Consider the following 111,892-nt stretch of genomic DNA (forward strand, 5'->3'; position numbering starts at 1 on the left):
CCGCCTCGATCGCGCTCGCGTGGTTGATCCAGGCCCGCGGCGTCACCGCGCCGATCGCCAGCGCTACCAGCGTCGGTCAGCTCGACGCGATCATCGCCGCCGGCAACCTGACGCTCTCCGCCGACCAGATGAAGCTGCTCAACGAGGCCGGCGCCTGATCAATCCGGCAGGCGCTGCAAGGCGCCCGCCAATTTTTCTGCGATCACAAAGGAGGCTCCCATGAAAATGCGGAAGCTTGGAAAAGAACTAACCGTGTCCGCCGTCGGTCTCGGCTGCATGGGCATGAGCCACGGTTACGGCGGCCAGGACGAACAGGAAGCGATCAGGACGCTGCACCGCGCCGTCGATCTCGGCGTCAATTTCTTCGATACGGCCGAAGTCTACGGCCCTTTCAAGAACGAGGAACTGCTCGGCAAGGGCCTGAAGCCCTTCCGCGACAAGGTCGTCATCGCCACCAAGTTCGGCTTCAGGATCGACCCGAATGCTACCGACGCCCGGGCGATGTCCGGCCTCGACAGCCGGCCGGAACACGTGCGCGAAGTGGCGGAAGCCTCGCTGAAGCGCCTCGGGGTCGAGGTGATCGACCTTTTCTACCAGCACCGCGTCGACCCGAACGTGCCGATCGAGGAGACGGTGGGCGCGATGGCCGAACTGGTGAAAGAAGGCAAGGTGCGTGCGCTCGGCCTTTCCGAAGCGGGTGCCGCTGCCATCCGCCGCGCCCACGCGGTCCATCCGATCACGGCCCTGCAGAGCGAATATTCTCTTTGGACCCGCGAGCCGGAAGGCGAGATCCTCGACACCTGCCGCGAGCTCGATATCGGTTTCGTGCCGTTCAGCCCGCTCGGGCGCGGTTTCCTCACAGGCAAGATCCAGAAGCCGGAGGATTTCGGCCCGGACGACTTCCGCAATACGCTACCGCGCTTCAGCGCCGAGAGCATGGCCGCCAACGCCGCTCTGGTGAAGATGCTGGAGGACATGGCAACCCAGAAAGGCGTCACCGCCGCGCAGCTGGCGCTGGCCTGGGTTCTGGCGCAGGGCGATTTCATCGTTCCCATCCCCGGTGCCAGAAAAATCCCGCATCTGGAACAGAACGTTGCCGCCACGGAAATTTCACTCTCGGCGGGCGAACTGAAGACGCTCGGCGATCTGTTAGCGCCGGAAAAATTCTCCGGGACCCGCTATGCGGCACAGGCCATGGCCTGGACCAATCGTTAAATTTGTACTTGCTAACGCAACCTCGGGCTTCCATCTTTCCGTGTTAGTATGCCGGCGCTAACGATGGGAGAAGATCGATGTCCGAGGAGCGGGCCGTTCAGGCGGTGATCCATCTCTATGTGGACGGAATGACGTTTGCGCATGAGGCGGCGCTTCGAAAGGCGTTCCACCCCAAAGCGTGTATCATCGGCAATTACGACGGCGCGGTCGAATGGCTGTCGCTCGACGATTTCGTCGGGGCGGTGACCTCGGAAGGCCCCGCCCCCGCCGGCACCCAGCCGCTGATCCAGATCGAGGCGCTCGACGTCACCGGCGACGCCGCGACGGTTAAGGTGGTCGATCAGTTCGCCGGCATGCGGTTCTCGGACTATCTCTCGCTTCTGAAGATCGACGGCCGCTGGATGATCGTCAACAAGCTCTATCACCTGCATTCGTGAACGGTCCGCCATCGCTTACCGCTTAAGCGCCGGAAACCCCACGTAGTGTTCGGAATGATCGCCTTCGTTGTTGGGCATCCCGATCTTTGTGAGCACGCCGCGCGGCTCGGCGAAGCTGCGGATCCGGCGGGCGGGCTTTTCGTGCCACTGGATGTTCATCGCCCAGAGTTTCGGAAAGACCATGATCGACGCGTAAGGCAGGTGGTCGTGGATCCACCAAGCCATCTTCTGCCAGTCGCCGTCGTCGTTATAGTTATCGACCAGCCAAGGGAAAACGACGCAGGCGGTGGCGCCCGTGAAGCCCTTGGCATCGCGCCGATCCCAGATATGGTCGGCCGCCGTGTTGGCATTGGAGGAGCAATTGAGATTGTTCTTGTTGCCGAATTCGTTGACCTTAGCGCAGCGATAACCGGAGCGCAGGTGCAACCGCCCGAACGTCGCCTGCAGCGGCTCCAGCAGTTCCTCGCAGAGGTGCCGGCCCGCCTCGATCGCCAGGTCCGGGTCTTCCGGAATGTTCGGGATGGCGTAGAAATTGGCGATCTCCGAAAACAGGAAATCGCGGAAGAAGAAGTTCTTCGACAGCCGCACCCGGCCGAGTTCCTCAAGCCCTTTCATCGATCCCGGTGTGCGCATCGTTCCTCCAATAAAAAAGCCTGCCCCACATCATCCGTGAGGCAGGCTATCTTTCAGAGGTGATTCAGGCCACCCGTTTCAGGCGCGCAAGGTACCGCCGGTGGTCTTTTCGACATTGGCGACGATCTTGGCCGTCAGCGTATCGAAATCCTCGTCGGTCAGCGTGCGCTCGACCGGCTGGATCAGCACTTCGACCGCAATCGACTTCCGGCCCTCGCCAAGCGACGCTCCTTCGAACACGTCGAAGACGTTGACGCCGGTGATCAGCTTGCGGTCGGCGGTCGATGCCGCCTTGACGATCGCGCCGGCCTCGACATCGCTTGAAACCACGAACGCGAAGTCGCGCTTGACCACCTGGAAGGGCGAAAGCTCGAGCGGCGGCTTGGTGCGCGTCGCCTTCTTCTTCGGTTCGGGCATGGCGTCGAGGAAGACCTCGAAGCCGCAGAGAGCGCCCGAGACGTCAAGAGCGCCGAGCGTCTTCGGGTGGAATTCGCCGAAATAACCGAGCACGACTTTCGGACCCATCTTGATGGTGCCGGAGCGGCCCGGGTGATACCATTCCGGCGCGCCCTTCTCGATCTGCACGTTGCCCATCGGCAGGCCGCAGGCTTCGAGCACCGCCAGCGCATCGGCCTTGGCGTCGAAGACGTCGACCGGCTTGCCGCCGCCCTTGGCAGTGTTCGACCAGAGGCGGCCGGTGCCGTTGATCGTAGCCGTGCCGCGACGAATGCCGCCGGCCACGCGGCGCTGGCCTTCCGGCCTGTCGCTTTCGTAAGTGCCGGACACCTCGAAGATCGCCACGTCACCAAAGCCCTTGTCGGCATTGCGCTGTGCCGCGGACAGCAGGCCCGGCAGCAGCGACGGCCGCATGTCGGACATATCGGCTGCGATCGGGTTGGCGAGCTTCAGCGCGCGGGCGCCGCCGCCGAAGAGCTTTGCCTGATCTTCCGGAATGAAGGACCAGGTGACGGCCTCCAGCATGCCGCGCGAGGCAAGCGCCCGCTTGGCGGTGCGGGTGCGGATCTGCAGGGTTGTCAGGATCTTGGCATTGACGCTCGAGAGTTTCTCGATCGGTTCGGGCTTGATCTGGTCGACGCCATGAATGCGCATGACTTCCTCGACGAGGTCGGCCTTGCCGTCGACATCCGGACGCCAGGACGGCACGGTGACGGAGACACGCTCTCCGGAGCCTTCGACCGCGAAACCAAGTCGCGTCAGGATATGACGGCTTTCCTCGGTCGAGACTTCAAGGCCCGTCAGGCGTTTCACTTCCGCATAGGGGAAATCGACGATCTTCGGCTGATGGCCCTTGTAACCGACGACTTTCGCTTCCGCGGCCACGCCGCCGCAGAGTTCCAGTACCAGATGGGTGGTGCGGTCGAGGCCGGGAACCATGTATTCCGGATCGACGCCGCGTTCGAACCGATAGCGGGCATCGGTGATGATGCCGAGCGAACGGCCGGACTTGGCGATGTTGATCGGATCCCAGAGCGCGGATTCGATCAGCACGTCGACGGTGTTCTCGTCGCAGCCGGAATGTTCGCCGCCCATGATGCCGCCGATCGATTCCACGCCGTTGTCATCTGATATAACGACGTTGCTGGGGTTCAGCTTGTATTCGCGCGTGTCTAGCGCCAGCACCGTCTCGCCGTCCAACGCGCGGCGAACCGTAAGGTCGCCCTTCACCTTGGCGGCATCGAAGACGTGCATCGGCCGGCCGTGGTCGAAGGTCATGAAGTTGGTGATATCGACCAGCGCATTGATCGGGCGAAGGCCGATCGCCTTCAGCCGCTGCTGCATCCACAGCGGGCTCGGGCCGTTTTTGACACCGCGCACGAGGCGCAGGCCGAAACCGGGGCAGAGCCGTTCGTCGTCGAGAATGATCTTCAGGCCGACGGAGGTCTGGCCTTCGGTCTTGAAATCCGGCTTTGCCTGGGGTTTCAGCGTGCCGAGGCCGGAGGCCGCCAGATCACGGGCGATGCCGTGGATCGAGGTGCAGTCCGGACGATTCGGCGTCAGGTTGATCTCGATGACCGGGTCGTCGAGGCCGGCATAGGAGGCAAAAGGCGTGCCGACCGGCGCATCCTCGGCCAAGTCGATGATGCCGTCGTGATTGTCGGACATGTCGAGCTCTTTTTCCGAGCACATCATGCCGTGGCTTTCGACGCCGCGGATATTGCCGACGGCGAGCGTGACATCGATCCCCGGAACGTAAGTTCCAGGTTTCGCGAAGGCGCCGATCATGCCGGCGCGTGCGTTGGGCGCGCCGCAGACGACCTGCACCGGCTTGCCGTCGCCGGCATCCACCATCAGCACCTTGAGCCGATCGGCGGACGGATGCTTTTCGGCCGAGAGAACCTTGGCGATGACGAACGGCTTGTAGGCCGCCTTGTCGTCGACATCCTCGACTTCAAGGCCGATCGCGGTCAGGCGCTCGCAAATTTCATTGAGGGTCGCATCCGTTTCCAGATGATCCTTCAGCCAGGAGAGTGTGAATTTCATCGTCGTTTCTCCCTTACGCGCTCAGGCCGCCGAACAAAGTCGGCATGTCGAGCGGGCGGAAACCGTAGTGGTTCATCCAGCGGACGTCGGCGTTGAAGAAGTCGCGCAGGTCCGGCATGCCGTATTTCAGCATGGCGATGCGGTCGAGGCCCATGCCCCAGGCAAAACCCTGGAACTCGTCCGGATCGAGCCCGCCGGCGCGCAGCACGTTCGGGTGCACCATGCCGCAGCCGAGGATTTCCATCCAGTCGGTGCCCTCGCCGAACTTGACGATCGGGCCGGAGCGGTCGCACTGGATGTCCACTTCGAAGCTCGGCTCGGTGAACGGGAAGAAGGACGGGCGGAAGCGCATGGTGACGCTTTCGACCTCGAAGAAGGCCTTGCAGAACTCTTCGAGTATCCAGCGCATGTTGCCGACATGCGACTTGCGATCGACCACCAGGCCTTCGACCTGATGGAACATCGGCGAGTGGGTCGCGTCACTGTCCTGGCGATAGGTCTTGCCGGGAATGATGATGCGGATTGGCGGCTTTTGCGATTCCATCGTGCGGATCTGCACTGGAGAGGTATGGGTGCGCAGGACCTTGCGCTCGCCATTCTCGTCGGGTTGGAAGAAGAAGGTGTCGTGCATCTCGCGGGCCGGATGGCCTTCGGGGAAGTTGAGCGCGGTGAAATTGTAGTAGTCGGTCTCGACATCCGGGCCCTCGGCGATCGAGAAGCCCATGTCGCCGAAGATGGCGGTGATCTCGTCGACGATCTGGCTGATCGGATGAATGCGGCCGCGCTCGGCGGGCGAAGAGCGCACCGGCAGCGAGATGTCGACCGTCTCGGCCTTGAGACGCGCCTCGATCGCCGCGTCCCTCAGCACCGTCTTGCGCTCGGCGATGGCGTCGGTGATCTCGTTCTTCAGCGCGTTGATCGCCGCGCCGCGGGTCTGGCGTTCTTCCACCGACATCGAGCCCAGCGTCTTCAGGAGTTCTGAGACGGAGCCCTTCTTGCCGAGAGCGCCGACGCGCACGGCCTCGATCGCCGCCTCGTCACTGGTGCCGGCGATTTCCGCCAGGAGCGAAGTTTTCAGGTTTTCCAGATCGGACATGGTTTCTTCCGTTTGATGCTCGGCGAGATCTATGGCGAGGTCGTGACGGCTGTTTGGGGAATGACGTGTGGGGATGCCAAAAGAAAAACCCGCGCCAGCCGTAACCAGCGCGGGTTTCCCAAAATCAGTAAAGCTAATTAAGCTTGGGAAGCGCTGGTTAACGAACCGCGCTTTCAAACTCGTTGGTGGTGCCGGCGTCCTTGAGGTACTCAAGAGCCTTCTTCGAAGCGGCAACCAGAGCACCGAATGCTTCCGGCTCATGGATTGCCATGTCGGAGAGAACCTTGCGGTCGACTTCGATACCGGCCTTGTTGAGACCGTCGATGAAGCGGCCGTAGGTCAGGCCTGATTCGCGGACGGCAGCGTTGATACGCTGGATCCACAGGGCGCGGAAATTGCGCTTCTTGACGCGACGGTCGCGCGTGGCGAACTGACGCGAACGATCGACGGCAGCCTTGGCGGCCCGGATCGTATTCTTGCGGCGGCCGTAGAAGCCCTTGGCTGCCTTCAAAGTCTTGGTGTGCTTGGCGCGGGAAGTGACGCCCCGTTTTACGCGTGCCATGTCATGATCTCCTTAACTGATCCAAAAGTGACGAGGGTCTCAGAGACCGTTCGGCAGGTAGTTCTTGATAACCTTCTTGCCATCGGGTTCGGCAAGGATCATCGTTCCGCGCGCATCGCGGATGAACTTGTTGGACCGCTTGATCATGCCGTGGCGCTTACCAGCGGCGGCTGCAACGACTTTGCCGGTGGCGGTGATCTTGAACCGCTTCTTGGCAGCCGATTTCGTCTTCATCTTGGGCATTTTGCTACTCCAGTTTTGTATCGAAACCACAGACGATGCTGGTTTCAAGCATTTAGAACAGCCACGGCATGCCCTGCCGGACCGTTCGGAACGCGCGCTTATAACCGCAGTCGGTCAAAAGCGCAATGGGAAAGAAAAACGCGGCAAAAGCCCGGCCGAAATGCCGGCAAATGCGCGAAAGGCAAATGGTGGGCGCTTATTTCGGCGCCAGCACCATCATCATCTGGCGGCCTTCAAGCTTCGGCTCGGCTTCCACCTTGGCGATTTCCGTGGTGTCGTCCTTCACCTGAAGCAGGAGCTTCATGCCGAGTTCCTGGTGGGCCATTTCGCGGCCGCGGAACTTCAGCGTCACCTTGACCTTATCGCCCTCTTCAAAGAAGCGGTTCATCGCCTTCATCTTCACGTCATAGTCATGCGTGTCGATGTTGGGACGCATCTTGATTTCTTTGATTTCGACGATCTTCTGCTTCTTGCGGGCTTCTGCCGCTTTCTTCTGGTTCGCATATTTCAGCTTGCCCAGGTCGAGGATCTTGCACACTGGCGGCTCGGTGTTCGGCGAGATCTCGACGAGATCGAGGCCGGCGTCCTCAGCCATCTTGAGAGCCTGCTCGGTCGGAACGATACCAAGGTTCAAGCCTTCGGCATCGATAAGCTGGACCTTGGGAATGCGAATTTCCCGGTTGGAGCGCGGCCCGTCCTTAACAGGGGCATCGGTTTTGAATGGTCTGCGGATGGTCGTATTCTCCTAGATTGTTTCGGCACCGCAGCGACACATCGAGGGCGTCCGGCTTGCGGCCGACGGCAATGTCGTGATCGCTACGGCGAAGTCAATAGCATAGCCGCGCGAAAAAATCACCTGCTGTCCTATGCCTAAGAATCTGTTTTATAGGCGCGGCAAAACCTCAGGATTCCACCATGACCGATGCAGCCAATCTCACCCGCAAAACGATCACCGTCGGCTCCGGAACGTTTGCGCGGGAGATCGCAATCATCCACCGGTCCGCGAGCAAGAAGAAGCCGGGGCCTGCCTTCGTCTGGCTCGGCGGCTACCGGTCGGACATGACGGGCACCAAGGCCGCCGAACTCGACGCGCTTGCCGGCGAACTCGGGCTCGCGGCGATCCGGTTCGACTATTCGGGCCACGGCACTTCCGGCGGCGCCTTCCGCGAGGGCACGATCTCGCGCTGGTTGGAAGAGGCAATCGCCGTCCTTGACGACATCAAGCCGAAACGCGTCATCCTGGTCGGCTCGTCGATGGGTGGGTGGATCGCGCTGCGCCTCGTGCAGGAATTGAAGAGGCGTAAGAAGGCCGCCAAGGTCGACGGCATCGTGCTGATCGCGCCGGCGCCGGATTTCACGGCGGAACTCATCGAACCCAATCTCACCGAAGCCGAACGGCAGTCGCTTGCCGAGCGCGGTTATCTCGAGGAACGGTCCGAATACAGCCCGGAGCCCAATATCTATACGCGCGCCCTCATAGAGGACGGCCGCAGCAATCTGGTCATGACCGGCATTATAGAGACGGGTTGCCCGGTGCACATCCTGCAGGGCATGAAGGATCCGGACGTGCCTTACGCCCACGCATTAAAGCTCGTCGAATTCCTGCCCGCCGACGACGTCGTCCTGACGCTGATCCGCGACGGAGATCACCGGCTCTCCAGGCCCCAGGACATCGAAAAATTGCGGGCTGCGGTCTTGGCCCTAATATTTAATGATTAAATTTTGGGCTGATACAAAAATGTTGCAGCCTTAACCATAATGCGAGCGATCACCCGTTAACAAAACTCACTGATTGACTCTTTCTCCCGTCCGCCCTTAACGTTTCATTAGGATTTGAAGGGACGGGTCCATGATGATAGCCTTGCAGGCGCGGCGTATAGCCGTGATCCTAGTTAGCGTACTTGTACCAGTGAGTGCTGCAGTTCCGGCTCCAAGGCCAATGGCCGCGATGGTCACCGGTGCCGTTACCTCCCAGCCGATCGGCCATTACGAATTCTGTCATAAATATGCGACGGAATGCTCTATCAAGAGCCGCTCCGCTCCTTCCCCCAAGGTCAGCGCGAAAGGCTGGGCTGCCGTCCGCCAGATCAACCGGGCAGTCAACGCGCGTTACATCGCCAAGACCGACAAGGAAGTCTACGGCCGCGAAGAGGTCTGGAGCTATCCGAGCAATTTCGCCGATTGCGAGGACTTTGCGCTCGAAAAGCGCAAGGAACTCGCGGCGCAGGGCTTCGCCCTTTCCGATCTCCTGATGACCGTCGTCCGCAAGCCGGACGGCGAAGGCCATGCTGTCCTGACGTTGCGCACGTCGGACGGGGATTTCATCCTCGACAACCTCGATAACGAGGTAAAGCCCTGGTTTGCAACGCCCTACACCTTCCTGAAGCGTCAGGCGTCGTTCAACACCGGACGCTGGGTCACCATCGAAAATGGCCGCGACCTGCTGGTCGGCGCATTGAAATAACATGCAGCCCTGAGTACAGATTGACATTCGCCCGCATCATTCAGGTTGCGGGCGAATGTTTTTGGTATCGCCTTGTCGGAAGACGTTTCCCCGATGCACCCAACCTGCTAGGAGGGAATCTCTGAAACCGGAGCGGGTTGTGCGTGACGATGTGAAACCAGGCTTGCCACACGCGCCCCGTGCAACGAGGCCCACCCTCCCGATCCTGCTGACCGGCTTGTTTGCCCTTGCCCTGCTGGCGGTCGCCGGCCTTATCATCCTCGAAAACTACCGAACTGCCCTAAAGGAAGGCGAAGCTCGCGCGCTCTCGTCCGCGCATGTGGTCGCGGCTCACCTGGAGTGGATGATCGAAGCGAGCGACCAGGCCCTGCGACGCATCGGAACCGAGGTGGGAGACAGGCCGATCGATGGTTCACCCGGTCTCGCGGCCGACCTGTCGCGGGCTGTCGGGCAACTGCCGGCGGGTTTTCAGTATTCGCTTCTGGATGACACCGGCGTCGTCCGCTTTTCCAGTGCCGGCGGCGACACCCCTGGAAATGTATCCGACAATCACAGCGAGCGCTCATATTTCAGCAGGCTGAGGGATGGCCAGGACCTCACTTTCACCCGGCTGCTCGACAACGAACGCGCCGGCAAGCCATCCTTCACCGTCGCGCGGCGGATAGAGCGAGACGGGATTTTCCGGGGCATCGCCAGCATTACCATCCCGAACGAGAGCCTGGACGGTTTCTGGGCCTCGATGGGGCTCGGGCCGAACTCCACGATTTTGATCATCAGGGATGACGGGTGGCTGATCGCCCGACGACCGGCGACAACGCGCCCGATCGATCTCAGTACGACCGCGTGGTACCCGATGACGCGCCAAATGCCCACCGGCTTCTACCACAGTCCAGTCTCGCCGATCGACGGCCATGCCCGCATCGTCGCCTTCTGGAAGGTCTCCGGTTGGCCGCTCATCGCCCTTGCGGCCATCGCACGACAGGAAATCCTCGACCAGTTCTGGCGCAATCTCTTTTCGGACACGCTGGTCATGCTGCCGTTGATGGCGCTGCTGGTCCTCGGCGCCTTCTGGATCAACCGCCTTCTCTATCGCACCGCGGTCCGCAACGAAGAACTGGAGCAGGCGGTGGAGCGCAACCGCTTTCTGCTGCGGGAAATTCATCACCGGGTGAAGAACAATCTCCAGGCGGTTCTGGCGCTCGTGCGGCTGCAGGCCTTGCCGGTCGACGCGCGCGACGACATGACGAGGCGCATCGCGGCGATGATCGCCGTGCATGAGCAAATCTACCAGAACGATCAGTTCGAACAGGTCGAGGTGGCGCCCTATGCTACCAAGCTGATCACCGACATCGCCTCGGGCTACGAGACGCCCGTCGTGCTCGACCTCAGGCTGCAGCCGCTGACCGTCGATCGCGAGCAGGCTTTGCCGCTCGGGATGATCATCAACGAGGTGGTTTCAAACTCGTTCAAATATGCCTTTGCCGGTCGTCAAGGCGGCAGGCTTTCGGTCGAACTCCGCGAAGACGGCGACAATCTGAGCCTTGTCATCCGCGACGACGGGCCGGGCATCGAAGCCTTCAATCGGACCGGGGGCATGGGCAGCAAGCTGATCGCCAATTTCGTCAAGCAACTCGGCGGACATTTCACCACCCGCAACGACGGCGGCGCGGTGTTTTCGCTCGAGGTGCCGCGGGTCAGGGCGCCCCAAGTGGCGGCGTGAGGCTTTGCCAGCGGATTCCCGACCGCGCGTTTGAGCTCAGGGGGTTTGCTGCACCGGATCCCGGCCCTTCGCTTTGGGCTCAGGGCGTTCAGCGCTCAAAACGCTCCACCGGAGCGTTTTGACGGCTTGCAGCCGTCGCGCCTCACCCATTCCCGATCAGGATGCCTGCGGCGAGCACCAGCGATCCGCCGAACACCACCTGGACGACTGCCCTCAGGAACGGTGTTTCCATGTAGCGGTTCTGGATAAAGGCGATCGCCCAGAGTTCGAAGAAGACGATGATCGCGGCGACGATGGTCGCGGTCCAGAAATGCGGAATGAGGTAAGGCAGCGTGTGGCCGAGGCCGCCGAGCGCCGTCATGATGCCGGAGGCAAACCCGCGTTTGGTCGGTGAACCGCGTCCGGAAATCTTGCCGTCGTCGTGGGCGGCTTCGGTAAAGCCCATGGAAATGCCGGCACCGACCGAGGCCGACAGGCCGATCAGGAAGGTGGACCAGGTGTCGCCGGTCGCGAAGGCCGCCGCGAAGATCGGCGCCAGCGTCGAGACCGAACCGTCCATCAGCCCGGCGAGACCCGGTTGCACATAGGTGAGGATGAACTGGCGGCGGGCGGTCTCGTCTTCCTCGGTCTTCACGTCGTCGGTCACATGTTTGTCGCCGAGCATCCGGGCGATATCCTCATGCCCCTGCTCGGCAATCGCCAGATCGCCGAGCAGCTGCCGCGTCGAGGCGTCGGAAACCTGCTTTACCGCTTCGGTATAGAACCGGAAAGCCTGTCGCTCCATGGCTTCCGCCTGTTCCCGGATAGTGTCGAGCGGCAGGTTGCGGGTCAGCCAATCCGGCTTACGCTCGTAGAAACCACGCACATGTTCGCGGCGGATCAGCGGGATGCGCTCGCCGAAGCGCGAGCGGAACATCTCGATCAACATGTTCTTGTGGGTCTGCTCGACCTCCGCCATGTCTTCAAACACCTTGGCGGAGGCCGGGAACTGGTCCTTGAGATTGTCCGCATAAGCGAGATAGATCCGCGCGTCCTCCTCTTCCGAAGCAATGGCAAGCGCCAGGATTTCCTTCTCGTCGAGGGAGGCGAATGGGCGCTTGGAACTGGAAAGAAGGCGGGCGAGCATGAAAACCTCTTATTAGAATAATTCTAAACTAACGTGTCATCGGAAAACTTCAAGGGATTTTTCCCTCGCCCGCGAACTAAAGGCACCGGGAACGACGGGCGCAATATCCGGAAAGATTGCTGCGATGCAGCGTAATATTCCGGATTTTTTTCTTGCTGTTCCCGAAATGAAAGGACTATGAGCTGCGCCGCACGGGCCAAATTCCGGGCACCTCCCAAAGTTTAGAAGGCATAGATCCCATGAACCGCAGAAACTTCTTCCGGCAGGCCGCGACCGCCGGCGTGGGCGCCGCCGCAGCGACCGCGCTCGCGGCGCCTGCCATTGCCCAGGAATCCCCGAAGATCACCTGGCGGATGACCTCGTCGTTCACCAAGAACACCGACATTCTCTGGTCCGCCGCCACCGACATCGCCGAAAGCGTCAAGGAAGCCTCGGACGGCAACTTTACGATCCACACCTTTGCCGCTGGCGAAATCGTGCCACCGCTGCAGGCAGCGGACGCCGTTTCCAACGGCACCGTCGAAATGGCGCATACCTGCGCCTATTACTATATCGGTAAGGACCCGACCTTTGCGCTCGGCACGGCCGTTCCGTTCGGTCTCAACGCCCGCCAGACCAATGCGTGGTTCTCGGTCGGCGGCGGCAACGAGCTGCTCAACGACTTCCTTGGCGGCTACAATCTCTTCGCGCTGCCGGCCGGCAATACCGGTGCCCAGATGGGCGGTTGGTACCGCAAGGAAATCAATACGATCGAGGACCTGAAGGGCCTCAAGATGCGCATTGCCGGCCTCGCAGGCCAGGTGATGCAGAAGCTCGGCGTCACGCCTCAGCAGATCGCCGGCGGCGACGTCTACGCAGCGCTTGAAAAGGGCACGATCGACGCCACCGAATTTGTCGGCCCTTATGACGACCAGAAGCTCGGTTTCGTGAAGGTCGCCAAGTACTACTATTATCCGGCATGGTGGGAAGGTGGACCGGCCGTCCACGCCTTCATGAACAAGGACAAGTTCAACGCTCTTCCGAAGAGCTACCAGCGCATGATCAAGGATGCATGCGCCAATGCCAACCAGAACATGCTTTCCCGCTACGACACCAGCAACGCCAAAGCGCTGCGGCAGCTCGTTTCGGAAGGCGCCGTCCTGAAGCCGTTCAGCCCGGAAATCCTCGAAGCCAGCTACAAGGCTGCGCTCGAAGTCTATGCCGAACTCAACGCCAAGAACGCCGCCTTCAAGAAGATCTACGATAGCCAGCAGGCCTTCAAGAAGGAAGGCTATCTGTGGAACCAGATCGCCGAATACAGCTACGACACCTTCATGATGGTGCAGCAGCGCAAGGGCACGCTGTAATCATCGATTGAGGTTGAATATCAAAAGCCCGGAGCGAACCTCCGGGCTTTTCGCTTGTCAGCCTTCGACCAGTTCGGCATCGCCAACCATCCTGTCGCGCAGGCGGCCGACATCGCGAGCCGGCGAGGCGCCGAACTGTCGGGAGTATTCGCGGCTGAACTGGGTGACGCTCTCGTATCCCACTGAAAAGGCGACCCGCGCCGTATCGCCCGCTTCCGCCAACAGCCGGCGGCGGGCCTCGTGCAGGCGGATGCTCTTCTGGTACTGGATCGGGCTCATGGCGGTCACCTCCTTGAAGTGGCGGTGAAAGACCGAAACACTCATGCCCGCAACCCGCGCCAGTTCGTCGACTCTCAGCGGCGCATCGAAGCGCGTGCGGATATGGCCGATTGCCCTGCGGATATGGCCGAGCCGGCTCTCCGGCCGCACCAGCTGGCGGATCGCCGCCCCTTGCGGGCCTTGCAGCAGCCGATAGAGGATTTCCCGCTCGAGCAGCGGACCGAGCACACGGACATCCTGCGGGCGTTCGATCAGCCGGGTAAAGCGCAGGAAGGCCTCGGCCAGTTCCGACGTCACGGGGCTCACCCCGAAACAGGCGCCGCAGCAGACAACGGCGTCGTCAGGCATGTCGATCAGGATTTCGGCAATCGCGGCCATGTCGAGCGTCAGGCTGAGCGCAAGATAGGGCTGTTCGGGGCTCGCATCGACAATCTGCCCCGAGGCCGGCACTTCGACGGAGGAGACGAAATAGCTCGCACTGTCGTAATGCATCGCCTGGTCGCCGATCACCACGCATTTCGATCCCTGCAGAACAAGGCAAAGCATCGGCTCGTAGACGCTCGGCAGCATGCTGGTCGGGTTCGTTCCCTTCATGATGACAAGGCGCGGCACCGCCGTTTCGGTGCGGCGGCCGACAGCATGGCGCGAGACCAGATTGCGGATTTCATCCATGGGCTTCGTCATGCCCTTGAGATGCCAACAGACCGCCTCGGGCGCAAGAGCTACCGCCGATGCAAAAGCCGCAGTCGGGAGGATTAGGCAAGAAATCGGCAGTTCTTGGCTCACGCCCAGACCATCCATGCCTCCATCTGTGGCCTGCAACCACAGGAGCATTGCCCATGACCAAACAGAAGACAGCACTCGTCACCGGCGCCAACAGGAGCATCGGCTTCGAGATCGCAAGACGGCTCGCCACCGAGGGATATCGCGTCTGGCTCGGCAGCCGCGATGTCGGCCGCGGCGAAGAAGCGGCGCAAAAACTGCGCGACCAAGGGCTCGACGCGCATGTCCTGCAGCTCGACGTCACCAGCGACGAAAGCGTCACCTCGGCGATCGCGGAACTCAGCCGCCAGACCGACCATCTCGACGCGCTCATCAACAATGCCGGCATTGCCGACAGCTTTACGCACCAGCCCTTCGACGAGCCGATCGACGTCGTAAAGGCGGTTTACGAGGTGAACACGTTCGGGCCGATCCGCATCACCCAGGCGGCGCTACCCCTGCTCAAGGCATCCGGCGCAGGGCGTGTCGTCATGCTGAGCAGTGAACTCGGCTCGCTCCAGGCTCTGCTCGACCCGCAAAACCAGTTCTACGCCATCAATGCGCTGGGCTACAATTCGTCCAAGACAGCGCTCAATGCCGTTACCGTGTCGTTCGCCAAGGCGGCGGCGCCCTTCGGTATCAAGGTCAACGCGGCCGATCCGGGTTACACCAAGACCGACATGAACGGCCATTCGGGTTATCGCACCGTCGAACAGGCGGCCGAAGCACCGGTGCGGCTTGCCACGCTGGGTCCAGACGGCCCGACGGCCGGCTATTTCTTCGACGCTCAAACTCTCCCCTGGTGATCTGATTAGTGAGCGCCATTGCCCGGTCGGCCTTGAGATCGACCGGGCACCAGTGCGACCTTTCGGAATTTCCTTGCCGTTCCCGAAATGAAAGGATTATGAGCGAACCGAGAGCCCGGACAGGCCGCGCACACTTCGCTTCGAGGAGGATTTCATGGATCGCAGACATTTCTTCAAGCAGGCCGCCACGGCCGGGGTCGGCGCCGCTGCCGCAACCGCGCTTGCCGCCCCGGCGATTGCCCAGGAAAGCCCCAGGGTCAACTGGCGACTGACTTCTTCTTTTCCGAAGAGCCTCGACATCATCTTCAACGCCGCCAACCAGATCGCCGACAGCGTCAGGAACGCCACTGACGGCAAATTCACCATCCAGACATTCGGGGCCGGCGAAATCGTGCCGCCGCTGCAGGCGGCAGACGCGGTTGCCAACGGCACGGTCGAGATGGCCCATACCTGCTCCTATTATTACATCGGCCAGGATCCGGCGTTTGCGCTCGGCACCGCCATTCCCTTCGGGCTCAACGCCCGCATGACCAACGCATGGTTCACGGCAGGCGGCGGCAACGACCTGATCAACGAGTTCCTGGCCCCGCGCAACCTCTATGCCCTGCCCGCCGGCAATAGCGGCACCCAGATGGGCGGCTGGTTCCGCAAGGAAATCAACACGATCGATGACCTCAAGGGCCTCAAGATGCGCATTGCCGGCCTCGCAGGCCAGGTGATGCAGAAGGTCGGCGTCACCCCGCAGCAGATCGCCGGCGGCGACGTCTACGCGGCGCTCGAAAAAGGCACGATCGACGCCACGGAATTCGTCGGTCCCTATGACGACCAGAAGCTCGGCTTCGTGAAGGTCGCCAAATATTACTACTACCCGGCATGGTGGGAAGGCGGGCCGGCCATGCATGCCTTCTTCAATCTCGAAAAGTTCAAGGGCCTGCCGAAAAGCTACCAGCAGATCGTCACCGACGCCTGCGCCGCGGCCAACATGAGCATGCTCGCCAATTACGATGCCCACAACGCCACGGCATTGAAGAAGCTCGTCGCCGAAGGCGCGATCCTGAAGCCCTTCAGCCGTGAGATCATGGATGTCTGCTTCAAGGCGGCAATGGAGACCTATGCCGAACTCTCGGCCAAGAGCCCGGCTTTCAAGAAGATCTACGACAGCCAGCAGGCATTCAAGAAAGACGCCTATCTCTGGGCCCAGATCGCCGAATATTCCTACGATACCTATATGATGACGCAGCAGCGCGCCGGCACGCTCTGACCGTCCCATCGCAATGACATGCGCCAAGCCCGGAGCGAGCCTCGGGCTTGGCGTTTGAAAAACGGTCGCCAATGCGTCAGCATCGGCTTCCAAACCGGCCAAAGCGGTTGCTATTTTCAATATTGCATCGTAAAATCATGCCGTTGATTGAGCAGATCGTCATGGCCGTTGAGCGCCCGGAAAATTAAATCTCCGTGGCAGCATTGATTATCAACGGATAAAGCTTATATTGACGCTATCGAAAATTGCTTGCGACCTTTGTTCACGGGCCTGGTGCTCAGTCAGATTTCCTCTCAAATATCGATCAAAGCGGGCGGAATACTGTCCGCAATCTCTAACGATTGAAAGGAAATCGTTATGAATACTGGCACCGTAAAGTGGTTCAATAGCACCAAGGGTTTTGGCTTCATTCAGCCTGATGACGGCGCGACGGACGTTTTCGTTCACGTTTCTGCTGTTGAACGTGCCGGCATGTCTTCCCTGACGGAAGGTCAGAAGATCTCCTACGAGATCGTTCGCGACCGCAAGTCCGGCAAGAGCTCCGCCGACAACCTCCGGGCCGCATAAGGATGTCATTCGCCTCGGCTGACCACGGATGTACTGGCAGCGACGGCTTGAATGACGGGAAGAGGTCGGGGTAACGCCCGGCCTTTTTGTTTTGCCCCGGCTTTCGGCCGGTCCAAGGAGAACACGATGAGCGCAAATGTCTATGCCATAGGCGATAACATCGTCCTCAAGGCAGGCCTTACCCGGACCGCCACTGGCGACCGGACATGCCGCGTCGTGGGCCTTTTGCCGGCAGCCGATCGCGGTGAAAACCAATATAGAGTACGTTTCGGCAGCGAGAATTTCGAGCGCCGGATCGTTGAAAGTGATATCGACACTTCCGAGACCGCATCGTCCGCCAAGAAGGACGAGGCTTGCGCCGACGCTCCGAGCGGACCGTGGCTGAAGCCGTCGAGCATTCGCATTGGCAAGTGATTCAACACTTTGATCGAACGCGGGATCTGCCCGCAATGGAAAGGATTTAGTTTGCAGGTTCTAGTCAGAGACAACAACGTCGAGCAGGCACTCCGGGTGCTGAAGAAGAAGATGCAGCGCGAAGGCGTCTTCCGCGAGATGAAGGCGCGCAGCGCCTACGAGAAGCCCTCCGAAAAGCGGGTACGCGAAAAGGCCGAAGCCGTTCGCCGCTACCGCAAGCTGGCGCGCAAGAAGATGCAGCGCGAAGGCCTCCTGCCGGCTCCCAAGAAAGTGGTCCGTCCGGCGCGCGGATAACTTGTCAGCCGCACGGACATCCCATCAGGAAGGAGGATATTATGGCCGCTACCAAGGACGAATTCTTCAATCCCACCAAGCTTTCCGCGCGTGACAAAGCCGCTGCGACAGATCACACCGCGCGCTCTATCATTAGTGCGGAAGCGACCCAGCGGGAAAAGAAAACCGAGAAGTTGAGGCAGCTTCGTCTCGAACGCGAAGCCGCGGAGCCTGCTCCGGCCCCGGCTCGAGCCAAGGGCCGCAAGGCCCCAGCCGATCACTGAACTTCAAAAAGCCCGGAATTTTCCGGGCTTTTTGCTGTGCGGCTCACAGTCCGGGAGTTGCTCAGGCCGCCTGGAGCTGCGCCGGCTGGCGCGGCAGCGGCGGAAAGGCGAGAGCGATCGCCACAGCCCCGAGACCGACCAGTGCCGAGCCGAAGAACAGCCAGTCATAGTTTGCGAAATGATCGAAGGCCCAGCCGCCGGCAAGAGGTCCGAAGGCCATGCCGAGGCTCGACAGCATGGTCGCCGCGCCGAACACGGTGCCCATGATCTTCGGCCCGAAATACTCTCGCGCCAGCACCGCATAGAGCGGCATCACGCCGCCATAGGTGCCGCCGAAGATCACCGCCAGGGTGTAGAACTGGCCGAGATCGGTCACCATCGTGTAGGCTGCGATGACCGCCGCCTGGATCATCAGCCCGCCGATCAGCACCGGTTTGACGCCCAGCCGGTCGGCAAGCACGCCGAACAGAATGCGGCCGCCGAGGCCAGCCGCGCCTTCGACGCTGTAGATGCTGACCGCCGCCATCGGCGCCACGCCGCAGAACATCGCATAGCTCACCATGTGGAAAATCGGCCCGGAATGGGCCGCACAGCAGGCGAAGAAGGTAAAGCCGAGCACCAGGAACTGCGGCGAACGGAACACCCGCGACAGCGGCATGCCCGAACCTTCGGCCTGAGGTTCGGAGCCGCCGCCGCCCGCAGCCGACACGGCCGGCGGATTGCGGACCAGGAAAGCAGTCGGCAGGAGCAGTGTCCAGGCGCCGATGCCGATGAAGAGCATCGCCAGGCGCCAGTCGTCATAAGCGGTGATCAGCCAGCGGGCGAAAGGCGAAATGGTCATCGGCGCCATGCCCATGCCGGCCGAAACCAGCGAGACAGCCAGGCTGCGATGCTCGTCGAACCAGGACATGGTGACGGCGATCATCGGAGCGAAGAAAGCGCTGGCGGAAAGCCCGATCAGGCAACCATAGATCAGCTGGAAGGCGATGAGGCTTTGCGTCTGGCTGGCGAGCACCAGCGCCAGACCGAGAAGTGCGGCCCCGATCAGCACGACGATACGGGCGCCAAACCGGTCGCTCAACGTGCCCCACATGAAGCCGCCGAGGCCCATGACGACGAAGTTGAGCGTCATGGCGCTTGAAATGCCGGCACGCGACCAGCCGGTCGCCTTGGCGATCGGCTCGATAAAGATGGCCAGCGAGAACATCGTGCCGACGGCGACGCAGCCCATCAAGGCGCCGGCAGCGACGATCACCCAACGATAATTGCCACTCATGTCTATTCCCCTAGGTCACAGGTTCCGAAATCCGGACAGACTTCGCAGCATCGCGACCCCCATCCTTGAACCGAGGACGTTCGGCTCCTCTCCTCCCCGACAGACCCAACCGATTTTTTTCGCAACCGGATTTTCAGCCTACAACAAAAAAGCCCCGCACGCGGCGGGGCTTTCCAAATCTGTTGATCGTGGTGACGTCCTAGCTGCTGCCGGTGTTTGGACGGTTCTTGCCGACATTGGTATTCGTCGATGCCGTTTTGCCGTCCGGGTTCTGGCCGTAGTAGGTGCCGCCGAGGTGGCCACCGGCACTGGTGTTCTCGACCTGCCGTTCGGCGCGTTTTACGGCTTCCTGTACGTCACTCTTGCTCATATCTGCCTCCAGCTTTGGGGTTGGTGACAGATAGGTAACCGTCCGCTGGGCCAAGTGTTCCCCTTTAATTCGCCGGACCGGACCGCAAAGGCCGGCAGCGACATGCCACGAACAGGGCTTTGCTCTTGACGAAGCGCAAACACGGCCTTATTGGGGAACGATCGTTTCCTAATCAAGCCGACGTCATGGATATCAACACCGCGACGCGCCCGCCGGGCCGCCCCCGCGAATTCGAGATCGAAGAAGCGCTCGACAAGGCGATCGTCGTCTTTTCCGAGAGAGGCTATCACGCCGCCTCGATTTCGGAACTGAAGGACGCCATGGGGCTTGCCGCCGGCAGTCTCTACAAGGCGTTCAAGGACAAGAAGGCGATCTTTCTGGCGAGCTTCGATCGCTATAAGCAGGTCCGCAACGCACTTCTCGACCAGGAATTGGCCGAAGGCGCGAACGGCCGCGACAAGGTTTCCCGCATGCTGCGCTTCTATGCCGAAGCCTCGCATGGCGTAAGCGGGCGTCGCGGCTGCCTGGTCGTCGGAACGGCGATCGAGCTTGCCGTCTACGATGCCGAAGCCGCCGAACGGGTCGAGCGCTCCATGACCCGTACCGAAGCCATGATCGACGGGCTCATCCGCGAAGGCCAGGCGGATGGCTCCATTCCGCCGACGATCGACCCGCTCACCACCGCCCACGTCCTGCTCTCGGTGACGCAAGGCCTGAGGGTGCTGGGCAAGACCGGTCCAAACCGGGACCGTGCCTTTTCCGTGGTCGATACGGCCATGAAACTTCTCGACTGATTTCAATCCGATCCTTCCTCCCAAGGAGCTTCTCATGACCACCAATAGCGCAACGATGGCCACGCCGGCGGCCGCTTCCGGACTGTCCGCCGCCATGACCTTCGTAATGGCCGCGGCCTGCGGGCTCATCGCCGCCAATCTTTATTATTCCCAGCCGCTGGCAGGCCCGATCGCCGCCTCGATCGGCCTTCCGGCGCACGCGACGGGGCTTATCGTGACGCTGACGCAGATCGGTTACGGCCTCGGCCTGCTGCTGGTGGTGCCGCTCGGCGACCTTCTCGAAAACCGCCGGCTGATCCTCACCATGATCGGCGTCGCCACCGTGGCGCTGCTCGGCGCCGGCCTGTCGAGCGCATCCATTCCGTTCCTCGCCGCGTCGCTGGCGATCGGAGTCGGCTCCACCGCCGTACAGATGATCGTGCCGTTCGCCGCCAGCCTGGCGAACGACGCCAATCGCGGCCAGGTGGTCGGCAATGTCATGAGCGGGCTGATGATCGGCATCATGATGGCCCGGCCGGTCTCGAGCTTCATTGCCGAGTTCTCCTCCTGGCACGTCGTGTTCTTCCTGTCGGCAGCTGTCATGATCGGGCTCGGCTTCGTGCTTGCCGCCCGCCTGCCGAAGCGCATGCCGCAGACGAAGCTCTCCTATGTCGCCCTGCTCGCATCGATGGGCCGCCTTTACGCAACCCAGCCGGTCCTGCGCCGCCGGGCATTCTACCAGGCCTGCCAGTTCGCCACCTTCAGCCTGTTCTGGACGGTGACGCCGCTGGTTCTCGCCGGCCCCGCCTTCCACCTCAGCCAGGCCGGGATCGCGCTCTTTGCATTGGCTGGCGTCGCAGGCGCCATCGCCTCGCCGATCGCCGGACGCCTTGCCGACCGGGATCTCGGGAAGCCTGCGACGATATTCGGCATCGCCGCCGTCGCCGTCGCCTTCCTGATCACCCATATCGCACCGGAAGGTTCCACCGCAGCGCTCGCGCTCCTGACGCTAGCCGCCATCCTGCTCGATTTCGGGGTGACGATGACGCTCGTGATCGGCCAGCGCTCGATCTACAATCTCGGCGCGGACCTGAGAAGCCGGCTCAACGGCCTCTACATGGCGACCTTCTTCTGCGGCGGCGCGATCGGCTCCGCCGTCGGCGCCTGGGCCTTTGCCGAAGGCGGCTGGCTGCTCGCCTCCTCGCTCGGCCTTGCCCTGCCGGTCATTGCCTTCCTCTATTTCCTGACGGAAAAGCGTTGAACGGAGCCCGTAGCCTGCTGGGAAAATTCCGCTGAACGGAATGGATCGGCCGACAGCGCGGCCGATCCTGTTTCGGTCCCTGCTTACTCGACCAGGTTGATTTCCTCGGTCTCGCCGCCTTCGCAGACATAGCAGCAATCTTCGCAGCTCTCTTTGTTGCCCGGACCGGTGCCCCAATAGGTCTGCTTGTCGCCGGAGACCCAGGCACCGTAGCAGATGTTCTCGCCCTGCTTGCAGGAGAGGTGGATCTGCTTGGATTCGCCGTCATCCAGATAGTAGACTTGGTTGCCGCCCGGCCAGACATGTTTGCGGTCCTGGCTGTAAAGCTCGACCTCGACGGCATTCGGATGCTCGTTGCGCATCACGAAGCTCACGTCGGCAGACACGGCCTGGCCGGCTCCCGAGCAGGTGGCCAGGACAAGCGTCAGCGCGGCTGCACGGCGCACGGCCGACACAGAATTGAGTATAAACATAAAGCCCCTCTTCAGAAGCGCCGGATCAATCGGCGCCAGTGCATATGACGTGATTTTCAAGAAGAAAGCGAGGTGGGGCAGAAGAGTTTCGCCGGTTTTTCTTGGGTTCAACCAAACCGGCTGCGCTTGGATTCTTCCCGTCCAAGTAACGCAATCCCGAGCCCCGCAAGCAGGAGGCAGACGCCGCTGGCGATGGTGCGGACGACGTTCCAACACTGCCAGGGTTGCGAATATTCCTGCCACAGGCGCCGCGCGCCGTCGGTATCGGTCGGGATCGCGGTTGCCGCCAGCGCCTCGTTCATCAGCACATTGATGGTCATGGTGAGCACCTGACCGCCTATCAGATAAACAACGGCCGCCAGCGCGAAAGCCGCAGCCGGGCCTCGCAACCCCAAAAAGAAGGCCAGAAGAGCTGTGATGAGCAGGAGCGGACTGGTGGCGAAGAAGGCCGGCGCGAACACCATGTTGCGCACCGATGAATTCATCGCCTTCATCGCCTCGATGGCGACCACCGGATCGGCCGCATCAAGCCCCCACATGGTCGAGCATACCCAGGCATAAAAGAAGCCGAAGATCGCGCCGCTCAAAAGCAGCGACACGCCGGCCAGGACATATACGAGCGACCGCATGCGACACCTCCCGCGTCATTTGGACGATAGCTCGCATAAAATACGGATCCATCCAAGTGAAAGATCGATGACTTCAAGCAACCCGCTTGTAAAACAGCGTGGTGGCGCAGAAACCGCCTTCCGGCCACATTGCATAATCCGGGATGACGCCGACCCGCTCCCAGCCGAAGCGCGGATAGATCTTTTCCGCATCGCTGCCGGTCGCCGTGTCGAGCACCAGAAGCGTACGGCCGCGCCGGGCGGCTTCCGCTTCCACCGCGTCCATCAGCTTGCGAGACAGGCCGAGCCCGCGGGCGGAGCGATGCACGAGGAGCTTCATCAGGTCGCCACGATGCGGCTGGTTCGGCTTCGAGGCAAGGCCCACCTGCACCGTGCCGACGACCTTGCCCTCCACTTCGGCCACCGCGAGAATGACGCCGCCTTTCTCGACCGCATCGGCAATCTCGTGCCAATAGCCGACCGCATCCTTCGGCGCGAAAGGCAGCATGAAGCCGAGCGAAGCCCCGCCGTTGACGCAGTCGGACAGGGTCTCGGAGAGATCGGTTATGGCGGCGCGGGTTTCGCCGGCATTGAGGATGCGGATGGTGATGGTCATCTTGAAAAGGCTCCTGGCGTCTTGAAAAGAATTAGCGGCCGCGGTCAAGGACGACGGCATACCGGGCCGGCTTGTCGGATGGATTGTGGAAGTCGAAGGCGGCGCCGATATCCATGAAGAGGCAATCGCCGGGATGAAGCGTATGGACGGTCTCGCCGATGACCATTTCCAGCACGCCCTCGAAGAGCCAGACGTGCTGGGTCATCACCCGGCTTTCCTCCCGCGGCGGGAAGCTGACCCGCGCATGGGCTGGAAAATCCACCTCAACGATATCGACGCGCGACGGTGTGCCCGATGGCGAAACCGAGCGGCGCAGATAGCCCGTATGCGGATCGCGCCAGAGCTTCTGCTCCGCCCTGCGGCTGAGCGGCGAGTTCTGCGGTTCGTCATCGGCGAAGAATGCCGAGAGGGAAAGGCCGAGCGCCTCCGACAGCCTTGCCAGCAGCGCGGCGGTCGGGCTCGCCTCCGCCCTCTCGATCCGGGAAATCATCGCACGGCTGACGCCGGAGCGGTTCGCCAGTTCGTCCAGCGTCAATCCCGCCCGGGCGCGCAGGCTCTTCAGCCGCTCGCTGATCGCGTTCTCGATATCATGATCCGTCGCTTCCATTATTTGAGAATTGCATTCTCTTATCATGGAATCAAGCGTGAAGATGGTGGAACTATCGAATTTTACAAGCGATGGCGCTTCCGCGATAGCTCCTGTCATGGTCCATCGGTTATGGAACAGCATCGGGCTTCAAGTCGGCGGAAACCGCCGACATCCCATGCTTCCGGAGAGATGAGATGAACGGCCAGACCATCGAGACGGCGTCGCCCCTGTCGATCGCCAGCATCGTCGTCTCGATGACGATTGCCGCCATCGGCAGCGGCATCATGTCCGCCTATGTTCCTTTCGTACTGACGGAGAGCGGCTCCTCCTGGGCCGCCAGTGCCGCGGTCCCGACGCTCGCCTTCGGCGGCCTGATCGGCTGCATCGTCGGCGGGCCGCTGATCCGCCGGGTCGGCCATGCGCGGCTGTTCTCCTGCTCGATGGCGATGGTGATCATCGCCGCCGTGCTGATCGCCACCAATCCGCCGCCGATCTGGTGGGTTTTGGCACGCGGCGTTTACGGGGCGGCCTCCAACGTCAATTTCATCATCGCCCAGAGCTGGCTCAACCACGCCGCCTCCAACGAGTGGCGCGGCCGGTCGATGTCGTTCTTCTACATGTCCTTCGTGCTAGGGCTCGGCGCCGGCGCCTGGCTGTTCGGTCGTATTCCGACGGACGGCAATCTGGCGCCGCTCGCCGTGGTGTTCGTCACCGCGCTCGCCATCCTGCCGATCGGGCTGACCCGCCTGCCGAACCCGCCGGCGCCGGCCAATGTCAATGTCGACATCAAAATGGCCTGGCGCATCTCGCCGGTCGGGCTGATCGGCGTGCTCGCGTCGGGCGGGCTTTCGATGGTGATCCAGGGCTTCGTGCCGATCTATGCCACCACCAGCCACGTGGCGCAGACGGATGTCGCGCTTTTGATGCTGGTGATGCAGACCGGTCTGCTGTTCGTGCAATATCCTCTCGGCATGCTGTCGGACCGCATCGACCGCCGTTTCGTGCTGTTGATCACCTGCGCGCTGATCGTCGCGGCAGGCACCGCGGCGTTGTTCGTCTCCTTCTCGATGATGATCGTCCTGATGCTCGTCTTCCTCGTCTTCGGCGGCGCAGTCGAGACCGTCTATTCGGTCGCCAACGCGCATGCCAACGACCGGGCCGATCCCGGCGATTTCGTGCCGCTCTCCTCGACGCTGCTGGTCGCCTGGTCGACGGCGGCGACCATCGTGCCGCTCGGGGTGACGCTGCTCACCCCCGCTTTCGGCCAGCACACCTTCATCTATGCGGTGATCCTGGTCGCGATCGCCTATGGGGCCTACGTGATCTGGCGCCTCAAGGAACGCGTGGGCGTGCCCGCCGACGAACGGGAGAATGTCGGGCTCAGGAGCGCCCAGCTTCCGAACGCCTCCGTCATGACCGGTCCGGAGACCGAAAAGCCCGGCAAATAGCCCACGCTACCGGGCTTTATCCTCAACGAAAGGTTATCTTTCCGCTTTGCGACAGGGATTCGCGCTGCTATATGCGCGAGCCATGAGCACCAATTCCACCCGCACTCCGCTTGACCATATCCGCAACTTCTCGATCGTGGCGCATATCGACCACGGCAAGTCGACGCTGGCCGACCGGCTGATCCAGACGACCGGCGGTCTTGCCGAGCGCGACATGTCGGAACAGGTGCTGGACTCGATGGATATCGAGCGGGAACGCGGCATCACCATCAAGGCCCAGACCGTGCGCCTGCACTACCAGGCGAACAACGGCGAAAAATACATTCTGAACCTGATCGACACGCCCGGCCACGTCGACTTCGCCTATGAAGTGTCGCGTTCGCTGTCGGCCTGCGAAGGTTCGCTTCTGGTCGTCGACGCATCCCAGGGCGTCGAGGCGCAGACGCTCGCCAACGTCTATCAGGCGATCGACAACAACCACGAGATCGTCACCGTCCTCAACAAGATCGACCTGCCGGCGGCCGAACCCGACCGCATCCGCGAACAGATCGAGGAAGTGATCGGCATCGATGCGTCGCAGGCCGTGCTGATCTCGGCAAAGACGGGCCTCGGCATTCCGGACGTGCTGGAAGCGATCGTCCACCAGCTGCCGCCGCCGAAGAGCGAACTCGGCGAAAAAGGCCCGCTGAAAGCGCTGCTGGTCGACAGCTGGTACGATACCTATCTCGGCGTCATGGTTCTGGTGCGCATTCTCGACGGCGTGCTGACCAAGGGCCAGACCATCCGCATGATGGGCACCGACGCCAAATACCAGGTGGAGCGCGTTGGCGTTCTGACCCCGAAAATGCTCGCCGTCGACAGCCTCGGCCCTGGCGAGATCGGTTTCTTTACCGGCTCGATCAAGGAAGTGGCCGATACCCGCGTCGGCGATACGATCACCGAGGACAAGAAGCCGACGGCGCATGCGCTTCCGGGCTTCAAGCCGGCCCAGCCGGTGGTGTTCTGCGGCCTCTTCCCCGTCGATGCGGCCGATTTCGAGGACCTGCGCGCTGCGATGGGCAAGCTGCGGCTCAACGACGCCTCGTTCTCCTTCGAAATGGAGTCGTCCGCAGCGCTCGGCTTCGGCTTCCGCTGCGGCTTCCTCGGCCTGCTGCATCTGGAAATCATCCAGGAGCGCCTGGAACGCGAGTTCGACCTCGACCTGATCGCCACGGCACCCTCGGTTGTCTACAAGCTGACGATGACCGATGGTTCCGAGCGCGAGCTGCACAATCCGGCCGACATGCCGGACGTGGTCAAGATCTCGGAAATCCAGGAACCGTGGATCAAGGCGACGATCCTCACCCCCGACGACTATCTCGGTGGTATCCTGAAACTCTGCCAGGACCGCCGCGGCATCCAGACCGAACTCACCTATGTCGGCAAGCGCGCCATGCTCACCTACGAGCTGCCGCTCAACGAAGTGGTCTTCGATTTCTACGACCGCCTGAAGTCGATCTCCAAGGGTTATGCCTCGTTCGACTACCATCTGCACGGCTATCGCGAAGGCAACCTCGTGAAGATGTCGATCATGGTCAATGGCGAGCCGGTCGATGCGCTCTCCATGCTCGTCCACCGGTCGGCTGCCGAAAAGCGCGGCCGCGACATGTGCGAGAAGCTCAAGGACCTGATCCCGCGGCACATGTTCAAGATCCCGATCCAGGCCGCGATCGGCGGCAACGTGATCGCCCGCGAAACGATCTCGGCGATGCGCAAGGACGTGACCGCAAAATGCTACGGCGGCGACGCCACCCGCAAGCGCAAGCTGCTCGACAAGCAGAAGGAAGGCAAGAAGCGCATGCGGCAGTTCGGGAAGGTCGACATCCCGCAGGAAGCGTTCATTGCCGCCTTGAAGATGAAGGACGATTAAGAGCAGAGCAATCGCATTGTGAAAGGGGGCTTCGGCCTCCTTTTTTTGTGCTTTAATCGGAACATAGGGGGACTAGATTATAGTTAACGAATCCTATATAAAGGGATTCGGATTCGTCGGAATAGAAAATATCGTAAGGATATTAAACAGCTACATGATTAACGATGAGAACTAAGGAAGCAGACTTGATCGATCCGGCAATCGCGCTGATAGCAAGATATGGTGACGAGGATATTGGGCTCGAAATTTCCGTGCTTGCGAAGAAGCTCCGAGAACTCATTAAGCCCAAACCCGAAGACTTGCTGCCCTTAAAGGGTAGAACGGACGATCGGTTAAGTCAGGTAATTCGCAATCTCGTCAGCCACCGAACTTTGGAAAAGAGAGGCATGGCGACCTACAGAAAGGGTCCTGCAATGATGCGCGGGAGTTATGTTCTGACTGATCTCGGTAGGGCATCGGTAAAAGCTTCTTGGGCCAAAAAGCTCAGGTAGAAAGCCCCAGTTCACATGGAGAGCTCGATGAGAAGAGAAATAGCCAACTGCACCAAGAGCGCCGTCGCGGCTGGCAGTAACAAAAAGGGCCACAAAACAGGAAGGCGGCAACCAACCTGCAATGTGACCCGTGGTGTCAGCGGACAAGCCCGAATCCGTTGGACGGATGAACTGGGAATGCCGATCTCTGAACCGTGCCTAGTCAGAATCGCATTTCCCGGTCTCCGTTTCAAGAGGGCAACCAATTGAAACGAAAGGATCGTCCCATGAACGATAACGACAAGCCGAGCTATACGCTCACTTTCGATGACGCCATCCAGATCTGGCTTCGCCACTGGAACGGCGAGTTCCAGAACCGGATTGCTGGAAGTTTTGACGTCAATCCCGCCCGAGTGAACGAAGTTCTCAAGGAGCGGAAGCACGTCGGAAGCCGTGGAGCGGCATTGGCCAAACGCTCGGCATGAAGCTTGAAGGCCGGTACACGCACCGGCCTTTCTTCACCTCGAAGGGATTCTGAAATGACAAAGAACCGCAATCAACACGTTGTACCCCACCCTGAAGGCTGGGCTGTCAAAGGTGCAGGCTCTGGGCGCGCGACTAAGGTTGTCGAAACTCAGCGCGAGGCAATCGGCATCGCCCGTGGCATTGCCCAGAACCAGGGTACGGAAATGCTGATCCATGGGGAAAACGGTCGCATTCGCGAGCGGAATTCCTACGGCAACGATCCTTTTCCGCCGAAGGGCTGAAAACTCGTGCGGCGGGCAAGTTCTCTTGACCGCCGCACTCAAGGCGTTTGCGCCACATCCCGCCCCTCAACAAACCCGCCAATCATTAAAACCTTAATAAATCCTGCAAATGCTTTGAAATCTCGCTCGTGCAAGGTGATTGCAGGTGATGGGTTCGTGCGCCAACGCGGCGACAGCTCAAGGGCATGACGCCGATCTTCACTGCCTGAGCCCGTAACGTGTCCTTCCCACCTGCGAGACGCTTCATGAGCAGCATTTCTTACAATCAGTCGGCGGCTTCTGCGCTGTTATTGCTGACCGGCTCCGCCAAGGCGCTGGAGCGTAACACGATCCAGGTGGCAACCGGGCGCAACGTCAATACCGCATCCGACAACGCCGCCTATTGGTCGATCGCCACGTCGATGCGTTCGACGGGCATGTCCCTCTCGGCGGTCGAGGACGCATCGGGCCTTGCCGCCGCGCTGACCGATACCGCATCGCTCGGCATGGAGGCCGCAACCGGCCTCGTTTCCGAGATCAAGGCGAAACTCATCCTGGCACGCTCGCCGGGCGTGGATCGCGACGCCATCAATGCGGAGATCAGCCAGCTCAAGGAGCAATTGGGCACGGTCGCCGAATCGTCCTCCTTCAACGGCGAGAACTGGCTGCGTTCCGCCGGGACGCCGGGCGTCAAGTCGCTGCTCGCGTCCGCATCGACCAACCCGGACGGCACCACGGCCCTCAACACGATCGATTTCGATACCGCCTCGACGACGCTGGCAAGCAGCGGCGACGCCGCCGACGGCCTTCTGACCAAGGCCTATTCGGGCACGACCGACAACGGCACCGCCTACGAATATTACCTCCTCGATACGGGATCGCAGGGCTCGGCAACCGCCAGCGAAATCAAGATCTCCAATTCGACCACCGAAGACGAGCTGGATGGCATGATCTCCGCCACCGACAGCATGCTTTCGAGCCTCACCTCCGCCGGCGCCAAGCTCGGATCCACCTCGAGCCGCATCAGCGCCAACACGGAATTCCTCTCCAAGCTGCAGAATGCGATCGATCGCGGCGTCGGGCGCCTCGTCGATGCCAACATGGAAGAGAGCGCCGTAAAGCTCGCCGCCACGAAGGTGCAGCAGCAGCTCCAGACGATCGGCCTCAGCATCGTCAACGAACAGTCGAAACGTATTCTCGACCTCTTCCGCTGATACCTCCCAAATATCCGGCCCTTGGGTAAGCTCGGGGGCCGGATGTTTCGTTCGCTCGCGGGGTAAGACCTAGTGGCGGCTCGCATGCAGTGGACGCGGCATGTCGGAATGGGTGATCCAGACGCGGCCGTCGAACGCCACTTCGCCGTGATCGAGCTTGCTGCTGGCGATGCTTTCGATAAGGCCGAGCTTGGAGCAGACGTCGCCGATCCTGCCGTCGTTGACGACGCAGACGGCCTGGCATGTGCTGCCGTCGCGCATCACCAGAACGGTGTGGTGGCTGTTTCGCACGATCTTGTTGGGCAATGTCACGAGCGTCATGCTCTTCTCCCTGCTGTATCCAAGTTACGGCTGGCGTGCCGACAGAGGAGGCTCGACCAATATGGTCAACAAAAGGTTAACCGAGCGGGATCGGGCACGCGGCTTGCCCGGCAGCCGAGGAGCGCCTTGCTCGAAGCAGCGTCTGTAGCGGGTCATGTGGCCGGCTTGGCCTTGGCGGTGTCCGAAACCTCGCGCAACGGTGCGCGGCTCAGCTCGTTGCCGGCGGCAATCGCCTTGCGCAAAAGCCGCAGCAGTTCGTCGCCCTCCTCCGCCGTCAACCCGCGCAGCATGAGTTCCTGCGCCGCCTCGACCACCGGCGCGACGCCGCTCAAGGTCTTGCGACCCTCGTCGGTGATCTGCAATTCGCGGGCGCGCCTGTCCCTGGTGCTGGCATTGCGCACCAGCAGGCCTTTCTGCACCAACCGGTCGATGACCCCGGTAATCGTCGTGCGGTCGTAGGCGATCAGCCCGGCGAGCGTCACCTGATCGATCCCGGGATTGGTGCTGATCGCCGCGAGCGCCGCATATTGGACAGGTGTCAGGTCGTAGCCGGCTTGCTCCACCTCGGCATGAAAGACCGCCACCGCGATCTGCTGAAACCGGCGGGCCAGATGCCCCGGCATGTCATCATTGTCTTTCACCAGATTCTCCAAAATCGCCGCAAGCTTGACACCTATACTGATGATCAGCATACTGATCAATATGGAACCCGCCGAATCCGTTTCCGCGGGCGCCCAGCGAAACATGCGGAGGAAACTGGTTCCATGCAATTCCATCTGAATGGGTTCGAGCCTGGCGACCCGGAAATCTTTCATCCGGAGGATCGATACAGCACGCCCGCCGACAAGGGACCGCTTCCCGCCGAAGTCGATGTCCTGATCGTCGGCTGCGGTCCGGCGGGCCTGACGCTCGCGGCGCAGCTCTCCGCCTTTCCCGATATCAGGATCTGCATCGTCGACCAGAGATCCGGCCCCTTGCTGCGCGGCCAAGCGGACGGCATCGCCTGCCGCACCATGGAAATGTTCCACGCCTTCGGTTTTGCCGAGCGGGTGCTCCAGGAATCCTACTGGGTCAACGAGACCTCGTTCTGGAAGCCCGACGACGCAAAACGCGAAAACATCATCCGCAGCGGCAGGATCGACGATACCGAGGATGGGCTTTCCGAATTCCCGCATGTGATCCTCAACCAGGCGCGGGTGCAGGATTTCTTCCTCGACGTCATGCGCAAATCGCCCTCCAGGCTCGAGCCGCATTATTCGCGGCGCCTGATCGACGTCGAGACAGACCCGGCCGCTTCTGATTATCCGGTGACCGCGAGGCTGGAGCGTCTCGATCCCTCCCACGAAGGTGAGATCGAGACCGTCAAGGCGCGCTACGTCGCCGGCTGCGATGGCGCGCGCAGCACGGTGCGCAAGTCGATCGGGCGGGCGCTGCATGGCGATTCCGCCAATCACGCCTGGGGCGTCATGGATGTGCTGGCCGTTACCGATTTTCCCGACATTCGTCTGAAAGCACTGATCCAGTCCGCGGGCGAAGGCAGCATCGTGCTGATCCCGCGCGAAGGCGGCTACATGGTCCGCATCTATGTCGAGTTGGACAAGCTCAACGAAAACGAGCGGGTTGCGAGCCGCAACATCACCGTCGACAAGCTGATCGCGGCCGTGCAGCGTGTCCTGCATCCCTACACATTCGAGGTGAAGGAGGTCGCCTGGTGGTCGGTCTACGAGATCGGCCAGCGCCTCACCGACAAGTTCGACGACGTGGCCGAAGACGCGATCGGGAAGCGCTTGCCCCGCGTGTTCATCGCCGGCGACGCCTGCCACACCCACAGCCCGAAGGCAGGCCAGGGCATGAACGTCTCGATGCAGGACGGGTTCAACCTCGGCTGGAAACTGGCCGCCGTGCTGCAGGGGCGGAGCGGACCGGAGCTGCTGCACAGCTATTCCGCCGAACGCCAGACCATCGCCAAGGAACTGATCGATTTCGACCGCGAATGGTCGGCCATGCTGAGCGCACCGCTGAAATCGCCGGATGATCCGGACGGCGAGGGCGTCGAGCCGGCGGAAGTCCAGAAATATTTCGTCCGGTCCGGACGCTATACCGCGGGCACGGCGACCCGCTACATGCCGTCAGTGCTCACCGGCCAATCGATCCACCAGCATCTCGCCAGGGGGTTGACGATCGGCACGCGGTTCCATTCGGCGCCGGTGATCCGGCTGGTCGATGCCAAGCCGATGCAGCTCGGCCACGTCGCGAAGGCGGACGGCCGCTGGCGCATCTATGCCTTCGCCGGAGCGGAGGATCGTGCGGCACCCTCATCGCGCCTGCGGGCGCTTTGCGATTTCCTGGCGGACTCCCCCTCCTCGCCGGTGAAGAGACATACACCTTCCGGTGCCGACATCGACGCGGTGATCGATTTCCGCGCCGTCTTCCAGCAGACCCACCGCACGCTTGCCGTCGAAGCCATGCCGACTTTCCTGCTGCCCCGGAAGGGCCGCTACGAACTCTGCGACTACGAAAAGATGTTCTGCCCCGACCTCAAGAGCGGCCATGACATTTTCGACATGCGCGGCATCGACCGGGAACAAGGTTGCATGGTCCTGGTGCGGCCGGACCAGTATATCGCGCATGTCCTGCCGCTCGATGCCCACGCGGAGCTCGGCGCCTTTTTCGGCGGCTTCATGCTTCCACAACGATAGCTCGTTTCCTCGGCGGGATCGGTTCCCGGAGCCAGCGCTCGCCGCGAGATGGTCTTGACCCTCCCGGCGCAGAATTTCGATTGACGATCAATTTGTACAACTGTACAAATTGATCGTACAATTGATAATGGATCCTCGATGCGACCGAACCTGAGGGAAGCCTTGCTCAGAAACGCCGTCACCCTGTTTTCCCGCAGCGGCTACAATGCCGTCTCGCTGCGGGACATCGCCAAGGCGTCCGGAGCTAATGTCGGCAGCCTGACCTATCATTTCGGCTCGAAGGCAAAATTGCTGCGGGAGGTCTACGAGCGCCACACGGTGCCGATGAACGCCCGCCGCCGCGAGCTTCTGGGCGAAGCGCTACGGATCAGCGATCCGGATCAGCGGCTGATGGCGATCCTGCGCGCCTACGTCGTGCCGGCCTTCGTTTCCTCGTCCGAGGGCGATGGCGGCGGTGCCGAATTCACCCGCATGCGGGCGGTCCTGTCGGCAGAGGGAAATCCCGACGCGCAGGCGATCATCGCAGACGCATTCGACGAGACCAGCCGTGCCTTCATCAAGGCTCTCGCCGACTGCGTGCCGGGTGCGCCATTGGAGGGGCTCGTCTGGCGCAGCCAGTTCCTGCTCGGCTCCCTCTATTACGCCCTCATCAATCCCGACCGCGTCACCCGTCTGTCGGGTGGAACGGTCGACGGAAACGACCGGGAAGCCGCCGTCGATCAACTCGTCGAAGCAAGTTATGCGAGCTTTCGAAGCCTCAGCGTCGGAACCAGGCAATCCGCAGCAATCTGAAATACGCATGGGAGGAGAAATTGAACGAACATCGCCAGGAGAGCGGTCACGGGACGGCAACCGCGCGGCGGAAACCGAACTTCATACTGCCTGTAAATAGCTGCGACGCGCATTGTCATGTGTTCGGCCCGGGCGCCGTGTTCCCCTATGCCCCCAGCCGCAGTTATACGCCGGACGACGCACCGAAAGAGGCCCTGGCAAAACTCCATGACCGGCTTGGCATCGACCGCGCCGTCATCGTCCAGGCGAGCTGCCACGGGACCGACAACCGCGCCATGCTCGACGCGATCGCCTGGCGGCCTGATCGTTACCGCGGCGTCGCCATCGTCGACGACAGTTTTGACGACCGCGCCTACCAGACGCTCGACGATGGCGGCGTGCGCGGCGTGCGGTTCAATTTCGTCCGACACCTCGGCGGTGCACCGGATATGGACGTCTTCAACCGGGCGATCGACCGTATCAAGGGCCGTAGCTGGCATGTGGTACTCCATCTCGACGCCGCCGACATCGTGCCGCTTTCGGACATGATCGCACGACTGCCGGTGCCTTTCGTCATCGACCACATGGGTCGCGTCGACACCAGCCTCGGCACCGACCAGCCGGCGTTTCAGACGCTGCTGGAACTGGTGCGGCGGGAAAACTGCTGGATCAAGGTCTGCGGGTCGGAGCGGATCTCCCGCTTTCCGTTCGATACGGCCGTGCCTTTCGCGAAGGCGCTGCTGGCGGCAAGCCCCGACCGGTGCCTGTGGGGCACGGACTTTCCGCATCCGAACCTCAAGGAGCCGGTCGACGAGGCCGACCTCGTGGATCTCGTGCCGAAGTTCGCGCTGACGGAAGAGGATCGGCGGCGGCTGCTCGTCGACAATCCCGCACGTTTATACGGTTTCGCCGCCTGAGCGGCCTTAGAGGAGGAGGAGAGAATGGATTACAAAATTACGGGGAGATCGGCGGGCCGGTTCGAACAGCCGGTGCGATGGATGAAGTCTCTGGCCGTCGCCCTGACCCTGATGCTGCCGACCGGCGCCCTTGCGCAGGACGCCTATCCGTCGAGGGACATCACCCTGGTGCTGCCTTTCGGTCCCGGTGGGATTGCCGACATTACGGCACGTCTTGTCGCCGAGTCGCTCGGCAAGAAGCTCGGCAAACAGATCGTCATCATGAACCAGCCGGGTGCGGGCGGCTCCGTTGCGGCACGGGCGGCGCTGAACGCTCCGGCAGACGGCTATACGCTCGCACTGCTTTCGAACGGCACCGCGATCAGCGTTCCGCTCTTCAAGAACCTGCAATTCGATCCCGTCGCCGATTTCGTGCCGGTATCGAGCCTTGCCTATTTCGATTTCGTGTTCGTCACCAAATCGGACGGCAAGTTCAAGACCCTCAAGGATGTGCTGGAAGCCGCAAAAGCCAAGCCGGGCGCGCTCAATGTCGGGACGATCAACGTCGGCAGCAGCCAGAATCTCGCCGCTGAACTCTTCAAGTCGACATCCGGGATCGATTTTACGATCGTTCCCTACAAGGCCACGCCGGATCTTCAGGTCGCCTTGCTCGGCGGCGAGCTCGACGTGATCGTCGACAGCCAGACGGCGCTGAAAGCTGCCCTGCAGCAGAACCAGGCGACCGCTATCGCCTCATCCGGCCCGGCTCGCTCCAGCCTCTCGCCGAACGTCCCGACCGCCGCGGAAGAAGGCGTCAAGGGCTTCGACGTGACCTCCTGGAACGCCATCTTCGCGCCGAAGGGCACGCCGCCGGAAGCGGTGAAGAAGCTGAACGCCACGCTGGTCGAAGTCCTCGCCGACCCTGCCCTCAAGAAGCGGTTCGCGGATCTCGGCGTCGAAGCCCGATCCAGCACGCCGGAAGAAATCGGCAACCGCCTGAAGGCCGACATCCAGAAATGGTCGGACGTGATCCAGAAGGCGGGTATCCCGAAGCAATAACGCTCGATTGGTCCCGGAGCCGATCCGGGACTAATCCCCACCTGCCTTGGGAACCGCCCAGGGCATCGGCCGGCGATTGAGGAAGGCGTCGATGCCGGCACGGCCTTCGGTGCTTTCCCAACGGTCGGCGAGCAAGCCGGTGCTGTAGCCGAGCGGATCTTCGATCGCCTGGCGGGCGAGATGTTGCACAAGGTTCTTGGCGCTGGCGACGGCGCCGGGAGCGCAATCGAGGAAAGCCGAGGCCTCCTCTTCCACCGCCGTATCGAGTTCGTCGGCGGTGCGAACGACGGACACGAGACCGATCTGGCGGGCCGTGGCCGCATCGAAGCGGCGGGCGTTGAGAAACAACCGCCGGGCATGGCCTTCACCGATCCGGCGCACGACGTAGGGTCCGATGGTGGCGGGGATCAGGCCGAGCCGTGTTTCGGTGAGCGCAAACCCGGCGCTTTCAGCCGCAACCACGATGTCGCAGACGGCCATCAGGCCGATACCGCCGCCGAAGGCATTGCCCTGCACCCGGCCGATCAGCGGTTTCGGCAGGTCGTCGAGCGCCTTCAGCATGAAAGCAAGTTCCGTCGCTCCCTTGATCTTGCCGACGCGATCCCTCGCCTCCTGGTCGCGCATCCATTGCAGATCCCCCCCAGCGCAAAATGTGGAGCCGGCGGATGCGAGTACCACGACGCGCACCGCATCGTCGGCTGCAAGCTTGCTGGCCACATCTGTCAGGTCGGCGATCATCCGAGCGTTCATGGCATTGTGCTTTTCGGGCCGGGCGAGCGTCAGTGTCACCACCCCGCGGAGATCCCGCTCCAGCGTCAGCGTGTCGTAAGCGCCCATCAGCGTGCTCCCCTCAGGCTGCGGGCAAAAGCCTCTGCCTCGGTCAGCCGGTCGCGGTCGATGCGGGTTTCGAACCCCAGCGCATGCAGATGATCGACCGTCTTGCCGGTCGCGACATTGCCCTCGGCGCCGGGCGCATAGGGGCACCCGCCGAGCCCGCCGGCGGCAGCGTCGAAAACGCGCAGACCTTTTTCGAGCGAGACGGTGATGTTGTCGATCGCCCGGCCGTTGGTGTCGTGAAAATGCCCGGCGAGATGTGCCGCCGGCAGGTATTTCAAGACCGCATCGAGCATGGCTGCGACCCGATCCGGCGTGCCGGTGCCGATGGTGTCGGCCAGCGCCACTTCACTGCAGCCCAACGCATGAAGCTCTGTTGCCACCCGCGCCACCTGCGCCGGCGGCGTCGGACCATCGAAGGGACAATCCACGGCGCAGGAGACGTAGGCGCGGACCGGGATGCCGTCGCGGCGGGCACTGTCGATCAGCGGCGCGAACCGCTGAAAACTCTCGGCGATGCTGCAATTGATATTGCGGTGGCTGAAGCCTTCCGACGCCGAGGCGAAGACGGCGACTTCATCCGCTTTGGCCGAGACGGCCGCCGCATATCCCCGCACGTTCGGCGTCAGCACGGTGTACAGCGTCCCCGGACGGCGGGTAATGCCGGCCATGACCTCGGCGGCGTCGGCCATCTGCGGTACCCAGTCGGCGCGCACGAAGCTCGTCACCTCGATTTTTTCGAAACCGCAGGCCGAAAGCAGGTCGACCAGCCGGATCTTGTCGGCGGTGGAAATGAGCCCCTTCTCGTTCTGAAGCCCGTCGCGCGGGCCCATCTCGTGAATGCGGACGAAATCAGCCATCCTTCGGCTCCCCGGCTTCCGGTTCCGGCTCAAGGGAGAGCAGCACTGCGCCTTCGATCACCTGCTCGCCCTGCGACACCAGGACGTCGGCAATCGTCCCGTCGCGCGGCGCGGCAAGCGTCAATTCCATCTTCATGGCTTCCATCACGACAAGGGCCTCGCCCTTTGTGACAGAGGCTCCCGGCATGGCACGAAGGAGTTTGACGAGGCCCGGCATGGGCGCGACGATGCGATCGCTGCCGGCGGCAATCTCATCCTCACCGGCAAGGGGATCGATAAGGCCGAAGTGCCAGTTCTCGCCATCGCCGAAGATCGTCACGTCACGTTCGCCGGAGACCAGATGGACGCGATGTTTCCGGCCGGCGGCCTCCAAAAGACAAGCCTCGGCGCCCAGGCGAGAGAGGCGGAAATCGACCGGCTTGCCGTCGACCGTGGCTGCATAGACGCCCTCTCCGATCGACCCGAACGACACCGGCACGTGCTGGCCGCGGTAGTCCAGCTCGACGAAATCAGAGGCGTCGGCCCATAACCGGAATCCGGATAAGCGGTCCCAGGGATCGCTTCCGTTCTTCGGCTCCAGGGCACCGGAAAGTTTCAAAGCGGCCAAGGCCATGGCCTCGCGAGACGGGGACTGACCGATAGTCAATTCCGCCAGATGCCTGTCGATCAGGCCGGTATCGGGCAAGCCCTCGACGAAATCCGGCTGGATCGTTAGCCGGCGAAGAAATGCGGCGTTGGTGGTGACGCCGGTGGCGCGAACTTCGGCAAGGGCGGCCGACAGAAGCGAGAGCGCGGTCTGGCGATCCGGGCCTCGGGTGATGATTTTCGCGATCATCGGGTCGTAGAAGGGCGAGATGCGGTCGCCGGCGCGCACGCCGCTGTCCACCCGCGCCAGTTCCTCCGGCAGGTCGAGATGGGCAAGCCTGCCGGTGGCGGGCAGAAAACCCCGCTCGGCATCTTCCGCATAAAGCCGCGCCTCGAAGGCCCAGCCGCTGATGAAAAGCTCGTCCTGCAGGCGCGGAAGAGGCTCGCTGGACGCGACGCGAAGCTGCCATTCGACGAGATCGACGCCGGTGATCGCCTCGGTCACCGGATGCTCCACCTGCAGCCGGGTGTTCATTTCCATGAACCAGAAACGGTCGGCCTTCAGCCCGTCGGAGGCGTCGGCGATGAACTCGATCGTGCCGGCACCGGAATAGGAAATCGCCATGGCGGCCTTGACGGCCGCCTCGCCCATGGCAATGCGCATCTCCTCCGGCATGCCGGGAGCCGGCGCTTCCTCGATGACCTTCTGGTGGCGGCGCTGCAGCGAGCAATCGCGCTCGAAGAGGTGCACGACATTGCCGTGGTCGTCGCCAAACACCTGAATCTCGATATGGCGTGGATGGGCGATATATTTCTCTATCAGACAGGCGGGATCGCCGAAGGCGGCCAAAGCCTCCCGCTGCGCCGAAGCGAGCGCTTCCCTGAAGTCGGCCGCGCTTTCGACCCGCCGCATGCCCTTGCCGCCACCACCGGCGCGCGCCTTGATCAGCACCGGGAAGCCGATGCGCTCCGCTTCCCTGGAGAGGAAGTCGGGATCCTGTTCGGCGCCGTGATAACCCGGGACGACAGGCACGCCTGCCCTTTCCATCAGCGCCTTGGCGGCGTCCTTGAGGCCCATGGCGCGAATGGCATCGGACGATGGGCCAATGAACCGGATGCCGGCGGATGTCACCGCATCGGCGAAATCCGGGTTCTCCGAGAGGAAGCCGTAACCGGGATGGATGGCGTCGGCGCCGGTGCGCAGCGCCGCCTGGATGATCGTCTCGCCGCGCAGATAACTTTCGGCGGCGGGGGACGGGCCGATATGCACAGCCTCGCCGGCAAGCGACACATGCAGCGCGTCACGGTCGGCGTCGGAATAGACGGCGACGGTCGCGATACCAAGACGGTGGCAGGTGCGGATGATGCGGCAGGCGATCTCGCCGCGATTGGCTATGAGGACCTTGCGGATCATGACGCGGCCCTCACATCCGGAACACGCCGAAGCGTGTATCCTCTATCGGAGCATTGAGGGCGGCGGAGAGGCTCAGGCCCAGGACCTGGCGGGTCTTGGCCGGGTGGATGATGCCGTCGTCCCAGAGGCGGGCGGACGCATAAAGCGGATGGCTCTGTTCCTCGAACTGGTCGAGCACCGGCTGTTTGAAGGCCGCCTCCTCGTCTGCGCCCCACGTCTTGCCGCCGCGCTCGATCGCCTCGCGCCGGACGGTGGCCAGCACGCCGGCGGCTTGCGGGCCGCCCATCACCGAAATGCGGCTGTTCGGCCAGGTCCAGAGGAAACGCGGGGAATAGGCGCGTCCGGCCATGCCGTAATTGCCGGCGCCGAATGAACCGCCAAGCAGGATCGTGACCTTGGGCACGGGCGTGGTCGCAACTGCGGTCACCAGCTTGGCGCCGTGCTTGGCGATGCCCTCCGCCTCATATCTGCGGCCGACCATGAAGCCGGTGATGTTCTGCAGGAAGACCAGCGGGATTTTTCGCTGCGAGCAGAGTTCGATGAAATGCGCGCCCTTCTGGGCGCTTTCGGAAAACAGCACGCCATTGTTGGCGATGATGCCGACGGGGACCCCGAAGACATGGGCAAATCCGCAGACCAGCGTCATGCCGAACCGAGCCTTGAACTCGTCGAAACGCGAGCCATCCACCACCCGCGCGATCACTTCGCGGATATCGTAGGGGGTGCTCAGCGACGACGGGACGATCGCGGCGATTTCTTCCGGGTCGTAAAGCGGCTCCTCGGGGGTCGCCAGCACCATGGTTTCGGGTTTGCGGGTGTTCAAGCCGGCGACGGCACGCCGGACCAGCGCGAGCGCATGGGCGTCGTCGCGGGCGAGATGATCGGCGACGCCGGACAGCCTCGTATGGACATCGCCGCCGCCGAGATCCTCGGCCGAGACTTCCTCGCCCGTCGCGGCTTTTACCAGCGGCGGGCCGGCGAGGAAGATCGTGCCCTGGTCCTTGACGATGATCGCCTCGTCGGACATCGCCGGCACATAGGCGCCGCCGGCGGTGCAGGAACCCATGACGGCCGCGATCTGGGCGATGCCCTTCGCCGACATGCGCGCCTGGTTGAAGAAGATGCGGCCGAAATGATCGCGGTCGGGAAACACCTCGTCCTGGCTCGGCAGGTTGGCGCCGCCGGAATCAACCAGATAAACGCAAGGGAGACGGTTCTCCTCGGCGATCTCCTGGGCCCGCAGGTGTTTCTTGACGGTCATCGGATAGTAGGTGCCCCCCTTCACGGTGGCGTCGTTGGCGACGATCATCACCTCGCGGCCCTCGACCCGGCCGATGCCGGTGACGATGCCGGCCGACGGGCTCGCCCCGCCGTAAAGCCCATGCGCGGCGGTGGCTCCGATTTCGAGAAAGGGTGAACCGTGATCCAGCAGACGCGCAATGCGGTCGCGGGGAAGCAGTTTACCGCGCTTCACATGCCGCGCCCGCGCTTCCTCGCCACCACCGGCTTCGGCGAGCGTTACCGCTGCCTCGACCTCGGCAAGCTTGGCCTGCATCGCGGCGCGGTTCGCTTCGGCGGCTTCGCTCCTCAGGTTGACCGCAGACCGGATGACAGCCATCAGGCGGTTTCCTTGAAGAGTTCGCGGCCGATCAGCATACGGCGGATTTCGGACGTGCCGGCGCCGATCTCCATCAGCTTGGCGTCGCGCAGCAGCCGGCCGGTCGGATTGTCGTTGATATAACCGTTGCCGCCGAGGATCTGGATTGCCTGTAGTGCCTGCTGGGTCGCCTGTTCGGAGGCGTAGAGGCAGCAGGCGGCGGCATCCTGGCGCGTCACGGCGCCGCGATCGCAGGCTGCGGCCACCGCATAGACATAGGCGCGGGCGGAATTCATCGCGGTGTACATGTCGGCGACCTTGGCCTGGATCAGCTGGAACTCGCCGATCGGCTGGCCGAACTGCTTTCGCTCGTGGACATACGGCATCACCACATCGAGGCAGGCATGCATGATACCGATGCCGATGGCCGAAAGCACGACGCGCTCATAGTCGAGCCCCGACATCAGCACGCGCACGCCGCCACCCTCGGTGCCCATGACGTTTTCGGCCGGCACTTCGCAATCCTCGAACACCAGCTCGCAGGTGTTGGAACCGCGCATGCCGAGCTTGTCGAGCTTCTGCGCGGTCGTGAACCCTTTGAAACCTTTTTCGACGAGGAAAGCGGTGATGCCCTTGGAGGAGGCGGCCGGATCGGTCTTCGCATAGACCACCAGCACATCGGCGTCCGGACCGTTGGTGATCCACATCTTGGTTCCGTTCAAGACGTAACGATCGCCCTGCTTCTCGGCGCGGAGCTTCATCGAGACGACGTCGGAGCCGGCGCCGGGCTCCGACATGGCAAGCGCGCCGACATGCTCTCCCGCGCAGAGTTTCGGCAGGTAACGCGCCTTCTGGTCGGCATTGCCGTTGCGGTTGATCTGGTTGACGCAAAGATTGGAATGGGCGCCATAGCTGAGCGACGTGGAGGCCGAGGCACGAGCCAGTTCCTCGACGGCCACGACGTGGGCGAGATAACCGAGCCCCGAGCCGCCGAAATCCGGGTCGGCGGTAATGCCGAGCAGGCCGAGCGCGCCGAGTTCCGGCCAGAGGTCGCGGGCAAATTCGTTGCTGCGGTCGATTTCGTCGGCGCGAGGTTTGAGTTTTTCCTGCGCGAAACGGTGGACCGTCTCACGAACAGCGTCGACCTCCTCGCCGAGCGCAAAATTCATGCTTGCGTGGAACACCCTGCATCCTCCCGGTGTACCAAGTTCAGTATGTCAGAAAGTAGTGGGGCAGCGGCGGCAGGTCGTCAATGGGCCAAGAGCGCCCATGCCCGACATCGCAACATACGGTCTTCCGCCATGCCGCCTTTGAACAAAGATTGCCTTATTCGGGAAGATGGTGCGGATGGAGACCGGGGACCCACTGGGTGTTGGGCATGCGCGTGCCGGTATAGGTTACGCCGCTCGGCGTCTTGCAGCGATAGATCCGGGTCGGCATCACGTCGCCATAGAGAATGTCGAAACTGCCACGGCTACGATAGACGTTCTCGATATCGCTAGTGCATTCATAGGCCTGTTTCTTCGCGTGTTCCTCCTCCGGCACGACGCCGGGCAGGTTACGGAAGTAGGTCTGCACATCCTTCGGGAAGGCCCGGAGCTCGGTCGCGAATACCTCAGCCGGAACCACCGCGGCGACAAGCAGCGCCACGAGCATCACGGCCGGCAGTATCCATGCACCCTTGAGCATCAATCGACTCCTCATCCACGTAAACGGCGGATGATTCACAGATATGGACGGCAGGAGGTCCAATCCATGGGCCGGGGACCACGTTTGCGTGATCATCGGCGGTTATCCAGGCGGCGATAGCCGGTGGGCTGCTGGTAGAGCCAGCCGATCCGCTGAACGGCCGCCTCGAAATTCTCGCGGGCGACGCTCATCGTGTGGCCGTTGGCATGGAGAAGCGTCTCGGCATTCTCGATGATGCCGACATGACCCTTCCATAAAACGAGGTCGCCGCGGCGAAGTTCCCCTTGGCCGATCTCTTTGCCGATCGAAGCCTGCATATCGGAGTCGCGCGGGGCGAATTGGCCGGTCATCATCAGGGCAAGCTGCACGAGCGACGAGCAGTCAAGACCGAAACCGGAACGGCCACCCCAGAGATAGGGCGTCTCGATGAATTTTTCGGCGACGGCGACGTAGTCGTCACCCAAGGTCTCGGCGATGGGGAGGCAATGGCGGGCGATCACCGCCTCGCCGCTTGCCAGGACGAAATAACGGGTGCCGCGGGTTTCCGCCTCGCCGACGACGGTGAGGCGGCTGCCCATGGACAGAGCGCCAACCGGCGGCTTGCGGAGCTCCGGTTCCGGATACAGGAAGGTGCGCGGCACGGCGATGCGGTGGGTGGGTTCGTCCAGGCTCCCGAGCACCGCCTCCGGCAGGTATCCGACATAACCGTCCTGATCGGCCTGCACCCAGGCAAAACCATCGGCGCGGTCGAAAACCCGGACGGTTTCGCCCCACAAAAGTTCGGTATCGATGCCTCGGGCAAGATCCGGTGCCGGGCGGAGCTGGGCCACCGGCACGGCGATGCGGGCCGGTTCGCCGCGGACGAACTGGCCTGCTTCGACGCTGCCCTTCAGCGTCTCGTCTGCGAGGTCGGGCCGGAAGGCATGCAGGCGTCTGTCGAGCAGCTTGATCATCTCAAAATTCCCTTCGGGCGCTTCGCGGCAAACCCGTCACTGGCGGCCCTCCCGGATGATCAGGTCGCCCAGCTTTTCCAGATAGAGCGCACCCGCCACCGTGCGCTTGATCACCACGTTGCGGCGGTCCCGCTCGTCGCGCTGTCGGTCCACCAGGCCCATCTCGCCCATCGTGTCGAGCGCGCGGGTGATGACCGGCTTGGTGACGCCAAGCGTCGCCGCCAAGCCACGCACCGTATGCGGCGGCGGCACGAGATAAATATGCAGCAGAATGGACATTTGGCGCAACGTCAGATCGCGGCCGTCGTGGCGCACCTGCTCCAGCGATACCCGGTGCCAGAGGCCCAGCGCTTCCGTGGCGGTCAGTTCAACCGGCATCACCACCTCGGTTCAAAAATCCGGCCTCGCTTCACAATCCGACGGATTTTAGGCCGAAGTTCTTACCGGTTTGTTTCGGAGCCGGTTTATTTCGCAGCCATGTCGCGGATCGTGCGATAGAGCGCGCGGATCGCAAATGCCTCGCCGCCGACCGATGCCTGCGGCTTTTCGGCCGCCACCCAACCATAAATGTCGAAATGCACCCAGCTCCTGGTGGCGGTGACGAAGCGCTTGAGGAAAAGTGCCGCGGTGATCGCGCCGGCCATGCCGCCCGAGGGCGAATTGGTGATATCGGCGGCGCGGGAGCGGATATCCTTGTCATAGCCCATCCACAGCGGCAGGCGCCACATCGGGTCGGCTTCGGTGCGGCCCGCGTCCATCAGCTTGCCGGCAAGCGCTTCGTCGTCGGTGAAATAGGGCGCAAGCTCGGTGCCCAGCGCGACGCGGGCGGCCCCCGTCAGCGTCGACATATCGACCATCAGGTCCGGCGGGTTTTCGTCCGCATAGGCGAGCGCGTCGGCAAGGACCAGCCGGCCTTCCGCATCGGTATTGTCGATCTGCACGGTGATGCCCTTGCGGCTCCTGTAGATATCGCCGGGGCGGAAGGCATTGCCGGAAATGGAGTTCTCGACCGCCGGAACCAGAACCTGCAGGTCGACCTTGAGGCCGGCATCCATGATCATCAGGGCAAGTCCCATGACGTTCGCGGCACCGCCCATGTCCTTCTTCATCAGCGCCATGTTGGCGGCGCCCTTGATGTCGAGGCCGCCGGTATCGAAGCAGACGCCCTTGCCGACAAGGGTGACGCGCGGATGGCCCTTCTTTCCCCAGCGCATTTCGAGCAGGCGCGGGGGAGAGACACTGGCGCGGCCGACCGTGTGAACGAGCGGGAAATTCCGGGCGAGCAGGTCCTCACCGACAATCGAGGTGACGGTTGCGCCGTAATGTTCGCCAAGCGCCCGGAAGGCCCCCTCCAGCTCGATCGGTCCCATCTCGTTGGTCGGAATATTGATGAGGTCACGGGCCAGGAAAACGCCGGCCAGCTGGCGCTCGACATCGGCGGCATCGGCCGTGCCCGAGATCGCAAGCCGCACATCCTTCGATTTTTCGGATCTGTAGCGGCTGAAGCCGTAGGTGCCGAGGCCGTAACCGAGAGCAAGATGTGCATCGCCTAGCGCCGAGGTCTCGACATGCCAGTCACCCGCCGGCAAGAGCTTCGAGAGTTTTCCGGTAATGAATGGCGCCTCGGCGGGATCGCTGCCAAGGCCGAACAGCGCGCTGCCCACCTCACCGCCGGCCGTTGGCAACAGAAGCACCGCGCCAGCTTCCGCCTTGAAGCCTGTCGCCTTCGCCCAGGCGAGCGCCGCCGCATCGAGCTTCCCAGCCTCCAGGTCAGAAGGCGTCACGGCGTGGACAGGCCTGGTCGCCGCCCCTTTCGCGCTGAAGGGAGAGGGGCGTTCGATATACTGATAAGGAGTCATGGGGAGCCTTCGGAAGCTGCTGGAATCGCTCGTCTTAACGATCTGTTAGGGTTAACAGTTTATTGCTGGAGTGGAAATGCGCTATATGCCCGCTCCCTATTCGCAAGGCGTGGCACCGGACCGAACGAGACCGCACCCCATGACCGCTTCCGCAGCCGTGACGCTTCGCAAGACCCGCCTCGCCCAGACTGCCGCCCTCGCTATTCTCGCCGTTCTCTCGGTCACCGGCTGTGCGACGAAGCGGGATGTAGAAACGACGGGCTCGATCCCGAGGGCCTCGGCCGCCTCCATGGACGGCATGAACGCGAACGATCTTGCCAGCACCGAGAAGTCTGTCGGTGCGAGCTATGCCCGCGATCCCAAGAACAAGCAGATCGGGCTGCAATACGCGACAGTGCTCGGCATGACGGGCAAGAATGCGCAGGCGCTTGCCGTGATGCAGCAGGTGGCGATCGCCCACCCGGCCGATCGGGACGTGCTTGCGGCCTATGGCAAGGCGCAGGCCGGTGCCGGCCAGCTCGAACAGGCGCTCGCGACCATCAACCGCGCCCAGACCCCCGACCATCCGGACTGGCGGCTCTATTCGGCCGAAGGCGCCGTGCTCGATCAGCTCGGTCGCTCGGCGGAAGCCCGCCAGAAATACCGCATGGCGCTCGAGACCCAGCCGAACGAGCCGAGCGTGATGTCCAATCTGGGAATGTCCTACGTGCTTTCCGGCGACCTGAAGACGGCGGAAACCTACATGCGCAACGCCGCCGGCCAGCCCGCCGCCGACAGCCGCGTCCGCCAGAACCTGGCGCTGGTGGTCGGCCTGCAAGGCCGCTTCGCGGAAGCAGAACAGATCGCCCGCCGGGAACTCTCGCAGCAGCAGGCGGACGCCAACGTCACCTATCTGCGTTCGATGTTATCCCAGCAGAATGCCTGGGCAAAGCTCGCCGACAAGGATAGCAAGAGCAAGCCCAACAACACGAACTGACCAGGCTCTCGCATTCCCAACAAAAAACCGGCCTCGCGCCGGTTTTCTTTGTTTTCGGGATCGACGCGCCTTTTAGATAAGGCGTGAAATAACGGTAACGATTCCGCCGATCAGAACGAGATTCACGCAAAGTCTTGTCAGCATCGGGTATCCTCCAAAATCATGTAGCGCTCGATCCGCTTTGCATCAGCAGGCGGACCTTTGTGCGATAAGGGGATATTGATCGATCGCCGCTGAATGCGGTCTGAAGCTGGAATTCAGGTGCCGTTCACCGTCGCCTCGGCGCTTGCTGCCGGCTTCATCAAAACTTGTCGGCGACCTGGATGCCGGCGGGACCGAGGATGACGGCGATCAGCACCGGCAGAAAGAACAGGATCATCGGCACGGTCAGCTTCGGCGGCAGGGCGGCGGCCTTCTTTTCCGCCTCGTTCATCCGCTCGTCGCGGCCTTCCTGGGCAAGCACACGCAGCGCCGAGGCAATCGGCGTACCGTAGCGTTCCGCCTGGATCAGCGCCTGTGTAACCGCCTTGACGATATCGAGCTGGGTGCGGATGCCGAGATTTTCGAGCGCGGTGCGGCGGTCCTGCAGGAAGGAGAGCTCGGCCGTCGTCAGCACCATTTCCTCGGCCAGAGGCGGCGACGCCTGCGCCATCTCCTCGGCCACGCGGCGCATCGCCGCCTCCATGGAAATCCCCGATTCGACGCAGATCAGCATCAGGTCGAGCGCATCGGGCCAGGCCCGCTTGATGGAAAGCTGGCGTTTCTTCACCCGGTTGGAAATGTAGATGTTCGGTGCATAAAAACCGATATAGGCGACGACGATCGCCGCCAGCATCCGGATCGGGAAGGGCCGGGTGGCGAGGTTGCCGAGCACGAAAATCCAGACAATGGCGCCTGCGAGGAAAACGAAGGGCAGCAGGAAACGGGCCAGCAGGAACATGTTGAGGGCGTTCTGCGACCTCAGGCCGGCGGCACGAAGCCTGTTGACGGTGTTGTCGTCCACCAGCGCCTTGCGCAGATTGAAACGCTCGACGATCTGCCGGACCGACTGATTGTTCTGTGCGCGCAGCGACGTCTTCGACTGTTCGGAATTCATGCGGGCGCGTTCGCGGGCGCGGATCTGTTCACGCTCGGTGGAAACCGCCTTCATGCGCTTGTCGAGGTCTCCTTTTTCGAGGAACGGGCTCGCCAGCGTGTAGAGGGTCGCGAAAACCGCCACGGCCACCAGGATGGCGAGCAGTGTGGTCGGGTCGGTGAGCGTCGTTGCCAGTCCCATCGCCCAATCCCCTCAGATGTCGAAGTTGATCATGTTGCGCATGACGAAAATGCCGATCGACATCCAGACGCCGGAAAACAAAAGGATCAGGTGCCCGCGCGGATCGGTGAAGATGATCGAGATGTACTGAGGCGAGGTGAGATAGACGAGCAGCGAGACGATGAAGGGCAAAGCGCCGATGATCACCGCCGAAGCCTTGGCTTCCATCGACAACGCCTGCACCTTGGCCTTCATTTTCCTGCGCTCGCGCAGCACCTTGGAAAGGTTGCCGATCGCTTCGGAAAGATTGCCGCCGGCCTGGCCCTGGATGGTGATGACGATCGCGAAGAAATTCACCTCCGGCAGCGGCATGGTCATCATCATGCGCGTGCAGGCTTCCGGAATGCTCAAGCCCACTTGCTGGGATTCGATCACGCGGCGGAATTCCGTCTTCACCGGTTCCTGGCCGTCGGAAGCGATCAGCCGCATTGAATCGTTGAGCGGCAGGCCGGATTTGATCGATCGCACCATGACGTCGAGCGCATTCGGGAATTCCTGGAGAAACTTGTTCTGGCGACGCTTGACCAGGAAACTGATGATCCAGCGCGGCAGCCCCACCGAACTGACGAAGGCGGCACCGACGGCGGCGAGCAGCGGCAGGCCGGCGATCAGGGCCACGAGGAAAACGAAGACGCCGAAAAGGACGCTGAAAATATAGAAGCGGCCCATCGTCAGGGACAGGCCGGTCTGGGGGAGCTTGGCCTTCAAGCTGCCGTCGGCCATCTTCTTGTTCTTCTCTTCCTGCTTCTTCTCCAGATCCTTGATCGAATCCTGCATGGACTTGCGGCGCTTGGAAAGCTCCTGCACGCGGTCGCGCGCGGCCTTGACCTTGTTGAGATCGGTTTCCGCCGATTTCACCCGGTTGAGCCGGCTGTCGGCTTTCTTTTCCACTTCCATGCGAGAGAACAACAGCGCGTAACAGACCGCCGCCGCGGCGACCGCCACGAGGGCGATGATCGCCACGACATTGATATCCAGCCCGAACATGGAACCCTGCTCCTCAGCTCTTGGTTTTTTCCATCGCGTCAAGCGCGGCAGAAAGACGCTTTTCCTCGTTGTAATAACGGGCGCGGTCCCAGAAATGCGGCTTAACGATACCGGTCGACATGTGCTTGCCGATCAGGCGGCCGTTGGCGTCCTCGCCGTCGATCTCGTAGCGCATCAGGTCCTGGGTGATGATCACGTCGCCTTCCATGCCCATCACCTCGGTGATCTGGGTGATGCGACGCGAACCGTCGCGCAGGCGGGCCGCCTGAATGATGACGTCGACCGAACCGCTGATGATCTCACGCACGGTCTTGGCCGGCAGCGAATAACCGCCCATGGCAATCATCGATTCCATACGGCTCAGGCATTCGCGCGGCGTGTTGGCGTGGATCGTGCCCATCGATCCGTCGTGACCGGTGTTCATCGCCTGAAGCAAATCGAAGACCTCGGGTCCGCGCACTTCGCCGACGATGATGCGCTCAGGGCGCATGCGCAGGCAGTTCTTGACGAGGTCGCGCATGGTAATCTCGCCCTCGCCTTCGATGTTCGGCGGGCGAGTTTCGAGCCGGACTACATGCGGCTGCTGCAGCTGCAGTTCGGCGGTATCTTCGCAGGTGATGACCCGCTCTTCCTTGTCGATATAGTTGGTCAGGCAGTTCAGCAGAGTCGTCTTGCCCGAACCGGTACCGCCGGAAATGACGATGTTGCAGCGGACGCGGCCGATGACCTGCAGAAGCACGGCGCCTTCCGGGGTGATCGCGCCGAACTTGACGAGCTGGTCGAGGTTCAGCTTGTCCTTCTTGAACTTACGAATGGTGAGCGCCGGTCCGTCGATGGCAAGTGGCGGCGCGATGACGTTGACACGCGAACCATCCGGCAGGCGCGCGTCGCAGATCGGCGAGGATTCGTCGACGCGGCGGCCGACCTGACTGACGATGCGCTGGCAGATCGACAGGAGCTGGGAATTGTCGCGGAAGCGGATTTCGGATTCGATCGTCTTGCCGGCGACTTCGATGAAGGTCTGCCCGGCGCCGTTGACCATGATGTCGGAGATGTCGTCGCGGGCGAGCAGCGGCTCCAGCGGACCGTAACCCAGAACGTCGTTGCAGATGTCCTCGAGCAGTTCCTCCTGCTCGGAGATCGACATCGCGAAGTTCTTGATGGTGATGATATCGTTGACGATATCGCGGATTTCCTCGCGCGCGCTTTCCGCATCGAGCTTGGCAAGCTGGGAAAGGTCGATCGTATCGATCAGCGCCGAGAAGACCTGGCTTTTGGTGTCGTAATAGAGTTCCGTGCGCGCCGGGCGCTTGCGGGTCGTGGATTGCGGCGCGAGCGGCGGTGGCGAGGAGATCTGTTGCCGCTGGGTGACCGGATCGCGCACGGGCTCGGCAAGGATTTCCGGAGCGGCGGGCCGCGCCGCGGCAGGCGCAGGTGCCGCCGGCAGCGGCGGCGCTACGCTGCCGCTCTTCCCAAATCCCTCGTTTCCGCGTTTTCCAAACATACCGGTTTCCTGGTGTTATGCCTTCTTGCGCCCGAGCATGCCGAGCATCTTGCCGAGGCCACCCTTCTTCACCTTCTTCATGGCGACGCGACCCGTGACGATGTGGGCGATCTGAGAGAAGGTTTCGGCGACAGGCGACTTCGCGTCGATTTCGGAGATCATGCGGCCGCTATTGGCAGCATTGCCGAACAACAGCACGTCGAACGGCAGGATGGCGATCGGCTCGATCTCCAATGGTTCGATGAAATCGTTCGGAGCGATCTCCGGACGCTTCGGCATGCCGACCTGGTTGAGGATCAGATGCGGTGCACGGTCGTTCGGGCGAAGCTTCTTCAACGCATCGAGCATGTTCTTGGTGTTGCGCAGGTTGGCGAGATCGGGAACCGCGCAGATCACCACCTCGTCGACCTCCGAGAGAACCGCCCGCGTCCATTCCGTCCAGCCGTGCGGGACATCCAGAACGGCCATCGGCGCGCTGCGCTGCAGGAGCTCGATGATCGGCGTGAAGGCGTTGCGATCGAAATCATAGGCGCGATCGAGCAGCGAGGGAGCCGCCAGCAGCGAGAGATGCTCGGAGCACTTGGTCAGAAGGCGATCGAGGAAGACCTCGTCCAGGCGTTCCGGTGCGAAGACGGCTTCCGCGATGCCCTGGGCCGGATCCTGATCGAAATCGATATTGGCGGTGCCGAAGGGAAGATCGAGGTCGGCCAGGATGGTTTCGGTCGAGAACAGGTTCGAAATGCCGAAGGCGCAGTTATGCGCGATGGTCGAGGCACCGACGCCGCCCTTGGCACCAATGAAGGCGACCGATTTGCCAAGCGGTTCGGCTTCGGGATCCACAAAGATCGCCGAGATCGAAGCCAGCATGTCAGGCATCGGCACGGGGCCGACGAGGTATTCGGAAATGCCGTTACGGATCAGCTCGCGATAGAGCGAAATGTCATTGTAGCGGCCGACGACGATGACCCTGGTCGAGGGGTCGCACACTTCCGCAAGCGGCGTGAGCTCACGGAGCAGGTTCTTCGGCTCGGCGTCGGTTTCCAGGATGATGAGGTTCGGGGTCGGGGTGGACGAAAACATGTTGGCGGCAGCGCTGGTGCCGCCGATCGTCACTCGCAGATTGACCTTGGCCATGCGGCGATCGCGGGCCATGCGGTCCATCATGCGCTGCATCCCGTCGCTTTCGCAGAAGGAATGGATAGAGATACGCGGCAGCGGGCGCAGTGCGTCGAAATCGCCCGGACGATCGGCGTCCTCGGCAAACCCTTCACTCTGGCCGGGAGTGCGGATTTCGTAGTTGATCGCGCTCATCGTGTTCTCCGGTTCACTGGCTTACGGCGTCGTCGTGGCGGTGCCGCCGGTGCGGTAGTCGCTGATGACCTTGGCGCGCTGGGTGGCGTCGATCGGCGTTATGGCGCGCGGCGCGATGAGATCCGTAGGATTGGCGACCTGGGCTGCAAGATTGTTCTGGCTGGCGCAGCCGAAATTGTACCAGTTCTTGTTCCCGAACGTGTTGTCCGACAGGTCCGCCGGCCATTCCCCGCACTGGCCGGTCATCGCCTTGGTCGTCACGTAGGAAAGCCGGATCGGCGCAGCATCGCCATTCGGCGAGGCGGCGTAGCTGCTCATCAGGATCCGCTGCGGCTTGATGCCGGAACGCGTCAGCTCGCGGCGGATATCGCCCGCCAGATGCTGGGCTGCACCGGAATTATACGAGCCGGATGGCACCTGGATCTGCATCACGCCGGCCGGCGACGCCATGAAGTTTTGCGCAAACCCCTTCACCGTATCCCTCATCCCCGTCGTCAGCCGCACATCGCCCGAGGCGATCGGAATATCGAGGGTCGACTGACCTTCCGCCAACACGATCGGATGGCGGGTGCGATAATCGTCGGGGATGGAGCCCGTGGTGAGTTGGCTGTTGCCGCAGGCCGACAGGAGCAGGCCGGATACGGCAAGCGCCAAGGCTGCGGCGACCCCGCTGCGACGGGACCTGATTGTACCCTTGGTCATGGCATCCTGTCCTTCGGCCGATATTTTCTGGGTTTCAATGTCCATGACCGCTCACTTGTAGATAAAGCCTACGGCGCCGTGATACTGGCCCGCCGCGACGGGTTCCTTACGGCCGTAGATCTTGTTGACGCGGTTCAGGAAGAAGGTGGCGGCATCGTTTTCCGGATTGAAGTTGTCGTCCGGCCGAGCGATCTCGTTGCGCGCAACGGGACGGACCAGATAAGGCGTCGCGATGATCACGAGTTCGGTTTCGTTACGGATAAAGTCCTTGCTGCGGAAAAGCGTCCCGAACACCGGAACCTTGGAAATACCGGGAAGGCCTGACATCGCCTGTCGGACATTGTCCTGCACCAGGCCGGCGATCACGATGGAGCCGCCGGATGGCAATTCGACCGTGGTCGAAGCTTCGCGCTTGCGGATCGACATGTAGGTATTGCCGGGAATCCGAAGCGAAGCACTGTTACCCGTCACAGCCGAGCCTTCGTAGGTCGGCTCCGACACGTTGGTCTCGATCACCAGGCTGATACGCCCGGGCGACAGAACGACGGGCTTGAAGTTCAGTTCAATACCATAATCGACCGTGTCGACCGTCTGCGTGACAGTACCCTCCTGCCCATCGACTTCCTGCTGGCCGGGCAGGCGGTATTCGCCGCCCACATAAAATTTCGCTTGCTGGCCGGAAATGGCGGTCAGGCTGGGTTCGGCAAGCGTGCGCATAACGCCCGCCTGTTCCATGGCGTTCATGTAAGTCGAGAGACCGACATTGCCGATGTTGCCGGACATGATGCCTTGAGCGGCCAAGCCGACGGCATTTCCCAGATTGGCGGGGTTAGCAAAGGAAATCGAGCCTTTGGGGCCGGTCACGGAGCCATTGAAACCGAGCTGCTTCAGCACCTGCCGGCTGACTTCCGCGACAGTCACCTTCAGCGTGACCTGGTCCTCGCCCTCGATCGTCAGGAGATTGACGATCTGGGACTGCTGTCGGGCTTCGGCGAAGATATCCGCGTCGCCGTTATTGCCCTGAGCCGTGATATTCCGGGTGGTCGCCTCGCCGCCCTTGAGGAAGGCGGTGGTGAGCTTTTCCGCCTGCGCCGAATCCTGCGGCGTGCGGACGCTGCCCGACAGAACGATGTTGTCAGAGATGATCTCGACCTTGATGTTCGATTCCGGCAGGAACCGGCGAAGGTTCTGCTCGAGACCGGAGATATCGCGCTCGATTGCCACGTCCAGGCTGACGATTTCCTCGCCGTTGGGTCCGAAGACGAAGATGTTGGTCTGGCCAACGGTCTTGCCGAACAGATAGATCCGGCGGGAGGTGCGCGTCACCGCGTCAGCCATGCTCGGGTCGGCGACCAGAATGTCGTGGGCGTCGGACGGCAGATCGACAACCAAGGCCTTGTTGAGGCCGAGTTGGAGCCGTTTGCGTATCCCAGGGCCGCCTTCGGTGATGCGGACGACGCTGTTTTCGGCCGCTAGGGCTTGCGCCGGCTGAAGGCTGATCGGGGCAATGTTTAGCGAAAAGCCGGAAAAGGCGAGGCAAAAAGCCATGCCTGCCGCTGCCGAGCTACGAATCTTGTGTTTCAGACTGTTCACTTGAGCGCTCCGTTCATTTCGCCTGCACCGCCGTCGCCGTGCTCTTGACGATCGCCCCCGATTTGATGACCTGGATATCCGCCTTGCCATCCCCCCCATGCAGCAAATAGTCCGGGGCCACCGTGTCGGTCTCCTGCGAATCCGCGACGGAGCGCAGCGCGAGCGTCAGCCGCTGAGCCATCTGCTGGGCGACGGCGATGACCTTTGTCTGGTCCGGCGTCAGTTCCAGCGTCGCCGTCGTGCCGACGACGGATTTCTTGCCGTCCTCGCTCTCCTGGACCTGCTGGTCGATCGCGAGGACACGCACGTTGCTCAGGATGTTTTCGGTAATGTAATTGCCGTTGTCCTTGTTCTCTCGCACCATGATGACGTCGACGCGGTCATTCGGCAGCACGAAGCCGCCGGCGCCCGTCGCAACCGAAATCTCGGTAGCGACAGCCCGTTTTCCGGATGGCAGCAACGAGGACATGATTCGGCTGGATGAGTCGGCAATCTTCTCGGCGCGCATCGGCTCGCCCTTGAACATCGGCATGCGGACGACGACGCCCTGAAGCTCGGTCATGGCATTCGGGCGCGTGGAATCGGTGATGAATCCGTCGACAATGCCGCTCGAGGGCCAGGACATCCATGCCATCGACTTGTCGTTCAACCGGCTGCCCACGGGAAGGTTCTCAGCCGTAACGAGCACCTTGACCGTCGGCTCCTTCTGGATGACGGTTTCCACCAGTTCGGGTGCCTTGGTGCCGGAAAGGCGCATGGCAATTATGCCGGCGAGGCCCGCCGCCACCACGGCAACCGCTAGAATAATGATACGGGTGGGCTTCATGGCCATTCCTTGAGGGAATACTAACTTCCCGGAGAATGGCCTCCAATGGTGTAATTATAGTTAATGAGACGCTTACAATTCTGGTTAACGCGATCTTTCAATCGCTGAAACCTTTATTGAAACGCCTTCATAGCTAATGAATATATTGGTGCCTGCTCGATTGTCAGGAAACCGCCAATCGCAATCGCGATGCCATAGGGAATCTTCTTGGCGGTAACGAGGGACGATGGCAAAGGAATCCCCATGGCCATCACAGAGTTTGCCTGAGACCGAAGAAGAAGAAACAACAGGGTCACGGCCCCGCCCACGTAACCTACGGCTACAAGGAACATCAATAGAGAGTGATTGAAGCCGAACCAGACGGCGGCGGCAGTCAACAGTTTAGCGTCTCCGCCCCCCATCACGTTGAAGGCAAATAGGGCAAAACACACGCTGAAGACGATCGACCCTGCGACGAGGCTCGTTCCGATGTCGAGCCATGCAAGCCCGGAGAATGGTGCGACGGCCACAAAGCAAGCCAACAGAAAAGCCGGAATGCGATTTGGTATCTTCATTTCCAGCAAGTCCGTGAACGCTGCTAAAGCGAGGCCGAGCGGCAAAGCAATGAGTATGGCTGCCGAAATCATCCCGCTACTCCCCGCCTGGAACCAGATAGTGACGTTAAACTTTCAAAGGATATTTATGTCAAAAACCGCCCCATTGTTGAGGCGGTTTATGAAACTCAGTAACGAGGCCTGCCTTACGGTGCAGTCTTTGCGTTTGCTGTGCTCAGCTTCGTCGAAAGCGATGAGAATGTGTCGTTCAGGGTGTTACCGAGGGTGGTCGCGCCGGCGATCAGAGCAACGGAGATGAGTGCTGCGATAAGACCATACTCGATGGCAGTCGCACCAGATTCATCTTTCATAAAACGAGCGAAAATTTTGGTCATGGAACTCTCCTACTCCACATTTGTTGTTCAGCACTTCCCGACAACTGTTTTCCGTTGTTCGGATGACTGCAACCTACAGAGGGACGATTGCCATCGGCTTAAGGAACATCGTTACCTTCCGGTTAACGGAGGATTGCCGGTTGCGTGGTAAATGAAGCGGAAAGAACAAAACTTGCATTCGAGCGACCACCTACTCCTGCTCATAATTTGCTAATGTGCATTTTTTTACAGAGCTTTAATTTGCATGCAGAAAGCCTGAAATTCGCTTCCCTGGGTTGCAATTCCGGCCAAGCGGCAATGGTTAAGACGGGATCAAGAACCGCCTTCTGTGTCACTTAACCCTTCGTTCACCAATCGCAGCCATCCTACGGAGATAACAATCTCACCTGAAGGCCCCTCCAATGCTGTTCCGTAGCGTCATGGTCCGACTCCTCGCCATTTGCGGTGTCGTCTTCGCGGGCGCGGGGCAGTCGGAGGCGCAGGACCAGGGGGACCTTCTGCGCGTATTCATGAATCACGCGCGCGTGCTGAAACTCGACAGGCCGGTCAGCAAGGTCATCGTCGGCAACTCGAACGTGGCCGATGCCACCGTTGCGGATTCCACCACGATCGTCCTTACCGGCCGCAGCTTCGGCACGACCAATCTCGTGCTGCTGGACGCCGAGGGTAATGCGATTGCCGACGAACGCGTGCTCGTTTCGATCGATGAAGGAAACACGGTACGCGTCTTCCGGCAAACCGAACGGTCCATCCTCTCCTGTACACCCAATTGCGAGCAGCACGCCGAGTTCAAGAACACCGCTACGCCCTGATCGGGGACAGGTGGTTAAACTGCGCACGATCGCCGCAACGGAATCTCAATAATCCCGCCATAGGATAGGCACGCTCAAGCCGGGCTGTCGGACGGGAAACCATGTGCCAGGATTATGACGATACCAGAAGCAGGGCGCCTATGCCGGTGAGAGGCAAGGGCGCGTGGCGGCGGATTGCCCGCTCCAAGGACGGTGCGGCCGCAATCGAATTCGCGTTGCTGGCCATTCCCTATTTCCTGATCGTCTTCGCGATCGTCGAAACCTTCATCGCCTATACGGGCGAGCAGCTTGTCGCCAATGCAGTCGATACGATGGCGCGCAAGCTCAGGACCGGCAACATTACCTATGGGCTCAATCGCGGCACCGACAAGACCCAAACAGAATTCCGCCGCGCCTTCTGCGACGAAATATCGATCATGATCAAGTGCAGCGAGGAAGAAATCGCGACGGCGGATAAACTTCACCTCGATGTCCGCTCGTTCGCCAGCTTTGCACTGATTCCGACGACAATTCCGCGTTCGACCTCCGGCAGCGCTTTCGGCGAGCTCGACACGTCTTCCTTCGCCTATGCGCCAGGCCCCGCCAAAAGCATCAACATGCTGCGCGCCTATTACCGCTGGGACGTCATAACCGATCTGATCCGGCCTTACATCACCAATGTGCGGCCTGAGGGCGGCGGGCGTCCGAGCTATTTCCTGATCGTCGAAACATCCGCCTTCCGAGCCGAGGATTATCCGTGATCGAAGAGCAAAAGTCCCAGCCGGATAAGCGATATCGTGGCTTTTTGGTCCGCCTCAAACAGCTGGTGGCTGACAGGCGCGGCGTCGGCGCCGTGGAGTTCGCCCTGATCGCGCCGCTGCTTCTGAGCCTCTATATCACGTCCTTCGAGATCACCATCGGCCTCAGCGTCTCCAAGCGGGTGACGCGTAGCGCCAGCACCATCGCCGATCTCGTGACCCGGGAAACGAGCGTCGACAAGACGATCCTCATGACGATGAAGGATGTGACCGCAAGTCTTTTTGCGCCCTACACGCCCAACACGCTGGTTATCAAAGTCACGGGAGTGGCACTCGATGCCACCGGCAATCCGACCGTTGCCTGGTCATGGGACCAGCAGAATGGCAGGCCCTACGCGATCGGCTCCGCGGTCCAGGTACCGGCCGATATGCACATAGCCAATTCCTTCCTTGTCCGGGCGGAGGTCTCAGTTCACCACGAACTCCTGATGTTCATGCCCGGCCTCCTGCCGAACAGTGTTCAGGACCTCACCATTTCGCGCGAGTATTTCTACCGCCAGCGCCTCGGAGACAGTGTCAACTGCACCAATTGCTGAAGCGCCTCGGACGTTATCCCCTTTGCCAATACGTGTACACGGCTATATGAATCCCGATTCGAGCCGGCCAGCAGAACCGTCGGCTGACGATATTCAAACTTCCGGGTGACCGATGGCGCGTGCCTTCCTGTTCGTTCTTGATTCATTCGGCATGGGCGGCGCCCCGGATGCGGACGAGTATGGCGATCTGGGCTCCAACACGCTCGGGCATATCGCGGAGTTCTGCGCGGCCGGCGTCGGCGATCGGGCGGGCCTCAGGGAAGGCCCGCTGCATCTGCCGAACATGTCGTCGCTCGGGCTTCTGGAAATCGCCAAGCTTGCCAGCGGCGACTATCCTGCCGGCATGCCGATGCCGGAGCGGATCTTCGGTCTGCACGGCGCGGCCGACGAAATTTCCCGCGGCAAGGATACGCCGTCCGGCCATTGGGAAATCGCCGGGACTCCCGTGATGTTCGATTGGGGTTATTTTCCGACCGAAGGAGAGGCCTTCTCTCCCGAACTGGTGGATGCCATCTGCCGTGAAGGCGACATTGCGGGCATTCTGGGCAATTGCCACGCATCCGGCACCGAAATCATCGCTCGGCTCGGGGAAGAGCATATCCGCACCGGAAAGCCTATCTGCTACACGTCGACGGATTCCGTCTTCCAGATTGCCGCCCACGAGACCTATTTCGGCCTCGACCGGCTGCTCAGGCTCTGCGAAACCGTCCGAGTGCTGCTCGATCCGATGAATATCGGCCGTGTGATCGCGCGGCCCTTCCTTGGCGAAACGGCAGAGACGTTCGAGCGCACCGGCAATCGCCGTGACTTCTCCGTGCCGCCGCCGGAGCCGACATTGCTCGACCGGCTGATCCGGGGTGGCCGGTCGGTGCATGCCATCGGCAAGATCGGCGACATCTTCGCTCACCAAGGCGTTTCGCGCGTTATCAAGGCGAACGGCAATGCGGCACTAATGGACGCGACCCTTGCCGCCATGGACGAGGCGGCGCTGGGCGATCTCGTTTTTACCAATTTCGTCGATTTCGACATGCTCTACGGCCATCGCCGGGACGTGCCGGGCTATGCCGCGGCGCTCGAAGCCTTCGACCGCGCCCTGCCGGACGTCCATCGGCGGCTGAAACCCGGCGATCTCGTCATCCTCACCGCCGATCATGGCTGCGATCCGACCTGGCGCGGCACCGACCACACCCGCGAGCGGGTGCCGGTCATGGCGTTCGGGCCAGGCATCCGCTCCCGCTCGATCGGCATCAGGTCAACCTACTCGGACATTGCCGAAACCATTGCCGCGCATCTCTCGATCCCGCTTGGCCCCAACGGATGGAGCTTCCTTTGACCAGACACCTCCTCAAGGCCGAGATTCACTGCCATATCGAAGGCGCCACACCGCCGGCACTGGCGGCAAGCCAAGCCAGGAAATATGGCGTCGATGCGAGCAAGGTGTTGCGTGACGGCGCCTACGCCTGGTCGGACTTTTCCGAATTTCTCGTCTGCTACGATGCGGTTGCCAGCCTGTTCAGAACGGCTGACGACTACGCGCTGCTGACCGAGACCTATCTTCTGGAACTCGCCGCCGCCAACACGATCTACAGCGAAATCATCGTCTCGCCCGATCACGGAGACCGGATCGGGCTCGGGGCCGATGCCTATCTTGCCGGCATCTGCGACGGCATCCATGCGGCGCGTGAAAAGACCGGGATCGAAGCGCGGATCATCGTCACGGGCGAACGGCATTTCGGCCCGGACCGGGTGATCTCCGCCGCGGAATATGCGGCACGGGCGAAAAACCCGCTGGTGACCGGCTTCAACATGGCCGGCGAGGAACGCATGGGCCGCGTCGCCGACTATGCCCGCGCCTTCGATATCGTCCGCGATGCCGGACTGGGCCTGACCATCCACGCCGGCGAGGTCTGCGGTGCATTCAGCGTTTCCGATGCGCTCGATCTGGTGAAGCCTTCCCGAATCGGCCATGGCGTCCGGGCGATCGAGAATCCGGCACTCGTGGAACGGCTTGTCGAGCTCGGCACCGTGCTGGAAGTCTGCCCGGGCTCGAACATCGCGCTGAATGTGTTTCCGGATTTCGACAGCCACCCGCTGAAACGCCTCAAGGCCACCGGCGTGCGGGTCTGCATCAATTCCGATGACCCACCCTTCTTCCACACCTCGCTCGCCCGCGAATACGAGATCGCTTCGGCGATCATGGGGATGCCGGATGACGAGATCGATGAGATGACGCGCACGGCGATCGAAGCTGCGTTCGTGGACGAAGAGACAAGGGCAAAGCTGCTCGCCCGGTTCGACGCACAGAGGGGGCCAGAGGCTGGGGATGAGGCGGCCATGCGCGCCTGATGGGTTGCGGAACCGGCCTTTTTCCTGAATGAAGAGACAGGCAAACAATAAGGGGAAGCTCATGGACGGCGTCACTGTCATCGCTCATCCGCTGGTGCAGCACAAGCTGACGATCATGCGCAAGAAGGAAACCTCGACGGCGGGTTTCCGGCGGCTGCTCCGGGAAATCTCGATGCTGCTCTGCTACGAGGTAACCCGCGACCTCGAACTGACCATGGAAACCATCGAGACGCCGCTCACGCAAATGCAGGCGCCGGTCGTCGAGGGCAAGAAGCTGGTCTTCGCTTCGATCCTGCGTGCCGGCAACGGGCTTCTGGAAGGCATGCTGGAACTGGTGCCTTCCGCCCGCGTCTCGCATATCGGCGTCTACCGCGACCATGAAACGCTGCAGCCGGTCGAATATTACTTCAAGGCGCCGGACGATATCGCAGAGCGGCTGATCATCGTTGTCGATCCGATGCTGGCGACCGGCAATTCCTCGATCGCCGCAGTCGACAAGCTGAAGGAACGCGGCGCGCACAATATCCGCTTCCTCTGCCTGCTTGCAGCCCCAGAGGGCATCGCGAACTTCCGCGCGGCGCATCCGGACGTGAAGATCTACACCGCCTCGATCGATAGCCACCTCGACGAAAATGGCTATATCGTGCCCGGTCTCGGTGACGCCGGCGACCGCATGTACGGTACCAAGTAATTAATTTAGAATTCGCTTACCAAGCTTTGAAATGAACGGCCTGCGAAGATTTCGCGGGCCGTTTTCTTATGATTTTCCGGCTATGCAGGAAGCGGATATCCGGTTCATGCCGAGAGGATTGTTCATGCTCCTGCGCACCGTCATTTTTGCCGCCGTTGCGGCGCTGCTGGCGACACAGATCCCAGCGATGATCCAGCGTGCCGATCATCCGCCGGAGGCGATGGCCGCCGTCGGAGCGCCCGCAAAGGCGACCCCTGTCTCGGTGACGTCCGGCAGCGTGACGCTCGAAGCGGATGGACGCGGACATTTCAACGGCACGTTCCGGATGAACGGCAAATCCGTCGACGGCCTCGTCGATACCGGCGCGTCCCTGGTGGCGATAAATGAGAGCACGGCCCGCAAGCTGGGCTACAGCGCCAACGGCCTGAATTTCCGCTACACGGTCAATACCGCCAATGGCGGCACCGAGGCGGCGCATGTGGTCCTCGACCGGATCGAGATCGGCGGCGTGCGCGTCAAGGACGTCGATGCCTTCGTGCTGCGCGACAAGGCGCTGACAGGCACCCTGGTCGGCATGAGTTTCTTGAAGAAGCTGAAATCCTTCCAGGTGGAAGGCGGGAACCTGAAGCTGATCCAGTGATCAGCCGATGCGCTTGAGGATTACCGGCGCGGCTGCGACCGGAGCATCAGCGATCGTGTAGAAACGCGCGACATCCTCGGCGATCCGCCTGGCATCCTCTTCAGTTCTGGCATGTACCATGGCGATCGGCTCGCCTTCCGACACGGAACTACCGAGCGGCAACAATGCGCTGAAGCCGACACGATGATCGATCGGATCTGCGGCCCGCTTGCGGCCTCCGCCGAGTTCGACCACGGCCAGGCCGAGGGCGCGGGTCTCGCAGGCGACAAGGTATCCATCGCGCGACGCCGGCACGCGCAGCCGCACCGGTGCAGGTTGCAGATAGGCATCCGGTCGCTCGCAGAAATCCACTGGTCCGCCGAGCGCATGGACCATGCGGGCGAAACGCTCCATCGCTTCGCCGGAACTCAGGGCCAGTCGCGCATTTTCCTCGGCTTCCGAAAGGTCATGCGCCATATCTGCCTGAACCAGCATTTCCGCGGCCTGCGCCAGAATGACGGCTTCAAGCCGCGTACCGGCTTTCAATCCGGCGAGGAAATCGAGACAGTTGACGATTTCGAGCGCATTGCCGGCCGCATCGGCGAGCGGCTGGTTCATGTCAGTCAACAACGCTGCCGTCTTCACGCCCGCCCCGTTCGCCACCTCGACCAGCGAGCGGGCGAGCGTTTCCGCCTCACCTAAGCTTTCCATGAAGGCGCCGTTACCGACTTTCACGTCGAGCACGAGGCTGCCGAGCCCGGCCGCGAGTTTCTTGGAGAGGATGGAGGCTGTAATCAATGGTATGGATTCGACGGTGGCCGTCACGTCGCGGATACCGTAGAGCCGGCGGTCGGCAGGAGCGAGGTCGCTCGTCTGCCCGATAATGGCACAACCGACCTCGTCTACCACTTTGCGGAACAAAATCTCGTCCGGCATGACGCTGTAACCCGGGATCGACTGCAGCTTGTCGAGAGTGCCGCCGGTATGCCCAAGCCCGCGGCCGGAAATCATCGGGACGGCAAGACCGCAGGCGGCAACGATCGGCGCGAGCATCAGCGAGACGTTGTCGCCGACGCCGCCGGTGGAGTGCTTATCCGCTACCGGGCGGCCAAGGCCATCCCAATTCAGGACAGTCCCGGAATCACGCATGGCAAGCGTCAACGCTACCGTCTCATCGCGGGACATGCCCCGAAAGAAGACAGCCATGGCGAAGGCAGCCGCCTGACCCTCGGAGATTTCCTCTCTTGTCAGGGCCGCGATGAAGGCTGCGATTTCCTCGCCGGCGAGGACTTTTCCGTCGCGTTTGCGACGGATGATCTCCTGCGGGATCATCCTGTCAGTAGCCGCTTGATGCGCGGACAGTGGTGCCGCCGCTCAGCACGCCGAGAATATCGTCAAGCAGGCTGGATGCGCCGAAGCGGAAGGTGGACGGCATGATCCAGTTGGGAGCCATGATCGTTTCGGCAAGCCGGAAGTAGAGATCGGCGTCGGCAACAGTCGATATCCCGCCGGCAGGCTTGAAGCCGACCCGTTTTTTCGAATCCCGGATCGCCTGCAGCATGATATCGGCAGCTTCGAGCGTCGCGTTGACGGCGACCTTGCCGGTCGACGTCTTGATGAAATCGGCGCCGGCAGCAATCGCCAGTTCGGAACCGCGGCGGATCAGCGCGCTGTCCTTGAGTTCGCCCGTCTCGAGGATCACCTTCAGGCACGCATCGGGGCAGGCCGCGCGGACGGCCTCGACCATTTCGGTCACCGCGGCCTCATCGCCCGCGAGCAGCTTGCGATAGGGAATAACCATGTCGATCTCATCGGCGCCGTCCTCGATCGCCTGCCGCGTCTCTTCGATCACGGTCGTGACGGACAGATCACCCGACGGAAAATTCACGACGGTCGCGATGCGGACCGGATGCTCGGGACCCAGGATTTGGCGCGCATGGGCGACGAAACGCGGCCAGATGCAGATCGCAGCCGTGTTGCCATAAGACGTCTGGGCGCGCAGGCACAGTTTCTCGATCGCGGCATTGTCGCAATCGTCGCGCAGGTTCGTCAGGTCGAGAAGCGATAGCGCGAAGGCTGCCGCCTCGCGCGGGTTCAGGAGTTCCATGTCGAGTGCCTCCCCGGCTTGGTTACTGCGCCGCGCGACCGTTGGCCGCATCAGGGACCCAGTAAATTCAAAGGCGATGCAGGTCCGATCAAAGTCTGTTCGACTTCTGGGTCATGCGCCTGATCATATTTACCGTTCAAACGATTAGATGCAAGCCACACCGGCGGGACGCATGGCCGCACGGGACGTATCCGATTGAAATACATCGTGTAATCAGGCCAACATTTCTTTCAGAATAGCCGCCAGCCGCTGCCCTCCGATGGGGGCCATGTCCTTGGTTTCCGCGTGGCTGAGCTCTGCACCGGTCATGCCTGCGCCGAAATTCGTGATGACCGACCCGGCCGCAACCTTCAGCCCGAAATAGCGCGCGAGGATGACTTCCGGCACCGTCGACATGCCGACAGCGTCGGCGCCAAGCGTGCGCGCCATGCGGATTTCCGCCGGCGTCTCGAAGCTCGGTCCGGAGAACCACATGTAGACGCCGGAAAACAGCGGCACGCCGCAACGGATCGCCGCATTGCGCATATCGAGCGCGAGGTCGGCATCATAGGCGGTGGTCATGCCGACAAAACGCCCGTCGCCTTCCTCGCCGATCAGCGGGTTCATGCCGGAATAGTTGATGTGGTCGGAAATCTGCATCACCGAGCCCGGCGGCATATCTTCCCTCAGAGAGCCTGCCGAATTGGTCAGGATCAGCGACTGGACTCCGAGGCCCTTCATCACCTCGATCGGAAAACGCATCACCTTGGCATCGCCGCGCTCGTAATAATGAGCGCGTCCGGAAAGCATGATAACCGGCTCGGCTCCGAGATAACCGGCGACGATCTCACCCGCATGCCCGGTGACGCCGCTCACCGGGAAACCCTCGAGTGCGCCATAGGGAATGCGGACGGCCTCCGTCACCTCGTTCACCAGCGAACCGAGGCCTGAGCCGAGCACGACCGCGTGGCGCGGCACCAGGCCGTTCAGGCGGTCGACGAGCAGATCGATGACTTGCCTCATCTCCACCGCCTCAGCCGATCGCGTCCGTCTCGAAAGCAAAAGGCAGGAGCTCCGCCATGGTGACGGTCTTCTGCACGCCGAGATCGTCGCAGAGATAGATGCGCGTACCGGCGGAGGCAAACTCGGCGATCTTCTGCCGGCAGCCACCACAGGGCGAGCAGAGCGCCAGCTTTTCGGCGATCACCGCCAGTTCGACGATCTTCTTGCCCCCGCCCATGATCATCGCGCCGATCGCCGTCGGCTCGGCGCACCACCCTTGAGGAAAGGAGATATTCTCGATATTCGCGCCAAGATAGACCTTGCCGTCATCGGCGCGGATCGCCACGCCCACCGGGAATTTCGAATAGGGGGCATGAGCCTTGGACATCGCGTCGCGGGCGGCTTCGAAAAGATCGTGAGACATCTGATCAGCGCTCCTTGGTATAGGGCACGCCGCCGGCCTTGGGCGGGCGGGCGGTGCCGATGAAACCGGCGAGCAATACGCAGGTGAGGATATAGGGCAGCGCCTGGAAGATCTGTACCGGCACTTCACCGATCAGCGGCAGCGATTTGCCCTGCATGAAATTGGCGAACGCATCGAGAAAACCGAAGAGCAGGCAGGCGAGCATGACCGGCACCGGCTTCCACTTGGCGAAGATCAGCGCCGCGAGCGCGATATACCCCTTGCCGGCCGACATGTTGTTGATGAAGGCGGCCGATTGAGCGATCGACAGATAGGTGCCTGCGAAACCGCAGAGGAATCCTGCGACGATCAGCGAGCGATAACGCATCCAGGCAACTGAAATGCCGGCGGTATCCACCGCACCCGGGTTTTCACCGACGGCGCGCAGGCGCAGCCCAAAGCGGGTGCGATAGAGAACCCACCAGGAGATCGGCACCATCAGGAAGGCGATGTAGGTGAGGATGTTGTTGCCTGAGATCACGTTGGCATAAAGCGGGCCGATGATCGGCACGTCGCGCATCATGTCGGCGCCCGGCAGGACGATGGATGAGAATCGGCCCTCGGGCGGCACCTGACCAGTGCGCCCGCCCTGCCTGAACCAGGCCTGGCCGAGCACGATCGTCAGACCGGCGGCCACGAAATTCAGCGCCACGCCGGAGACGATCTGGTTACCGCGATTGGTGATCGAGGCAAAGCCGTGCACGAACGAAAACGCGATCGACACGCCGATGCCGCCGAGCAGGCCGAACCAGGCATTGCCGGTCCAGTAGGCGACGCAGGCCGCCGCGAAGGCGGATGCCAGCATCTTGCCTTCCAGGCCAATGTCGAAAATGCCGGCGCGTTCCGAAAAGAGGCCGGCAAGCGCCGTGAACAGAAGCGGGATCGAAAGGCGAACCGCCGAGCCGAGAATGCTGATGAAAATATCGAAATAATCCATGAGCCTACTTCCCGGTGAGCTGCTGGTAGAGCCGGACGATGGACGGGCGCAGCATGTATTCCAGCGCACCGGCGAACAGGATCACCATGCCCTGAATGACGACGATCATGTCACGCGTGATGCCCGGCATGTCGAAGGAGAGTTCGGCCCCGCCCTGATAGAGAATGCCGAAGAGCAGCGCCGCCAGGATGATGCCTGCCGGATGATTGCGGCCCATCAGCGAGACGGCGATGCCGACGAAGCCGGCGCCCCCGACGAATTCGATCTGCAGGCGGGCGGAAGCGCCCATCACCGGGTTCAGCGCCATCATGCCGGCAAGGCCGCCGGAGATCAGCATGGTGATCATGACGATCTTGGAATAACGGATGCCGGCGTAACTCGCAGCCGTCGGGCTGATGCCGAGCGTGCGCATTTCGTAACCGAGCTTGGTGCGCCAGATCAGCACCCAGACCAGGAAGCACATGATCAGCGCGATCAGGAAGGAGAAGTTGAGCGGTGCCGCGCCGATCTTGCCGCCAAACATGGCGATCAGCCAGTCGAGCTTGGGAAGTTGGCCGCCGGGCAGGAAGGTGCGGGTTTCCGGCGCCATCTTGCCGGGCACGATCAGCAGGCGCACCAGCATGTAGTTCATCAGCGACGAGACGATGAAGTTGAACATGATGGTGGTGATGACGATATGGCTGCCGCGCTTGGCCTGCAGCCAGGCGGGTATGGCGGCGCAGGCCGCACCGAACAGCGCGGCCCCGATCACCGCGAAAGGCATGGTGACGTACCAGGGCACATAGCGGTCCATGGCGAGCGCCACGAGCGCCGCACCAAGACCGCCGAGATAGGCCTGGCCTTCCGAACCGATGTTGAACAGGCCGGCATGGATCGCGACCGCCACCGAAAGACCGGTGAAGATGAAGCTCGTCGTGTAGAACAGCGTGAAACCGATGCCCTCGCCACGGCCAAGCGCCCCGACCAACAGCAGTTGCAGCGCCTCGAACGGGCTTTCGCCGATCGCCCAGACGACCAGACCGGAAAAGAAGAAGGCCAGGACGAGATTGAGCAGCGGAATGAGGCCGTAATTGATCCAGGCGGGAAGCGGAACGGATGCGGTGGTCATGCCCCTGCCCTCGTCCGCGGTGCCGCCACCGAAAGTTCAATCATTCCATGCTCCGGATGGGTCATTGCTGAAAGCGTCATTACTCCGGACATCATGCGGCGATCCCGGCCATCATCAGGCCCAGCGTCTGTTCGCCCGCCTCGCCCGACTTCTCGCCGACGATCTTGCCCGCGAACATCACCAGGATACGGTCGGAGAGCGAACGGATCTCGTCCAGCTCCACCGAGACCAGCAGCACCGCTTTGCCGGCATCGCGCATCTCGATGATCCGCTTGTGGATGAATTCGATGGCGCCTATATCGACGCCGCGGGTCGGCTGACCGATGATCAGCATTTTCGGATCGCGCTCGATTTCGCGCGCCACGACGATCTTCTGCTGATTGCCGCCGGAAAAATTGGCGGTCCGAAGCCGCGGGTTCGGCGGGCGGATGTCGTATTTACCGATCTTCTCCTCGGCATCCTTGCGCATCGCCTCAAGGTCCAGGAGCGGCCCGCGGCCGTATCTGGGATCGCGGTGATAACCGAGGATCGAGTTTTCGTATTCCTCGAACTTCAGGACCAGGCCCATGTGGTGGCGGTCTTCGGGGATATGCGCGAGCCCGAGATCGCGCAGGCCCGCCGGATCGACCCCAGCGACGGGCTTGCCATCGATAAAGATCTCGCCGGACGAAGGCTTGCGGATGCCGGCGATCGCTTCGAGGAGCTCGGACTGGCCGTTGCCGGCGACGCCCGCGATGCCGACGATTTCGCCGGCCCGCACGTCGAAGGAGACGTCGTCGACCATGGTGACGCCGCGGCTGTCCTTGACCGTGAGGTTCCTGACCGACATCAGAACCCCGCCCGGATGGGCAGCACCCTTTTCGACGCGCAGCAGGACCCGGCGGCCGACCATCAGTTCGGCGAGCTCTTCGACGGTCGTTTCGGCGGTCTTGCGGGTCGCGACCATTTCCCCGCGGCGCATGACGGACACCGTGTCGGTGATCGCCATGATCTCGCGCAGCTTGTGGGTGATGAGGATGATCGTCTTGCCCTGATCGCGCAGCACGCGCAGAACCTTGAAAAGGTGGTCTGCCTCCGGCGGTGTCAGCACCCCGGTCGGCTCGTCAAGAATGAGGATGTCGGCGCCGCGATAAAGCGCCTTCAAAATTTCGACGCGCTGCTGGCTGCCGACCGGCAGTTCCTCGATGACCGCGTCGGGATCGACCTCGAGGCCGTAATCGTCCTCCAACCGCTTCAGTTCCTTGCGGGCGCTCGCGACGCCCTTGGCGAGGAGTTGGCCGCCTTCGGCGCCGAGCATGACGTTTTCCAGCACGGTGAAATTCTCGACCAGCATGAAGTGCTGATGCACCATGCCGATGCCCGCGGCGATCGCTGCCTGGCTATCCCGGATTGTCACCGGCTTTCCGGAAATGCGGATTTCCCCATGGTCGGCCTGGTAGAAGCCGTAGAGGATCGACATCAGGGTCGATTTGCCGGCACCGTTTTCCCCGATGATACCGTGGATCGAGCCTTTGGCGACCGTCAGATTGATGTTCTTGTTCGCGTGTACCGTACCGAATTTCTTGTCGATGCCGACAAGCTCGATCGCGGGCTCCTTCGGAGAATCGAGGCTCAATGGTTCGCCCTTCCGCCTGATATGCAAAAAGGGCGCATGGCGGTCATCACCGCCCTGCGCCCCTCCAAACCCGACCTTACTTGTTGCAGGCTTTGTTCGACATGTAGTCGTGCACCTTGATGGTGCCGGCAATGATGTCGGCCTTGGCCTTTTCAACGGCGGTCTTCATTTCGGGCGTGATCAGCGCCTTGTTGTTGTCGTCGAGCGCGTAGGCAACGCCGTCCTCCTTGACGCCGAGAGCCTGAATGCCGGCCGTGAACTTGTCTTCCTTGGTGTCCTTGAAGGCATTGTAGACGGCAAGATCGACGCGCTTGACCATCGACGTCAGAACCGAACCCGGATGCAGGTGGTTCTGGTTGGAATCGACGCCGATCGACAGCTTCTTGTTGTCGGCAGCGGTCTGCAGCACGCCGAGGCCGGTCGCGCCGGCAGCCGCGTAAACGACGTCGGCGCCCTGATCGATCTGGTTCTTGGTGAGTTCGCCGCCACGGACCGGATCGTTCCAGGCAGCACCGGTCGTGCCGGTCATGTTCTGGAAGACCTGCGCATCGGGCTTGGCCGCCTTGACGCCCTGGACATAACCGCAGCCGAACTTGCGGATCAGCGGGATATCCATGCCGCCGACGAAACCGACCTTGCCCGTCTTCGACGCCATGCCGGCGAGAAGGCCGACGAGGTAGGAACCTTCTTCTTCCTTGTAGAGGACCGAACGGACGTTCTTCAGGTCGACGACCGAATCGACGATCGCGAACTTGGTGTCCGGGAACTCAGCCGCGACCTTTTCCATGGCCGAGGTCCAGGCGAACGATACGGCGACCACCGGGTTGAAGCCGCGGCTTGCGAAGTTGCGGATAGCCTGCTCGCCCTGGGTGTCGCTGGTCGGTTCGAAATCCCGGAAGTCGATCCCCGTTTCCTTCTTGAACCTTTCGGCGCCGACGGAAGCGGCTTCGTTGAAGGATTTGTCGAACTTGCCGCCCGTGCCGTAGACCAGCGCCGGCTTGATATCCGCGGCAAGCGCGGTTGCCGACATGGCAGCCATGGCAATGAGGCTCAAAAGGGTTTTCTTCATCGTGCAGCCCTGTTTTTTAGCTGTTAGGTCCCCCCGCAATCCCGTTCTCCGGGCATGTCTGCGGCCACCGGCCCTTTTTCTTCAAGGGTCTGGCTTCGGTCACTCTTGCACGGGTTTCGGAAAAATTCACGAGATTTTTTTCAACTGGTAAAAAACAACGAACCTGCTGAAAACTTCGACAATGCTGTGGAAAAACTGCACAAACACGCGGCTTTAGCCGCGACCTTCGGGGAACTGGTACGGCCAGCCCTTCAGGCGGAAAACCGCCCTGCGAAATGCGGCCTGCTGTATCCGGCCATCCAGAAGATCAGGGCGATTGCCAGAAACACCACGAATGCCGGCTGCGCCAGCACCGGCGTCACGAAGGGCCGCCAGATATCCTGACTGAGATACGTGCTCACGACGAATTCCGCGAGCGTCAGGCTTTCCGGATCGAGATTGAGCCAGGCGTTGCCAAGGCTGGTCAGCACCACGGACGAGGACGACACGGACTGGATGGAATCCAGCGTGCCGGCAACGATCGCGGCAACCAGCGCAAGCCCGCTGAGCAGATGGAAGACGAACCGTATGACTGCCATTCCGAACAAGCCCGCGTCGTTGATCACGGTCGCGCCGCCTGCAGCACGACGGCATTTATGGCAGAAGAAATAGTCCGCGCGCCGAGGCTTGGCAACGCGGCCAGGAAGGTTTTCCCGCCCAGTGTCAAAAAACGTTCAGATTCGGGTTGATCCCGGGGAACTGATCGGTATATATCGCGGCCGTTCCAACGTTTTGCTTCTCAGACGACGCAAAGCAACCAAGGACAGGTGGCCGAGTGGTTTAAGGCGCACGCCTGGAACGCGTGTGTGCGTGAAAGCGTACCGTGGGTTCGAATCCCACCTTGTCCGCCATTGGCTCTTTAAATTGCTTTTTCTGTTGCGTACCTGCTGGCCGGGGGCTGATGCCCTCGATTGCCCCGCATCCCGCTCGGATGCTGTTCGAGCCCGCCAGTGGCTTATTCCTCGGAACCATCGCGAAATCTCCAGAAATCATTCGGGCCGTCATCCAAGGATTTTTTCGGTTCGGCCGGCATCGGTTGTGTTCCTGCAGCCGTATCGCCATCCGGGGATGGAAGACAAATGACGCAAGGATGCGCATCACGCGATGCCCTTGAACTGAGACATGTCAGGCTCTTCAGCTGGATATACGACCCGCCCTGCACGAACGCCGGGTTGAAGCCGCTTCTTATCATTTGCCAATTTTTCAATAATAGGTTGAGTTAGAAATTCGTTATGCAAAAATTTTACTCTTTTTGGTTACTTTCCTTTCAGACGACAACCGGACGGCTCCAACCAAGCTGATCCCGGTCATCAAGCGCTAAGTTCACCTTCTGGATAATTCAGCCATGCGCCGTTCGGTTCTCTGCATCGCCCTTTTCTCAGCCGTGTCATTCCAAGGCGCGACAGCTGGAAATCTTGCCGATTTCAAGCGGCCTCTCGCCATCCCCTTCGACAAGGTGACGCCCTATTCGTTGCAGTTGGCGACGCTCGGAAAGATGTTGTTTTTCGACCCGCGGCTGTCGGGCGCGAAAAACATGAACTGCGCCAGCTGTCACAATCCATCGTTCGGCTTCGAAGTGCCGGTCAAGACGCCGGTGGGTGCAGCCAACACACATCTGTCCCGACAGGCACCGACAATTCTGAACGTAGCGTGGACCACCTCCCTGTTCTGGGATGGTCGTTCGCCGACACTCGAGGCGCAAGCCGCAGGACCGATCACGGCACCCGCGGAGATGAATGGCAAGCTCGACCAGATCGTCGCCGATCTGCGCTCCATTTCCGACTACGACAGCTGGTTCAAGCAGATATTCCCGGACAAGGGCGCGACCCAGGAAACGCTGCTGGCGGCGCTCGCGACCTATGAACGAACCGTTGTTTCCGCGTGGTCGCCGTTCGACCGCTGGGTGGACGGCGACCAGGCCGCGGTCTCGGACAGTGCCAAACGAGGGTTTGAACTGTTCACCGGCAAAGCAAATTGCTCGGTCTGCCACACGGGCTGGAATTTCACCGACCACAAGTTTCACAATACCGGGCTGCCCACAAGCGACATCGGGCGGGCCAAGGTGGAACCGAATAATCCCAAAGCCTTGTATGCTTTCAAGACGCCCAGCCTTCGCAACACTCTCTATCGGGGCCCGTATATGCATAACGGCAGCCTGGCGACCATGGAGGACGTGATTGCTCACTACGAAAGCGGCGGTGCCGAAAGCCCGTCACGCTCGGATCACATATCGCCATTTTTCGTGACCGATCACGAACGGGAAGACCTGATCGCTTTCCTGAAGACCCTCACTCCCGAGCAGCAGGATTTGCTCCTGCCGACCTTACCAAACTGAGTAGCACGCCATGGCACTTTCAGTCCGATTCCAGATCCTTCTTCCCCTCATTCTCTCCATTCTCGCGGGCCTGGGAGCTGCCGCCCTCGTCGGATCGCAGGCGATCGAGGGCCAGGCGCACGTGGAACGCGTCGTGCAAGACGCGATTGCCGCCAAGACGCTGGCTGCGAGGACCGGAGCACAGTTCGAGAATGTGTCGGGCGTGGTCGCAAATCTCCTGGCGATGACGACGTTTGTTTCGGTCGAAGAGGTCAAAAAGCGGTTTGACACGACAAATGGCGCTTTGGAGGCGACGCTTGCCGAGTTCAGCCGTAATTCGCTGTCGCCTGCCGTTTCCGACAACGTCAGAAATCTCACCGAACTGCATGCTGCATGGCGCAGCAACGTGCGTATCATGCTCGGACTCGATCGGGCGAACGCTATCCCGACGGCCGAGCAGCTTACCCGCTCGCGCACGGCCATATTGGCAAAGATCCTCGACATCAACACGGTCGTGGACAAGGCAGCATCCGACAGGGTTGTGTCAGCCGGCGACACGCTTGAGACCGAGATACGCAACGAACTGACGACCGCCGCCGCACTCGCCGTCGTGGGCGTCGTCATTCTGCTGTTCGTCGCCCAGCGGATTGCCGGTCCGATCGTGCGGATCACCGCGTCGATGAAGTTGCTTGCGGGCGGCAACATCGAGGTCGTCGTGCCGAAACGTCGGGGCGCCAAGGAAATTCGCGCCATGATCGATGCCCTGGCCGTGTTCCGGGAAAATGCCCAAATGCGCGATACGCTGGAGAAGGAAGCGCAATCCCAGAGCACCAGTCTCGCCAATGTCTCGGCGGAAGCCCGGCTGCTGCAGAGCCAGGTGCGCGGGGTCGTCAACAAGGCGACCGAGGGCGATTTCTCCGGTCGCGTCAACGGTCCATTCGACCGTCCCGAACATCACGAACTGGCTCAGAGCCTCAATACGCTGATATCGAGCTTCGAAGGCGGGCTCAACGAAACCAGCCGCGTCCTGGATGCACTTGCCAATGCCGACCTGACGATCCGGTTCGAAGGTGTCCACAAAGGCGCATTTGCCGAGCTGCAGGACAATGCGAACGCAGTGACGAGCCGCCTCTCGGCCGTCGTGTCACGGCTGGCCGATGCTTGCGCGTCCGTCTCGGCATCCAGCGACGAGATTCTGCGCGGAACCACAGAATTGAACGGGCGGTCTACACGTCAGTCGTCGATGCTTCAGACAACGGCTGTGACAACGAACGCTGTTGCCGAAACCGTCGGCCAGAATTCCAAGCGGGCTGGCGAGGCCACCAGCGTGATCTCGGATACCAGCCACATGGCTGAAAACGGCAGCCAGGTCATGAACGGCGCGGAAAGCGCCATGGCGCAGATCACCGTCTCCTCCGGCAAGATTTCCGAAATCATCGGTGTCATCGAGGATGTCGCGTTCCAAACAAACCTGCTGGCGCTCAACGCGGGCGTCGAAGCCGCGCGTGCAGGCGAAAGCGGGAGAGGGTTCGCGGTCGTCGCAACCGAGGTGCGCTCTCTCGCCCAGTCGACCGCCAATGCTTCCAACGAAGTCAAAGCGCTCATTCAGAAAAGCCAGGCGGAGGTGAAGGCAGGCGCCGAACTGGTCCGCCAGGCGAGCGAGCAGTTTTCCCAGATCGTCTCGTCCATCGCATTCGTCTCTTCGCTTTCCAGCCAGATAACCAGCGAAAGCAACAATCAAAGTGCCAACCTTCGGCAATTGTCGAGCGCGATGAAAGATCTCGACGAGCTCAATGCCCACAGCAACCGGCTCGTTGGTGATCTTTCAGCCTCCACCGAGAGGACAAGCCGGGAAATGGAAGCACTGGCCGAGATCGTCAATCTGTTCCGCATCGACAATCGGGGGCAATCCCGCACCAGATCGGGCCGGGCTGCCTGAGACAGGCGACGCCGCGGGGCGTTGCGCTGTCGATATGGGCGGAGTTTTGACCGGGAAGCTCTGCCGCGGCCGGCAACTCTGACGGAACATGAACACAGCCGTCAGCGTTCGTTCATTTTCCGCGGCCTACCTTCACGGAAACCGCCAATCCAGCGGCCAATCCGAAGGAGGAGAAAATGAAAAAGTTCATTGCCGCCTGCATCATCGGGCTTGGATGTCTTACCACGACCGCGGCCCCGACCCTCGCCGATAGTTTCAGCATAACGATTGGCGATCGAGGATATCGGCCCGGACACCACTATCGGCCGTACCATCGCTACCATCGCCCCTACTATCGGCAGTATTCCAGGCACCATTACCGTCCGCACTGCAGGGTCCGCAGCGTCGAGTACCGCCATCATGGGCGGTGGGTCACCAAGACGACGCGCGTCTGTCGAGGCAGATAAATCGATCCCGACCCGCTAGACCCCGCCATGGCGTGCGGGGTCGATTGATTCGCGACGGACCCTGCACTATTGGGAGATCGAAAAGCTGACCTGCTGCCAACGGCGCAGCTGCGGATCGAAAGCGACTACGAGCTCGAAATCCCTACGGTCCAGGCCCTTGTCGGTGTTGATGTCGGCATAGCCACCCATGGAGAACCGACAATCGGCGATCCAGCGAAGATTGCCCCAGGCGACATCGACGATCTCGGGGCGTTGTTCGACGAGCTGGCGGGATTTCTCAAACGCGAGGTTTCCCGGGCATGCCTCGTCGGCCGGCTCGCCCACGGCCATGAGAAACGCAAGGCCGGCAATCGGCACCACGAAGGCGACGCTCTTTACGATATTCGCTCGCATCACGGCTCTCCTAAGCTTCGAACCCGAAGCAGCCGAACTCAAGAACAGGCCTAAATATCGGAACAAGGCCCTGATCATGCCGTCAAGGATAACATCATTTCGACTGGCTCGCCAAGCTTTGCGGAACGAGCTTAGGCACTACACCGCCGATTTGGGGTCTTGCCAATTTCAACTTTATCTTCATAGGAAATGAACTAGGACGATCCTTGGAGTCTCCTTGATGGGTAGCGCATGAAATTCGGAACGAGCGGTCTTCGGGGCCTTGTGACTGACCTGGAGGGGCGGGCTTCATCGCTCTACACCCAGGCCTTTGCCCGGCATCTCCTGGAAACGGGCACGGCCCGACTGGGTGATGCGGTGCTGGTGGGCCGCGATTTCCGCCCGTCCAGCCCCGGCATCGCCGCCACCTGCATCGGAGCGCTGAAGCGCGCCGGCCTTTCGCCGATCGATTGCGGCGCGGTGCCGACGCCGACGCTGGCGCTCTACGGGCTTCAGCTCAAGGCCGCATCGCTGATGATCACCGGCTCGCATATCCCGGCTGACCGCAACGGCATCAAATTCTACCGGCCGAATGGGGAGATCGACAAACAGGACGAGATGCGGATCACCGCGGTCGCTGCCGAACTGGACAGAAGCGAGATCGACACGACGCCCGGCGAAGCGCCGGATCATTCTGCCGAAGCCGAGGCGCTGTTCCTCGCCCGCAATATTGCAATGCTACCCGCGGGCGCGCTCGCCGGCCTCAAGGTCGGCGTCTATCAGCATTCGACGGTTGCCCGCGATCTCATGGTGCGGGTTCTTGAAGTTTATGGCTCAGACGCAGTGCCGCTCGGCCGCTCCGAAGAATTCATTCCAGTCGACACGGAAGCGGTCTCGATCGAGACAATCGGCCTCCTCAAGGGCTGGGCGCGCGAACATGGGCTCGACGCGATCATCTCTGCCGACGGCGACGGCGACCGGCCGCTGGTTTCCGACGAAACGGGAGAACCGCTGCGCGGCGATCTTTTGGGCCTGATCGCGGCAAAGTTCCTGAAGGCGCAGGTGGTCGTAACGCCGGTCACCTCCAATTCGGGCATCGAGGCGGCTGGGGATTTCGAGACCGTCCGCACCAAGGTCGGATCGCCGTTTGTCATCTCCGGCATGCTCGCAGCACTCGAAGCCGGCAAGACGGGCGTCATGGGCTTCGAAGCGAATGGCGGGCTTCTGACCGCCTCGCCTTTCGATACCGGCACGGGCACGCTCTCGCCACTTCCCACCCGCGACAGTTTCCTGCCGGTGCTGGCGACGCTTGTGCTGGCTGCGCGCGAGAAGAAGCCCCTGTCGCAAATCGCGGCCGGTTTCCGCCTGCCGTTTGCTGCGGCCGACCGGCTGGAGAATTTTCCCGTGGAAACGAGCGCCGCGCTGATGGCGCATCTCAGGCGATCCGACGACAATCTTGCGGCGTTCCTCGCGCCGATTTCGACAGTCGCTGCCAAAAGCGATATCGATGGCCTGCGGGTGACGCTTGAGGATGGCCGGATCGTGCATTTGCGGCCATCGGGCAACGCACCGGAAATGCGCTGTTATGTGGAAGCCGGGACGGAAGACGAGGCGAAGGCCCTGTTGCACGACGGGCTGAACCTCATCCGCGCCTGGGCTGCAAAAATTTGAGCGATAATCGGACGATAACTGCCGGAGATATTGGAATGAATAGCAAGATCATCCCCGTCATCATGGCAGGCGGCAAGGGCACGCGGCTCTGGCCGCTGTCCCGCGCAAGCGCGCCAAAACAGTTCATCCAGTTCATCGGCGACAAAACGCTGTTCCAGGCGACGCTGTTGCGCGTTTCGGACCCAAAGCTCTATGAGGCTCCGGTCGTCATCACCAACGAGGATTTCCGGTTCCTGGTGGCCGAACAGGCCCGCGAACTCGGCATCAAGCTCTCCGGCATCCTGCTCGAACCCGTCGCCCGCAATACCGCCCCGGCAGTCGCCGTCGCTGCCGCCTTCGTCGAAGGCCGCTTCGGCGAGGATGCGATCCTGCAGGTGCTTGCCTCGGACCACGAGATCACCGCGGATGCCGGCTATTTCGATGCGATCGGCATTGCCAGGCAGACGGCCCTTTCCGGCAAGCTCGTCACCTTCGGCATTGCTCCGACGGAGCCCGCCACCGGGTATGGTTACATCGAGATCGGCGAGGCGCTGCCGGCCGGCGCCTGCAAGGTCAAGCGCTTTGTCGAGAAGCCGGTGCTCGCCGAGGCCGAGAAGATGCTGTCGACCGGCGGTTTTGTCTGGAACTCCGGTATCTTCATGTTCAAGGCCGGTCAGGTGCTGAGCGAACTTTCCACCTTCGCGCCCGAGGTCGAGGCGGCCGCCCGCGCCGCACTTGCCAAGGCTTCGAGCGACCTCGACTTCACCCGCCTCGATGCGCAGGAATTTGCCGCAAGCCCGGATATCTCGGTCGATTACGCGCTGATGGAAAAGACCTCCAATGCGGCGGTCGTACCCTCATCGTTTAACTGGTCCGATCTCGGAAGCTGGGACGCCGTCTGGAAGCTCGGCGCCCGCGACGAGGCCGGCAACGTCACCTCCGGCAAGACGACGCTGATCAACACCAGGAACTCGCTCGTGATGTCGCGCACCAGCCATCTCGCAGTTCAGGGCCTGGATGGCGTCGCCGTCATCGCCAGCGAGGACGCCGTCTATATCGGCCGGCTGGAAGACAGCCAGGATGTCGGTAAGATCGTCAAGCAGCTCGCCGCAGCCAAGGCGACCGCGGCGCTGACCGAAACCCATCCGACCTCCTATCGGCCCTGGGGCGGCTATACGTCGGTGCTCAACGGCGATCGTTTCCAGGTGAAGCGGCTGTTCGTGACGCCCGGCAAGAAACTCTCGCTGCAGAAACATCACCATCGCTCGGAACACTGGATCTGCGTCAAGGGCACGGCGGAAGTGACGATCGGCGAGGAAACCCGGATCGTCAGGGAGAACGAGTCCATCTATATTCCGCAGGGCGAAGTGCATCGGCTCGCCAATCCCGGCAAGATCATGCTCGAAGTGATCGAGGTGCAGACCGGTTCCTATCTCGGCGAGGACGACATCATCCGCATCGTCGACGAGTTCGGACGCGGCTGAGGCACTCCTGGAAGTAATGGCAGCCTGTTAGGTTATTGTCTCTGCAGCTCTGAAACAGGCGGATCATCCGCCGATAGTGGAAAGGGTACCGCATGCGCCCCCGGAATATCCTGTTGTCTGCGTCAGCGCGAAGCATCGGATCGTTGCTTCACAACCCATCACTTCAAAGGAAAGTTTTCAACGCCGTTCGGTTGAACCGCCCCGAGGTAACGGATTGGGTGCAATCCGAAGACTTGTCGTTCATGGCATACTCGATTGCGAGGCGCCGGAAATCCAAGGCGCAAATACTGCAGGATCTCTGGGTTTGTTATGAGCTCGGGGAAAAGAAAGGCGGGTTCTTTGTCGAGTTCGGCGCGACGAATGGAGCGACCAACAGCAACACCTGGTGGCTTGAGAAAGAACTCAATTGGCGCGGGATCTTGGCGGAGCCTAATCCCGTCTGGCATGCCGCGCTTGCGAGAAACCGGATGGTTCATATCGAACATCTATGCGTTTCTTCCAAGTCGGAAGAAGTCGTGAGGTTTCTGGCCATGGACGGCGTCGATCCCGAGCTCAGCGCGATCGCGTCTTTCGCCGATGGCGATCATTTCGCCGACGTCCGCAAGGGCGGAACCGCTCTCGACATCAGGACGATCTCTCTGAACGATCTGCTCGACAAATACGACGCTCCACAAGAGATCGACTATATTTCCATCGATACCGAAGGCAGCGAACTCGATATCCTCTCCGCTTTCGACTTTGCCCGACGACGTTTCAGTCTCATCTCGGTCGAGCTGAATTCCAAGACCGAGAAGGGCATCGAAGAACTATTGCTGAGAAACGGCTACACTCGCGTCTTTCAGCAGTTCTCGCAGTGGGATGGATGGTACGTTTCCTCGGAATTAAGGTCGGAAGCACCCTTCGAGATCGCCGCGCCATTGATTTAACGCATGAGGCGCCGAACGGCCGAGTCGTCAGCACCGCTCCGGTGTTTTCCGGTGCCGGCTTTCGGCATGCGGTTCTCGGCGGGAAGCCGCTCAGTCGATCTCGTGGCGGTGGTCGAGATACCATTGCACGAAGGCCTTGACGCCTTCCTCCAGGCCGATCTCCGGTTTGCGGCCGGTCAGCGCCACGAGAAGATCGGGGCTGGCGAAGGTTCTCGGCACGTCGCCCTTCTGCATCGGCAGCATCTTGCGCTTGGCCGGCTTTCCCATGATCCGTTCTATGGTTTCGACGAAATCGATGAGGCCTGAAGGCTGGCCGCCGCCGATATTGACGACGCGGAACGGTGCCTGATGGGAGAGCGTATCGATGTCCGCGACGCGATTGTCTTCGCCGGGATAGACCTTGGAGAGGTCGATGATCGAATTCACCAGGTCGTCGATATAGGTGAAGTCCCGGCTCATCTTGCCTTCGCCGTAGATCTCGATCTCGCGATCCTCGATCATCGCCTTGACGAACTTGAAGAGCGCCATGTCCGGCCGGCCCCAGGGACCGTAGACCGTGAAGAAGCGGAAGGCGGTAATCGGCACCTTGTAGAGATGGGCGTAGCTGTGCGCCATCAGTTCCATGGCCTTCTTGCTCGCCGCATAGAAGGTCAAGGGTTCGTCGGCGCGGTCGCTTTCGCGGAAGGGAATGTCCGGATTGGCACCGTAGACCGACGAGGTCGAAGCGAGCATCAAATGGCCGACGCCGTAGTTGCGGGCAATCTCCAGGATATTCCAGGAGCCGATGAGATTGGAATCGAGATAGGCCTTGGGATTTTCAAGGCTGTAGCGCACGCCGGCCTGGGCGGCGAGGTGGATCATCACATCCGGCTTGAAGTCCTCGACCGACTTGTCGAGCAGCGACTTTTCCTCCAGCATGCCGATAACCGGGCGGAAGGCAGGGAATTGTGTGAGCCCGGCATTGCGAGCTTCCTTGAGGCGCAGGCTGTAATAGGGCGTCATCCCGTCGAAGCCTAGAACCTCGTGGCCATCTTCCAGCAGGCGTCGCGCCAAGTGGAAACCAATGAAGCCTGCCGTCCCGGTGATGAAGTAACGCATGTATGACCCGCTGTCGCTCTGGGGCGATCCCATAGCGCGGATATCCGGTCCTGTCATCTCAGGGGCAGAAGTTATTTAAACTGTCGGACAATCAGGCCGCTTTCAGTGAAAGAGCCGCAGCCGCGCCGGCGGCACGCCCGGCCGGCCGTTCTTGCGATCGACGGCGAACTGGATAAGATCCATCGAAGCCTGGTCGGTCAGCGGTTTTGCCATTACGCCGAGGACCCCGGAGACGCCCGCCGCCACAAGGCCCGGATTGCCGGTAATCATGATTACCACGATGCCGTATTCCGCCAGCGCCTTGGCGATCTCGGGGCCGGTCTCGCCGTCGGCAAGGCGCACGTCCACGAAGGCTATATCCGTGTCGCGGGTATAGTTCAGCGCCACGGTCATGTCGGGTGCTATTCCGACGACGTCATGGCCGCTTCGATGGACGGCGTCCTCGATATCCATCGCGACCAGCAAACTGTCTTCGACGATCAGGAAACGATATTCCAACGGCAGATCCTCCCGGACTGAAGGAGGCAAATAGACTCCGATCGTCGCTTGGCAATAGGAGCGGAGTCTCGATGTCGATTTTTTGATCTAGATCCCTGGGGTCAGGGCGCAGCGCCGGCCGCTAAGCCGATAGATTTGCCGGAACGGAGGCCTGTGAGGGCTACGTTGCCGGCTCAGTTTCGACGAGCGGAACATGGCCGCATCTCCCGAACACCACCTCGCTCAAGATTTCAGACCCTTACGAAAGGTGACTGCTAGACAGGAACCACTCAAAAACTGGCGGGTTAGCCCTTCGGAAGTTCAAAAAAAGGAGAAGACCCATGAAGAAGATCATTCTCGCGTCCTGCGCCATTCTCGCCGCTTCCTTCGCGACCCAGGCCGGAGCACAGCAGGGCACCGTCAACGGTGCAGCCGGCGGCGCGGTTACCGGTGCTATCGTCGGCGGTCCAGTCGGCGCCGCAGTGGGCGGGGTCGTCGGTGCCGTAGCCGGTACCGCCATCGATCCGCCACCGCGCGAAGTCGTCACCTATGTCGAGGAACAGCCCGCCCCGACCGCCTCCGTGACCGTCGAGCAGCCGATCGTTGTCGGCAAGCCGATCCCGCAGAGCGTCGTCGTCACACCGGTGCCCAGCAATCCGAAGTATGCCTACACGGTAGTGAATAATCAGCGCGTGATCGTCGATCCGCAGACCCACACCGTCGTGCAGGTTATCCGGTAAACGAAGGCCCCCAATTCCTCTTAAGCCAACCAACACAGACAGGCTCCGCCAACTTCCAGCGGGGCCTGTCGCCCTTTGAGCTTTGCGATCAGACCAGAACGACCTGATCGACGCGATCTTCCTGGCCGAAGAACTTCAGATACCGTTCCACCTCGGCCGGATCTCCGGTCGCCTTGCGCGGATTGTCGGAAAGCTTCACCGCCGGACGGCCATTCGCCTCGCTTACCTTGCAGACGATGGAGATCGGCATCAGGCCGGCAATCTCATGGGGTGCGCAGCCGGCGAAATCGTTGGTCAGGTTGGTGCCCCAACCGAAGCTCATGCGCACGCGGCCCTCGAAATGCCGGTAGGTGTCGATGATCGCATCGACGTCCAGCCCGTCGGAGAAGATCAGCAGCTTTTCCCTGGGGTTGCGGCCCATCTTCTTCCACCAGGCAATGATCTTTTCCCCGCCCTCGATCGGCGGAGCGCTGTCGGGGCGGAAACCTGTCCAGTCGGCCACCCAGTCCGGCGCATCGCGCAGGAACGCCGCCGTACCGAAGGCGTCCGGCAGGACGATCAGCAGGTTGCCGCCGTAAAGCCGGTTCCAGTCCTTCAGGACCTGGTAAGGGGAAGCGCGCAGCTGCTCGGCGGTCTCGGCGAGTGCCGCGGCCACCATGGGCAGTTCGTGCGCATTGGTCCCCACGGCCTCGAGATCGGAGTCCATCGCAAGCAGGACGTTGCTGGTGCCGGTGAACGCCGGGCCGATGCCTTCCTTGAGCGCCTCTACGCACCAGCGCTGCCACAGGAAGCTGTGACGACGGCGCGTACCGAAATCGGAGATGCGCAGGCCCGGCAATGCCTGCAGCCGCTCGACCTTTTCCCACATCTTGGCCTTGGCCCGGGCGTAGAGAACGTCGAGCGTAAAGAAACCGAGCGAGCGCATCGCGGAGCGGGAGCGCAACTCGTTGATGATCGCGAGTGCGGGGATTTCCCAGAGCGTCGTTTCCATCCACTTGCCGTGAAAGGTCAGTTCGTACTGGCCGTCGCGCTTCGAGAGTTCGTATTCCGGCAGCTTGTAGGTGGACAGCCAGTTGAGGAATTCCGGCTCGAAAATCTGCTTGCGACCATAAAACGTGTTACCCGCGAGCCAGATCATCTCCTTCTTGGACAGGCCGACCGTGCGGGCATGGTCGAGCTGCTCGCGCAGCGCGCCCTCGTCGATCTCCTCCGCCAGCTTGACGCTGGTCGTGCGGTTGATCAGCGAAAACGTGGCGTCCACGTTCGGATAGAGTTTCCAGATCATCTGCAGCATCAGGAGCTTGTAGAAATCCGTATCGATCAGACTGCGGATGATCGGGTCGAGCTTCCAGGTGTGGTTATAAACCCTGCTCGCGATATCGGTCTTGGTCATGCCTGCCCCTGCCCCGGCCCTTCCGGGCCGGCTCCGCCGATTTCGATGCGTATGGAGGCAGCGGCTGATCAACCTCCGGGCATTTTTATCGAAAAAAATGCAGAACAAGTCCAGACGCAATTCGGCCGCGAGGGGTCGCGGCCGAAAAAATCAGAAATGATGTAGTCAGTTGCCGGATTTCGAGTTGGTTGCCGGTGGCGCGGCGGCCGGCGGCGTAGAGGGATTGGCGGTCGGCGGCGCATTCGGGTTAGCGGGCGTCGTGCTTCCGGCTGGCGGCGTAGCGGTCTGTTCGTCCGGCGGTGCGGCGCTCCGGCCGTACCACTCGGCGCCGGCCCAGGCGACCATTGCCAGAATAAGGCCGGCAATCAGCACCTTCAGGACCGGTGCACCCCAGCTTCCCTGCCGCGCTTCCGTAGCGGTCTCAACAACCGGCGGCGAACCGATCGGGTTCGGATGACGGGGCTCGGCTTCCTGGGGATCGAAACGAGTGTTCATGATTTCGCTCCTTGTTCGGCCGGAATGCCCGGCTCATGCACAAGAAACGGTCGGCGGAAACGAATGTTCCGGCAGGAGGGCTCAGTAGCCCGCCCGGCGATCTACCACGTGCTGCAAGGGGTCGCCCGCCTCGTAGCGTTCCATCTGGGTCTCCGCATTGCGAAACAGCGCCCTTACATCGGACGCGGAAGCCGCGTGGGGGGTAATGATGACGTTGTCCGTCGTCCAGAGCGGGCTATCCGCACCGAGTGGCTCCTTCTCGAACACATCCAGGGACGCGCCGCCGAGGATGCCGTTGTCGAGCGCGGCAACAAGATCGCTCTCCACCTGGCTGCCGCCGCGTCCGGCATTGATGAAGACCGGTTTGCCCAAGGCGCCGCCCTGGTGAAGCTTCGCAAACAACGAGGCATTGAAGATGCCGCGCGTCTCGGGCGTCAGCGGCAGGAGGCCGACCAGAATGTCGGTGCGGGCAAGGAAAGCATCGAGCTCGCCGCCGTCGAAGGTCTCGACGCCCTCGATCGTCTTTTTGCTGCGCGACCAGCCGATCACGTCGAAACCCATGATCTTCAGTTTGCGGACCGCGTCCTGGCCGAGCACGCCAAGGCCCATCACGCCGACGGTCAGGTCCTTCGCTTCCGGCTGGGAGAGTTCGCGCCACTGGCGTTCGCGCTGCTGCCCGAGATAGGCCGGCACCTGCCGCAGGTGACTCAGGGCCTGCAGCACAACCCATTCGCTCATCCGCGTCGTCAGGCTTTCATCCACGAAACGGACGATCGGAATGTCCGGCAGGCCGGGCATGGTGAGGATATAATCGACGCCGGCGCCGCCGGAAAACAACACCTCCAGCTTCGGCGCCCGCTGGAACAGATCCGGGTCCGGCTTCCAGATCACAGCGTAGCGCGCCTCGGACATGTCCACTCCCGGATCGGAGGCGTGCAGCACGGTGCGGCCGGTGAAGGCGCTGGCGAGGGCGGCATCGATCTCGCGGCGCTCGAATTTAAGATCGACGACGACCGGATGTTTGGCAGGCATGGACTGATTGACCTTGATTGCTATGATTACTGGTTGATGGCTTCGATTTCGACGGCTTCCAGATTGAAGGCGGCGGCCATCAGGGCGCGGGTATAATCCTCTCTCGGCGCCTGGAAAATCTGGTCCGCGGGACCTTCTTCCACCACCTTGCCGAGCCGCATGACGATGACGTGGTTGGCGAGCGCCTTCACCACCTTCAGATCGTGGCTGATGAAGAGATAGGCGAGATCGTGCTTCTTCTGCAGGTCGCGCAGGAGATCGACAACCTGGGCCTGCACGGTCATGTCGAGCGCCGATGTCGGCTCGTCGAGCATCACGAAACGCGGTTTCAGCACCATGGCGCGGGCGATTGCGATGCGCTGCCGCTGGCCGCCGGAAAATTCGTGCGGATAACGCCAGCGGGTCGCCGGATCGAGGCCGACTTCGCTCAGGGCCCAGGCGACACGCTCGTCGCGGCCATCGGCGGAGAGCGACCGCTCATGCACCTTCAGTCCCTCGGCGACGATATCGCCGACCGACATGCGGGGGCTCAGCGACCCATAGGGATCCTGGAAGACGACCTGGAGACGGTCGCGGAACGGACGCATTTCCTTGAAGGAGAACTTGTCGATGTCCGTTCCGATGAAGGCGATGCGGCCCCTGGAGGAGATGAGCCTTGCCAGCGCCAGGCCGAGCGTCGTCTTGCCCGAGCCGGATTCGCCGACCACGCCGAGCGTCTCGCCGGCCCGCAGTTCGAGATCGACGCCATCGACCGCCTTCACATGATCGACCACCTTGCGCAGGAAACCCGCCTTGATCGGAAACCAGACGCGGATGTCCTTGCCTTCCATCACCACCGGCTTCGAGGGATCGGTCGGCGGCGGCTCGCCGCGCGGCTCGGAGGCGAGCAGATGGCGCGTATAGGCGTGTTGCGGATTGGCGAAGACCTCCTCCACCGTGCCGGTCTCGACGATCTTGCCCTTGGTCATGACGCAGACGCGATCGGCGAATTTCCGGACAATGCCGAGATCGTGTGTGATGAACAGCATGGACATGCCGTGCTCGCCCTTCAGCCCGCGCAGAAGATCGAGGATCTGCGCCTGCACGGTGACGTCGAGCGCCGTGGTCGGCTCGTCGGCGATCAGCAGTTTCGGGCGGTTGGCGAGCGCCATGGCGATCATGACGCGCTGGCGCTGCCCGCCTGACAGCTCGTGCGGATAAGCTTTCAGCCGCTTTTCCGGCTCGCGTATGCCGACTTGGTTCAGGAGTTCGAGCGTGCGGATACGCACTGCCTGACCCGCAATTCCGTGATGAAGCTCAAGGATTTCGCCGATCTGCTTCTCGATCGAATGAAGCGGATTGAGCGAGGTCATCGGCTCCTGGAAGATCATCGTGACGTCGTTGCCGCGTACGCGGCGCAGTTCCGGCTCGGACGCCTTCAACATGTCCTTGCCGTCGAACAGGATCACCCCGGACGGATGGCTTGCCGAAGGATAAGGCAGCAGCTTCAGGACCGAATTGGCGGTCACCGACTTGCCGGAGCCGGATTCCCCGACCAGCGCCATCACCTCGCCGGGCATGATGTCGAACGAGACCCCGTCGACGGCAATCGATGTATCGCTGCCCTGATGGAAGGCGACGGAGAGATCGCGGACGGAAAGAAGCGGCTCTGTCATCGGCTCACCCGAACGTCTTTCTCGGATCGAAGGCATCGCGCACGGCCTCGCCGATGAAGATCAGCAGCGAAAGCATGAGGGACATGGTGAAGAAGGCAGTGAAGCCGAGCCATGGCGCCTGGAGGTTGTTCTTTCCCTGCGAAATCATCTCGCCGAGAGACGGAGAGCCTGCCGGCAGGCCGAAGCCCAGGAAGTCGAGCGAGGTCAGCGTCGCGATCGAGCCCGACAGGATGAAGGGCAGGAAGGTCAGCGTCGCGACCATTGCGTTCGGCAGCAGGTGCCGGGACATGATCGTCCAGTTGCCGACGCCGAGCGCGCGGGCGGCACGGACATATTCGAAATTGCGAGCCCGCAGGAACTCGGCGCGCACCACGCCGACGAAACCGACCCAGGAGAAAAGCAGGAGGATGCCGAGCAGGACGAAGAACCCTGGCGGCAGGATCGAGGCGATGATCAGCAGGATGTAGAGAACCGGCATGGACGACCAGATCTCGATGAACCGCTGCATCAGCAGGTCCGTCCAGCCGCCGAAATAACCCTGGATCGCGCCGGCCGTCACGCCGATTACTGCCGAGCAGATCGTCAGCACCAGGCCGAACAGGACGGAGATGCGGAAGCCGTAAATCATGCGGGCGGTCACGTCGCGTGCCTGATCGTCGGTGCCGAGCCAGTTCAGGTTGCCGAGGATGCAGTTCTGGTCCTGATCCTTCTGCGGATAGGCGGCGCAGCGGTCTGCCTTCTCCATCAGCCAGAAGGGTTCGGTCGGCGCCGAATGGGGAATGTTGGAATTGACCGTCTGGTAGGAATAGCGGATCGGCGGCCAGACCATCCAGCCGTTCGCGTCGATTTCCTGCTGGATGTAATCGGAGCGGTAATCGGTCGTCGCCAGGAAACCGCCGAACTTCTCTTCCGGATAGTCCACCAGGACCGGGTAGAGGATCTCGCCCTTGTAGGAGGCGACGATCGGCCGGTCGTTGGCGATGAATTCCGCAAACAGGCTGAGCACGAAAAGGATCATGAACAGCCAGAAAGACCAGTAACCCCGCTTATTGGCGCGGAAATTGGCGAGCCGCCGCCGGTTGGTCGGCGAAATCCAGGGCCGCTTCTGTGGCGGTGCCGTCTGCACGGTGGTCTTTGCGGCGGTCGCCTCCATCAGACATCCCTCCGCTCGAAGTCGATGCGCGGATCGATCCAGGTATAGATCAGGTCCGAAATCAGGCTGACGAACAGGCCCATGAGCGAGAAGATGTAGAGCGTGCCGAAAACGATCGGGTAGTCGCGGTTGACGATCGCGAGATAACCGAGGCGCCCCAGTCCATCCAGCGAGAAGATGTTCTCGATCAGCAGCGAGCCGGTGAAGAAGGCCGAGATGAAGGCGCCCGGAAACCCTGCGATGACGATCAGCATGGCGTTGCGGAAGACGTGGCCGTAGAGCACCTGCCGCTCGTTGAGGCCCTTGGCACGCGCCGTCGTCACATACTGTTTCTTGATCTCGTCGATGAACGAGTTCTTGGTCAGCAGGGTGGTGGTGGCGAAGGCCGAAAGCGACATGGCGATCAACGGCAATGTCAGGTGCCAGAAATAGTCGATGACCTTTTCCCACCAGGAAAGTTCTGAAAAATTGTCCGAAACCAGGCCGCGCAGCGGGAACCAGTCGAAGAAGGAACCGCCTGCGAAGAGCACGATCAGCAGGATGCCGAACAGGAAGCTCGGCACCGCGTAACCGATGATGATCACGCCGGAGGTCCAGACGTCAAAGGTCGAGCCGTCCTTGACTGCCTTGCGGATGCCCAAGGGAATCGAGATCAGGTAGGAGACGATCAGAATCCAGAAGCCGAGCGAGATCGAGACCGGCATCTTGTCGATGATCAGATCGAGCACCGAGGTATTGCGGAAGAAGCTCTCGCCGAAGTCGAAGCGGATATAGTTCCACATCATTTCGAGGAAACGCGTCGCCGGCGGCTTGTCGAAGCCAAACTGCTTTTCGAGCTTGGCGATGAACTCCGGATCGAGGCCCTGGGCGCCGCGATAACGGCTTTCCTCGCCTCCGCCCTGTTGCTGGAGCAGGTCGCCGCCGCCACCGGAAAGCCGGTCACCGGTATCCTGGCCCTGGATCTGGGCGATCACCTGCTCGACCGGGCCGCCAGGCGCGAACTGCACGACGAGGAAGGAAATCGCCATGATGCCGACGATCGTCGGTATCATCAGCAGAAGACGGCGGAGAATATAGGCGCCCATCAGAGCTCCCTGCCCGTGGCTGCCGGGCTTGTCTCATCGCATATCCCAATGCCGATCAAATGGCTCTTTCCTCTTTTCCGGCGCGAATCATACGGGTTCATTTGGAACAGGTGCCGGTCGGCGGCGCAAGTCCGCGCCCAATTCTTCACTTCGCGGCGCTTCTGGTCGACCAGGTCTCGGGGAAACCCGTGCTGTATTCCGGCAGTCTCTGCGGATGCGTGAGACGGTTCCAATAGGCGATCCTCGCTTCGCCGGAATAGAACATCGGGACCACATAGTGGTTGGCGAGCAGCACCCGGTCCATCGCCTTGACTGCCGCCACCTGGTCCTCCCGCTTCTCGGCAAAGGTGATCATGTTGATCAGCTGGTCCACAGCAGGATCGGCGATGCCTGCATAGTTGCGTGATCCCGGCCGGCTGACGGACGCCGATCCCCAGTAGTCCGCCTGTTCGTTGCCGGGGTTCATGGTCTGCGCCCAAACCCCGTACATCATGTCGTAGTCGAAGCTGCGGATTCGATTGATATATTGCGATGCGTCGACGATCCGGAGCCGGACATCGATGCCGATTTTCTTGAGACTTGTCACATAGGGCATCACGGTCCGCTCCTGCGACTGGCTGTTCAGGAGAATTTCGAAACTTAAAGGTTGCCCGGTCTTGGCATTGACCATCCGGTTGCCCTTCAGCTCCCAACCGGCCTCCTTCAGCAGGCTGACGGCCGTGCGCAGGTTGTCGCGCACCTTGTTGGGGTCGCCACCGACGGGGTTGGTGTAGGGGGTTGTGAACACCCGCGCCGGGATCTTGTCCTTCAACCCGTTGAGGATTTCCAGTTCCTTTCCCTGGGGCAGGCCAGAGGACGCAAGCTCGGTGCCCCAGAAGAAGCTATCGACCCGCTTCAGGCCGCCATAGGCAAGGTTCTTGTTGAGATCCTCGAAGTCGTAGGCGTAGTTCAGCGCTTCGCGGACCCGCGCGTCCTTGAAGATGTCGCGCCGCATGTTCGGCACGAAAGCCTGCATGACGCCGACGGCCTTGAACGGATTGGTCAGTGCTTCCTTGATAACCCGGCCATCCTTCACCGCATCGAAATCGTAACGGGTGACCCAGCGGCTCGAACTGTTTTCCTGGCGGTAATCGATGTTGCCAGCCCGGAAGGCCTCGAATTCCACGTCGGCATCCGAAAAATAGGTATAGCTGATCGTCCGGAAGTTATACTGGCCGAGGTTGATCGGCAGATTTTTGCCCCAGTAGTCGTCGCGGAGCTCGTAGCGAATGGTGGAGCCCGGCTGAATGGCGCCAATCTTGTAGGGTCCGGACCCGATCGGCGGCTCCAGGGTGGTGCGGGAAATATCGCGCTGGTTGCCCTGTGCGTCCTTGCCTTCCCACCAGTGCTTCGGCAGGACCGGGAAGTCGCCGACGATCGAAGGCAATTCGCGGTTGTTCTTTTCGTCGAAGCGGAAGGTCACTTCGCGATCGCCGGTCTTTTCAGCACCGGTGACGTGCCGATAGTAGCCGGAATAGAGGGCGCTGTGCTCCTTCAGCTTCCCCAGGCTGAAGATCACGTCTTCCGGAGTGACCGGCTGCCCGTCCGACCATTTCGCCTCCGGCCTCAACCGGAACGTCACCGAAGACACGTCATCCGGATAGGACACCGCCTCGGCCAAAAGACCGTAGGTGCCGAAAACCTCGTCCTCCGACCGCTTCATGAGCGTGTCGTAGATCAGGCTGACACCCGAAGCCACGGCACCCCGGTCGATCACCAGGTTGAGGTTGTCGAACGTGCCTTCATCGCCGAGGCGCAGTTCGCCGGCCTTCGGCGCGTTCACATCGACATAGGGGAGCTGCTTGAAGCCTTCCGGCAGCTTGAGGTCACCGACAACGGCCATGCCATGGCGCCATTTCGGTTCCTGGGCCGGCACGTTCGACGCTGCGAGAACCGTCGCCAGGACGATCGCGAAACCTACCTTCAGCCGAGCCGGAACCATTCGTTACCTCTTCCGAGTTTCTGTGTTGCGGTGAAGCATAGGACAAAAGGCGGCGAAAAACAGGAGTTCGGCGCTCACATCCGTTTTATCCGGCGTTTATCTTCCGGAAATCGGCAAGGCTTCCACCATCTCCATTTCACCAAAATCCTGTTTCACGGTAGATTCGAGGCGATCAGGTGATTTGCGGCGGATGGGCATGAAATCGATTTCGGGTACTATTTTGCGGTTGACGGTGACCGCTTTCCTTTGCAGCACCTTCACAGGGCCGGTGGCAGCGCAGGAAGGCACGCCGGCCAAACAGCTTTTTGGCACCGTGAAGCTCCCGAGCATGGCGGAGGCGGAACCGCTCGGTTTCTATGCGAAGGGTTGCATGTCCGGTGCCGTGGCGCTGCCGACCGACGGACCGACCTGGCAGGCGATGCGCCTCTCGCGCAACCGCCGCTGGGGCAATCCGGCAATGATCTCATTGCTCGAACGGTTCTCCGGCGATGCCGCAAGGCTCGGCTGGGGTTCCGGCATTCTGGTCGGCGACATTTCCCAGCCGCGCGGCGGTCCGATGCTCACAGGCCATGCTTCACACCAGATCGGCCTCGACGCCGATATCTGGTTCACGCCGAAGCCCGCCCAGCCGTTGACCGCGCAGCAACGCGAAAGCATGCCGTTCACCTCCATGCTCGACAAGAGCAAGTTCCTGACCGTCGATCCCAGCCGCTGGACCAGCACCCACGCCAAGGTCGTCATGCAGGCGGCGAGTTATCCGCAGGTGGAGCGGGTCTTCGTCAATCCAGCCATCAAGAAGAAGCTTTGCGAAACCTGGACCGGCGATCGAAGCCTGCTTGGTAAGGTGCGGCCGATCTACGGCCATGACGAACATTTCCATATCCGCATTCACTGCCCGGCCGGCGCTACGGCCTGCCAGAGTCAGGCGCCGGTCACCAAGGGCGACGGCTGCGACAATTCCCTCGCCTGGTGGTTCAGCAAGGAGCCGTGGGCGCCGCCGCCCAAGCCGGACCCGAACAAGAAGCCGGTCAAGCCTCGCCAGGTCATGCTCTCGGATCTGCCGAAAGCCTGTGCAGCCGTGCTTGCCGCCCCCGCGCGCTCCGAAGATGACGCCACCTTCGGCGGCAGCGCCGTGGCCTACACCGCTCAGCCTGCCGCATCGGCACCGGCAAAGACCATCGAGGCGATCGTCAACGATCCGCCGGCTGCTTCCGACGACATGCCGATCCCGACGCCGCGTCCGCTGCAATAGTTCCGGATGAGGCCGGCAATCGAAAACGCCGGTTTCGACGCCACCTTTCCAAGAGCGAAGCGGCACGCTAGAACGCGTCACAAATCGATTGAATATCGTTCTGGCGAGGATACCCAATCATGTCGGCCAAGCCCTGCATTGCGCTCATCGCGCACGACCAGAAGAAGAACGACATGGCGTATTTTGCCCGCCATCACCAAGTGGCGCTTTCACGGTTCCGCATCGTCGCTACCGGCACGACGGGCGGCCGGGTTCAGGATGCCTGCCCCGGCCTCGACGTGACGCGGCTGAAGAGCGGCCCGCTCGGTGGCGATCAGCAGATCGGCGCGATGATCGCCACCGGCGAGGTTCACATGCTGATCTTCTTCATCGACCCCTTGAGCGCGCTTCCCCACGATGTCGACGTCAAGGCGCTGACGCGGCTTGCAACGGTCTATGACATACCGATGGCGCTCAACCGCGCCACCGCCGAAAAACTCATCGACTTTCAGAAGGACTAAGCTTCCCGATGGCCGATAATATGAAGATCGACAACCTGCCCTTTCCGATCCTGATCGGCGATATCGGCGGCACCAATGCCCGCTTCTCGATCCTCCTCGACGCCGATGCGGAACCGAAGCCGTTCCCGAACGTGCGCACCGCCGACTACCCGACGATCGATGACGCCATCCAGAAAATCGTGCTCGACAGGAGTTCGGTAAAGCCCCGTTCCGCGATCCTTGCCATCGCGGGGCCGATCGACGGCGACGAGATCGACCTGACCAATTGCGACTGGGTGGTGCGGCCGAAAGGCATGATTGCCGATCTGGGCTTCGAGGACGTGCTGGTCGTCAACGATTTCGAAGCCCAGGCGCTTGCCGTCGCGGCCATGCCCGACGAATACCGCGAGACGCTTGGGCCCAACAACGAGCCGCATATGGCGTCGCGCGTGGTGCTCGGCCCCGGTACCGGCCTCGGCGTCGCAGGCCTCGTCTATGCGCGGCACATGTGGTTTCCGGTTCCCGGCGAAGGCGGACATGTGGATGTCGGCCCGCGCTCGGAACGGGATTTCGAGATCTTTCCGCACCTCAAGCGTATCGAGGGTCGCGTTTCTGCGGAAGAAATCCTGAGCGGGCGCGGCGTCGTCAACATCTACCAGGCCGTCTGTGCGGCCGACGGTCTGCAGCCCGCGTTTTCCGATCCGGCGGATATCACGGCCCACGGTCTGAACCGTTCGAATTCCCAGGCCGTCGAAACGCTTTCGCTGTTTGCCACCTATCTCGGCCGGGTCGCCGGCGACATGGCGCTGATCTTCATGGCGCGCGGCGGCGTCTATCTTGCCGGCGGCATCTCGCAGAAGATCGTTCCGGCGCTGAAAGGCCCGGAGTTCCGCGCCGCCTTCGAGGATAAAGCGCCGCATACGGAGCTGATGGGCACGATCCCGACCTTCGTGGTGACCCACCCGCAGGCAGCGCTGGCCGGCCTGGCAAGCTTTGCCCGCACGCCTTCCGCCTACGGCCTTTCCATGGATGGCCGCCGCTGGCAACGTTAGGTACGGCCCGAGATCATCGTCGCGGGCGAGGCTCGGTTTCCTGGATACGGCCTGCAAGAGATACTTGCGCAGTGCGGAAGCGGCCTTTACGCTCGCCCCAACAAGCTGTAACCGCTCCAAAAGACTGACCGACGAAGCAAGGACTGCGCCGCGCATGACCGCAAATGACATGAAACTCGTGGTGGTTGGTGCTGCAGGCCGGATGGGCCAGGCCATGATCCGGGTCATCCATGAAACAGCAGGCGTGACGCTGCACGCGGCCGTTCAGCGGGAGGGTTCGCCGTTCATCGGCAAGGACGCCGGCGAGCTTGCGGGTGTCGGAACTCTTGACGTTCCCGTAACCTCAGATCCGCTGAAGGCTTTCCTCGATGCCGACGGTGTCCTCGATTTCACCACGCCCGCGACCAGCGTCGCCTTCTCTGTCCTCGCCGCACAGGCACGCGTTGTCCATGTCATCGGCACGACCGGATGCTCGGTCGAGGACGAGGAAAAGTTCAGGGCGGCTGGCCGTCATGCGCGCGTCGTCAAGTCCGGCAATATGAGCCTCGGCGTCAACCTGCTCGGTGTGCTCGTCGCGCAGGCGGCGAAGGCCTTGCCCGCCGCCGGCTGGGATATCGAGATCGTCGAAATGCATCACAAGCACAAGGTCGACGCGCCATCCGGAACGGCACTGTTGCTCGGCGAAGCGGCAGCGCAAGGCCGCGGCATCGATCTCGCAAGCCAATCCGTCCGGGTGCGCGACGGCCATACGGGCGCCCGCCCGACCGGCACGATCGGGTTTGCGACGCTGCGCGGCGGCTCGGTCGTCGGCGACCATTCCGTCGTGCTTGCCGGCGAAGGCGAACTGGTGACGCTCTCGCACAGCGCGCGCGACCGCTCGATCTTCGCCCGCGGCGCAGTTGCCGCGGCGCTCTGGGCGCGCGACAAGAAGCCCGGCCACTATTCCATGCTCGACGTGCTCGGGCTTTCCTGAAATCTTCCCGGAGGAATTCATCCCATGAGCGGAACTCTCGTCCTCGTTCGCCACGGCCAGAGCGACTGGAATCTCAAAAACCTTTTCACAGGCTGGCGCGACCCGGATCTGACGCCGCTCGGCATCCAGGAAGCCGAAGCCGGCGGCGAAGCGCTGGCGGCAACGGGCATCAAGTTCGACATTGCCTTCACCTCGGTGCTGAAGCGCGCCCAGGACACGTTGAAGATCGTCCTCGACAAGGTGGGCCAGCCGGATCTCGAGACGATCCGCGACCAGGCGCTCAACGAGCGCGACTACGGCGATCTTTCCGGCCTCAACAAGGACGATGCGCGCGCCAAGTGGGGTGAGGAGCAGGTGCATATCTGGCGCCGTTCCTACGACATCCCGCCGCCGGGCGGCGAAAGCCTGCGCGATACCGGCGCCCGCGTCTGGCCCTATTACATGACGGAAATCCTGCCGCGCGTGCTGCGTGGGGAAAAAGTCCTCGTCGCCGCCCACGGCAATTCTCTTCGCTCGCTGGTGATGGTTCTCGACCGGCTCAGCAAGGAAGAAATCCTCAAGCTCAACCTCGCGACCGGCGTGCCGATGGTCTACACGCTCAAAGCCGACTCGACCGTCGCTTCTAAGGACGTTCTCGGCGACATGTCCGGCGCGCACTGAGACAAATTCACAAGCCCAATCCGCACCGCGGATTGGGCTTACTTATCCTACTCAATTCTCGATCGTGAACTGCACCATGTCGGCCGGGAAGCGGCTGACGGCGTATTGGATCGGCACGCCTTCCGTATCGGTGTTGAGCGCGCGGGCCACGAGGATGATGGCTCCCGGCGATAGCTGTAGGTCAGCGAGATCCGCGCCATCTGCATGGGTCGCGGTCACTTCCGTCGAGACACGCAGATAGTCCGAAAGGCCGAGCATCCGGAACGCCACGGTGATCGAGCCGGTTTTGCTGTAGGCCTCCTCGATGCCGCCGAAACGGTCGGCCGGAAACCAGGTCGTCGAGCGGGAAACCGGGCGGCGATCCGCTTTCCTCAGCGTTTCCAGCCGGATCACCTGCGCACCTTCAGGAATGCGCAGCCGGGTCGACAGGTCGACTGTGGCCGGTTCCTGGGCCGAATGCAGCAGCAGGCCCTCCTTTTCCCGCGCCTGGTCGCCGATGCCCTCACTGAACCGGGTGCGCCGCGTGATCGGGAAGTTCAGCCGTTCCTTGCGCTCGATCAGCGTACCGCGCCCCTGTACCGAACGAACAATGCCCTCCTGAGCGAGGGCGGCAAGCGCGCTCCTGACCGTATGGCGATTGACGCCGAACTGCGCAGCCAGCGTGAATTCCGGCGGCACCTTGCCGGTCGCGTCGTAGTCGCCATTGGCGATCGAGGCGCGAATGCGGTCGGCGATCTGCCGCCATAGCGCCACGCCGTTTTGGCGATGAACGTTTGTCTGCCCGGTATCCATGTCACACGCTTGTTATATCAGAAAGTTAGTAGTACATATAACTTGTATGATTGTCTATATCAATAGACATTTAGGAGCTTGGCAATGGACCTGGCGAAACAAATCGAGCCGAATGCAGAAACCGCCGCGCGCCGTCGCGCCGCCGGGCTTCTTGCGCGCGCGACGGCGAGCGAACTGCATGCCGCCTGGGAAAAACTTCCGGCCAAACCGGAGGTCAAGCCGGTGCGCGGCCCCGAGACCGGACTGGTGATGGTCCGCGGTCGAATCGGCGGCGGCGGCGCACCCTTCAATCTCGGTGAGGCGACGGTGACGCGTGCGACCGTGCTCCTGGCATCCGGCACCGCCGGCCATGCGCAGGCGCTTGGCACCGCGAAGGCGAATGTCCGGCTCGCGGCCATTTTCGATGCGCTCTGGCAGGAGGCCGGCACGCGCGATTTCGTGGAGGCCACGTTGCTCGGTCCGATAGAGGCCCGCATCGCAACGGAAGATAAACAGAAGGTGGAGGAGACGGCCGCGACCCGCGTCGATTTCTTCACCATGGTACGGGGGGACGACTGATGAACATCAAGACGCAAGCGCTTTCCGGCGGGTTCAGAGAACCGGTCTTCGAATCCCAGGACGTGTTCCGCATGCTGATGGACAGCATGGCCCGTCCGGGAACGATCCGTACCGTTGGACCGGATGTCGGCCAGCCGGAGCCGCTTGGAGGAGCGGCCGGGGCGATTGCCGTGACGCTCTGTGACCATGAAACGCCCGTGTGGCTGAGCGCCGGGCTTTTCAAATCGGCCGTCGGCGAGTGGATCGGGTTCCACACCGGTGCGCCGATCACCCGCGAGAAGGCCGAGGCCCGCTTTGCCTTCGTGGAGGCCGGGGCAGCGCTTGCCTCGTTCGGCCTCTTCTCGGCCGGCACGCAGGAATATCCCGACCGTTCAACGACGCTGGTGATCGAGGTCGCAGCACTTGGCGAAGGCCTGCCGCTGACACTGACCGGGCCCGGCATCCCGCACGCGACCACCGTCATGGTGAAGGGCCTTCCGGAAGTTTTCCTGCGGCTCTGGGCCGACAACCGGGCGCTCTTTCCGCGTGGCGTCGATGTCATCCTGACGGCCGGCAAAAACCTGTTGTGCCTGCCGCGGACTGTCCGCATCGCCACCCAATGAACGGTCGACCGACTTTTTAACCTTGGGGCCGCCGCTTGGGGCCAAACGACCAAACCTTCCCGCATCCTGATGGGATGCCGGTAATGGCCAGGAGAATGAACCATGTATGTTGCCGTCAAGGGTGGCGAGGCCGCCATCAACAATGCTCACAGGCTGCTGGCCGACCGGCGTCGGGGCGATCGCTCGCTTCCTTCCGTCACCATCGAGCAGATCGTCGAGCAGCTGGGCCTCGCCGTAGACCGCGTGATGGCCGAGGCCTCGCTTTATGACCGGGCGCTCGCAGCGCTTGCCATCCGTCAGTCGCGCGGCGACATGATCGAGGCGATCTTCCTGCTGCGGGCCTATCGCACCACGCTGCCGCGCTTCGGCTCGTCCGTTCCGGTCGATACGGCCGCCATGAAGGTCGAGCGGCGCGTTTCGGCGACCTACAAGGATCTGCCGGGTGGCCAGCTTCTCGGAGCCACGTTCGACTATACCCACCGGCTGCTCGATCCTTCTCTGCTCACCGACGAACCGGTCGACGAGCCGGAACGCCGCGACGCGCCGCAAGAGCACGTCATGCGGGTCTCCGACATTCTCGCCCATGAAGGCCTGATCGAGGCGGACAGCGAGTTTTCCGAGGACCATCAGGCCGGCGACCTCACCCGCGAGCCGATGGAGTTTCCGATGAGCCGGGATCTGCGCCTGCAGGCGCTCGCCCGCGGCGACGAGGGTTTCCTGCTGGCGCTCGGCTACTCCACCCAGCGCGGCTACGGCCGCAACCATCCGTTCGTCGGTGAAGTCCGCATCGGGGAAGTGGAAGTCGAGATCGAAGTTGCAGAACTCGGTTTTGCCGTCTCGCTCGGCCGTATCCGGATCACCGAATGCCAGATGGTCAACCAGTTCAAGGGTTCGTCGAAGGCGCCGCCGCAGTTCACCCGCGGTTACGGCCTGGTGTTCGGCCAGAGCGAGCGCAAGGCGATGTCGATGTCGCTGGTCGACCGGGCGCTGCGTGCCGAAGAGCTCGGCGAGGACATCACCGCGCCGGCGCAGGACGAGGAATTCGTGATCTCCCATTCGGACAACGTGCAGGCGACCGGTTTCGTCGAGCACCTGAAGCTGCCGCACTACGTCGACTTCCAGGCCGAGCTTGCGTTGGTGCGCAAGATGCGATCGGACATCGAGACGGCGCGCAATGGCGGTAGCGGCCTTCAGGAGGCCGCCGAATGATGCCGGTCCGGCCGCAGTTCGGGGGCGGATCAGTCGCCTCCGCCGCCTCCACCGTCACCACCTCCGCCGCCATCGCAGGCGCCGCCCGCGTTGGCGCCGTCGCAGCCGCTCCCGTAGGCCCCAACCCCACCGCCCTCGCTGCCCGCGTTGGCCCTGCCGCGGTTTTTCGGCGGCTTGATGACATAAAAGGGAATGATGATCCCGCAGGCGACGAAGGCCGCGAAGACGGCCACGCCCAGCAATCCGTTCGAAGTGATGGCGTCCATGACAGCCTTTCCTTCTAGTTGGTTCATGCAGTCACAGGATACTCCAAGATGACGGACCTCGCCACTTACAACTTCGCCTATCTCGACGAGCAGACGAAGCGGATGATCCGCCGCGCGATCCTCAAGGCGATCGCCATCCCCGGTTACCAGGTGCCCTTCGCGTCCCGCGAAATGCCGATGCCCTATGGCTGGGGCACCGGCGGCGTGCAGGTGACGGCAGCGATCATCGGCCCCGAAGACGTGCTGAAGGTGATCGACCAGGGCGCCGACGACACCACCAATGCGGTCTCGATCCGCGCCTTCTTCCAGAAGGTCGCCAATGTCGCCGTCACCACCCACACCAAGGACGCGACGATCATCCAGACCCGCCACCGCATTCCCGAGCACAAGCTCGCCGAGGGCCAGATCCTCGTCTACCAGGTGCCGATCCCGGAACCCTTGCGCTTCCTCGAGCCGCGCGAGACCGAGACCCGCAAGATGCATGCGCTGGAAGAATACGGGCTCATGCATGTGAAGCTCTACGAGGATATCGCCCATAACGGCCGGATTTCGAAGACCTATGCCTATCCGGTCAAGGTCGCGGGCCGCTACGTGATGGACCCGTCGCCGACGCCGAAGTTCGACAATCCGAAGATGCACCGGTCGGAGGCGCTGCAGCTGTTCGGCGCCGGCCGCGAGAAGCGCATCTACGCCGTGCCGCCTTATACAGATGTCGTCAGCCTCGACTTCGAGGATCATCCGTTCCAAATCCAGACCTTCGACAAACCCTGCGCGCTCTGCGGCGCCGAGAACGTCTATCTCGACGAAGTGGTGCTGGACGACAAAGGCGGCCGCATGTTCGTCTGTTCGGACACCGACAATTGCGAGGACCGCCGCGAACACGGCCATGTCGGCGCCATGCTGGCGCCAGCCAAGGAGGCAGCGGAATGACCGACACCCCTCTTCTCAAAGTCAGCGGCGTCTCGAAATTCTACGGCAGCCGGATCGGCTGCAAGGATGTTTCCTTCGACCTGTGGCCGGGCGAAGTGCTCGCCATCGTCGGAGAGTCGGGCTCCGGCAAGACCACGCTGCTCAACTGCCTGTCGACCCGGCTGATGCCGACGACCGGCAGTGTCGAATACCGGATGCGCGACGGCAATTTCCGCGACCTCTACCACATGAGCGAGGCTGAACGGCGCTTCCTGATGCGCACCGACTGGGGCTTCGTGCACCAGAACCCGGCCGACGGCCTACGCATGACAGTCTCGGCCGGCGCCAATGTCGGCGAGCGGCTGATGGCCGTCGGTGACCGGCACTACGGCAAGATCCGCGAGACGGCGAGCGACTGGCTGACCCGCGTCGAGATCGGCACCGACCGTATCGACGACCAGCCGCGCGCCTTTTCCGGCGGCATGCGCCAGCGCCTGCAGATCGCCCGCAACCTGGTGACCGGCCCGCGCCTGGTGTTCATGGACGAGCCGACCGGTGGTCTCGACGTCTCGGTCCAGGCCCGCCTGCTCGACCTGGTGCGCGGTCTCGTCAACGATCTCGGCCTGTCGGCGATCGTCGTCACCCACGATCTCGCGGTCGCCCGTCTCCTGTCCCATCGGATGATGGTGATGAAGGACGGCCATGTGATCGAACACGGACTGACCGACCGGGTGCTCGACGACCCCCGCGAGCCTTATACCCAGCTTCTCGTCTCTTCCATTCTTCAGGTCTGAGGAGAATACCGATGGCCACCCCTCTCGTCGTTTCTGAAGTCTTCAAGAGCTTCACCATGCATCTGCGCGACGGCATCAAGCTGCCGGTCGTCAAGGATGTGAACTTTTCCGTTGCGAGCGGCGAATGCGTCGTGCTCGGCGGCCCGTCAGGCATCGGCAAGAGCTCAATCTTGAAGATGCTCTACGGCAACTACGCCGTCGATGCCGGGCAGATCCTCGTCGATCACAAGGACCGGATCGTCGATATCGCCCGCGCCGACCCGCGCACGGTGCTCGACGTGCGGCGCCATACGCTCGGGTATGTCAGCCAGTTCCTGCGCACCGTTCCGCGCGTCTCCGCGCTGGACGTGGTCGCCGAACCGCTGGTCGCCCGCGGGATCGCAGCGCCGGAAGCGCGCAACAAGGCGGCCGAGCTTCTGGCCAAACTCAACCTGCCGCAGGAGCTCTGGACCCTGCCGCCGGCCACGTTTTCGGGTGGCGAACAGCAGCGGGTCAACATCGCCCGCGGTTTCATCACCAGCCACCGCATCCTGCTCCTCGACGAGCCGACCGCTTCACTCGACGCGGTTAACCGGCGCGTCGTCGTGAACATGATCGCGGACAAGAAACGCGAGGGCGTCGCCCTTCTCGGCATTTTCCACGACGAGGAAGTGCGCGAAGCCGTGGCTGACCGCGTTCTCGACGTCTCCCAATTTTCTCCGCGAAAGGCAGTCGCTGCATGAGCGTCAAGGTGGGGCTCGAGCCCGCGATCCACGAAACGGCAAACGTCAGCAATTCCACGCTCGGCCCGTATACGGAAATTTCCGAGCGCTGCCGCATCAGCGAGGCCGAGATCGGCGCCTATTCCTACATCATGCAGGACGGCTCGATCTGGTGTGCGACGATCGGCAAGTTCGTCAACATGGCGGCTTCCGTGCGCATCAACGCCACCAACCATCCGACGTGGCGTGCGACGCTGCACCACTTCACCTATCGCGCCGCCAGCTACTGGGACGATGCCGAGGATGAGAAGAGTTTCTTCGAATGGCGTCGCGACCATCGCGTCACGATCGGCCATGACGTGTGGATCGGCCATGGCGCCACCGTGCTGCCGGGCGTCACCATCGGCAACGGCGCGGTGATCGGCGCCGGTGCGGTGGTATCGAAGGACGTCGCGCCCTATACGATCGTCGGCGGCGTGCCGGCAAAGCTCATCCGCGAGCGTTTCACGAAAGCGGTCGGCGAAGCGATGGACCGGCTTGCCTGGTGGGACTGGGATCACCTGAAACTGAGGGCTGCTCTCGACGACTTCCGGGCACTTTCGGCAGAGGAATTCGTGTCCCGTCATGCCAGGTAACGGAAGCGCGGCGGGCGCTTCCGGAATATAATAAAACCGACATAAATCCGACATTCAGACTTCATCAACCATCGCTATCGAGCTCTCAGAAAAAAAGCTGAATTGGCGAGAGAGCATGAAGTTCGAATTGAGGGACATCACCCGCCGTTTCGGCGATCGTATCGCGGTGAGTGCCGTGAACGTCGAGATTCCCCAGGGCCAGATGGTCGGCATCATCGGCCGCTCCGGCGCCGGCAAGTCTACCCTGTTGCGCATGATCAACCGACTGCAGGAGCCGAGCTCCGGCTCCATCTACTTCAACGGCGCCGAAGTCTCCTCCCTCAAGGGCCGGGCGCTGCGCAACTGGCAGCGCGACTGCGCGATGATCTTCCAGCAGTTCAACCTGGTCCCGCGCCTCGACGTGATGACCAACGTGCTGCTCGGCCGTCTCAATCACCGTTCGACGACGATGAGCCTCTTGAAAATCTTCAGCCGTGACGAGCGCGTCATGGCGATGGCGGCCCTCGAGCGACTCGGCATCGAACAGACCGCACTGCAGGCGGCCGGAACGCTGTCGGGTGGCCAGCAGCAGCGCGTCGCGATCGCCCGCGCACTGGTGCAGGCGCCGAAAATGATGCTCGCCGACGAGCCTATCGCCTCGCTCGATCCGCTCAACGCCAAGATCGTCATGGATGCGCTACGTGACATCAACGAGCGCGAAGGCATCACGGTCATCACCAATCTGCACACGCTGGATACGGCCCGCAGCTATTGCGAGCGGATCATCGGCATGGCGGGCGGCCGCGTCGTCTTCGACGGCCCGCCGCAGCAGCTCAATGCCAATGCGGTGCGCGAGATCTACGGTTCCGACAAGGATGGCGCCGGCATCGACGAGACCATGACATCGACCAGCCTGGCCCCCGCCCGCCGCGGCGAGGCTGCGGTCGCGATCGACACATCCGGCATGGTGACCGAAGCCGCCGCCATGCGCTGACCTGTTTCCGGCTGCCGACCCGCGGCCGGAAGACTGACGCCCTTTCCGGGTTGACCACCCCAATCACCAAAGGAGACTTCCATGTCTGCATTCCGCAAGATCCTGATGGCGACGATCGCCATCGCCGCCGTTGCCGGCCATGCCCACGCTCAGAGCGCACCGGTTCTGCGCATCGGCCTCGACGGCGGCGAAAACGAAGCCGACCAGATCCGCCGCACCGAATGCGTCAAGCCGGGCTTGATCGCCGCGACCGGCGCTTCGGACGTCAAGCTCTTCCCGTCGCCTAACTACAACGGCGTCATCCAGGGTCTGCTCGGCGGCACGATCGACCTCGCCGTCATGGGCGCTGCTTCCTACGCGGCGATCTACATCAAGGACCCGAACGCCGTTACCCCGGTCCTGACCACCAAGCAGGCCGACGGTTCGACCGGCTACTACTCGATCATGGTTGCCCGCAAGGATTCGGGCATCAAGACGCTCGCCGACGCCAAGGGCAAGAAGATCGGCTTCGCTGATCCGGACTCGACCTCTGGCTACCTCGTGCCGAACGTCGCCCTGCCGAAGGATATCGGCATGCCGGTCAAGCAGTACTTCTCCGAAACCGGCTTCGGCGGCGGCCATGAGAACCTCGTTCTCGGCATTCTCGACAAGAAGTTCGACGTCGGCACCACCTTCGGTTCGGCCGTCGGCGACTGGGCTCAGGGTTACTCGTCCGGCAACCTGCACATCATGGTCTCCAAGGGCCTGCTCGACATGGACGACATCGTCCAGGTCTGGAAGTCGCCGCTCATCCCGAACGGCCCGCTGATGGTTTCCAACAAGCTTTCGGACGACATGAAGAAGAAGGTGACCGCCTACTTCGCCGAGCTGCCGAAGAAGGACAAGTCTTGCTTCGAGAGCTTCACGGGAGGCGGTTACGTCGACTGGTCGCCGGTCGACCAGAAGTTCTACCAGACCATCATCGACGCTCGTAAGGCTGTCATCGGCGGCTGATCCAACGTCTGATCAATATCTTGGCGGCGGCATCATGACGATGCCGCCGCTCGTTCAACAAGGATACCCAGAATGGCGCACGTGGCCGGACCCGCTCAGTTCAGCGGGCTGCAGGAAAGCTCCCGCACCATCCTCGACCATTATCAGCAACAGGTGCGGACCCGGCGGATCTATACCGTCGTCTCCATCGTCGTTTTCCTGATCGTGCTCGGCGCGTCGCTGGACTTCGCCAACGAAGCCAATTCCGGCAAGTTCTTCGAACGCCTTCCCTATTTCTTCGATTTCTTGAAGAGCTTCGTGCCGAACAGTCCGCTGGAGATCTTCCGCGCCATGTTCGACCTGCCGTCGCCCTATGCGGACGGATCGATCAAGTTCGACTATACGAGCGATCGCGTCTGGATCACCGACAGTTTGTATATTCCGAACTTCTTCTATCAGCTGGCGATCACCATCAACATCGCCATCGTTTCGACCATCCTCGGCGCCACGGGCGCCTTCCTTCTCTGCTTCTTCGCCTCCACCAATCTCGTCGGCGCCGGTCTCACGCGCTGGGTGGTGCGGCGTATCATGGAAATCCTGCGCGCCTTTCCGGAGATCGTCGTCGCCGGCCTGCTGGCCGCGATCCTGTCGATCGGTCCGATCGCGGCGATCATCGCCGTGTCGATCCACACCATCGGCGCGCTCGGAAAGCTATTCTTCGAAGTGGTCGAGAATGCCGACATGAAGCCGGACGAAGGCCTGCGCGCGTCCGGCGCCAGCTGGCTGGAGCGCGTCCGCTTCGCCATCCTGCCGCAGGTCCTGCCCAATTTCGTCTCCTACACGCTCCTGCGCACCGAGATCAACGTGCGCGCTTCGACCATTATCGGCGCCGTCGGCGGCGGAGGCATCGGGGAAGTGTTCAGCCTGTCGATCGGACGTGACCACGCCGCCAAGACCTATGCGATCATCATTCTTCTTCTGATTACAGTCATCTGCGTCGACCAGTTCTCGGCCTGGCTGCGCCGCCGGCTGATCGGCAAGCAATCGTTCGAATTCGGCCGAGGAGCTGCCTGATGTCCAATCTCGCCGTCAATGCCGCCGATCGCGAACGCCTGCTCGCCACCTATCCGGAAGTCTTTCACCGCAGCGTCATGCAGCGCTGGGGCCTGGCGATCGCGGCCGTCGCGGTCTTCATCTACCTCGCCTTCTGCTTTTCCTTCTTCAACGTCATCCCGACCTTCGTCAACGGCAACTGGGATCGCGCGGCGATCTACCTGCAGGACTGGTATTCATGGCGCGCGCAGCCCCGCCTGCGCTTCCAGAACGGTCAGGTCGTCCCACAATGGACGAGCCGCGGGCAATATCCCGAGGGTGCGGCGATCGACTGGCTGAAACCGACCTCCAATGGCGGCTACACGGTAATCTTCGGTAGCGGCAACCGGCTCGACGTGACCCCGAGCCAGGTCGACGTATATCTCGACGGCAAGCTCTATCCCGTCGCGATCAAAGGTGACCGGGCGGTACTGCCGGACGGTGCGCCGGCGCGGATGATGCAGGACGGCAACAAGGTCAATGTCCGTTTCGGCTTTGCCGGCCAGGCGGAAATCCGCAACAGCCAGGTCTATGTGCAGCGGCGCTTCCTCGGCTGGGCGAATTTCTTCTTCGACACGCAATCGCCGTTCTGGGGTCGCAGTGTCACCAGCGTGGCCGGGCTGATGCTCTTCGGCGAGCGGCTCGACCCGAGCCAGTCCAATGCCTCGCTGGCGCTCGACAACTTCTTGAACAATAGCAGCTGGCAGCATGGCGATATTCTCTCCAAGCTGATGCAGACGCTGGTCATGGCCTTCGTCGGCACGCTGTTTGCCACCCTCATCGCCTTCCCGCTCGCCTTCGTCGCCGCGCGCAACATCACCACGAGCCGGCCGATGAACTGGGGGATGAAGCGCTTCTTCGACTTCCTGCGCTCCATCGACATGCTGATCTGGGCCCTGTTCTTTACCCGCGCCTTCGGGCCGGGGCCGCTCCCGGGGATCGCCGCCATTTTCTTCACGGATACCGGTGCGCTCGGCAAGGTCTATTCGGAAGCGCTGGAGAATGTCGACGACAAGCAGCGCGAGGGGGTCAAGTCGGTGGGTGCCGCCCCGGTCATCGTGCAGCGTTACGGCGTGGTGCCGCAGGTCCTGCCGATCTTCATCTCGCAATCGCTGTATTTCTGGGAGTCCAACACCCGTTCGGCAACCGCGATCGGCGCTGTGGGCGCGGGCGGTATCGGCCTCAAGCTGCTCGAATCCATGAAGACCAATGCGGACTGGGACAAGGTTGCCTACATGGTCCTGCTGATCCTTCTGGTGGTCTTCGTCTTCGACAATCTCTCCAATGCGCTGCGTTCGCGCGTCATGGGCAAAAAGGGCCACTGACAGGCCAGATTATCATCATCCTGTCATGGAAATCTTTTAGCCGGGGGTCCTGTTTCACGGGCCGGCGCGCAGGTAAAGTCGGCCGGCCTTCTCCTGATTCCGGAATCCCGTTTTGCGCTACGCTCTCTATTTTTCGCCCGCCGAAAACCATCCGCTGACGAAGGCGGCAGCGCGTTGGCTCGGCCGAGACGCCTTTACCGCCGAGACGTTTCCGACGCCCGATGTCGAAGGCCTCTCCCGCGACACCGTCCATGAACTGACTGCCGATCCGCGCCGCTACGCCTTTCACGCGACGCTCAAGGCGCCGTTCGAATTGCATCCGGACCGGACGGAAGCCGAGCTGATCAGGGCCGCCGAACGCTTTGCCGCAGAGACCACGGCGTTCGACATCCCGAACGTCATCGTCGGCCAGCTGGGACGGTTCTTCGCGCTGGTTCCCGACACCATTTACCCGGAGCTCCAGCATTTTGCCGGACGCGTCGTCGAAGAATTCGAACATTTTCGCGCGCCGCTGACGGAGGCCGACATCGCACGGCGTAAACCTGATATGTTAAGCTCCGCCCAGCGCGCCAATCTCGACCGCTGGGGTTATCCTTATGTCATGGACGAGTTCCGCTTCCACATGACGTTGACCGGGCAGGTCCCGCCCGAAGAGGCGCCCATCATGCGCCACGAGCTCGACCGCCGCTTCGCCGATTTCGCCAACGCCCCGCTGACCGTCGACGGGCTCGCCATCTTCGTGGAGCCCGAGCGCGGCGCACCCTTCATCGCCCATCGCTGGCTGCCGCTGGCGTCCGCCTTCGAAAACAGAAAGACCGCATCATGACCGCCGAACTCGTGCTCACCAATGCCCGCATCGTGCTCGAGGACAGCGTGATCTCCGGTTCCGTGCAGATCCGGAACGGCAAGATCACCGACATCTCGGAAGGCAATGTCCATACCGGCGAGGATTTCGAGGGTGACTATCTGATCCCGGGCCTGGTCGAACTCCATACCGACCATCTGGAACAGCATTATTCGCCGCGTCCGGGCGTGCGCTGGAACACCACGGCGGCGATCCAGGCCCATGACGCGCAGATCGCCACCTCCGGCATCACCACCGTCTTCGACTGCCTGCGCATGGGCGCCGACGAGGACGGCGGCTTTGCCCATGGCGAAATGCGGGACATGGCGGACGCGATTGCCGCCGCCGCCGCCTATGGTCGCCTGCGCTCCGAACATTTCCTGCATCTGCGCTGCGAAGTCTCCGCCGACAACTGCATGGAGCATTTCGTCGACTTCGAGAACGATCCGCATGTGCGGCTCGTCTCGCTGATGGATCACGCGCCGGGCCAGCGGCAGTTCCAGACCATGGATCAGTACACGCTCTACTACCAGAAGAAGCGCGGCCTCAGCGACGAGGCATTCGCCGCTTTCGTCGCCAAACGCCAGGAAGAATCGGCACGCAATGCGACGCCGCACCGCGTTGCGATCTCCAAGATCTGCGCCGAGCATGGCATTACAGTCGCAAGCCATGACGACGCGACGCTTTCCCATGTGGGCGAAGCGATCGACAACGGCGTTCGGTTGGCGGAATTCCCGACCAGTTTCGATGCGGCAAAAGCTTCGCACGAAGCGGGCATGAGCGTGCTGATGGGTGCCCCAAACATCGTTCGCGGCAAGTCGCATTCCGGCAATATCGCCGCTCGCGACCTTGCCGAGCGTGGCGTGCTCGACGTGCTCTCCTCCGATTACGTGCCGCTCAGCCTGCTGCACGCGCCCTTCGTGCTCGCCTCGGAGGTTGAAAGCATCTCGCTGCCGAAGGCGCTCGCCATGGTGACATCGACCCCTGCCCGCACCGTCAGCCTCGACGACCGAGGCCGGATCGCGACCGGCCTGCGTGCCGATATCGTCCGCGTCCATCACGAGGAGGGGGTTCCCGTCTCCCGCGCCGTCTGGCGGGAAGGCCGGCGGGTCGCCTGATGGACGCCAGGCCGACAGCAACGGAACCGGAGCGAAGCGGCTGCATGGTCGCGGTCGTCGGCCCGAGCGGGGCCGGCAAGGACACTCTGATGGCCTATGCCGCCCGGTTCTTCGAGGGCCGCGATGACGTCGTCTTCGTACGGCGCGTCATCACCCGCAACGCCGCCGCCGGCGGTGAAGACCATGACGGCGTTTCCGAAGCGGAATTCGAGGCTCTGGAAAAGGCCGGCCGTTTTGCGGTCTCCTGGGGTGCCCACGGCCTGCGATACGGCATTCCCGTCGAGACGAAAGCGGCCATGGCGAAAGGCCAGCTGATCGTTGCCAACGGCTCGCGTTCCGCGCTGGCCCGGTTCAAGGATGTCTATCCGTCGCTGGTGGTCATCAACATCACCGCCAGCCTGGACGTGCTCGCGGCCCGGCTCGAAGCGCGCGGACGGGAAACGCGCGAGGAAATACTTCGGCGTCTCGAACGCAGCTCGCTGACCGTGACCGGCGACTACCGGGTGGTGACGATCGACAACAGCGGATCGCTGGAAGATGCCGGCAGGGCCTTGGTCGACGCTCTCAACAGTTGCCTTGCGAGCCACCCGATTGGTTAGCGAAAAACGTTCGATCGTTCTTTAAAGTCCCTGATCCGGCTCTATGTGTCTTTCCTTATAAGGAAAGGAAAAATCATGGGCCAGAGCAAGCCGCGCGAAGGGCAACGTCCCGATGGGGCAACTGCCATCGATCTGGAAGCGCGCGTCGTTGTTCTGGAAATCGTCTCCATGACGGCGTTGGCGCTTGCCATGGACACGTCCGAGAACGCGGACATCGAACACGCCCGCGGGATCAGCAACCTCGTTCTCGAAGCCGTACACCAGCGCTGTCACGAGATGAACATGCCGGAGGATGCGCGGCTCACCGCCTGCACCTACGCCGACGAGCTGCTTTCGACCGCGCTTCTGTCACTTTATCCGCAGGAACACTGAGCCTTAGGCTCAATGCGCTTCGTCCCAATTGCTGGCGGCGCGAGCATCGACCTTCAGCGGCACCCGCATCGAGATCGCCGGCATGGCCGCCTGCTCCATGGTCGAGATGATCACCGGCAAGGTCTTGTCGATCTCCTCATCCTCGACCTCGAAGATCAGTTCGTCGTGCACCTGCAGCAGCATGCGGGCGCTTCCGTTCAACCCGGCCGTTTCAAGCGCCGGCTCCATCTTCGCCATGGCGCGGCGGATGATATCGGCGGCCGAACCCTGGATCGGCGCATTGATCGACGCACGTTCGTTGAAGGCACGCACCGAAGGGTTGGAGGACTTGATCTCCGGATAATGCGCCCGGCGGCCGAAGATCGTCTCGACGTAACCGTTCTCGCGGGCAAAAGTCTTGGTGCTTTCCATGTAATCGCGGATGCCCGGGAAACGCTCGAAATACTTCTTGATGTAGTCGCCCGCTTCAGAGCGTTCGATCGACAGCTGGTTGGCGAGCCCGAAAGCCGAGATGCCGTAGATGATGCCGAAGTTGATCGCCTTGGCGCGGCGGCGCACTTCGCTCGGCATGCCTTCGACCGGCACGCCGAACATTTCCGAGGCCGTCATCGCGTGAATGTCGATCCCATCGGCAAAAGCCTGGCGCAGCTGCGGAATGTCGGCGACGTGCGCAAGCACGCGCAGCTCGATCTGGCTGTAGTCGGCAGAGACCAGCTTGTGGCCGGGCGTCGAGATGAAGGCGGTACGGATCTTGCGGCCTTCCGCCGTACGCACCGGAATGTTCTGCAGGTTCGGTTCCGAAGAGGAAAGGCGGCCTGTGGTGGTGGAGGCAAGCGAGTAGCAGGTGTGGACCCGCTTGGTCTCCGGGTGAACGTAACCCGGCAGCGCGTCCGTATAGGTGGATTTCAGCTTTGTCAGCTGGCGCCAGTCGACGATCTTGCGCGGCAGGGGATGGCCTTCGGCAGCCAAGTCTTCCAGCACGCTGGCCGAGGTCGACCACTGGCCGGTCTTGGTCTTGGCGCCGCCCGGCAGGCCCATCTTGCCGAACAGGATGTCGCCAAGCTGTTTCGGAGAGCCGACGGTGAATTTTTCTCCTGCCAGTTGGTAGATCTCGTCTTCGAAGGCGGCGGCCCGCTGGGCAAGCTCTCCCGAAAGCCTGGACAGTATCTGCCGGTCGATAGTGATGCCGCGCTCTTCCATGCGGGCGAGCACCGAGACCAGCGGCCGCTCGAGCCGTTCATAGATGCGGGTCAGGCCCGCAGCCGCCAGCTGAGGTTTCAGCACCATCCACAGGCGCAGCGTCACGTCGGCGTCTTCCGCCGCATAGGCGGTCGCCTTGTCGATATCGACGAAGTCGAAGGTGACGCCCGCCTTGCCGCTGCCGGCAACTTCCTTGAATGTGATCGGCTTGTGGTTCAGCCAGCGCTCCGACAGGGCGTCCATGCCGTGGTTCGCCTTGCCAGCCTCCAGCACATAGGACATCAGCATCGTATCGTCGTAACCCTCGACGGTGATGCCATGACGCCTCATCAGCAGGTAATCGAACTTCAGGTTCTGCGCCACTTTCAGGACCGACGGGTCTTCAAGCAGCGGCTTCAGGCGCGCCAGCGCCTCCCGGGTCGGGATCTGGTTTTCGGCAAGCCCGCCGCCGAGCAGATCGCCGACGCCGGTCTTGTGGATCAGCGGCACATAGGCCGCACGGACCTCAAGGCCGGACGGGTTGGCGATATTGTCGGCAAGTGCGAGGGAAAACCCAACCAGCTCCGCCTGCATCGGATCAAGCAATGTGGTTTCCGTGTCGAAGGCGACGAGACCGGTTTCCTGCGCCGCGCGGATCCAGTCGTCCAGCACCGTCAGGTCCCGGATGGTCACGTAGCAGCTCGGATCGAGTTTGGCCTTGGCAAAGGCTTCGATGCGGGCCTCAGCGAGTCCGGCCGGCGTTGCCGCCTCCATGCCCTTGGCGACCGGCGCCTTGGCGGGATGAGCCGGCGCTTCGGCTGCAGCCTCGCCGGTATCGACCGCTGCCGCGCCGCCGGCATCGAGGTCCGGGCCGCGGGCGGCCTGGCCCCATTCGACGTTGACGACGGCGGGTTCGATGGCATCGGCATCGCAATTGCAGGCGGCGGCGACGCGGCGCGTCAGGGTGCCGAATTCCATGGTCTTCAGGAAACCGACCAGTTTCGGGCCGTCCTGCGGCTCCAGCACCAGCGCATCGAGATCGAGGTCGAGAGGCACGTCGAGTCGAAGCGAGACGAGCCGTCGCGAAAGGCGGGCGAGATCCGCATTGGCGACGATGTTCTCGCGGCGCTTCACCTGCTTGATCTCGCCGGCGCGGGCAAGCAGCGTGTCGAGATCGCCGAATTCTTCGAGAAGCTGGGCTGCCGTCTTCGGGCCGATGCCCGGAATGCCCGGCACGTTGTCGACCGAATCGCCGACCATCGCCTGCAGGTCGATCATCTTCTCCGGCGGCACGCCCCATTTCTCGATGACATCGGGAACGCCGATCTGCTTGTCCTTCATGCTGTCGTACATGTGGACGTTCGGCGTCACGAGCTGCATCAGGTCCTTGTCCGACGAGACGATGGTCACATCGGCGCCGGTCGCCTCGGCCTGGCGGGCATAGGTCGCGATGATGTCGTCCGCCTCAAAACCTTCGGTCTCGATGCAGGGCAGGTTGAATGCGCGGGTCGCCTGGCGGATCAGGCCGAATTGCGGGATCAGTTCTTCCGGCGGCGCCGAACGGTTCGCCTTGTAGGCATCGTACAGGTCCTTGCGGAAGGTCTTGGCGGAATAGTCGAAAATGACGGCGAAATGGCTGGGCGTCACGCCGACCGAGGTGTCGCGCGCATCGGTCAGCAGCTTCCACAACATGTTGCAGAAGCCGGAGACGGCGCCGACGGGCAGGCCGTCGGATTTGCGGGTGAGCGGCGGCAGCGCGTGGAAGGCGCGAAAAATGAAGCCGGAACCGTCGATAAGGAAAAGATGATCGCCTTTTTTCATGGCGCAAGGAATAGCGTGGGGCATTTGATCCGTCCACGAAAACTTCGCTGCCGGGAAGCCTCCCGCCCTCACCGGAACGTTACCGATTTGTAATATGCTTTTCTCTTGAAAAGCCCGGTTCGGGCCCACATTTCCTACTCACCGGCGATTGATCACGCCGCAGTCTGGCAGCCGGCATGTCCCCCGCCGAACCAGGCCGGACAAAGGCCTATCCCCCCTCTCCGGGCCTTTGTCCTTCCATCAGAAACCGCCACGGCTGTCCCCTCCCTGCCGTGGCGGTTTTTTATTGCTCTTTCGCAGGAAAGACTTGTCATTTACCCCATCTTCGCACAGGCTTGGCGAAAGCATGGCGTGCGATATATCTGGCAGATATTGCTCGCAAACGGGCTCGTTCAGGGAGGGATGAAGACCAGCCATGGGATTCGACCGCTCGCATTCTGCGACATACCTGGCGGGCCAACTCGCCAAAGGCTTTGCGCGCTCCTTGCAGAAGCGGGCGATGGTGCTTGGCTTTTCTCCCGGCCAGTTTCCCGTCCTACTCGAACTCTGGCAGGAAGACGGGCTGACGCAGAAGCAGCTCCTCGACAAGCTGGAGGTCGAGCAGGCGACGCTCGCCAACACGCTCGCCCGCATGGAGCGGGATGGCCTCATCCAGCGCACCCCCCATCCGAACGACCGCCGGGCACAGATCATCACGCTGACCTCGCTCGGCCGCGAGCTGGAAGTCCAGGCCGTGGAAGCGGCTTCCGAAGCGGATGCGGCCCTGTTCTCAGGCTTTCGTCGCTTCGAGCGCGAACTGATGATCGAATACATGCGGATGATCGTCGAGAACGCACGCAAGATCTAAGCCAACGGCGTTGGCGTCTTTGCCATTGTCTCCGCTGCCCCTGACTTGCTAACAAGGTCGGGCATTCGAAACGATGGGCCGCTTCT

The 111,892-nt window shown here is 62.0% G+C and carries 116 protein-coding genes and 1 tRNA gene (1 of these 117 only partly in view); 61 read left to right on the plus strand and 56 right to left on the minus strand.

Annotated features, from left to right (window positions below):
• From C5L10_RS04780 to C5L10_RS04790, 3 genes are all read left to right on the plus strand, one after another.
• Positions 1 to 158, plus strand: partial view of an aldo/keto reductase gene (locus C5L10_RS04780; RefSeq protein WP_105428734.1) — the 3' end only. 793 nt of this gene lie to the left of the window's left edge; 158 of the gene's 951 nt are visible here — the last part of the coding sequence; its start codon lies beyond the left edge, outside the window; the stop codon is at positions 156 to 158.
• A 61-nt stretch (positions 159 to 219) separates the two neighbouring features.
• Positions 220 to 1,215, plus strand: coding sequence for an aldo/keto reductase (locus C5L10_RS04785; protein ID WP_105428735.1), 996 nt, complete (start codon positions 220 to 222; stop codon positions 1,213 to 1,215).
• A 77-nt stretch (positions 1,216 to 1,292) separates the two neighbouring features.
• Positions 1,293 to 1,652, plus strand: coding sequence for a nuclear transport factor 2 family protein (locus C5L10_RS04790; protein ID WP_105428736.1), 360 nt, complete (start codon positions 1,293 to 1,295; stop codon positions 1,650 to 1,652).
• Positions 1,653 to 1,667: 15 nt separating this feature from the next.
• On the opposite strand, the gene C5L10_RS04795 is transcribed toward C5L10_RS04790, so the two are convergent.
• The 6 genes from C5L10_RS04795 to infC all read right to left on the minus strand — a co-directional run bounded on the left by C5L10_RS04795 (position 1,668) and on the right by infC (position 7,421).
• Positions 1,668 to 2,285, minus strand: a complete 618-nt coding sequence (locus tag C5L10_RS04795) for a hypothetical protein (protein ID WP_105428737.1) — start codon at positions 2,283 to 2,285, stop codon at positions 1,668 to 1,670.
• Between the two features lie 78 nt (positions 2,286 to 2,363).
• A complete protein-coding gene (gene pheT, locus C5L10_RS04800; RefSeq protein ID WP_105428738.1) occupies positions 2,364 to 4,787 on the minus strand; it encodes a phenylalanine--tRNA ligase subunit beta in 2,424 nt (807 codons plus the stop codon).
• Positions 4,788 to 4,800: 13 nt separating this feature from the next.
• Positions 4,801 to 5,883 carry a phenylalanine--tRNA ligase subunit alpha gene (pheS, locus tag C5L10_RS04805; RefSeq protein WP_105428739.1) on the minus strand — a complete coding sequence of 361 codons (1,083 nt, stop codon included), beginning with the start codon at positions 5,881 to 5,883 and terminating at the stop codon, positions 4,801 to 4,803.
• A 157-nt stretch (positions 5,884 to 6,040) separates the two neighbouring features.
• On the minus strand, positions 6,041 to 6,445 hold the full coding sequence (gene rplT / locus C5L10_RS04810; RefSeq protein ID WP_046627769.1) for a 50S ribosomal protein L20: 405 nt from the start codon (positions 6,443 to 6,445) through the stop codon (positions 6,041 to 6,043).
• A 39-nt stretch (positions 6,446 to 6,484) separates the two neighbouring features.
• Entirely contained in the window at positions 6,485 to 6,688 is a 204-nt protein-coding gene (gene rpmI, locus C5L10_RS04815; RefSeq protein WP_007751830.1) for a 50S ribosomal protein L35, read from the minus strand.
• A gap of 196 nt (positions 6,689 to 6,884) precedes the next feature.
• Complete coding sequence (gene infC, locus C5L10_RS04820; protein WP_046603008.1) at positions 6,885 to 7,421, minus strand: translation initiation factor IF-3; 537 nt, start codon at positions 7,419 to 7,421, stop codon at positions 6,885 to 6,887.
• 182 nt (positions 7,422 to 7,603) lie between these two features.
• On the opposite strand from infC, the gene C5L10_RS04825 reads away from it, so the two are divergent.
• The 3 genes from C5L10_RS04825 (at position 7,604) to C5L10_RS04835 (ending at position 10,872) form a co-directional block, all read left to right on the plus strand.
• Positions 7,604 to 8,407, plus strand: a complete 804-nt coding sequence (locus C5L10_RS04825) for a carboxylesterase (protein WP_105428740.1) — start codon at positions 7,604 to 7,606, stop codon at positions 8,405 to 8,407.
• Positions 8,408 to 8,537: 130 nt separating this feature from the next.
• A complete protein-coding gene (locus tag C5L10_RS04830) occupies positions 8,538 to 9,152 on the plus strand; it encodes a transglutaminase-like cysteine peptidase (RefSeq protein ID WP_046667300.1) in 615 nt (204 codons plus the stop codon).
• Between the two features lie 139 nt (positions 9,153 to 9,291).
• Positions 9,292 to 10,872 carry a sensor histidine kinase gene (locus C5L10_RS04835; RefSeq protein ID WP_172716913.1) on the plus strand — a complete coding sequence of 527 codons (1,581 nt, stop codon included), beginning with the start codon at positions 9,292 to 9,294 and terminating at the stop codon, positions 10,870 to 10,872.
• Between the two features lie 142 nt (positions 10,873 to 11,014).
• On the opposite strand, the gene mbfA is transcribed toward C5L10_RS04835, so the two are convergent.
• Positions 11,015 to 11,998 (minus strand): iron exporter MbfA, encoded by a 984-nt coding sequence (gene mbfA, locus C5L10_RS04840; protein ID WP_105428742.1) that lies wholly within the window; start codon positions 11,996 to 11,998, stop codon positions 11,015 to 11,017.
• A gap of 239 nt (positions 11,999 to 12,237) precedes the next feature.
• Here mbfA and C5L10_RS04845 point away from each other — a divergent pair, with 239 nt between their 5' ends.
• Positions 12,238 to 13,344 (plus strand): TRAP transporter substrate-binding protein, encoded by a 1,107-nt coding sequence (locus C5L10_RS04845; protein WP_105428743.1) that lies wholly within the window; start codon positions 12,238 to 12,240, stop codon positions 13,342 to 13,344.
• Between the two features lie 57 nt (positions 13,345 to 13,401).
• On the opposite strand, the gene C5L10_RS04850 is transcribed toward C5L10_RS04845, so the two are convergent.
• Positions 13,402 to 14,307 carry an AraC family transcriptional regulator gene (locus C5L10_RS04850; protein ID WP_105428953.1) on the minus strand — a complete coding sequence of 302 codons (906 nt, stop codon included), beginning with the start codon at positions 14,305 to 14,307 and terminating at the stop codon, positions 13,402 to 13,404.
• 155 nt (positions 14,308 to 14,462) lie between these two features.
• On the opposite strand from C5L10_RS04850, the gene C5L10_RS04855 reads away from it, so the two are divergent.
• The 6 genes from C5L10_RS04855 (at position 14,463) to C5L10_RS04880 (ending at position 17,990) form a co-directional block, all read left to right on the plus strand.
• Complete coding sequence (locus C5L10_RS04855) at positions 14,463 to 15,191, plus strand: SDR family oxidoreductase (RefSeq protein WP_105428744.1); 729 nt, start codon at positions 14,463 to 14,465, stop codon at positions 15,189 to 15,191.
• Positions 15,192 to 15,345: 154 nt separating this feature from the next.
• Positions 15,346 to 16,452, plus strand: a complete 1,107-nt coding sequence (locus tag C5L10_RS04860) for a TRAP transporter substrate-binding protein (RefSeq protein ID WP_105428745.1) — start codon at positions 15,346 to 15,348, stop codon at positions 16,450 to 16,452.
• A gap of 357 nt (positions 16,453 to 16,809) precedes the next feature.
• Positions 16,810 to 17,019, plus strand: a complete 210-nt coding sequence (locus C5L10_RS04865; protein ID WP_007770461.1) for a cold-shock protein — start codon at positions 16,810 to 16,812, stop codon at positions 17,017 to 17,019.
• 126 nt (positions 17,020 to 17,145) lie between these two features.
• Entirely contained in the window at positions 17,146 to 17,433 is a 288-nt protein-coding gene (locus C5L10_RS04870; protein ID WP_046630247.1) for a hypothetical protein, read from the plus strand.
• A gap of 51 nt (positions 17,434 to 17,484) precedes the next feature.
• Entirely contained in the window at positions 17,485 to 17,727 is a 243-nt protein-coding gene (gene rpsU, locus C5L10_RS04875) for a 30S ribosomal protein S21 (protein ID WP_038548258.1), read from the plus strand.
• Between the two features lie 41 nt (positions 17,728 to 17,768).
• Positions 17,769 to 17,990: a hypothetical protein gene (locus tag C5L10_RS04880; protein ID WP_046603001.1), complete on the plus strand. Its 222-nt coding sequence runs from the start codon at positions 17,769 to 17,771 to the stop codon at positions 17,988 to 17,990.
• 61 nt (positions 17,991 to 18,051) lie between these two features.
• On the opposite strand, the gene C5L10_RS04885 is transcribed toward C5L10_RS04880, so the two are convergent.
• A complete protein-coding gene (locus C5L10_RS04885) occupies positions 18,052 to 19,266 on the minus strand; it encodes an MFS transporter (RefSeq protein ID WP_105428746.1) in 1,215 nt (404 codons plus the stop codon).
• A 199-nt stretch (positions 19,267 to 19,465) separates the two neighbouring features.
• Positions 19,466 to 19,636 (minus strand): hypothetical protein, encoded by a 171-nt coding sequence (locus tag C5L10_RS33525; protein ID WP_167551681.1) that lies wholly within the window; start codon positions 19,634 to 19,636, stop codon positions 19,466 to 19,468.
• A gap of 185 nt (positions 19,637 to 19,821) precedes the next feature.
• Between C5L10_RS33525 and C5L10_RS04890 the strand changes: the two genes are divergently transcribed.
• Entirely contained in the window at positions 19,822 to 20,430 is a 609-nt protein-coding gene (locus C5L10_RS04890) for a TetR/AcrR family transcriptional regulator (RefSeq protein ID WP_105428747.1), read from the plus strand.
• A gap of 55 nt (positions 20,431 to 20,485) precedes the next feature.
• Positions 20,486 to 21,670: an MFS transporter gene (locus C5L10_RS04895; RefSeq protein WP_105428954.1), complete on the plus strand. Its 1,185-nt coding sequence runs from the start codon at positions 20,486 to 20,488 to the stop codon at positions 21,668 to 21,670.
• Positions 21,671 to 21,753: 83 nt separating this feature from the next.
• Here the strand turns inward: C5L10_RS04895 and C5L10_RS04900 are convergent, their stop codons facing one another.
• From C5L10_RS04900 to C5L10_RS04915, 4 genes are all read right to left on the minus strand, one after another.
• Positions 21,754 to 22,143, minus strand: coding sequence for a hypothetical protein (locus C5L10_RS04900; protein ID WP_105428955.1), 390 nt, complete (start codon positions 22,141 to 22,143; stop codon positions 21,754 to 21,756).
• Between the two features lie 107 nt (positions 22,144 to 22,250).
• A complete protein-coding gene (locus C5L10_RS04905; RefSeq protein WP_105428748.1) occupies positions 22,251 to 22,772 on the minus strand; it encodes a DUF1772 domain-containing protein in 522 nt (173 codons plus the stop codon).
• Positions 22,773 to 22,845: 73 nt separating this feature from the next.
• Positions 22,846 to 23,367, minus strand: a complete 522-nt coding sequence (locus C5L10_RS04910) for a GNAT family N-acetyltransferase (RefSeq protein WP_105428749.1) — start codon at positions 23,365 to 23,367, stop codon at positions 22,846 to 22,848.
• A gap of 31 nt (positions 23,368 to 23,398) precedes the next feature.
• Positions 23,399 to 23,974: an XRE family transcriptional regulator gene (locus C5L10_RS04915; RefSeq protein ID WP_205837020.1), complete on the minus strand. Its 576-nt coding sequence runs from the start codon at positions 23,972 to 23,974 to the stop codon at positions 23,399 to 23,401.
• A gap of 176 nt (positions 23,975 to 24,150) precedes the next feature.
• On the opposite strand from C5L10_RS04915, the gene C5L10_RS04920 reads away from it, so the two are divergent.
• The 6 genes from C5L10_RS04920 (at position 24,151) to C5L10_RS04945 (ending at position 29,743) form a co-directional block, all read left to right on the plus strand.
• Positions 24,151 to 25,404, plus strand: a complete 1,254-nt coding sequence (locus tag C5L10_RS04920; RefSeq protein WP_105428750.1) for an MFS transporter — start codon at positions 24,151 to 24,153, stop codon at positions 25,402 to 25,404.
• Between the two features lie 82 nt (positions 25,405 to 25,486).
• Entirely contained in the window at positions 25,487 to 27,313 is a 1,827-nt protein-coding gene (gene lepA / locus C5L10_RS04925) for a translation elongation factor 4 (protein ID WP_046667286.1), read from the plus strand.
• 185 nt (positions 27,314 to 27,498) lie between these two features.
• Positions 27,499 to 27,804, plus strand: coding sequence for a hypothetical protein (locus tag C5L10_RS04930; protein WP_172716914.1), 306 nt, complete (start codon positions 27,499 to 27,501; stop codon positions 27,802 to 27,804).
• Between the two features lie 266 nt (positions 27,805 to 28,070).
• Positions 28,071 to 28,268 (plus strand): hypothetical protein, encoded by a 198-nt coding sequence (locus C5L10_RS04935; RefSeq protein WP_105428752.1) that lies wholly within the window; start codon positions 28,071 to 28,073, stop codon positions 28,266 to 28,268.
• 54 nt (positions 28,269 to 28,322) lie between these two features.
• Positions 28,323 to 28,550 carry a DUF2188 domain-containing protein gene (locus tag C5L10_RS04940; RefSeq protein ID WP_105428753.1) on the plus strand — a complete coding sequence of 76 codons (228 nt, stop codon included), beginning with the start codon at positions 28,323 to 28,325 and terminating at the stop codon, positions 28,548 to 28,550.
• 245 nt (positions 28,551 to 28,795) lie between these two features.
• On the plus strand, positions 28,796 to 29,743 hold the full coding sequence (locus tag C5L10_RS04945) for a flagellin (RefSeq protein WP_105402383.1): 948 nt from the start codon (positions 28,796 to 28,798) through the stop codon (positions 29,741 to 29,743).
• 69 nt (positions 29,744 to 29,812) lie between these two features.
• On the opposite strand, the gene C5L10_RS04950 is transcribed toward C5L10_RS04945, so the two are convergent.
• A complete protein-coding gene (locus C5L10_RS04950; protein ID WP_046667282.1) occupies positions 29,813 to 30,064 on the minus strand; it encodes a hypothetical protein in 252 nt (83 codons plus the stop codon).
• A 152-nt stretch (positions 30,065 to 30,216) separates the two neighbouring features.
• Positions 30,217 to 30,705, minus strand: coding sequence for a MarR family winged helix-turn-helix transcriptional regulator (locus C5L10_RS04955; protein ID WP_105428957.1), 489 nt, complete (start codon positions 30,703 to 30,705; stop codon positions 30,217 to 30,219).
• A 123-nt stretch (positions 30,706 to 30,828) separates the two neighbouring features.
• On the opposite strand from C5L10_RS04955, the gene C5L10_RS04960 reads away from it, so the two are divergent.
• The 4 genes from C5L10_RS04960 (at position 30,829) to C5L10_RS04975 (ending at position 35,489) form a co-directional block, all read left to right on the plus strand.
• Positions 30,829 to 32,763 (plus strand): FAD-binding monooxygenase, encoded by a 1,935-nt coding sequence (locus C5L10_RS04960; protein ID WP_105428754.1) that lies wholly within the window; start codon positions 30,829 to 30,831, stop codon positions 32,761 to 32,763.
• Positions 32,764 to 32,901: 138 nt separating this feature from the next.
• Positions 32,902 to 33,555 carry a TetR/AcrR family transcriptional regulator gene (locus tag C5L10_RS04965; protein ID WP_105428755.1) on the plus strand — a complete coding sequence of 218 codons (654 nt, stop codon included), beginning with the start codon at positions 32,902 to 32,904 and terminating at the stop codon, positions 33,553 to 33,555.
• A gap of 20 nt (positions 33,556 to 33,575) precedes the next feature.
• Positions 33,576 to 34,451 (plus strand): amidohydrolase, encoded by an 876-nt coding sequence (locus C5L10_RS04970; protein WP_205837021.1) that lies wholly within the window; start codon positions 33,576 to 33,578, stop codon positions 34,449 to 34,451.
• A 24-nt stretch (positions 34,452 to 34,475) separates the two neighbouring features.
• Complete coding sequence (locus C5L10_RS04975) at positions 34,476 to 35,489, plus strand: tripartite tricarboxylate transporter substrate binding protein (protein ID WP_105428756.1); 1,014 nt, start codon at positions 34,476 to 34,478, stop codon at positions 35,487 to 35,489.
• A gap of 30 nt (positions 35,490 to 35,519) precedes the next feature.
• Here C5L10_RS04975 and C5L10_RS04980 read toward each other — a convergent pair whose 3' ends face one another.
• From C5L10_RS04980 to C5L10_RS05020, 9 genes are all read right to left on the minus strand, one after another.
• On the minus strand, positions 35,520 to 36,326 hold the full coding sequence (locus C5L10_RS04980; RefSeq protein WP_105428757.1) for a crotonase/enoyl-CoA hydratase family protein: 807 nt from the start codon (positions 36,324 to 36,326) through the stop codon (positions 35,520 to 35,522).
• Positions 36,326 to 37,183, minus strand: coding sequence for a hydroxymethylglutaryl-CoA lyase (locus tag C5L10_RS04985; protein ID WP_105428758.1), 858 nt, complete (start codon positions 37,181 to 37,183; stop codon positions 36,326 to 36,328). Before C5L10_RS04985 ends, C5L10_RS04980 begins: the two co-directional genes overlap by 1 nt.
• Positions 37,176 to 39,182: an acetyl/propionyl/methylcrotonyl-CoA carboxylase subunit alpha gene (locus C5L10_RS04990; protein ID WP_105428759.1), complete on the minus strand. Its 2,007-nt coding sequence runs from the start codon at positions 39,180 to 39,182 to the stop codon at positions 37,176 to 37,178. Before C5L10_RS04990 ends, C5L10_RS04985 begins: the two co-directional genes overlap by 8 nt.
• 10 nt (positions 39,183 to 39,192) lie before the next feature.
• Complete coding sequence (locus C5L10_RS04995; RefSeq protein ID WP_105428760.1) at positions 39,193 to 40,800, minus strand: carboxyl transferase domain-containing protein; 1,608 nt, start codon at positions 40,798 to 40,800, stop codon at positions 39,193 to 39,195.
• On the minus strand, positions 40,800 to 41,948 hold the full coding sequence (locus C5L10_RS05000) for an isovaleryl-CoA dehydrogenase (protein ID WP_305778743.1): 1,149 nt from the start codon (positions 41,946 to 41,948) through the stop codon (positions 40,800 to 40,802). The genes C5L10_RS04995 and C5L10_RS05000 overlap by 1 nt, the downstream gene beginning before the upstream one ends.
• A 157-nt stretch (positions 41,949 to 42,105) precedes the next feature.
• Complete coding sequence (locus C5L10_RS05005) at positions 42,106 to 42,468, minus strand: hypothetical protein (RefSeq protein WP_046667272.1); 363 nt, start codon at positions 42,466 to 42,468, stop codon at positions 42,106 to 42,108.
• 92 nt (positions 42,469 to 42,560) lie between these two features.
• Positions 42,561 to 43,421 (minus strand): NlpC/P60 family protein, encoded by an 861-nt coding sequence (locus C5L10_RS05010; protein WP_105428762.1) that lies wholly within the window; start codon positions 43,419 to 43,421, stop codon positions 42,561 to 42,563.
• 36 nt (positions 43,422 to 43,457) lie between these two features.
• Positions 43,458 to 43,799 carry a helix-turn-helix domain-containing protein gene (locus C5L10_RS05015; protein WP_037079769.1) on the minus strand — a complete coding sequence of 114 codons (342 nt, stop codon included), beginning with the start codon at positions 43,797 to 43,799 and terminating at the stop codon, positions 43,458 to 43,460.
• Positions 43,800 to 43,885: 86 nt separating this feature from the next.
• Positions 43,886 to 45,280 (minus strand): M17 family metallopeptidase, encoded by a 1,395-nt coding sequence (locus C5L10_RS05020; RefSeq protein ID WP_105428763.1) that lies wholly within the window; start codon positions 45,278 to 45,280, stop codon positions 43,886 to 43,888.
• Positions 45,281 to 45,419: 139 nt separating this feature from the next.
• Between C5L10_RS05020 and C5L10_RS05025 the strand changes: the two genes are divergently transcribed.
• Entirely contained in the window at positions 45,420 to 46,256 is an 837-nt protein-coding gene (locus tag C5L10_RS05025) for a tetratricopeptide repeat protein (RefSeq protein WP_105428764.1), read from the plus strand.
• 301 nt (positions 46,257 to 46,557) lie between these two features.
• Here the strand turns inward: C5L10_RS05025 and C5L10_RS05030 are convergent, their stop codons facing one another.
• From C5L10_RS05030 to C5L10_RS05070, 9 genes are all read right to left on the minus strand, one after another.
• Positions 46,558 to 47,532 (minus strand): type II secretion system F family protein, encoded by a 975-nt coding sequence (locus C5L10_RS05030; protein WP_105402370.1) that lies wholly within the window; start codon positions 47,530 to 47,532, stop codon positions 46,558 to 46,560.
• 12 nt (positions 47,533 to 47,544) lie between these two features.
• Positions 47,545 to 48,558, minus strand: a complete 1,014-nt coding sequence (locus tag C5L10_RS05035; RefSeq protein ID WP_105428765.1) for a type II secretion system F family protein — start codon at positions 48,556 to 48,558, stop codon at positions 47,545 to 47,547.
• 13 nt (positions 48,559 to 48,571) lie between these two features.
• Positions 48,572 to 50,062: a CpaF family protein gene (locus tag C5L10_RS05040; RefSeq protein ID WP_105428766.1), complete on the minus strand. Its 1,491-nt coding sequence runs from the start codon at positions 50,060 to 50,062 to the stop codon at positions 48,572 to 48,574.
• A 15-nt stretch (positions 50,063 to 50,077) separates the two neighbouring features.
• On the minus strand, positions 50,078 to 51,373 hold the full coding sequence (locus C5L10_RS05045; protein WP_105428767.1) for a CpaE family protein: 1,296 nt from the start codon (positions 51,371 to 51,373) through the stop codon (positions 50,078 to 50,080).
• A gap of 21 nt (positions 51,374 to 51,394) precedes the next feature.
• The gene (locus tag C5L10_RS05050) at positions 51,395 to 52,075 is read right to left on the minus strand and encodes a CpaD family pilus assembly protein (protein WP_046638132.1); all 681 of its coding nucleotides are present in this window, start codon (positions 52,073 to 52,075) and stop codon (positions 51,395 to 51,397) included.
• A gap of 51 nt (positions 52,076 to 52,126) precedes the next feature.
• Positions 52,127 to 53,668 carry a type II and III secretion system protein family protein gene (locus C5L10_RS05055; RefSeq protein WP_105428768.1) on the minus strand — a complete coding sequence of 514 codons (1,542 nt, stop codon included), beginning with the start codon at positions 53,666 to 53,668 and terminating at the stop codon, positions 52,127 to 52,129.
• Positions 53,669 to 53,681: 13 nt separating this feature from the next.
• The gene (gene cpaB / locus C5L10_RS05060; protein ID WP_105428959.1) at positions 53,682 to 54,494 is read right to left on the minus strand and encodes a Flp pilus assembly protein CpaB; all 813 of its coding nucleotides are present in this window, start codon (positions 54,492 to 54,494) and stop codon (positions 53,682 to 53,684) included.
• A gap of 113 nt (positions 54,495 to 54,607) precedes the next feature.
• Entirely contained in the window at positions 54,608 to 55,120 is a 513-nt protein-coding gene (locus C5L10_RS05065) for a prepilin peptidase (RefSeq protein WP_105428769.1), read from the minus strand.
• Between the two features lie 113 nt (positions 55,121 to 55,233).
• A complete protein-coding gene (locus tag C5L10_RS05070; protein ID WP_105428770.1) occupies positions 55,234 to 55,422 on the minus strand; it encodes a Flp family type IVb pilin in 189 nt (62 codons plus the stop codon).
• 419 nt (positions 55,423 to 55,841) lie between these two features.
• Here C5L10_RS05070 and C5L10_RS05075 point away from each other — a divergent pair, with 419 nt between their 5' ends.
• From C5L10_RS05075 to C5L10_RS05105, 7 genes are all read left to right on the plus strand, one after another.
• Complete coding sequence (locus tag C5L10_RS05075; protein ID WP_172716924.1) at positions 55,842 to 56,234, plus strand: pilus assembly protein N-terminal domain-containing protein; 393 nt, start codon at positions 55,842 to 55,844, stop codon at positions 56,232 to 56,234.
• A 101-nt stretch (positions 56,235 to 56,335) separates the two neighbouring features.
• Positions 56,336 to 56,974: a TadE/TadG family type IV pilus assembly protein gene (locus tag C5L10_RS05080; protein ID WP_105428771.1), complete on the plus strand. Its 639-nt coding sequence runs from the start codon at positions 56,336 to 56,338 to the stop codon at positions 56,972 to 56,974.
• Entirely contained in the window at positions 56,974 to 57,567 is a 594-nt protein-coding gene (locus C5L10_RS05085; RefSeq protein WP_046667444.1) for a TadE/TadG family type IV pilus assembly protein, read from the plus strand. The genes C5L10_RS05080 and C5L10_RS05085 overlap by 1 nt, the downstream gene beginning before the upstream one ends.
• Positions 57,568 to 57,679: 112 nt before the next feature.
• Complete coding sequence (locus tag C5L10_RS05090) at positions 57,680 to 58,900, plus strand: phosphopentomutase (RefSeq protein WP_105428772.1); 1,221 nt, start codon at positions 57,680 to 57,682, stop codon at positions 58,898 to 58,900.
• Positions 58,897 to 59,913, plus strand: a complete 1,017-nt coding sequence (locus C5L10_RS05095; protein WP_105428773.1) for an adenosine deaminase — start codon at positions 58,897 to 58,899, stop codon at positions 59,911 to 59,913. The genes C5L10_RS05090 and C5L10_RS05095 overlap by 4 nt, the downstream gene beginning before the upstream one ends.
• 61 nt (positions 59,914 to 59,974) lie before the next feature.
• Entirely contained in the window at positions 59,975 to 60,604 is a 630-nt protein-coding gene (upp, locus tag C5L10_RS05100) for a uracil phosphoribosyltransferase (RefSeq protein ID WP_105428774.1), read from the plus strand.
• A 124-nt stretch (positions 60,605 to 60,728) separates the two neighbouring features.
• A complete protein-coding gene (locus C5L10_RS05105; RefSeq protein ID WP_105428961.1) occupies positions 60,729 to 61,244 on the plus strand; it encodes a TIGR02281 family clan AA aspartic protease in 516 nt (171 codons plus the stop codon).
• On the opposite strand, the gene deoA is transcribed toward C5L10_RS05105, so the two are convergent.
• The 9 genes from deoA to C5L10_RS05150 all read right to left on the minus strand — a co-directional run bounded on the left by deoA (position 61,245) and on the right by C5L10_RS05150 (position 70,081).
• Complete coding sequence (gene deoA / locus C5L10_RS05110) at positions 61,245 to 62,555, minus strand: thymidine phosphorylase (RefSeq protein ID WP_105428775.1); 1,311 nt, start codon at positions 62,553 to 62,555, stop codon at positions 61,245 to 61,247.
• A gap of 4 nt (positions 62,556 to 62,559) precedes the next feature.
• Complete coding sequence (gene deoC, locus C5L10_RS05115; protein ID WP_105428776.1) at positions 62,560 to 63,330, minus strand: deoxyribose-phosphate aldolase; 771 nt, start codon at positions 63,328 to 63,330, stop codon at positions 62,560 to 62,562.
• A 213-nt stretch (positions 63,331 to 63,543) separates the two neighbouring features.
• Positions 63,544 to 64,332 (minus strand): purine-nucleoside phosphorylase, encoded by a 789-nt coding sequence (locus C5L10_RS05120; RefSeq protein ID WP_105428777.1) that lies wholly within the window; start codon positions 64,330 to 64,332, stop codon positions 63,544 to 63,546.
• Between the two features lie 10 nt (positions 64,333 to 64,342).
• A complete protein-coding gene (locus C5L10_RS05125) occupies positions 64,343 to 64,735 on the minus strand; it encodes a cytidine deaminase (protein ID WP_046638056.1) in 393 nt (130 codons plus the stop codon).
• 4 nt (positions 64,736 to 64,739) lie between these two features.
• Entirely contained in the window at positions 64,740 to 65,711 is a 972-nt protein-coding gene (locus tag C5L10_RS05130; protein ID WP_046667254.1) for an ABC transporter permease, read from the minus strand.
• 4 nt (positions 65,712 to 65,715) lie between these two features.
• Positions 65,716 to 66,819 (minus strand): ABC transporter permease, encoded by a 1,104-nt coding sequence (locus C5L10_RS05135; RefSeq protein WP_105428778.1) that lies wholly within the window; start codon positions 66,817 to 66,819, stop codon positions 65,716 to 65,718.
• A 91-nt stretch (positions 66,820 to 66,910) separates the two neighbouring features.
• Positions 66,911 to 68,434 carry an ABC transporter ATP-binding protein gene (locus tag C5L10_RS05140; RefSeq protein WP_105428779.1) on the minus strand — a complete coding sequence of 508 codons (1,524 nt, stop codon included), beginning with the start codon at positions 68,432 to 68,434 and terminating at the stop codon, positions 66,911 to 66,913.
• A 76-nt stretch (positions 68,435 to 68,510) separates the two neighbouring features.
• Positions 68,511 to 69,503 (minus strand): BMP family protein, encoded by a 993-nt coding sequence (locus C5L10_RS05145; protein WP_046667251.1) that lies wholly within the window; start codon positions 69,501 to 69,503, stop codon positions 68,511 to 68,513.
• A 251-nt stretch (positions 69,504 to 69,754) separates the two neighbouring features.
• A complete protein-coding gene (locus tag C5L10_RS05150; RefSeq protein WP_052751872.1) occupies positions 69,755 to 70,081 on the minus strand; it encodes a hypothetical protein in 327 nt (108 codons plus the stop codon).
• A 222-nt stretch (positions 70,082 to 70,303) separates the two neighbouring features.
• On the opposite strand from C5L10_RS05150, the gene C5L10_RS05155 reads away from it, so the two are divergent.
• From C5L10_RS05155 to C5L10_RS05165, 3 genes are all read left to right on the plus strand, one after another.
• Positions 70,304 to 70,393 (plus strand) — tRNA-Ser (locus C5L10_RS05155).
• Between the two features lie 494 nt (positions 70,394 to 70,887).
• Positions 70,888 to 71,877 carry a cytochrome-c peroxidase gene (locus tag C5L10_RS05160; RefSeq protein WP_105428780.1) on the plus strand — a complete coding sequence of 330 codons (990 nt, stop codon included), beginning with the start codon at positions 70,888 to 70,890 and terminating at the stop codon, positions 71,875 to 71,877.
• 10 nt (positions 71,878 to 71,887) lie between these two features.
• Entirely contained in the window at positions 71,888 to 73,795 is a 1,908-nt protein-coding gene (locus tag C5L10_RS05165; RefSeq protein WP_105428781.1) for a methyl-accepting chemotaxis protein, read from the plus strand.
• A gap of 512 nt (positions 73,796 to 74,307) precedes the next feature.
• Here the strand turns inward: C5L10_RS05165 and C5L10_RS05170 are convergent.
• Positions 74,308 to 74,634 (minus strand): hypothetical protein, encoded by a 327-nt coding sequence (locus C5L10_RS05170; RefSeq protein ID WP_046667247.1) that lies wholly within the window; start codon positions 74,632 to 74,634, stop codon positions 74,308 to 74,310.
• Between the two features lie 231 nt (positions 74,635 to 74,865).
• Between C5L10_RS05170 and C5L10_RS05175 the strand changes: the two genes are divergently transcribed.
• The 3 genes from C5L10_RS05175 (at position 74,866) to C5L10_RS05185 (ending at position 78,673) form a co-directional block, all read left to right on the plus strand.
• Positions 74,866 to 76,284: a phosphomannomutase gene (locus C5L10_RS05175; protein WP_105428782.1), complete on the plus strand. Its 1,419-nt coding sequence runs from the start codon at positions 74,866 to 74,868 to the stop codon at positions 76,282 to 76,284.
• A gap of 35 nt (positions 76,285 to 76,319) precedes the next feature.
• Complete coding sequence (locus C5L10_RS05180) at positions 76,320 to 77,747, plus strand: mannose-1-phosphate guanylyltransferase/mannose-6-phosphate isomerase (RefSeq protein WP_105428783.1); 1,428 nt, start codon at positions 76,320 to 76,322, stop codon at positions 77,745 to 77,747.
• 242 nt (positions 77,748 to 77,989) lie between these two features.
• On the plus strand, positions 77,990 to 78,673 hold the full coding sequence (locus tag C5L10_RS05185) for an FkbM family methyltransferase (RefSeq protein WP_245447924.1): 684 nt from the start codon (positions 77,990 to 77,992) through the stop codon (positions 78,671 to 78,673).
• 90 nt (positions 78,674 to 78,763) lie between these two features.
• On the opposite strand, the gene C5L10_RS05190 is transcribed toward C5L10_RS05185, so the two are convergent.
• Positions 78,764 to 79,771 carry an NAD-dependent epimerase/dehydratase family protein gene (locus C5L10_RS05190; protein ID WP_105428962.1) on the minus strand — a complete coding sequence of 336 codons (1,008 nt, stop codon included), beginning with the start codon at positions 79,769 to 79,771 and terminating at the stop codon, positions 78,764 to 78,766.
• A gap of 102 nt (positions 79,772 to 79,873) precedes the next feature.
• Positions 79,874 to 80,269, minus strand: a complete 396-nt coding sequence (locus C5L10_RS05195) for a response regulator (protein ID WP_046667243.1) — start codon at positions 80,267 to 80,269, stop codon at positions 79,874 to 79,876.
• 320 nt (positions 80,270 to 80,589) lie between these two features.
• Here C5L10_RS05195 and C5L10_RS05200 point away from each other — a divergent pair, with 320 nt between their 5' ends.
• The gene (locus C5L10_RS05200; RefSeq protein ID WP_046638067.1) at positions 80,590 to 80,988 is read left to right on the plus strand and encodes a DUF1236 domain-containing protein; all 399 of its coding nucleotides are present in this window, start codon (positions 80,590 to 80,592) and stop codon (positions 80,986 to 80,988) included.
• Positions 80,989 to 81,076: 88 nt separating this feature from the next.
• On the opposite strand, the gene pncB is transcribed toward C5L10_RS05200, so the two are convergent.
• From pncB to C5L10_RS05235, 7 genes are all read right to left on the minus strand, one after another.
• The gene (gene pncB, locus C5L10_RS05205) at positions 81,077 to 82,381 is read right to left on the minus strand and encodes a nicotinate phosphoribosyltransferase (RefSeq protein WP_105428785.1); all 1,305 of its coding nucleotides are present in this window, start codon (positions 82,379 to 82,381) and stop codon (positions 81,077 to 81,079) included.
• A 165-nt stretch (positions 82,382 to 82,546) separates the two neighbouring features.
• A complete protein-coding gene (locus tag C5L10_RS05210) occupies positions 82,547 to 82,876 on the minus strand; it encodes a hypothetical protein (protein WP_105428786.1) in 330 nt (109 codons plus the stop codon).
• A gap of 81 nt (positions 82,877 to 82,957) precedes the next feature.
• On the minus strand, positions 82,958 to 83,908 hold the full coding sequence (locus C5L10_RS05215) for a glyoxylate/hydroxypyruvate reductase A (RefSeq protein WP_046667241.1): 951 nt from the start codon (positions 83,906 to 83,908) through the stop codon (positions 82,958 to 82,960).
• Between the two features lie 26 nt (positions 83,909 to 83,934).
• Entirely contained in the window at positions 83,935 to 85,563 is a 1,629-nt protein-coding gene (locus C5L10_RS05220) for an ABC transporter ATP-binding protein (RefSeq protein WP_105428787.1), read from the minus strand.
• A gap of 4 nt (positions 85,564 to 85,567) precedes the next feature.
• A complete protein-coding gene (locus C5L10_RS05225; protein ID WP_105428788.1) occupies positions 85,568 to 86,716 on the minus strand; it encodes an ABC transporter permease in 1,149 nt (382 codons plus the stop codon).
• Positions 86,716 to 87,801: a microcin C ABC transporter permease YejB gene (locus C5L10_RS05230; RefSeq protein ID WP_046667238.1), complete on the minus strand. Its 1,086-nt coding sequence runs from the start codon at positions 87,799 to 87,801 to the stop codon at positions 86,716 to 86,718. Before C5L10_RS05230 ends, C5L10_RS05225 begins: the two co-directional genes overlap by 1 nt.
• Before the next feature lie 145 nt (positions 87,802 to 87,946).
• Positions 87,947 to 89,782, minus strand: coding sequence for an extracellular solute-binding protein (locus C5L10_RS05235; RefSeq protein WP_105428789.1), 1,836 nt, complete (start codon positions 89,780 to 89,782; stop codon positions 87,947 to 87,949).
• Positions 89,783 to 89,978: 196 nt separating this feature from the next.
• Between C5L10_RS05235 and mepA the strand changes: the two genes are divergently transcribed.
• From mepA to C5L10_RS05260, 5 genes are all read left to right on the plus strand, one after another.
• Positions 89,979 to 91,034, plus strand: coding sequence for a penicillin-insensitive murein endopeptidase (gene mepA / locus C5L10_RS05240; RefSeq protein ID WP_105428790.1), 1,056 nt, complete (start codon positions 89,979 to 89,981; stop codon positions 91,032 to 91,034).
• Between the two features lie 119 nt (positions 91,035 to 91,153).
• Entirely contained in the window at positions 91,154 to 91,534 is a 381-nt protein-coding gene (locus tag C5L10_RS05245) for a methylglyoxal synthase (protein WP_105428791.1), read from the plus strand.
• Positions 91,535 to 91,542: 8 nt separating this feature from the next.
• Positions 91,543 to 92,565: a glucokinase gene (locus C5L10_RS05250; RefSeq protein WP_105428792.1), complete on the plus strand. Its 1,023-nt coding sequence runs from the start codon at positions 91,543 to 91,545 to the stop codon at positions 92,563 to 92,565.
• 154 nt (positions 92,566 to 92,719) lie between these two features.
• Positions 92,720 to 93,538 carry a 4-hydroxy-tetrahydrodipicolinate reductase gene (gene dapB / locus C5L10_RS05255; protein WP_105428793.1) on the plus strand — a complete coding sequence of 273 codons (819 nt, stop codon included), beginning with the start codon at positions 92,720 to 92,722 and terminating at the stop codon, positions 93,536 to 93,538.
• 24 nt (positions 93,539 to 93,562) lie between these two features.
• Positions 93,563 to 94,198 carry a 2,3-bisphosphoglycerate-dependent phosphoglycerate mutase gene (locus C5L10_RS05260; protein WP_038592256.1) on the plus strand — a complete coding sequence of 212 codons (636 nt, stop codon included), beginning with the start codon at positions 93,563 to 93,565 and terminating at the stop codon, positions 94,196 to 94,198.
• A 51-nt stretch (positions 94,199 to 94,249) separates the two neighbouring features.
• Here the strand turns inward: C5L10_RS05260 and phnF are convergent, their stop codons facing one another.
• Positions 94,250 to 94,990: a phosphonate metabolism transcriptional regulator PhnF gene (gene phnF / locus C5L10_RS05265; protein WP_105428794.1), complete on the minus strand. Its 741-nt coding sequence runs from the start codon at positions 94,988 to 94,990 to the stop codon at positions 94,250 to 94,252.
• An 84-nt stretch (positions 94,991 to 95,074) separates the two neighbouring features.
• Between phnF and phnG the strand changes: the two genes are divergently transcribed.
• The 3 genes from phnG (at position 95,075) to C5L10_RS05280 (ending at position 97,359) form a co-directional block, all read left to right on the plus strand.
• Positions 95,075 to 95,548 (plus strand): phosphonate C-P lyase system protein PhnG, encoded by a 474-nt coding sequence (gene phnG, locus C5L10_RS05270; RefSeq protein WP_105428795.1) that lies wholly within the window; start codon positions 95,075 to 95,077, stop codon positions 95,546 to 95,548.
• A complete protein-coding gene (gene phnH / locus C5L10_RS05275) occupies positions 95,548 to 96,150 on the plus strand; it encodes a phosphonate C-P lyase system protein PhnH (protein ID WP_046638080.1) in 603 nt (200 codons plus the stop codon). Before phnG ends, phnH begins: the two co-directional genes overlap by 1 nt.
• Positions 96,151 to 96,252: 102 nt before the next feature.
• Positions 96,253 to 97,359 (plus strand): carbon-phosphorus lyase complex subunit PhnI, encoded by a 1,107-nt coding sequence (locus C5L10_RS05280; RefSeq protein WP_046667230.1) that lies wholly within the window; start codon positions 96,253 to 96,255, stop codon positions 97,357 to 97,359.
• Positions 97,360 to 97,388: 29 nt separating this feature from the next.
• Here the strand turns inward: C5L10_RS05280 and C5L10_RS05285 are convergent, their stop codons facing one another.
• Positions 97,389 to 97,625 (minus strand): hypothetical protein, encoded by a 237-nt coding sequence (locus C5L10_RS05285; protein ID WP_105428796.1) that lies wholly within the window; start codon positions 97,623 to 97,625, stop codon positions 97,389 to 97,391.
• A gap of 48 nt (positions 97,626 to 97,673) precedes the next feature.
• Between C5L10_RS05285 and C5L10_RS05290 the strand changes: the two genes are divergently transcribed.
• From C5L10_RS05290 to C5L10_RS05345, 12 genes are all read left to right on the plus strand, one after another.
• Entirely contained in the window at positions 97,674 to 98,555 is an 882-nt protein-coding gene (locus C5L10_RS05290; RefSeq protein WP_105428797.1) for an alpha-D-ribose 1-methylphosphonate 5-phosphate C-P-lyase PhnJ, read from the plus strand.
• Complete coding sequence (gene phnK, locus C5L10_RS05295) at positions 98,552 to 99,328, plus strand: phosphonate C-P lyase system protein PhnK (protein WP_038592229.1); 777 nt, start codon at positions 98,552 to 98,554, stop codon at positions 99,326 to 99,328. The genes C5L10_RS05290 and phnK overlap by 4 nt, the downstream gene beginning before the upstream one ends.
• 11 nt (positions 99,329 to 99,339) lie before the next feature.
• Positions 99,340 to 100,050 (plus strand): phosphonate C-P lyase system protein PhnL, encoded by a 711-nt coding sequence (gene phnL / locus C5L10_RS05300; RefSeq protein WP_105428798.1) that lies wholly within the window; start codon positions 99,340 to 99,342, stop codon positions 100,048 to 100,050.
• Positions 100,047 to 100,664, plus strand: a complete 618-nt coding sequence (locus C5L10_RS05305; protein ID WP_105428799.1) for a DapH/DapD/GlmU-related protein — start codon at positions 100,047 to 100,049, stop codon at positions 100,662 to 100,664. The genes phnL and C5L10_RS05305 overlap by 4 nt, the downstream gene beginning before the upstream one ends.
• A 115-nt stretch (positions 100,665 to 100,779) precedes the next feature.
• Positions 100,780 to 101,637: a phosphonate ABC transporter ATP-binding protein gene (phnC, locus tag C5L10_RS05310; RefSeq protein ID WP_105428800.1), complete on the plus strand. Its 858-nt coding sequence runs from the start codon at positions 100,780 to 100,782 to the stop codon at positions 101,635 to 101,637.
• 81 nt (positions 101,638 to 101,718) lie between these two features.
• Positions 101,719 to 102,630, plus strand: coding sequence for a phosphonate ABC transporter substrate-binding protein (phnD, locus tag C5L10_RS05315; RefSeq protein WP_105428801.1), 912 nt, complete (start codon positions 101,719 to 101,721; stop codon positions 102,628 to 102,630).
• A gap of 72 nt (positions 102,631 to 102,702) precedes the next feature.
• Positions 102,703 to 103,683 carry a phosphonate ABC transporter, permease protein PhnE gene (gene phnE / locus C5L10_RS05320; RefSeq protein ID WP_105428802.1) on the plus strand — a complete coding sequence of 327 codons (981 nt, stop codon included), beginning with the start codon at positions 102,703 to 102,705 and terminating at the stop codon, positions 103,681 to 103,683.
• A complete protein-coding gene (phnE, locus tag C5L10_RS05325) occupies positions 103,683 to 105,026 on the plus strand; it encodes a phosphonate ABC transporter, permease protein PhnE (protein ID WP_105428803.1) in 1,344 nt (447 codons plus the stop codon). The genes phnE (C5L10_RS05320) and phnE (C5L10_RS05325) overlap by 1 nt, the downstream gene beginning before the upstream one ends.
• Positions 105,027 to 105,138: 112 nt before the next feature.
• Positions 105,139 to 105,852 carry a DUF1045 domain-containing protein gene (locus tag C5L10_RS05330; protein ID WP_105428804.1) on the plus strand — a complete coding sequence of 238 codons (714 nt, stop codon included), beginning with the start codon at positions 105,139 to 105,141 and terminating at the stop codon, positions 105,850 to 105,852.
• A complete protein-coding gene (locus tag C5L10_RS05335) occupies positions 105,849 to 106,988 on the plus strand; it encodes an alpha-D-ribose 1-methylphosphonate 5-triphosphate diphosphatase (protein ID WP_105428805.1) in 1,140 nt (379 codons plus the stop codon). The genes C5L10_RS05330 and C5L10_RS05335 overlap by 4 nt, the downstream gene beginning before the upstream one ends.
• Positions 106,988 to 107,587, plus strand: a complete 600-nt coding sequence (phnN, locus tag C5L10_RS05340; protein ID WP_105428806.1) for a phosphonate metabolism protein/1,5-bisphosphokinase (PRPP-forming) PhnN — start codon at positions 106,988 to 106,990, stop codon at positions 107,585 to 107,587. Before C5L10_RS05335 ends, phnN begins: the two co-directional genes overlap by 1 nt.
• A gap of 75 nt (positions 107,588 to 107,662) precedes the next feature.
• Positions 107,663 to 107,959 carry a hypothetical protein gene (locus C5L10_RS05345; protein WP_046602925.1) on the plus strand — a complete coding sequence of 99 codons (297 nt, stop codon included), beginning with the start codon at positions 107,663 to 107,665 and terminating at the stop codon, positions 107,957 to 107,959.
• A gap of 9 nt (positions 107,960 to 107,968) precedes the next feature.
• Here the strand turns inward: C5L10_RS05345 and polA are convergent, their stop codons facing one another.
• Positions 107,969 to 110,959 carry a DNA polymerase I gene (polA, locus tag C5L10_RS05350; RefSeq protein ID WP_105428807.1) on the minus strand — a complete coding sequence of 997 codons (2,991 nt, stop codon included), beginning with the start codon at positions 110,957 to 110,959 and terminating at the stop codon, positions 107,969 to 107,971.
• A gap of 415 nt (positions 110,960 to 111,374) precedes the next feature.
• Here polA and C5L10_RS05355 point away from each other — a divergent pair, with 415 nt between their 5' ends.
• Positions 111,375 to 111,806, plus strand: a complete 432-nt coding sequence (locus C5L10_RS05355; RefSeq protein ID WP_046602923.1) for a MarR family winged helix-turn-helix transcriptional regulator — start codon at positions 111,375 to 111,377, stop codon at positions 111,804 to 111,806.
• The last annotated feature ends 86 nt before the right edge of the window (positions 111,807 to 111,892 follow it).

Origin of the sequence: Neorhizobium sp. T6_25 (assembly GCF_002968555.1) — a bacterium.
Classification (GTDB): Bacteria; Pseudomonadota; Alphaproteobacteria; order Rhizobiales; family Rhizobiaceae; genus Neorhizobium.

Bases quoted from the DNA above. Each gene is read 5' to 3' on its own strand.
- C5L10_RS05030 (WP_105402370.1), bottom strand. From the start codon at position 47,532: ATGGGACTGGCAACGACGCTCACCGACCCGACCACACTGCTCGCCATC.
- C5L10_RS05250 (WP_105428792.1), top strand. From the start codon at position 91,543: ATGGCCGATAATATGAAGATCGACAACCTGCCCTTTCCGATCCTGATC.
- C5L10_RS04890 (WP_105428747.1), top strand. From the start codon at position 19,822: ATGGATATCAACACCGCGACGCGCCCGCCGGGCCGCCCCCGCGAATTC.
- C5L10_RS04790 (WP_105428736.1), top strand. From the start codon at position 1,293: ATGTCCGAGGAGCGGGCCGTTCAGGCGGTGATCCATCTCTATGTGGAC.
- C5L10_RS04865 (WP_007770461.1), top strand. From the start codon at position 16,810: ATGAATACTGGCACCGTAAAGTGGTTCAATAGCACCAAGGGTTTTGGC.
- C5L10_RS04990 (WP_105428759.1), bottom strand. From the start codon at position 39,182: ATGATCCGCAAGGTCCTCATAGCCAATCGCGGCGAGATCGCCTGCCGC.
- C5L10_RS05025 (WP_105428764.1), top strand. From the start codon at position 45,420: ATGACCGCTTCCGCAGCCGTGACGCTTCGCAAGACCCGCCTCGCCCAG.
- phnL (WP_105428798.1), top strand. From the start codon at position 99,340: ATGGCCACCCCTCTCGTCGTTTCTGAAGTCTTCAAGAGCTTCACCATG.
- C5L10_RS04855 (WP_105428744.1), top strand. From the start codon at position 14,463: ATGACCAAACAGAAGACAGCACTCGTCACCGGCGCCAACAGGAGCATC.
- C5L10_RS04900 (WP_105428955.1), bottom strand. From the start codon at position 22,143: ATGTTTATACTCAATTCTGTGTCGGCCGTGCGCCGTGCAGCCGCGCTG.
- pheS (WP_105428739.1), bottom strand. From the start codon at position 5,883: ATGTCCGATCTGGAAAACCTGAAAACTTCGCTCCTGGCGGAAATCGCC.
- C5L10_RS05050 (WP_046638132.1), bottom strand. From the start codon at position 52,075: ATGACCAAGGGTACAATCAGGTCCCGTCGCAGCGGGGTCGCCGCAGCC.
- C5L10_RS05285 (WP_105428796.1), bottom strand. From the start codon at position 97,625: ATGGACGCCATCACTTCGAACGGATTGCTGGGCGTGGCCGTCTTCGCG.
- C5L10_RS05175 (WP_105428782.1), top strand. From the start codon at position 74,866: ATGAAATTCGGAACGAGCGGTCTTCGGGGCCTTGTGACTGACCTGGAG.
- C5L10_RS04960 (WP_105428754.1), top strand. From the start codon at position 30,829: ATGCAATTCCATCTGAATGGGTTCGAGCCTGGCGACCCGGAAATCTTT.
- C5L10_RS05090 (WP_105428772.1), top strand. From the start codon at position 57,680: ATGGCGCGTGCCTTCCTGTTCGTTCTTGATTCATTCGGCATGGGCGGC.
- C5L10_RS04940 (WP_105428753.1), top strand. From the start codon at position 28,323: ATGACAAAGAACCGCAATCAACACGTTGTACCCCACCCTGAAGGCTGG.
- C5L10_RS04785 (WP_105428735.1), top strand. From the start codon at position 220: ATGAAAATGCGGAAGCTTGGAAAAGAACTAACCGTGTCCGCCGTCGGT.
- C5L10_RS05280 (WP_046667230.1), top strand. From the start codon at position 96,253: ATGTATGTTGCCGTCAAGGGTGGCGAGGCCGCCATCAACAATGCTCAC.
- pncB (WP_105428785.1), bottom strand. From the start codon at position 82,381: ATGACCAAGACCGATATCGCGAGCAGGGTTTATAACCACACCTGGAAG.
- rpmI (WP_007751830.1), bottom strand. From the start codon at position 6,688: ATGCCCAAGATGAAGACGAAATCGGCTGCCAAGAAGCGGTTCAAGATC.
- C5L10_RS05040 (WP_105428766.1), bottom strand. From the start codon at position 50,062: ATGTTTGGAAAACGCGGAAACGAGGGATTTGGGAAGAGCGGCAGCGTA.
- C5L10_RS05120 (WP_105428777.1), bottom strand. From the start codon at position 64,332: ATGAGGCAAGTCATCGATCTGCTCGTCGACCGCCTGAACGGCCTGGTG.
- C5L10_RS05225 (WP_105428788.1), bottom strand. From the start codon at position 86,716: ATGGAGGCGACCGCCGCAAAGACCACCGTGCAGACGGCACCGCCACAG.
- C5L10_RS05215 (WP_046667241.1), bottom strand. From the start codon at position 83,908: ATGCCTGCCAAACATCCGGTCGTCGTCGATCTTAAATTCGAGCGCCGC.
- phnG (WP_105428795.1), top strand. From the start codon at position 95,075: ATGGACCTGGCGAAACAAATCGAGCCGAATGCAGAAACCGCCGCGCGC.
- C5L10_RS05020 (WP_105428763.1), bottom strand. From the start codon at position 45,280: ATGACTCCTTATCAGTATATCGAACGCCCCTCTCCCTTCAGCGCGAAA.
- C5L10_RS04995 (WP_105428760.1), bottom strand. From the start codon at position 40,800: ATGGCTGTCATCCGGTCTGCGGTCAACCTGAGGAGCGAAGCCGCCGAA.
- C5L10_RS04945 (WP_105402383.1), top strand. From the start codon at position 28,796: ATGAGCAGCATTTCTTACAATCAGTCGGCGGCTTCTGCGCTGTTATTG.
- C5L10_RS05125 (WP_046638056.1), bottom strand. From the start codon at position 64,735: ATGTCTCACGATCTTTTCGAAGCCGCCCGCGACGCGATGTCCAAGGCT.
- C5L10_RS04985 (WP_105428758.1), bottom strand. From the start codon at position 37,183: ATGGCTGATTTCGTCCGCATTCACGAGATGGGCCCGCGCGACGGGCTT.
- C5L10_RS04915 (WP_205837020.1), bottom strand. From the start codon at position 23,974: ATGGAAGCGACGGATCATGATATCGAGAACGCGATCAGCGAGCGGCTG.
- phnE (WP_105428803.1), top strand. From the start codon at position 103,683: ATGTCCAATCTCGCCGTCAATGCCGCCGATCGCGAACGCCTGCTCGCC.
- phnK (WP_038592229.1), top strand. From the start codon at position 98,552: ATGACCGACACCCCTCTTCTCAAAGTCAGCGGCGTCTCGAAATTCTAC.
- C5L10_RS05070 (WP_105428770.1), bottom strand. From the start codon at position 55,422: ATGACCAAAATTTTCGCTCGTTTTATGAAAGATGAATCTGGTGCGACT.
- mbfA (WP_105428742.1), bottom strand. From the start codon at position 11,998: ATGCTCGCCCGCCTTCTTTCCAGTTCCAAGCGCCCATTCGCCTCCCTC.
- C5L10_RS05075 (WP_172716924.1), top strand. From the start codon at position 55,842: ATGGTCCGACTCCTCGCCATTTGCGGTGTCGTCTTCGCGGGCGCGGGG.
- C5L10_RS05160 (WP_105428780.1), top strand. From the start codon at position 70,888: ATGCGCCGTTCGGTTCTCTGCATCGCCCTTTTCTCAGCCGTGTCATTC.
- C5L10_RS05010 (WP_105428762.1), bottom strand. From the start codon at position 43,421: ATGATCAAGCTGCTCGACAGACGCCTGCATGCCTTCCGGCCCGACCTC.
- phnF (WP_105428794.1), bottom strand. From the start codon at position 94,990: ATGGATACCGGGCAGACAAACGTTCATCGCCAAAACGGCGTGGCGCTA.
- C5L10_RS04965 (WP_105428755.1), top strand. From the start codon at position 32,902: ATGCGACCGAACCTGAGGGAAGCCTTGCTCAGAAACGCCGTCACCCTG.
- C5L10_RS05105 (WP_105428961.1), top strand. From the start codon at position 60,729: ATGCTCCTGCGCACCGTCATTTTTGCCGCCGTTGCGGCGCTGCTGGCG.
- C5L10_RS04975 (WP_105428756.1), top strand. From the start codon at position 34,476: ATGGATTACAAAATTACGGGGAGATCGGCGGGCCGGTTCGAACAGCCG.
- C5L10_RS05080 (WP_105428771.1), top strand. From the start codon at position 56,336: ATGTGCCAGGATTATGACGATACCAGAAGCAGGGCGCCTATGCCGGTG.
- upp (WP_105428774.1), top strand. From the start codon at position 59,975: ATGGACGGCGTCACTGTCATCGCTCATCCGCTGGTGCAGCACAAGCTG.
- C5L10_RS04845 (WP_105428743.1), top strand. From the start codon at position 12,238: ATGAACCGCAGAAACTTCTTCCGGCAGGCCGCGACCGCCGGCGTGGGC.
- C5L10_RS05190 (WP_105428962.1), bottom strand. From the start codon at position 79,771: ATGCGTTACTTCATCACCGGGACGGCAGGCTTCATTGGTTTCCACTTG.
- C5L10_RS05045 (WP_105428767.1), bottom strand. From the start codon at position 51,373: ATGAGCGCGATCAACTACGAAATCCGCACTCCCGGCCAGAGTGAAGGG.
- C5L10_RS04830 (WP_046667300.1), top strand. From the start codon at position 8,538: ATGATGATAGCCTTGCAGGCGCGGCGTATAGCCGTGATCCTAGTTAGC.
- C5L10_RS05235 (WP_105428789.1), bottom strand. From the start codon at position 89,782: ATGGTTCCGGCTCGGCTGAAGGTAGGTTTCGCGATCGTCCTGGCGACG.
- C5L10_RS05015 (WP_037079769.1), bottom strand. From the start codon at position 43,799: ATGCCGGTTGAACTGACCGCCACGGAAGCGCTGGGCCTCTGGCACCGG.
- C5L10_RS05035 (WP_105428765.1), bottom strand. From the start codon at position 48,558: ATGTTCGGGCTGGATATCAATGTCGTGGCGATCATCGCCCTCGTGGCG.
- phnH (WP_046638080.1), top strand. From the start codon at position 95,548: ATGAACATCAAGACGCAAGCGCTTTCCGGCGGGTTCAGAGAACCGGTC.
- deoC (WP_105428776.1), bottom strand. From the start codon at position 63,330: ATGGAACTCCTGAACCCGCGCGAGGCGGCAGCCTTCGCGCTATCGCTT.
- C5L10_RS05150 (WP_052751872.1), bottom strand. From the start codon at position 70,081: ATGGCAGTCATACGGTTCGTCTTCCATCTGCTCAGCGGGCTTGCGCTG.
- C5L10_RS05000 (WP_305778743.1), bottom strand. From the start codon at position 41,948: ATGAATTTTGCGCTCGGCGAGGAGGTCGACGCTGTTCGTGAGACGGTC.
- C5L10_RS04860 (WP_105428745.1), top strand. From the start codon at position 15,346: ATGGATCGCAGACATTTCTTCAAGCAGGCCGCCACGGCCGGGGTCGGC.
- phnN (WP_105428806.1), top strand. From the start codon at position 106,988: ATGGACGCCAGGCCGACAGCAACGGAACCGGAGCGAAGCGGCTGCATG.
- C5L10_RS05170 (WP_046667247.1), bottom strand. From the start codon at position 74,634: ATGCGAGCGAATATCGTAAAGAGCGTCGCCTTCGTGGTGCCGATTGCC.
- C5L10_RS04870 (WP_046630247.1), top strand. From the start codon at position 17,146: ATGAGCGCAAATGTCTATGCCATAGGCGATAACATCGTCCTCAAGGCA.
- mepA (WP_105428790.1), top strand. From the start codon at position 89,979: ATGAAATCGATTTCGGGTACTATTTTGCGGTTGACGGTGACCGCTTTC.
- C5L10_RS05065 (WP_105428769.1), bottom strand. From the start codon at position 55,120: ATGATTTCGGCAGCCATACTCATTGCTTTGCCGCTCGGCCTCGCTTTA.
- rplT (WP_046627769.1), bottom strand. From the start codon at position 6,445: ATGGCACGCGTAAAACGGGGCGTCACTTCCCGCGCCAAGCACACCAAG.
- dapB (WP_105428793.1), top strand. From the start codon at position 92,720: ATGACCGCAAATGACATGAAACTCGTGGTGGTTGGTGCTGCAGGCCGG.
- C5L10_RS04910 (WP_105428749.1), bottom strand. From the start codon at position 23,367: ATGACCATCACCATCCGCATCCTCAATGCCGGCGAAACCCGCGCCGCC.
- phnC (WP_105428800.1), top strand. From the start codon at position 100,780: ATGAAGTTCGAATTGAGGGACATCACCCGCCGTTTCGGCGATCGTATC.
- C5L10_RS33525 (WP_167551681.1), bottom strand. From the start codon at position 19,636: ATGAGCAAGAGTGACGTACAGGAAGCCGTAAAACGCGCCGAACGGCAG.
- phnD (WP_105428801.1), top strand. From the start codon at position 101,719: ATGTCTGCATTCCGCAAGATCCTGATGGCGACGATCGCCATCGCCGCC.
- deoA (WP_105428775.1), bottom strand. From the start codon at position 62,555: ATGATCCCGCAGGAGATCATCCGTCGCAAACGCGACGGAAAAGTCCTC.
- C5L10_RS05165 (WP_105428781.1), top strand. From the start codon at position 71,888: ATGGCACTTTCAGTCCGATTCCAGATCCTTCTTCCCCTCATTCTCTCC.
- phnE (WP_105428802.1), top strand. From the start codon at position 102,703: ATGGCGCACGTGGCCGGACCCGCTCAGTTCAGCGGGCTGCAGGAAAGC.
- C5L10_RS05305 (WP_105428799.1), top strand. From the start codon at position 100,047: ATGAGCGTCAAGGTGGGGCTCGAGCCCGCGATCCACGAAACGGCAAAC.
- pheT (WP_105428738.1), bottom strand. From the start codon at position 4,787: ATGAAATTCACACTCTCCTGGCTGAAGGATCATCTGGAAACGGATGCG.
- C5L10_RS04980 (WP_105428757.1), bottom strand. From the start codon at position 36,326: ATGGGCGCTTACGACACGCTGACGCTGGAGCGGGATCTCCGCGGGGTG.
- C5L10_RS05130 (WP_046667254.1), bottom strand. From the start codon at position 65,711: ATGGATTATTTCGATATTTTCATCAGCATTCTCGGCTCGGCGGTTCGC.
- C5L10_RS05220 (WP_105428787.1), bottom strand. From the start codon at position 85,563: ATGACAGAGCCGCTTCTTTCCGTCCGCGATCTCTCCGTCGCCTTCCAT.
- C5L10_RS04895 (WP_105428954.1), top strand. From the start codon at position 20,486: ATGGCCACGCCGGCGGCCGCTTCCGGACTGTCCGCCGCCATGACCTTC.
- cpaB (WP_105428959.1), bottom strand. From the start codon at position 54,494: ATGAAGCCCACCCGTATCATTATTCTAGCGGTTGCCGTGGTGGCGGCG.
- lepA (WP_046667286.1), top strand. From the start codon at position 25,487: ATGAGCACCAATTCCACCCGCACTCCGCTTGACCATATCCGCAACTTC.
- C5L10_RS05245 (WP_105428791.1), top strand. From the start codon at position 91,154: ATGTCGGCCAAGCCCTGCATTGCGCTCATCGCGCACGACCAGAAGAAG.
- C5L10_RS04795 (WP_105428737.1), bottom strand. From the start codon at position 2,285: ATGCGCACACCGGGATCGATGAAAGGGCTTGAGGAACTCGGCCGGGTG.
- C5L10_RS05005 (WP_046667272.1), bottom strand. From the start codon at position 42,468: ATGCTCAAGGGTGCATGGATACTGCCGGCCGTGATGCTCGTGGCGCTG.
- C5L10_RS04825 (WP_105428740.1), top strand. From the start codon at position 7,604: ATGACCGATGCAGCCAATCTCACCCGCAAAACGATCACCGTCGGCTCC.
- C5L10_RS05145 (WP_046667251.1), bottom strand. From the start codon at position 69,503: ATGAAGAAAACCCTTTTGAGCCTCATTGCCATGGCTGCCATGTCGGCA.
- C5L10_RS05135 (WP_105428778.1), bottom strand. From the start codon at position 66,819: ATGACCACCGCATCCGTTCCGCTTCCCGCCTGGATCAATTACGGCCTC.
- C5L10_RS05345 (WP_046602925.1), top strand. From the start codon at position 107,663: ATGGGCCAGAGCAAGCCGCGCGAAGGGCAACGTCCCGATGGGGCAACT.
- C5L10_RS05210 (WP_105428786.1), bottom strand. From the start codon at position 82,876: ATGAACACTCGTTTCGATCCCCAGGAAGCCGAGCCCCGTCATCCGAAC.
- C5L10_RS05200 (WP_046638067.1), top strand. From the start codon at position 80,590: ATGAAGAAGATCATTCTCGCGTCCTGCGCCATTCTCGCCGCTTCCTTC.
- C5L10_RS04885 (WP_105428746.1), bottom strand. From the start codon at position 19,266: ATGAGTGGCAATTATCGTTGGGTGATCGTCGCTGCCGGCGCCTTGATG.
- C5L10_RS05335 (WP_105428805.1), top strand. From the start codon at position 105,849: ATGACCGCCGAACTCGTGCTCACCAATGCCCGCATCGTGCTCGAGGAC.
- C5L10_RS04905 (WP_105428748.1), bottom strand. From the start codon at position 22,772: ATGCGGTCGCTCGTATATGTCCTGGCCGGCGTGTCGCTGCTTTTGAGC.
- C5L10_RS04920 (WP_105428750.1), top strand. From the start codon at position 24,151: ATGAACGGCCAGACCATCGAGACGGCGTCGCCCCTGTCGATCGCCAGC.
- C5L10_RS04935 (WP_105428752.1), top strand. From the start codon at position 28,071: ATGAACGATAACGACAAGCCGAGCTATACGCTCACTTTCGATGACGCC.
- C5L10_RS05355 (WP_046602923.1), top strand. From the start codon at position 111,375: ATGGGATTCGACCGCTCGCATTCTGCGACATACCTGGCGGGCCAACTC.
- C5L10_RS04850 (WP_105428953.1), bottom strand. From the start codon at position 14,307: ATGACGAAGCCCATGGATGAAATCCGCAATCTGGTCTCGCGCCATGCT.
- C5L10_RS05260 (WP_038592256.1), top strand. From the start codon at position 93,563: ATGAGCGGAACTCTCGTCCTCGTTCGCCACGGCCAGAGCGACTGGAAT.
- C5L10_RS05230 (WP_046667238.1), bottom strand. From the start codon at position 87,801: ATGGGCGCCTATATTCTCCGCCGTCTTCTGCTGATGATACCGACGATC.
- C5L10_RS05290 (WP_105428797.1), top strand. From the start codon at position 97,674: ATGACGGACCTCGCCACTTACAACTTCGCCTATCTCGACGAGCAGACG.
- C5L10_RS05185 (WP_245447924.1), top strand. From the start codon at position 77,990: ATGGCATACTCGATTGCGAGGCGCCGGAAATCCAAGGCGCAAATACTG.
- polA (WP_105428807.1), bottom strand. From the start codon at position 110,959: ATGAAAAAAGGCGATCATCTTTTCCTTATCGACGGTTCCGGCTTCATT.
- C5L10_RS04950 (WP_046667282.1), bottom strand. From the start codon at position 30,064: ATGACGCTCGTGACATTGCCCAACAAGATCGTGCGAAACAGCCACCAC.
- C5L10_RS04880 (WP_046603001.1), top strand. From the start codon at position 17,769: ATGGCCGCTACCAAGGACGAATTCTTCAATCCCACCAAGCTTTCCGCG.
- C5L10_RS05180 (WP_105428783.1), top strand. From the start codon at position 76,320: ATGAATAGCAAGATCATCCCCGTCATCATGGCAGGCGGCAAGGGCACG.